The organism is Tsukamurella pseudospumae (assembly GCF_001575205.1).
GTDB classification, from domain to species: Bacteria; Actinomycetota; Actinomycetes; order Mycobacteriales; family Mycobacteriaceae; genus Tsukamurella; species Tsukamurella pseudospumae.
In genome coordinates this window covers 1-106862 of the sequence record NZ_LSRE01000017.1, presented here as the reverse complement: position 1 = coordinate 106862, position 106862 = coordinate 1, and the positions used below count along the sequence as shown (strand labels likewise).

Sequence of the window (106862 nt, the reverse complement as noted above, 5' to 3'; positions counted from 1 at the left end):
GACGCGATGGTCGACGCGGGCCGCACCGGCCGCAAGGACGGCGCCGGCTTCTACGACTACGTGGACGGCAAGCGCACCGGTCTGTGGCCCGGCCTGAAGGACCTCCTGCCCGCCGGGCAGGACATCCCGCTGCAGGACATGATCGACCGGATGCTCTTCGCCGAGTCGCTCGAGACGGTGCGCTGCTTCGACGAGGGCGTCATGGACTCCGTCGCCGACGCCAACATCGGCTCGATCTTCGGCATCGGCTTCCCCGCCTGGACCGGCGGCGTGCTGCAGTTCATCAACGGCTACGAGGGCGCGAACGGAACCGTGGGCCCCAAGGCCTTCGTCGCCCGCGCGCAGGAGCTGACCAAGTACGGCGAGCAGTTCACCCCGCCCGCCTCCCTGGTCGCCAAGGCCGAGGCCGGCGAGACCTACGAGTAGGACTCACTGAGCCGCACCATCATCGAGAGGTCCGGTACCGCCTGCGGGTGGTACCGGACCTCTCGTTTCCCGGTTCGACGGTGCGCCTCGGGTCCGGGTGGGCCGACGCCCGTGGGGAATCGGCGTGGCGCTTTGAGCGAAGCCTGCCGTCCGGTCAGGAGAAGAGACGGTCCCGCTGCGCACGCGGCGCGTCGTAGCGGACCCCGCCGGGCTTCGCTTCGATCAGGCCGATCGCGAGCGCGGCGATGGTTGCAGCGATGTTCACGACGGGTACGGCGGCGGCAACGACGATGAGCAGATACCACCAGCCCGACTGGTCGATGTCGTGAAGTCTGCGGACGCTCAACGAGATTCCACCAATACCGTAGACGATCATGATCGCGACGATCAGCATCCCGCCGATCGCCATGACAGGGCTACCGGCACCCTCCTCGCCGAGCACGCCGCCGGTCACGATCACCCCGACCGCAACCAGGATGGCGAGAAGATTCGCCAGGGCCGGCCACCAGAACTCACTCTTCGAAGCCCGCCCCGAGTACCGGAAGTAGCTCCGGAAGAAGCGCTTCACCGCCTCGCCGAAGGTCGCGCCGCGCAAGGGAATCGTCAGGTCCTGCGGATCCCTGTCGACCACGTACTGATCACTCATCTCACACCGCTCCGTTCAGCACCCCGAACACCGATGTGCGCAATGTAGCATTACTGTTTTAGGAACAGCAACATTGTGTCGTCCGCGAGCACCGGAACGTGCCTCGTCACGCCGTTCCCGCGGCCGCAGCCACCAGTTTGGCGCGCTCAACGAGGTGCGCGGCAGCGCGTTTCATCTTGAGGCACTCGCGAGACGAGAGGGTGTGGTGGTCGTACGCCACCTTGTTCTTCAGCCCGAGCAGGGTCGTCAGGTGTTTCGCTATTCCGGCGTCCGCCTTGGCGAGGAGCGCGATCGCCTCGCTGTGGTTCGTGGAGTTCGAGTGTTCTCCGAGTCGCACGCAGCAGATGACATCTGCTGCGGCGATGCCGGCGTCGACGAACAGATCCCCTGCAGCGTTGCGCTTCTCGTCTTCGAGGAACTCCGCCGCCTCGTTGAATTCCACCGCCTTCGCCAGCCGACCGGTGATGACGACCGCATTACAGCTCCGTTTGCCCGCCACTAGCTGCCCTCCGTACCAGTGACACGAACCACCCTCGGTCCCCAGCGAAGGTCAGTCCGTCCCTGACGACATCCTGCAGCAATGGCTCCCTCGATGCGGCTGCATCGCGCAATTCCGACTCCGTGTAGTCGACCGGCCGAGCGTCGTTGCCCGTCCATCCGGACACCGCAGTCACCAGGTCCGTCATCTGGGTGTCCCACACCTCGTCGTCGGCGTCGTCGGCACGGACGAGGAGCAGATCGATGTCGCTGTTCTCGCGCATTCGCCCGGTTGCGGCCGATCCGAAGATCGTGGCGAACAGTGGGGTCTCCGCCCAACTGGCGGTCATCGCCCGCAGCCGTTCATGCAGCGTCTCGCTGAGTTTGGCGAGCGCGATGATCGGTTCCGCTGCGAGGTGCGCGCGATTCAGCCGGTAGGTACTGGTCCGGCCGACCTTCTCCTGGTGGACGACTCCTGTCCCGACCAGCCTGGACAGGGCGTTCCGCAAGCCCTCGTCCGAGCCGCGGGAGACGATTCGGAGCATCTGCGGAACGGTGAACGCGACATCTGTTGATGCCAGCACGGCAAGGACGTCCCCATCCAGGGTGGGCGTGATCGTGGCGAACGGACGGCTCAGCTGCATGCACCCACTGTATGCCAACTATTCTTGGTTCAATCCAAGGATAGTTGGCATCTGCCGCGGTTCACCGGAGCGAGCAGCTTCGCGGCCGACGTCAGTCGGCGAAGCGGGCCGGGCGTTTGCCGAGCATGGCGGCGACGCCCTCCTGGTGATCGTCGGTCTGCAGCAGAACGACCTGCTCGTCGGTCTCGCGGCGGAGGGCACCCTCGAGGCCCGCGAGGGTGGAGGCGTTCATGGCGCGCTTGGTGGCGGCGATCGCCTCCCGCGGTCCGGACGCGAGCTTCGCGGCCGCGGCGGCGACGGCACCGTCGAGCTCCTCGGCCGGGCGGACCGCCGTGACCATCCCGGCGGCGAGGGCCTCCGGCCCGTAGACGCGTTCGCCGAGCAGGGCCATGCCCATCGCCCGGGTACGGCCGATGGCGGCGGGGACCAGGGCCGTGGTGCCCGCGTCGGGCAACAGGCCGATGCCGACGAAGGGCAACAGGAAGTAGGCGGTGTCGGCGACGAAGGTCAGGTCGGCGGCCAATGCCAGGCCCACCGCCATTCCCGCGCACGGACCGTTCACCTTGGCTATCACCGGGATCGACGCCGCGACGATCGCGCGGACGTACGCGTTCACCGCGTCGAGCGCCTCCTGCGGCGCCGCCGCCTCCCCCGCCAGGTCGGCGCCCGTACAGAACGCCTTGCCCTCGCCGGTGATGATCACGACACGGATCCCTGGGTCCGCGTCCGCCTCGGCGATGAAGCCGGCGAGGTCCCACGCCGCGCGAACGCCGAAGGCGTTCATCCGCTGCGGACGGGCGATGGTGATGGTCAGGACGCCGGCGTCGACGGCGCGCAGGAAGTCCTCGCTCATGCCACCGACTCTTCCACTCGCGCCAGCGGCGCGAGGCGCCGTTCGACGATGGACGCGCCCTCGGTGATCATCCGCTCGATGAGCGACGCCACCGTCGGGACGTCGCGGATCAGGCCCTGGCACAGGCCGACGCTCCAAATACCGGCCTCGACGTCGCCGTCCTCGAAGACCTTGCGACCGCGGGCGCCCGCCACGAGGTGCCGGATGTCTTCGAACTCGCAGCCCTGCGCTTCGGTCTCGACCACCTCGACGGAGACCGAGTTCTTCGCCACGCGGGCGGTGTTGCCCAGCGTGCGGAAGATCAGCTTCGTGTCCAGTTCGGAGTTCTCGACGATCTGCTGCTTCACCTCGGGGGCGATCGGGGACTCCACCGTGCAGAGGAAGCGGCTGCCCATGTTGATGCCGTCCGCGCCCAGCGCGATCGCGGCGACGAGGCCGCGGGCGTCCGCGATGCCGCCCGACGCGAGGATCGGAATGTCCAGCGCGTCCGCGGCGGCGGGGATCAGTACGAGGCCCGGGATGTCGTCCTCACCCGGGTGGCCGGCGCACTCGAAGCCGTCGATCGACACCGCGTCCACCCCGATGGCCTGTGCCTTGAGCGCGTGCCGGACGCTGGTGCACTTGTGGATCACCTTGACGCCGTGGTCCTTCAGGTACGGCAGGAACTTCGCGGGGTTCGACCCAGCGGTCTCGATGATCTTCACCCCCGACTCGACCGCCGCGCGCAGGAACTCCTCGTAGGGCGGCGGGTCGATCGTCGGCAGCACGGTGAGGTTCACACCGAACGGATTCGACGTCAGGTCCCGCGCCCGCGCGATCTCCTCACGGAGCGCCTGCGGCGTGGGTTGCGTGAGAGCCGTGATGATGCCGAGCCCGCCGGCCTCGGACACCGCGGCGGCGAGGCCGGCGCGCCCCACCCACATCATGCCGCCCTGGACGATCGGGTACCGGACGCCGAACTGCTCGGTGAAGCGCGTTGAGAACATGCCCGAAAGCTAGCACAGATGAGAGAACAGTCTCTAACATATGGCTCAGATACCCGAGAACTTCCGGAGGACCGCATGACCGCACCGTCGAACCTGCAGACCGGTGACCTGATCTCCACCGACCCCCGCACCGGGGCCGAGGTGGCCCGCTTCCCCGTGGCCGACGCCGCGACCGTGATCGAGGCGGTCGATGCCGCCCGCGAGGCGGCGGCCTGGTGGGGAGACCTCGCGCCGAAAGCCCGGCGGAGCTGGCTGCTGCGCTTCCGCGCGGAGCTGTCGCGGCGGGCGGAGGAGCTCGCCGCGGTGATCTCCGCCGAGACCGGCAAGCCGACCGACGACGCGCTGCTCGAGGTGATGCTCGCCGTCGTGCACATCGACTGGGCCGCCAAGAACGCCGAGAAGGTGCTCGGCCGGCGCAAGGTCCCGTCGGGCCTGCTCGGCGCGAACCTGGCCGCCACCGTCGAGTACCGGCCCTTCGGCGTCGTCGGCTGCATCGGCCCGTGGAACTACCCCGTCTTCACCCCGATGGGCTCGGTCTCGTACGCACTGGCCGCGGGCAACGCCGTCGTCTTCAAGCCCAGCGAGCTCACACCCGCTGTGGGCCAGTTCCTCGCCGACACCTGGAACGCCGCGTGCCCGGGACAGCCCGTGCTGCAGGTGATCCACGGCGGCGGGGAAACCGGTGCCGCGCTGTGCCGCTCGGGTGTCGACAAACTGGCCTTCACCGGCTCCGCCCGCACCGCCCGTACGGTCATGGCGACCTGCGCGGAGTCCCTCACGCCCGTCACGATCGAGGGCGGCGGCAAGGACGCCTTCCTCATCGACTCCGACGCGGACGTCGACGCCGCGGTGGACGCGGCCGCGTTCGGCGCCTTCGGCAACGCCGGGCAGACCTGCGCCGGCGTCGAGCGGGTGTACGTGGTGTCCGACCGGTACGACGAGTTCGTCGACAAGCTCGTCGCGCGGACCCGCGCCCTCCGCGGCGGGGACGACGACGGTGCCGACTACGGTCCGGCGACGATGGCCCGGCAGCTGCCGATCATCGCCGGCCACATCGACGACGCACTCGCCCACGGTGGGCGGGCGCTGGTCGGGGGCCGGGAGTCCGTGGGCGAGACCACGGTTCAGCCCGTCGTGCTCGTGGACGTCCCGGAGGACTCAACCGCGGTCACCGACGAGACCTTCGGCCCCACCGTGGTGGTGAACCGGGTCGCGACCATCGAGGAGGGCATCGAGAGGGCCAACAACAGCACCTACGGGCTGTCCGCGGCGATCATGACGCGCAACGTCTCCCGGGGTCGGGAGCTGGCGCGCCTGCTCCGCACCGGTTCGGTGGCCGTGAACTCGTTCCTCTCCTTCGCCTCCGTGCCCGCCCTACCCTTCGGCGGGCTCGGCGACTCCGGCTTCGGCCGGATCCACGGCGCGGACGGGCTCCGCGAGTTCAGCAGACCGCAAGCCGTCGCGGCACAGAAGTTCACGGCTCCGATGAACCTGCTCACCTTCGACCGCAAGGCCCGCGACATGAAGGCGGTGCGGCTGATGCTGCGCCACGTCTACGGGCGCTGACCGCACCGCCCCATCGCTCGGGGATCAGCGCACGGTGAACGATCCCTTGCCCGGCACCGCCATCGGCGCACCGACGAAGGTGGTCGTGAAGGTCACGTTCCCGGCGCCGGTGCGGGCGTCGACCGCCGCCGGTGTCGGGTTGGCGAAGTTCTGGCAGGGCTTGACGGTGACGCCGCCCCGGGCGCCGGTGGTGCGGTTGACGTAGTCGACGCGGATGAGCGTGGCGTAGCCGTTCGACATGCAGATCCGCCCGTCCGCCGGGGCCGAGATCGACACGACGCCCGCGCTGCGGGTCTGGACCGCGACGTTCGCGCGCCACAGCATCGGGACCGCAAGACCGCTGGAGACCATCGTGGTCGCCGGGCTCTGCTGAACCGGAACGGGCGCCGCTTGGGCGGTCGCGGGACGACGAGTGCCGCGCCCGCGACAGCGGCCGCGACGCAGATGATGCGCTTCATGATTCTCCTCGAGAGATGTTCGTCGTGGACCCGGCGAGTGCCGGGGCCTCTGTGCTCGTGGCCCGGCCCATCGGGCCGGACCGGCGGGGACCGTCAGAAGGTGGTCGTGTTGGTCACGTCGACGCTGACGCCGTGTCCGTCGCGGGAGAACACGGTCTTCCCCGCGCTCGCCTCGACGGTCCACCCGTAGGCGCTGTAGGTGCTGCCGTAACGGATGGTGGTGGCCGGCGCGGTGACCGCCATGTTCCCGTAGTACCAACCGAGAGCCCCGTCGCGGTACACGAACCCGGTGGCGGGCTCCCCGGTCTTGGCCCGGTAGGTCTTGCCGAACTCGACGGACTGGCACTCGACGAGTTCTGCGCGGATGTTGCACGTGGTCTTGCCGGACTCGGTGAGCACCCGCACCGCTTGCCCCGCAGTGGGCAGGGCCGTCACGGTGCGATTCGCGGCCGTCGGGGCGGCGGTCGCCGTCCGGGTCGGCGTCTCGGGTTGCTGCGTCCCCGCGGACGAGCCGCCCGGGCTCGCGCTCGGCGCGGCGGTCACCGTCACCGTCGGCCCGGCCGACCGTGACCCGTCCCCGCACCCCGCCACGGCCACCGTCGCGAACAGCACCGCGCCCGCGACCTTCATCGTCGTCCCCATGTCCGTTCCTCCCCTGCCGCAGGATGCGGCTCACTGGTTGATCGACCGACGCTGCGTGATCGTTAACAAGGTTCGCGAAAGGGCACTACCGTGGTGAGCGTGAGGGCGTGGGCGGGTCTTACGGCGGCGGTGGTCGGCGTGGGCGCCATCGTCGGGTCGACGCTCGTTCTCGCGGTGACGGGCCGGGGCCTGCGGTACACCGCCGACTCGATGGATACCATTTCGTGGTGGCAGCCCTGGGCACCGGCCGTCGCCGGGCTGCTCGCCTCGCTCGCCTTCCCCGTGGATGCCCGGGGCCCAGCGGCACCGTCGAACCCGCTGCCCCAGGCCTGGGCACTCCTGACCTGCGGGGTCGCCTTTGCGAGCGCCCTCATCGTGCTCGGCCCGGCCGAACCGAACTACACCGTGCTCAAGCTCGGCCTACTCCTCGCGGTGCCGGTCGTCGTCTTCGCGGTCGCGCGGCGACGCGGGGCGGCCTGGCCTGATCCGACCGTAGAGGCACGGTGGAGCCCAGCGCCGGCCGTGATCGCGTACCTGGCCGTGTACCTGTCGCTGGCGGAGGAGCGCGATTCCTTCCTCGCCGGCGTGCCGGTCGCGGACAGCGCTGTCCTGCTGCTCGCGGGCTTCGCGATGAACGCGCTGCTCGAGGAGGTGTTCTACCGCCGGTGGTTGCTCACCCGATGGCGCGCCGCGCTCGGCCCGTGGCCGGCGGTCGCGATCTCGGCCATCGTGTGGGCGGCCTGGCACATCGCGATCCAGGGGTCCGGGAACCTGGCCGGCGACGCGGTGAACGTGCTCGCCAACCAGGGCGTGAGCGGACTGTTCCTGGGCTTCCTGTGGCTGCGCTACCGAGTCATGTGGCCGCTGCTGGTGATCCACGGCGTGTGGAACGCGAACCCCGTGCAGTTGCTCGCCGGATGACGAGGCGTCACGCGCACCCGGACGACCGCGAAGCCCGGGCGCGCGACCTCGACCGATAGGGTGGAGCGCATGTCCCGGCCCAGATTCCGCCCCGACCGGGTGGCGTGGACCGTGCTCGGTCTCACCGTTGCAGCGCTCGTCATCGGCTACCAGATCAAGGCTCAGTGCACCGGCGCACCCTTCGACCAGTTCGGCCGCTCCGAGGGCTTCGCCAACACGCCCGGCCGGATCTGCTATTCCGACCTGCAGTTCCTCTGGAGCGGGCGCGAGGTGAACAACCACGTCTTCCCGTACCTGAACGGGTGGATCGACGCCGACGGCAAGCTGCAGGGCGGCGCGATCGAGTACCCCGTGCTCAGCGGGCTGTTGTTCTGGGTGGGCGCGATCGGCGCGCACAACGACGCCGAGTTCCTGCTGCACATGGCGCTGCTGCTCGCGCCCTTCGGCCTGCTCACCGCGTGGGTACTCGCGAAGGTCTCGGGCCGCACGGCCGCGCTGTGGGCGGTCGCCCCTCCGCTCGCGCTGTACGCCTTCCACAACATGGAGCTTCCAGTGGTGGCGGCCGCGACGCTCGCCTTCGGCATCATGGCCTGGGCCGACCGGACCGGGGGCTCGATCCGCATCCCGGCGATCGCCACGTCCGCGGTGCTCGCCGTGGGCTTCGACCTGAAGATCTATCCGGGCCTGTTCGTGGCGCCGCTCGTGCTCTACGTGCTCACCCACGGGAGGGGCGGCACCGTCGCCCTGCCCGACGGTCCCGGACCGCGCGTCCGGATCGACTGGCGACTGCTCGACTGGGTGGGCGCCGCAGCCACCGCGGCGACGGCAGTGGTGGTGGCCGTCGCGATCAACGTGCCCTTCATGGTCTTCGGCTTCGACGGCTGGCGCGCCTCGCTGAAGTTCCAGGAGCTGCGCACGGCGGACCTGTCGACCAACTCCATCTGGTACTGGGGAGTGCTCAAGGCCTACGACGATCCGAAGGCCTACGACGATCTCGTCGGCGCGCTCTCACCGCTGCTGATCGCGGTATCCATCGTCGCGCTGCTGGTCGTCGGATGGCTGCGCTACCGTCGCACCGGCGTCTACCCGTGGGTCGGCGTCAGCGGTGCGATCCTCGCCGCGTTCATGCTCTTCCACAAAGTGCACTCACCCCAGTACGTGCTGTGGCTGCTGCCCTTCTTCGTGCTGCTCAAGGTCGACTGGCGACTCGTCGCGGCCTACCTGCTGTGCGACCTGAGCCTCGAGCTCACGGTGTGGAACTACTTCTCCGAGCACGCGGCGAACTCGCCCATCACCTGGTGGGTTCAGTGGGGCGTGTGGATCGGCGTCTGGGGCCGGGCCGCGCTGCTGCTGCTCTTCCTCTGGTACCTGCCCCGCGCCTCGCTGCGGTTGCGCAGCCAGGACGCGTCCGGCGCACCGTCGAGCACGCCGCCCGCGGGGTCGTCCAACGGGGGCGAGTACGGCCCCGGGAAGGTCGACCGGACCAGGTCCTCGTCGGGCCGGTAGATCTGCCGCACCACCAGCACGCAGAGGCCGATCACGGCCAGGTCCCGCAGGAGGACGGTGGCCGTGAAGGCCTGCTCCGGCAGGCCCTTGTTCTGGATGCCGAGGAAGTACATCATGCGTGGCACCCAGACCAGCGCGTCGATCGTCATCCAGGCCAGCAGGATCCGGGTGTGCGGGATCGCGAGCACCGCCAGCGGCACCAGCCACAACGAGTACTGCGGGCTCCACACCTTGTTGACCAGGAGGAAGCCCGCGACCAGGAGGAACGCCAGCTGCGCGACCCGGGGCCGCCGCGGCGCCTTCAGCGCCAGGTAGCCCACGCCGGCGATCACCGCGAGGAAGAGCACGAGGGTGATCGCGTTGGCGAGCGCGGAGGCGCCGCCCCGTGGACCCGCGCCGCCGAACACCCAACCGCCGGTGAACGAGCTGATGACCGCGTAGATCGAGTCCATGTCGACCGCGCGGATCGAGTTCCGGTGGAAGAACTCCCACCAGCCCTGCGGCCACAGGGCCAGCACCGGCAGGTTGACGGCGAGCCACGCGGCGGCCGCGGTGAGCGACGCGGTGAGCCACGGCCGGAGCCGGCCCGCCCTCAGGCACAGGAAGAACAGCACGATCAGGAGGAACGCCGGGTACAGCTTCGCCGCGGTGCCGAGGCCGATCACGATGCCCGCCCAGGCCGGCATCCGCTTGGCCCAGAGCAACATTCCGACCGCCATCGCCGCGACGGCGATGGCGTCGAAATTGGTGAAGACGTGCACGGCTACCAGCGGCGACGCCGCCATCAGCATCGCGTCCCAGGGCCGGCGCGCCGCCAGCCGCCCGGGGCCGGCGGCACCGCCCGCTAATCGGGTCGTCGCCCACACCGCGATCAGCCAGAACATCGCGAGCCCGACCGCGGCGACCGTGAAGAACAGCACGACCTCGATGGCCGCGGGCACGCCCCACTCGTCGTGCAGCGCCGCCCAGGTCTTGGCGATCCGCATCGACGCGTACTGGTACATCCCGGTGAGCACCGGGTACTCCATGTAGCGCTCCTGCCGGGCGCCCGTGGGATCGGTGTCGAAGAACTGCGTCTTGTAGGGCATGAGGCCCTCGTTCAGACGCTCCGCCCCGTACAGCGGCACCGTGTCCGAGTAGCACATCGCGGCGTACGGCCGGTTCCCCGACCAGTCGAGCACCAGCTGCCCGCCGTCGTTCTTCTGCTGCAGGCAGCCCGCCTTCGTGGTCCAACCCAGCGCCAGGAACAGCACCGCTACCAGCAGGATCAGGCGCAGCGGCGTGAAGAACCGCTGGAAGCCCAGCTGCGCGTGCGCGCCGACCGGGCCGCCGAGGGCCGTCGAGAAGTCCCGCGCCACCGCATCGGTGCGGCTCGGGACGTCCCGGTCCGGCTCGACCGCCGTCGCCGGATCGAAGCGGCCCGGGCTGACGTGGAGACGGTCGACGTCCACGTCCGTGCCGACACCCGTGCCGGACTCGTCCGGGGCTTCCGTCACGGCACCGGGTTCGTCACCCGCGGCGGCACCGTCTGGCCGCCGTTGCCGTTGCCCGTTCCGCCACCGGGGCGCGGACGTGTGGTGGGTTGACCGGGATAGGTCGGGTAGCCGTTGCCCGGCTGCGTGGTCGTCGGATCCCACGGGAACGTCGGCATCGGGACGCCGGGCAGGCCGGGCACCGTGCGGCTCGCGCTCGGCTCGGCCGAGGCCGACGCGGAGGCGGAGCCCGCGGAGCTCGTGCGCACCCGGGTCTCCACCGGCACGCCCGCGGAACCGCCGATGTATCCCGGCGTCGGGAAGGACTCGTAGTCCGAGTCGGAGAGCGCGCCGTCCATCGTCTGCTTCCAGACGTCCGACGGGACGCCCGAGCCGTAGATGATGCCGCCGTACGAGTTGGTGATCGGGCCGCCCTTGTCGTTGCCGACCCAGACCGCCGTCGAGATCGACGGCGTGTAGCCGACCATCCACGCGTCCTTGTTCTGCCCCGTGTCCTGGTACTGCGCGGTGCCGGTCTTCGCGGCCGAGGCGCGACCGCCTGCCAGCCCGTGGCCGTTGGAGTAGGACGCGATCGGCTGCAGCGCCGCGGTCACGTTGTTCGCGACGTCCTTGCTGAAGCGACGCTCGCCGGGATCGGTCTGCCGGTCCAACAGGGTCCGGCCGTCGGCGGTCACGACCTTCGAGATGAGGTGCGGCTTGCGGTAGATGCCCTCGGCGGCCAGGGTGGCGTACGCGGAAGCCATGTCGATCGGCCGGCTCTGGTACTGACCCAGCACGACGCCGCCCTCGACGCCGCTGCCGTCGGTCTGCTGCAGCGTCTTCTTGATGTCGCCGAAGCTCTCCGCGACGCCGGCCTTGTGCGCCGCGTCCGCGACGGCCTGAGCCTGTCCGTTGAGATCCATCATGAGCCGGTAGAAGACCGTGTTCAGCGACATCTTCATCGCCGTCGCCAGGTTGCAGCTGCCGCAGGACTCGCCGTCCGAGTTGGTGACCGTGACTCCCTGGGCCTTGAACGGCGACGAGGAGTAGACCTTCGACAGGCCGATGCCCTGCTCCAGCCCGGCGACCAGCGCGAACACCTTGAACGAGGATCCGGTCTGCAGGCCGGCCTGCACGCGGTCGTAGCCGTTGCCGTCGTCGCCGCCGTAGTAGGCGAGCACGCCGCCCGTCTTCGGGTCGACCGAGACGATCGCGGTGCGCAGGTCCTTCGGCTGGTTCTCGGCCATGTTCTTGGCGGCCTTCACCGCCGCGGACTGCGCCTGCGGGTCGATCGTGGTGGTGATCTTCAGGCCCTGCGTATTGAGGGTCGACTCGTCGATGCCCGCGTCCTTGAGCTCGCGCAGCACCTGGGTCTTGATCAGGCCGTTCGGGCCGGCCGACAGATCGTCACCGCTGCTCTTGCTCAGCGCCGTCACCTTCGGGAACTGCATCTTGGCCCGCTGCGTCGGATCGAGCGTCTTCATGTCGACCATGCCGTCGAGCACGTAGTTCCACCGGCCCGTGGCGTCCGCCAGGTGCGTGGTCGGCTCGTACAGCGACGGCCCGCGGACGACGCCCGCCAGCAGAGCCGCCTGCTCGGCTTTGAGGTCCTTCGCGTTGACGTTGAAGTAGGCCTTCGCCGCGGCCTGGATCCCGTACGCCCCCCGACCGAAGTAGATGGTGTTCAGGTACGCGGCCATGATGTCGTCCTTCGACCAGGAGTTGGACATCTTGGTCGAGAGGATGAGCTCTTTCCACTTGCGCGTCAGCGAGGACTCATCCCCGACCAGCGCGTTCTTCACGTACTGCTGCGTGATCGTGGAACCGCCGCCCGCGTCCTGGCCGTCGCTCGCGACGCCCGGTACGCGCAGCCACACGGCGCGCGCGAAGCCCTTGAGTGAGAAGCCCGGATTCGTCGCGAAGTCGCGGTCCTCCGCCGCCATGATGGCGTTCTTCATCACGTCCGGGATGTCCTGCGCGGGCAGGATCTCGCGGTTGCCACCGGCCGGGACGACCCGCGCGATCGGCGTGGTGCCGTCCTTCATCGTGATCGTGGCGACCTGCTCGGTCTGGATCTCCCCGGGCTGCGGCACGTCGGTGCGCCAGTAGCCGATGAGGAAGGCCAGCAGCGCCACCACCAGGATCAGCGCGACCGCGGCCACACCGCCGGTCACGACGCGTCGGAAGAGTGATCCGCTCACGAGTGCTCGCAGGCCCTTCTTGTCGGAGTCGTCATGATCGTCGTCCTCGGGCTCGTCCGGCCCGTCCCCGTCGCCCCCACCGGGGCCGTCACCCCCCGGACCGTCGCCCCCGGGGCCATCACCGCCACCGTCGGCGGGTGGGGGCGCGACAGGGGCGCTCTTGCGGATCACGACGGGCTGTTCCGGCTCCTCCGGGCGCGACGGTCCGCCGCGATCCGCCTCCGCGGCCAGCTCGGACTCGTCGACCGGGCGGCCGGACAGGGGCTGGTAGGCGGAGCGGGCGGTGCCCGACGGCGGCACGTTCGCGCCCGACGGTGCCGGGCGCGCGCCGGAGCCCGACGGTGCCGGGGCGTTCGGGCCCGGGGCGGGACGGCCGGGATTCGGGCCGGCGGACTGCGCGGGAGTCTGGCCGCTGGGCTGTACCAGCGGGAACTGCGTGGTCGGCGCCGCCTGCGGCGGGACCGGCGGCTTCGGCGCGGGCCGCGGAGGGACCGCCCCTCCGGACCGCGACGGCCTTCCGGCCGCCCCGTTCCGCTCGTCGTTGCCACCCGGGTTCGTCACCGCTGGTTCTCCGCTCGTCTCTTCGTTCTCTTCGTGCGCCCCCGCGCTACCCCCGTCGTACCGACCGGCCGTCGGATCCCGCTACCCGGGCGCCGCGCGACGCTTCCGCTTCGGCCGCGGGGGCAGCCCCGCGACGTACGACTGCACCAGATGATTCCAGTTGCACGACCTACAGACCTCCACGACATGCACGGAGAACTCCACTGACGTGGATTCGAGGTCGCTGAGCTCCGCGTCCGTCCGTGCCGAACCCGACGCCGGGCCGAGCGAATCACCGAACACCCACGACACGAGAGTCAGCTGCTCCTTGCGGCAGATCGGGCACAGCACCTCGGACGTACGGCCGTGGAACTTGGCCGCACGCAGGAGGTAGGTATCGGCATCGCACACGGATTTCACCGCGGTGCGCCCGGCGTTGACCGACGCGAGCAGCGATCGCCGCTGCAGCGCGTAGTCCACCGTTTGCCTCTGCGTCCGCACGGATCCAATGTACGTGGCTCGGGTCCGCACTGCCGCGACAAGGGCATTCCGCCCATGCCGATCCTCCCCGGTCCGAGCGCTCCCATCGAGCGCGGCGCCGCCTGCCGTTCATCGCGCGTTCATCGCTGGGGTATCGTCGTATATATCGGCGCGATACAACTGCCGATCGATTGATGAGATAGATCCACTCGCGTCGCCCGCACGGGCTCGGCGTCGTGCCCGGAGAGGAGGCGGCAGTGCTCGAACTCGCAGTACTCGGTCTGCTGCACGAATCCCCGATGCACGGCTACGAGATCCGCAAGCGGCTGACGGAACTGCTGGGTCCGTTCCGCGCGTTCTCCTACGGATCGCTGTACCCCGCCCTGCGCCGCGCGCAGGACGCCGGTTACATCGCCGAAGAAGAGGCGCCCGGCCCCACCGCAACCGCCCGGAAGCGCCGAGCGCGCCGTGTCTACGGTCTGACCCCGGCGGGCAAGGAGCGGTTCTCCGCCCTCGTCGCCGACACCGGACCGCAGAACTTCACGGACGACGGGTTCGGCGTGCATCTCGCCTTCTTCACCGCCACCCCCGCCCAGGCCCGGCTGCGCATCCTCGAGGGTCGCCGCCGGCAGGTCGAGGAACGGCGGGAGGAGCTCCGTCGGGCCCTCGCGGCCGGGGGCACGAGCGAGACGTACACGCGGCAGTTGCACGAGCTGGGACTGGAAACGACGGAGCGTGAGGTGCGGTGGCTCAACGAGTTGATCGCCGCCGAGTCCCGCTCCGACCAAGAAGATCGGCCCGCGCGCATCGCTCCCGGCGCCGCTTCACTGACACCGAATGAAGGGAACAACGGTGACTGACAACAAGGTTCGCGTTGCGATCGTCGGCGTGGGCAACTGCGCAAGCTCGCTCGTGCAGGGCGTGCACTACTACAAGGACGTGGCCGACGACGCCACTGTGCCGGGCCTCATGCACGTGAAGTTCGGCCCGTACCACGTGCGCGACGTCGAGTTCGTCGCCGCGTTCGACGTGGACGGCAAGAAGGTCGGTTTCGACCTCTCGGAGGCCATCAACGCCTCGGAGAACAACACCATCAAGATCGCCGACGTGCCGCCCACCGGCGTCGTCGTGCAGCGCGGCCACACCCTCGACGGCCTGGGCAAGTACTACCGCCTGACCATCGAGGAGGCGCCGGGCGAGGGTGTCGACGTGGTCCAGCAGCTCAAGGACAACGAGGTCGACGTGCTGGTCTCGTACCTGCCCGTGGGCTCGGAGGAGGCCGACAAGTTCTACGCTCAGTGCGCCATCGACGCCGGCGTGGCCTTCGTCAACGCGCTCCCCGTGTTCATCGCCTCCGACCCGGTCTGGGCCGCGAAGTTCCGCGACGCGGGCGTCCCGATCGTCGGTGACGACATCAAGAGCCAGGTCGGCGCCACCATCACGCACCGCGTGATGGCGAAGCTGTTCGAGGACCGCGGCGTCACGCTGGACCGCACGTACCAGCTCAACGTCGGCGGCAACATGGACTTCAAGAACATGCTCGAGCGCGACCGCCTCGAGTCGAAGAAGGTCTCCAAGACGCAGGCCGTCACGAGCAACCTCAACGGCCCGCTGGCCGGCAAGGTGCACGACAAGAACGTGCACATCGGCCCGTCGGACTACGTCGAGTGGCTCGACGACCGCAAGTGGGCGTACGTCCGCCTCGAGGGCCGCGCCTTCGGCGACGTGCCGCTGAACCTGGAGTACAAGCTCGAGGTCTGGGACTCGCCCAACTCGGCCGGCATCATCATCGACGCCGTGCGCGCCGCGAAGATCGCCAAGGACCGCGGCATCGGCGGCCCCGTGATCCCCGCCTCGGCGTACCTCATGAAGTCCCCGCCGGAGCAGATCGCCGACGACATCGCGCGCAAGCAGCTCGAGGAGTTCATCATCGGCGCGGAGTAGTCCGCGCGATCGGCGGGCGCACGCCCGGACCGGAGGACCCGTCACCCGCGTGGGTGGCGGGTCCTCCGTCCTTCTCCGCCGGCGAAAAGTCCGAATCTTCAGATCGCTGTAAGCCGCGCGACGTCCGGTCTCGGTACCGTCGACGACATGAAGACCCTGCTCATCATCGTCGTGATCGTGGCGGTCGCCCTCATCATCGCGAACGTCGTGCGCAATCGCGGTGCCCGGACGACCGCACTGTCGGACGCGCAGGCCGACGCCCGGGCCGCCATCGACCGCCTCGCCGGGCAGGTCAACAACCTCGTCGGGTCGAACGACGCGGCGCGCCAGGCCCTCGCCGACGCGGGCGAGCGGTACACCGCCGCCGGCGCCCAGGTCGGCGGTGCGAACACGCCCGCGCAGGCCCGGCTCGCGAAGCAGACCGCGCTCGAGGGCCTCTACTACGCACGGGCCGCGCGGGTGGCCATGGACATGGATCCCGGCCCGCCGATCCCCGAGCTCGACGGTCAGCGCTCCGCCGGCTCGGTCTCCGAGGACCGGTCCGTCGAGGTCGAGGGCCGCACGCTCGACGCGTCCCCGGCACCGTCGGACCGCACCCCGAACTACTACCCCGGCGGCGTCGTGGCCGGTCGCCCCGTGCCCGCCGGCTGGTACAGCGAGCCCTGGTGGAAGCCCGCCCTCGTCGCCGGCGCCTGGGGCGTGGGCAGCTACCTGCTGTTCAGTTCGATGTTCGCCGGGATGGCCGGGGTCGGCCCGACCGTCCTCGCCGATCCCGGGGTCGACGGTGCTCTCGACTCGGGCACCGACGGCGGGTGGGACTCCGGTTCGGACGGCGGCTTCGGCGGCGACAGTGGTTTCGGCGACTTCGGCGGTGGCGGCGACTTCGGCGGCTTTTGACCTCTGGTGGTCATCCGTACGACGCTGCCGGTAGCGCCGAAACCTGCCGACTACCGGCAGCGCGGGCGGATTCCGACAGCGTTCTCCGCATCCGATGCGGTGGCGCGCCGGATCACTGCTGCTGTCCCATCTGCTGCTGGATCGTGGCGTTGATCTGCTGCAGGCCGGAGACGGAGATCCCCGGCAGTTGACCGGTGATGTTGCGGACGAGGTGCACGTCGTCGAGCACCTTCTCGCTCGACTGCACGAGAACCGTTCCGGAGCCGGTGAAGTCGAACTGGCGCTCCTCGCCCGAGCTCACGCCGAGCGCGCGCCCGGCGGCCGCGACGAAGCTCGTCACCCAGGCCTGGTCGTAGTGGTGACTCGGCGAGGGGCAATCGGCCCACCCCACGAGCGCCTCCGGGTCCACGCGCATCGGCGGCTCGACGAACATGACCGGGCCGTTCGACGAGGCCAGGAACCGGCCCGTGCCGATCAGTGTCACGAACCCGGGCACGATCGACTGCTGCAGTGCGAGATTCGGCTCGAAGGCGAGCAGATTCGCCGCGCGGATCGTGAGGTTGCCGTTGTCGTCGAGGTCGTAGGCGTTGATGTCGTTGCCCCGGTCACCGATGATGAGCTTGCCGTGCCCCTCGGCCACCACGTAGTCGCCCAGGTACAGCGGCGCGGAGAACTGGTGCGCGACCATCTGCAGCAGCTGCCCCTGCAGGCCGTGCTGCAGCGAGGTGAAACTCATCTGCCCGTAGTGGGCGATCATCGCGCCCTTGGACAGGAACCACGGCTTGATCAGGTCGATGCAGTAGGAGTACTGGTTGCCCGGCACGTTGTCGCCGCCCGCGGGCAGGGTGTGCGGGTTCCAGACCGTGTCGAGCTCGCTCACAACCGGTGCTCCGATGCTTGGACGTACACCACACCTTGTCCGGTGCAGTCGAGTTGGAAGGCCTCACCGCCGGTGCGGCCCATGTTCCGCAGGCTCACGGTGGACCGGAGGTTCGTCTGCACCGGGCCGAGCGCCGCGGCGAACGCCTGGGGGTCGACGGTGACCGGGCGGTTCGGCGCGACCTGCAGGGTGATGAAGCCGCCGTGGCCGAGGATCACCGCGGCGCCGACGCCGCTGAGCTGCGTGGTGAACATGCCCTGGCCCGTGGCCACACCGCCGGCCGCGGAACGCAGCGCACCCATCAGGCCGCCTCCGCCGCCCCCACCCGAGGCCGCCGTCGACACGATCGAGGCCTGCAGGCCCTGCGTGTGGGCGAGCAGCCGCGAGGCCTCGACCCGCAGCTCGCCGCCCTGCGGCATCTCGACGACCTCGACCTCGAGTCCGCGGAAGCCGTAGTGCACGGTGCCGTTGCCCTGCGCGACCATCGTCGCCTCGTGCTCGCCCTGCATCATCCGCCCGGCCATGCCGGCGAGGCCGCCCATCATGGATCCGCCGCCCATGCCGGGGATCTGGTGGGGCTGGAAGAAGACCTGACCGGTGTAGAAGAGCATCGCGCCGCGCCGCGCGATGACCGGCCCGGACCGCGTGAGGTCGATCGAGACGACCTTGCCGTTGACCTTGGTGAACACCTGCGCCTACCTCTCCGCGGGCTGGATCGAGACCACGCCGGAGCCGTCCCAGCGCAGCGAGAAGGCCTCGCCGCCACCCTGTCCCAGGGCGGAGCGCCAGGACACGTCGGTGACGAAGGACTGCGACAGCTGCCCTCGGGCGCAGACGAAGGCGTCCGGGTCGACGACGAGCGGGTACTGCGGCGAGACCTCCAGGTGGATGAGCGGCCCACCGAGCGAGAGCAGCGCGACCTGGCCGTGCCCGGTCACCGTCGTCGTGAACAGGCCCTGCCCGGACATTCCGCCCCGCACCCCCGCGAAGGTCACGTTGGTCGACAGTTGCGGTGTGAGCGCGAGCAGCTGTTGCGACTCGACCTGCAGCGTCTCCCCCGTCAGGTCGACGACGGTGACCGTGGCCGCGTCCTGCGCGAGGTACACGACACCGGTGCCGGTGCACTCCATCAGCGACAGCCCCTCGCCGGTGGCGCGTTGCTTGAGGCCCGCGAGCACTCCGTCGCCCCCACCGAATCCGGCGGATTTGAAGGTCACCTGACCCTCGTACGCGATCATCGAGCCGCTGATCGCTCGGATCGAGCTGTTGTTCAGGTGCGCCTCGACGACCCGCTTCGTCTTCGAAACGAGCTGCATGACCCCTCCGTCACTTCCTGCCGGGCGTGAAGTTGAGGCCCCAGTGGTAGGCCTCGGCGACGGCGCGCTGCGACCCGTGGATGTACTGCACCTCGCGCGTGACGGTGAGCTCCCCGTTCACCACGTGCAGCTGCGCGATCGCGCAGGAGATCGCACGCCGATCCGGATTGTCCAGCCGCACTTCCACTTCGGGGCCACCGGGCGGGAAGAGCGTGACGACGCCGTTGGCCGACGCCCAGTTCGGAGTGCCCTCGTAGATGTAGGCGAAGATCAGGATCCGCACGAAGTCGTCGAGGTGCGCGAGGTTGATGTACAGGTTCTCGCCGCCCTGCGACTGGCCGGATCGGTCGTCGCTGTCGAGCTGGATGTACGGCGCGCGGTCGAGGCTGCCGAAGGCGTTGCCGAGCGCCTGCACGCCGCCCCGGTCGCCGTTGCGCAGTTCGTAGAAGCACGCGAGGTCGAGGTCGACCGCGTTGCCGCCGCCGAACAGTCCCTTCTTCCCCTGCGTCCAGTTCAGGTTGACCCGCATGTGGCCGGTGGGCCGCTCGGAGGACTTGGCCAGGGACACCGTCGGCGCGGACTTGGTGAGCGTGATCTTGGACAGGTTGACCGGCGGACCGGCGGGCGCCGGAGGCTGCTGATAGGCGGGCTGCGCGGGCGGGTAGGCCTGCTGCGCGGGCGGGTACGACGGTGCCGCGGGCGGGGGCTGGTAGGCCGGCTGCGCCGGGGGGTAGGCCGGCTGCGCGGGCGGATAGGCCTGTTGCGCAGGTGGGTACGACGGTGCCGCGGGCGGGGGCTGGTAGGCCGGCTGCGCCGGAGGGTAGGAGGGCGCCGGGGGCGGAGTGCTCGCGGCGGGCGGCGGACCGTCGACGGTGACACCGTGCTCGGTGAGCAGCGAGACCAGACCCCGATCCCACCCTGCGCTGACATTGCGCAGCTTCCACGCACCGTTCCGGCGGTAGACCTCGGCGAGCACCGCGGCCCGTTCGGTCGTCAGACCGCCCGCCGGGCAGTCGTCTGCGCCGACGCGCGCACTGAGGCCCGGCACGGACGCCAGCGACCCGGGGACCTTGTCGTCGAGCGCGACGGCCAGCCGGACGGTGCTGATGGCGGGTGGGATCGCGGTGAGGTCCAGGGTCAACGCGTCCGGACCGGTCAGGCGCACGGCGCCCTCGGGCGAGGTCGGGCTGTTGAAGAACACCAGGTCGGCGTCGCTGCGGACCCGACCGTCGTCGCCGACCTGGATGGCGAACAGATCCACCGACCCGGGCGCGACGCCGGCGATCGCCACCGCGAGTGTGGTCTGGGACAGGGCCGTGTTCTGACCGCGTGCGAGTGAAGTCACACTGACGATTGTTGCAAGAATCCGGCGAATCGGCACGGAACGCACGGATCAGACTGACATGTCGTTCGTCCGGATGACTGCGGCACGAACCCGGCGGTCACGGGCCGAATTCGCGTACTGTGAATTTCGCGACCACGTCATCAGGCGACGGTGCTCCGGCGCCTACAGCTTCTCGGGAGGAATCACATGGGAGTCAGCCTCAGCAAGGGTGGAAACGTCTCGCTCAGCAAGGAGGCCCCCGGGCTGACGGCGGTCGCCGTCGGGCTGGGCTGGGACGCGCGGAGCACGACCGGCGCCGATTTCGACCTCGACGCGAGCGCCCTGGCGGTCGACACCGCCAAGCGCGTGCTCAACGATCAGCACTTCGTCTTCTACAACAACCTGCGCTCGCCGGACGGCTCGATCGAGCACACGGGTGACAACCTCACCGGCGACGGTGACGGTGACGACGAGACCATCAACGTCAATCTCGCGGCCGTGCCGCCGCAGATCGACGCGATCGTCTTCCCGGTCTCGATCCACGAGGCGGACAACCGCGGCCAGTCCTTCGGCCAGGTCCGCAACGCCTACATCCGGGTGATCAACCAGGCGGGCGGCCAGGAGATCGCTCGCTACGATCTCTCCGAGGACGCCTCCACCGAGACCGCCATGGTCTTCGGCGAGCTCTACCGGCACGGCACGGAGTGGAAGTTCCGCGCCATCGGCCAGGGCTACGCGTCGGGTCTCGCGGGCATCGCGCGCGACTTCGGCGTGAACATCTGAGTTCAGCCTCGAATTCACCGCCGTTCGATATCCGTTTCGTCGGTATAGTTCGAATCACACGCGGGGGCGGACTGGCGCCGTCGTGCTAACGGGAGGAACACGTTCTATGGGTGTCAGTCTGGTCAAGGGCGGCAACGTCTCGCTCACCAAGGAGGCCCCGGGCCTCACCGCCGTCTCGGTCGGCCTCGGTTGGGATCTGCGCACCACCACGGGCACCGATTTCGATCTCGATGCCAGCGCCATCGGCATCGACGCGAACCGGAAGGTCGCGTCGCCCGAGAACTTCGTCTTCTTCAACAACCTCCGCACGCCGGACGGTTCCATCGAGCACACGGGTGACAACCTGACCGGCGAGGGCGACGGTGACGACGAGGTCATCAAGGTGAACCTCGCCGCGATCCCGCCGAACGTCGAGGGCGTCGTGTTCCCCGTGTCGATCTACGACGCGGACAATCGCGGCCAGTCCTTCGGGCAGGTCCGCAACGCCTTCATCCGCGTCGTGAACCAGGCCAACGGCCAGGAGATCGCCCGCTACGACCTCTCCGAGGACGCCTCGACGGAGACCGCGATGGTCTTCGGCGAGCTCTACCGCAACGGCGCGGAGTGGAAGTTCCGTGCCGTCGGGCAGGGCTACGCGTCCGGTCTCGCGGGTATCGCGCGCGACTACGGCGTCAACGTCTAGCACCGAGCTCACGCAGAGCGCGCAGACCCGGCGAGCGGACCACCGCCCGCCGGGTCTCGCGCTCCCGCATCCCTTCTTCGAAAGGCCGATGTGTTCCGCATCTTCGGACTCTCCTTCTTCATCACCGTCATCGCGCTGGTGGTGGCGTTCTTCTACGGCGGGCCGCAGGCCCTCGTCCTGACCCTGATCCTGGGCATCCTCGAGGTCAGCCTCTCCTTCGACAACGCGGTGATCAACGCCACCGTGCTGCAGCGGATGAGCCACTTCTGGCAGCGCATGTTCCTGACGGTCGGCGTGCTCATCGCCGTCTTCGGCATGCGCCTGGTCTTCCCGCTCGCGATCGTCTGGATCACCGCCGGCCTCGACCCGGTCAAGGCGATGGACCTCGCGCTCAACCCGCCCGCCGACGGTGCCAAGTACTTCGCGGACGGCAGCGCGAGCTACGAGACCCTGATCACCGCGGCGCACCCGCAGATCGCGGCCTTCGGCGGCATGTTCCTGCTGATGCTGTTCCTCGACTTCATCTTCGACGGTGAGCGCGAACTCACCTGGCTCAGCTGGGTCGAGCGCCCGCTGCAGAAGATCGGCGAGCTGGACCGCTTCCCGATCGTCGTCGCCCTGGTCGCCCTGGTCGTCACGGGCACGCTCGCCGCGCACACCGTCGACGAGTCGAAGACCGTGTTCATCGCTGGCATCCTCGGCACGGTGACGTACCTCGTGGTCAACGGCCTCGGCGAGTTCTTCCACGTCGAGGAGATGGAGGAGGAGGCGGAACGCGCCCGGTCCGGCCCCTCGGAGCTGGCGAAGGTCACCGGCAAGGCCGCCTTCTTCCTGTTCCTCTACCTCGAGGTGCTCGACGCGTCGTTCTCGTTCGACGGTGTCATCGGTGCGTTCGCGATCACCGCGGATCCGATCATCATCGCCCTGGGCCTCGGCTTCATCGGCGCGATGTTCGTCCGCTCGCTCACGGTGTACCTGGTGGAGAAGGGCACGCTGTCCGAGTACGTGTACCTCGAGCACGGCGCGCACTGGGCCATCGGCGCGCTCGCCGGCATCCTGCTGTTCTCGATCCACACCGAGGTGCCCGAGGTGGTCACCGGCCTCATCGGCGTGGTACTCATCCTGGCCGCGCTCGGCTCGAGCATCGTCCGCAACCGTCGCGAGGGCGACGGTGCCGAGGGCGACGCCCCGGTGTCTGCCCCGCAGCAGATCGACGCCTGAGCCGGATTCACCATGGCAGGTAGTGCGTTCCGTCGGCTGTTCGGTGGAGAGCCCGATCGCTCTCCATCGAACGCCGCGGGCGCCGGCGGCGTCGACACGGGCCTGACCAGTGCCTACCTCGACGCGGACCGTCGTTTCAGTTCGCTCGACGAGGACGTGCGCACCCTCTCCGCACAGAATCCCGGCGCCTCGGCGGTACAGCAGTGGCCCGCCATCCGCGACCGCTTCGGCGGGGCCACCGAGCGGTACCTGTGGGCCAGCGGCAGCCAGTCCGGCACGCGCCCGCCCACCCCGCAGGATCAGGCCGCCACCGCACGGGAGCTGTCCGACCTCGTCTCCGTCCTCGATCGCTTCCACAGCGACCACGAGCGCACCCTCGCCTCCGCGCGCGGCGCCCGGGCCAGCTCCGCGGCCCAGGAACAGGCCGCGCGGGTCGCGGCCGAGCGCGCCACCGACCTCCTCGCCGCCCCCACCACGGCTCCCTACCTGGGCCTCCGGCCCGTCATCCGGGCCACCGACGCCCTCGTGCTCGCCGTCCAGGCGCTCGACGGTGCGCCGGACCTCCCCGCCCGCGACGCCGCCGCGCAGGGCGTGCTCGAGAAGGCCGCGGAGCTCACCGCCGCGGTCGGCGCCGCCCCGCGAATCGGCGACGACGCACAACACGCACTCGCATCGACGGGAACGCGCCTCCAGGCGGTGCGCAACCGGGCCGCGGACATCGGCGACATCCGTTCGGCGCTGCTGCGCGAGTTCAGCGCGGCCTGCTCGGCCGATCTCGTCGACAACGACAAGGTCGCGGAGCGGGAGTCCGCCGCCGCCGAGACCGCGCTGTCGGCGGCGTCGAGCGGTCTCCGTGCCGGCACCCCCGACCTGGCCCTCGAGAACGTCTCGGTCGCCCGCGATCACCTCGACGCCGCCGACGCGGCGGTGAACGCGGTCGGCGAGCGACTCCGCACGCTGCGCGGGGTGAAGGGCGATCCCGCGGCGCGCGCGGAGCGCACACGCTTCGCCCTCCGCGATGCCCAGTTGCTCACCGTCCAGAAGCAGCAGGTCCATCGCTGGGGCAGCGTGCTGGACGCGCAGCACGCCCGGATCGAGCGGGCGATCGCCGACCTGGAGCGCGTGCACCCCGACTACTGGCAGTACCTGCAGACCCTCGCCGACATCGACCGCGTGATCGCCGACGCGGTGAACCGCATGCGAGGGCGGACGTGAGCACCGAGCTGCGCCATTTTCGCCAGCTCCCGGACGAGGTCCGGCAGCGCCTGTTCCACCTGCCGCCGCAACCCTTCGACCGCGCTGCTCCCCGGGAGGAGCTCGCGTTCGGCCTCGGCGCCACGCTGTACGTGCCCGCGACGAGGCCGGACCTCGCCGGCACCATCCGACGGCGGTGGTCCGACGGGGTGTTGTCCATGGTGATCGACCTCGAGGACGCCGTCGCCGACGACGAGGTCCAGCACGCGATCCGGGCCACCGCGGCGGCGCTGTCCGAACTCGCCGACGGCTCGGGGCCACTGCCGCTGCTGTTCCTCCGCCCGCGCAGCACCGCTGAGACGGCCTCCCTCCTGGACGCGGTGGGCGACGGTGCGCGGGCCCTCACCGGGGTGGTCCTACCCAAGTTCACGGCGGCCGCGGGACGCGACGCCCTCGCGGTGCTCGCGGCCAGGGACACGCACCTCTACGCCATGCCGGTGCTGGAGACCCCGTCGATCGTCTACCGCGAGTGCCGCGACGAGCAGCTCGGCGGCATCAGCGAACTGCTCGCCGAGGAGCGCGAGCGGGTCCTCGCCGTGCGGATCGGCGCCACCGACATGTCGGCCCTGTTCGGCATCCGGCGCGACCGCGATCTGACGATCTACGACGTGCACGTCGTGGCCGAGACCATCTCGGCGATCGTGAACCGGCTCGCGCGCTCAGACGGCACCGGCTTCGTGGTCACGGGTCCGGTGTGGGAGTACTTCGCCGATCACGAGCGCATGTTCCGCCCGCTGCTGCGGGCCACGCCCTTCGAGCGCAACCACGCCGCCCGGTTCCGCGAGAAGCTGCTCGTGGGGCGCGACCTCGACGGGCTGCTCCGGGAGACCGCGCTGGACCGGGCGAACGGCCTGCACGGCAAGACGGTCATCCACCCGTCGCACGTCGCGGCTGTACACGCGCTCTCGGCCGTGACGCACGAGGAGCATCAGGACGCGCTCGACATCATGCACGGCGAATCCGGCGGCGTGGGCGCTTCGAGCTACCGGAACAAGATGAACGAGATGAAGCCGCACCGCAATTGGGCCCGACAGACTCTGATCCGCGCGGACCTGTTCGGCGTGACCCGCGCCGAGGTCGGCTTCGTCGACCTGCTGACCGCGCTCGTGGAGGAACGATGACGGCGTCACCCGCTCTGTGCCGGAGCCTCGGGATGCACGTGAACGGCGAGCCCGCACTCGCGGAGCTCGTCGTGCCGGGGCTGCGCCGCAACCCGCGCCGCGCCCATCTGCTCGTCTCGACGGTGCTCGGCAAGCACGTACCCGCCGAACCGAGCGCGGTCCGCGCGGCGGCGGATCGGCTGGCCGACCGGGTCGCGCAGGAACTCGACGGTGACCCCTGCGTCGTCTTCGGGTTCGCCGAGACCGCAACGGGCCTGGGCCACTGCGTGGCAGCACGCCTGGACGCCGCCGTGTACCTGCAGTCCACCCGCCGCACGGGTGCGACGATCCACGGCGAGTTCACCGAGGGGCATTCCCACGCCACGTCGCACCTGCTGCAGCCGACCTCACCGGACCTCCTGTCCGCCGCCGATGTGCTGGTCCTCGTCGACGACGAGATCTCGACCGGTGCGACGGCGCTGGACTCGATCCGCGCGCTGCACGCGCTCGCACCGCACAGCCGGTACGTGGTGGCCTCACTGGTGGACGTCCGCTCGCCCGCACACGCCGCCGAGAACGCACGAGCAGCAGCCGATTCCGGACTCGACATCGTCTTCGTCGCGCTGGCGCGGGGCACCGTCGACCTGCCGGACGGGCTGTCGGAGCGCGTGGCCGAGCTCCCCGCCACGCCCTTCAACCCCGTCGCCGCGCAGCGGGGCACCGTCGAGGTCCTCCCTGCGCCGTGGCCGTCGGACGTGCCCGACGGTGGCCGGCACGGCGTGCTCGCGGCCGACCAGTCACGGTTACGGGACGCCGCGGCGGAGGTCGCCGCGGTGCTCGCGCCCCTCCTCGACGAGCGGCCCGTGATCGTGATCGGCCACGAGGAGCTGATGTACCTCCCGCTGTGCGTCGCCGAGTCACTGGCCGCCGACGGTCACCCGGTGCGGTTCCAGACCACCACCCGCTCCCCGGCACTCGTGCGCGACGAGGACGGGTATCCGCTGCGGAGGGGCTTCGAATTCCTCTCCCCCGAACCGGATCCCGAGGCGCCACGTCGGTACCTGTACAACGCGCAGTGGGCCCGCGAGGAGGCGCGGATCGTGTTCATCGCCGACTCGCCCGCCGACACCGACCGGCTGCGCGCACCGGGTGGTCTCCTCGACGTGCTCGCCGCGGCCGGGCACGACGTCCTGGTCGCCGTCGTTCCCGCCTCCGACCAGGCCGAGCTCGGCGCGGCCCGTGCCGAAGCGGCAGCGCGATGACCGCGATCACCCCGCCGCTGCGCGGACCCGGGTTCGGTTCGTACGCACCGGACGAGGTGACCTGGCTCCTCAAGGATCTCTCCCACGTGGCGCTGGAGGCCGATATCGTCGAGCGCGAGCGGCGCATCCAGTCGGGCGAGGCCCACTACGCCGAATCGCTGCCCGTCGAATACCAGCCGAGCGCCGAGTACCGGGCCCTGTTCGACGCGGCGCTCGCCGGCTCGGCGCCCCGGCTCGCGGAAGCCGTCGGCACCGTGACGGAGCTGCTCCTCGCCGAGCGCGGGCGCGAGCTCGTCCTGGTCTCGCTCGCGCGCGCGGGCACGCCGATCGGGATCCTCATGCGCCGATGGGCGCAGCACTTCCACGGGTACGACCTGCCGCACTACGCCGTGTCCATCGTGCGCGGCCGCGGCATCGACCACGTGGCGCTCGATCACCTGGTGGCGCACCACGACCCGGCCTCCATCGTGTTCGTCGACGGCTGGACCGGGAAGGGCGCGATCACCCGCGAGCTCGCGGAGGCGCTCGATGAGTACGCCGCCGCCACCGGTGTCCGCCTGAACCCGGATCTCGCGGTGCTCGCCGACCCCGGCCACTGCGTGCGCACCTTCGGCACCCGCGACGACTTCCTCATCGCCTCCGCGTGCCTGAATTCGACGGTGTCCGGGCTGGTCTCGCGCACCGTCCTGAACGCCGACCTGATCGGGCCGGACGAGTTCCACGGGGCCAAGTTCTACGCCGAACTCACGCCCTACGACGTCTCCGGGCTGCTCCTCGACGCCGTCGCCGCCGCCTTCGACGGTGCCGCTCCCGCCGCCCGCGCGGTCGCCGCCCGGCTCGCCGCCGATCCCGGTGCGCGCGAACCCGACTGGTCCGGGTGGGCGACGGTGGACCGGGTCCGTGAGGAGTACGGCGTCTCGTCCGCGAACCTGGTCAAGCCCGGGATCGGGGAGACCACTCGGGTGTTGCTGCGCCGGGTTCCGTGGCGCGTGCTGCTGCGCGATCCGGACGATCCCGATCACCGGCACATCCGGCGCCTGGCCGCCGAGCGCGGCGTACCGGTGGAGATCGTGCCGGATCTGGCGTACGCGTGCATCGGCCTGATCAAGGAGGACTCGTGATCGCCTTCGTCACCAGCGATCTCGACCGCACGCTGATCTACTCCCGGGCCGCCGCCGGTCCGGCCTTCGACACCGTCGATCCGGTGTGCGTCGAGATCTACCGCGACGCACCCCTGTCGTACATGTCGGCGGCGGCGCACGCGGGCCTGGCCGTGCTCGCCGCCGCGACTCCCCTGGTCCCCACGACGACCCGCACGCCCGAGCAGTACCTCCGGGTGCGGCTGCCGGGCACACCGTCCCGGTACGCCATCTGCTCCAACGGCGGCGAGATCCTCGTCGACGGTGCTCCGGACCCGCTGTGGCAGGACCATGTCGGCGGCCTGCTCGCCGCACTTCCGGCGGACCTCGACGCGATCGCCGCCGAACTCGAGAGTCGGCTGGAACCCGCGTGGGGCGCGCGGCTGCGGCTCGTTCCGGGCCTGTTCGCCTACGTGGTCTCCGACGTGCGGATCCCGGCCGAGGCCGTGGCCGCGTGGCGGGCGTACTGCGAACCCCGCGGGTGGACGGTCTCGCAGCAGGGCCGCAAGTTCTACACGATCCCCGCGCCGGTGACGAAGTCCCGCGCCGCCCAGGAGGTCCGACGACGCCTGATCGAGTCCGGCGCTCTCGAGTCCGGAGCGCGCTGGCTGGCCGCGGGCGACGGCGCCCTGGACGCGGATCTGCTCGAGGCCGCCGACGGCGCGATCCGGCCGCGGCACGGCGAGCTGGAGGAGCTCGGCTTCTCCCTGCCCCACCTCACGCTCACCGAATCAGTCGGCATCGGCGCCGGCACGGAGATCGTCGCCTGGCTCACCGCTGGAAGCGCCACCGGAACCGCTGTACCCGTCCCCGATCCGATCAAGGAGATCCGATGACCGCACTGTCCAAGGGCCAGAACGGACCGCTGCCCGCCGGTCCGGTCACCGTCACCGTCGACCTGCCGGCCCCCGCTGACGTGTCCGCCCTGCTGGTCACCGAGAGCGGGAAGGTGCGCTCCGACGCCGATTTCGTGTTCTTCAATCAGCCGAACGGGCCCGGCGTGAGCCTGGCGAACGGGGCTCTCCGAATCGACGGCTCCCAGCTGCCGGCCGACATCGCACAGGTCCGGGTCGCGATCACCCTCGACGACGCGTCGTCCTCGTTCGGACGGTTCGGCGCTCCTGTCGCGCGGGTCGCCGACGGTGCCGGAAACCCCCTGTACGACTACGCCGTCGACGGCCTCAGCAGCGAGTCGGTGGTGATCGCGGTCGAGGTGTACCGGCGCGGCGCCGACTGGAAGGTCCGCGCCGTGGGGCAGGGCTACGCCGGCGGCTTCGCGGACATGGTGCGCGACCACGGCGTCAGCGTCGACGACGCGCCCGCCGCGCAGGCCCCCGCCGCGACACCGCCCGCGCCGCAGCCCGCGGCACCGTCGAACCCGGTTCCGCCCGCCCCGGCACAGAGCACGCCCCCGGCCCCGTCGAGCACGCCGATCGACTACTTCGCGACCGGTGCGGCACCGTCTGCCCCGGCGGGCAGTGCGCCCATCGACTACTTCAACGGCCCGGCCCCGCAGAACCCCGCTCCCCAGGCACCCCCGCAACAGTCCTTCACTCCCACCGCACAGCTGGCCGGACAGCAGCCGCCGCCCGGCAGCGGGGAGATCCGCCTCACGAAGAACCGTCGCGTGGACCTCACCAAGGGCCAGAAAGTGGTGCTGCGCAAGGACGGCGGCGTGCAGCTCACCCAGATCGCCATGGGCCTCGGATGGGACCCGGTGCGTAAGCAGGGGCTGTTCGGGGCGAAGAGCAAGGACATCGACCTCGACGCGTCCGTGGTGATGTTCTCGGGGCAGCAGATGGTCGACACCGTCTACTTCGGCGAGCTGCGCTCCAAGGACGGCTCGATCCAGCACCTCGGCGACAACCTCACCGGCGCCGGCGACGGCGACGACGAGGTCGTGAACGTCGACCTGCCCGGGGTGAACGCAGCGGTCACGTCCTTGGTGTTCATCGTGACCTCGTACCAGGGACAGAAGTTCGATCAGGTGGCGAACGCCTACTGCCGGCTCGTGGACTCCACGACGGGCGTCGAGCTCGCGCGGTTCGCCCTCGCGGGCGGCATGCCCTACACCGGGATCGTCATGTGCACCATCTCGCGCCAGGGCGGCGAGTGGAAGCTGCAGGCGATCGGCGAGTGCATCAACGCCAAGACCCCGCGCGACGCGGTCCCGCAGCTGGCGCGCTTCCTGCCGTGACGCCGTGGAGGATCGACCCCGCCCTACGGGGTCGATCCTCCACAGGGCGTGGCCGGCGCTAGGTGCTCGCGGCCAGCTTCTTGGTACGCAGGTACAGCGCCGCGCAGATCGCGGCGAACAGCACCACGCCCAGCGCCTCACCCCAGTGCAGGAAACCCTCGCCGATGAAGGGCAGCGCCAGCGGCTCGTCCTTGTTGGTCGCCACCACGATGCCGGCGTAAACCACGCCGAAGAGCGACTCGCCGACGATCAGGCCGGTCGCGAGCAACGTGCCGAGCCGCTTGCGGCCCTCCGCCCCGTCACCGGACCGGTCGGCCCAGCGGTTGTAGAAGAACCCGAGCACCGCACCGACCGGGATCATCAGGGTCACGCTCATCGGCAGGTACATACCCATGCCGACCGCCAGCGGAGGCAGTCGGAACTTCGAGAAGCGTCCCAATCACCTCGTCGATCACGATCACGCCGGCGCCGATGAGCGCGCCGAGCCCGATGAGGCCCCAATCCAGATCGCCGCCGAAGACACCGTCGGACAGCTTCGCCAGCAGCGACGCCTGCGGCGCCGCGAGCGCGTTCTCCCCGGCGCCGGGCGCGCCGACGAAACCGAAGCCGCTCTGCAACAGGTCCAGCACCGGCGGGATGATCGCGGAGCCGAAGGCCACGCCGATGACCAGGGCGACCTGCTGCTTCCACGGCGTCGCGCCGACGAGCTGGCCCGTCTTGAGGTCCTGCAGGTTGTCGTTGGAAATGGTGGCGATGCTGAAGATGATCGCGGCGGTGAACAGCGTGTACGCCACGAGCGCCGTCGCGGTGTCGCCCGCCGACGGCCCCCAGACCACGCGGATGAGCAACGCCGCGGCCAGCACCACGAGGATGCCGACGCCGGACACGGGGCTGTTGGACGCGCCGATCAGGCCCGCCATGTACCCGCAGACCGAGGCCACGACGAGGCCCAGAACCAGGATGAACAGGATGCTCAGCAGGATGATCCCGCCGGACTGACCGTCCAACGGATTGGTCGCGGAGCCCGCCTTGGGCGTGCCGGTGAACCACCACAGCAGAACGCCGATCGGCACGAGAGACACGAGCACGACGGCCGCCACGTACGGGAACGGCATGTCGCGCTCGGTGATGTCCACGAGCTGGCCCTCGCGGCGCTTGCGCGAGCTGGCGATCGAATCGGCGATGCCGCGCAGGACCGGTCCGAGGATCTTGATGAGCGTCCAGACGGCGGCGATGGCGATGGCGCCGGCGCCGATGAGGCGCACTTCCTGGCTGAACGCCGTCGAGATCACCTTGGTGATGCTCCCGGTCTCGGGGAGATCGCCCGCAGTCCAGATCGGGAGCAGCACGAAGTAGGAGATGACGAGACCGACGATCATGGCGATGCCCACGGTCAGGCCCACGAGGTGGCCGACGCCGATGAGCGCGAAGGACAGGCCCGGCACGAACAGGGTGCCGCCGCTGCCGATCTTCAGGGTGGTGGACAGGCCCTCGGCCACGACCTTCATCTTCGCGAGCAACGCGTATCCGGCGGACGCCACGGAGCCGAGCAGGATCAGCCGCAGGCCGCGCTTGTTCTCGGTGGCCCCCTCCGCCGTATCGCCGACCTTGAGCACCTCGGCGGCCGCGACACCCTCGGGGAAGGGCAGGTCGGAGCCGGTGACCAGCGCGCGGCGTAGCGGGATGGAGTACATGACGCCGAGCACGCCGCCCACGAAACACACGAGCATGGTGATCCAGTAGGGGAAGCCCTGCCACCACCCGATCATGACGAGACCGGGGAGGATGAACACGATCGCCGACAGCGTGCCCGCCGCCGACGCGATCGTCTGGACGATGTTGTTCTCCACGATGGAGTGGTTCGCGAAGTAGCGCAGCAGCGCCATCGAGATGACGGCGGCGGGGATCGACGTGGCGAAGGTCAGGCCGACCTTCAAACCCAGATAGGCGTTCGCCGCGGTGAACACGAGCGTGATGAGGCCGCCGAGGACGACGGCGCGGGCCGTGAACTCCCGCATGCCGGATCGCGGCTCGGCGGTGAGCGGAGTGGACATGGTGCTATCCCTTCAAAGGACGGTGGCCTGTTCGGCCGAACGTGAAAACCCTAGGTCCAAGCACGCGATCGTACGACGGGAACGCGCCAGGTCGTGCGGCGTGGTCACGAGTCGTAAGGTGGATGGGTGCGATTCGGAGTCGTGATCCTGCCCCAGTACCCCTGGCCCGAGGCCCGTCGCCGCTGGCAGAAGGCGGAGGAGCTGGGCTTCGACCACGCCTGGACCTACGACCATCTGTCGTGGCGCACTCTCGCCGACCAGCCGTGGGGAGCGACGATCCCGCTGCTCACCGCCGCGGCCACCGCCACGGAACGGATCCGGCTGGGCACCTTCGTGACCTCCCCGAACTTCCGGCACCCCGTGCCCTTCGCGAAGGACCTCGCGAGCGTCGACGAGATCTCCGGCGGTCGCGTCCTCCTGGGGATCGGCTCCGGCGGCACGGGATTCGACGCCTTCGTGCTCGGGCAGCCCGAGCTCACCCCGCGCGAACGACACGAACGGTTCGTCGAGTTCACGCGCGACCTCGACGTACTGCTCCGCTTCGAGCAGGACGGGCCCCTCTCCTTCGACGGTCCGCGCTACCGCGCCGTGGATGCGCGCATGGTCGGGACGCCGGCACAGTCCCCGCGCATGCCCTTCGTACTCGCGGCCAACGGCCCGAAGGGTCTGCGGCTCGTGGCCGAACAGGGACAGGGCTGGGTCACCACCGGGCCCGACGGTGACGGTGGTGACGCCTGGTGGTCCCGCGTCGCGGAGCTCGGCAAGCGCCTCGACGACGCCCTCGACGGCGCCGGGCGCGCTCCGGGGAGCATCGACCGCTACCTGTCGATCGACTCCGGCGGGACCTACTCGCTGAGCTCCCCCGATGCCGCCGACGACGCCGTGTGCCGCGCAGCCGAACTCGGTTTCACCGACGTCATCCTGCATTGGCCGCGCGACGGTGAGCCGTACCTCGGCACCGAGGCCGCTCTCGACGCCTTCGCGGAGCGACACCTGAACAGCTGACGGACTCGAGCCACCCGTTCCGTTCTGTCCCCACCGGAACGCCGGGCGAATCGGCGGGGACCGAACGGAACGGGGGGACGCCGGTCCGGCCGGGCTGGGATCTTTCGACACCGAACAGCCACAGCCCATTGCAAGCTCCCTCCCGGGCGTTTACCTGAGCTTTGCCAACTCATCACGTATCGGTTCTACATTGGCGACGACCAGCCACGAGCTCAGCCCGAGCCGCCCAGCTCAGCCATAGGGAGAACCCATGCGCCTGCCCGACCTCCGCCTGCTCACCGATCACGACGGCAAGTCCGCGCGCTCGCACACGACCTGCAAGTACAAGTGCGGCAACCAGTGCTTCCGCGAGCACGACAACCAGTCCGAGGGCGAGTACTTCGGCGACATCACCCGCCGCACGGCGCTCCGCGGCGCGGGTGTCGCGGCGATCGGCGCCGGCGCGATCACCGTCCTCGCGGCGTGCGGCGACTCGGGCTCCACGGGCGCGGGCGCGTCGTCGAGCGCGGCGGGGAACGGCGCACCGTCGGCCGATGTGACCGCGCCCGGCCTGAACTTCCCGGCGATCGCCCCGAACAAGGCCGACGCGGTGACCGTGCCCGAGGGCTACGAGCAGGCCGTGGTGATCCGTTGGGGCGACCCGGTACTGCCGGGCGCGCCGCAGTTCGACTTCGACAACCAGACGCCCGAGGCGCAGGCGCAGCAGTTCGGTTTCAACAACGACTTCACCGATCTCATTGCGGTGGATGGCAAGCCGGATACCTTCCTCATGGTGTGCAACCAGGAGTACACGACGGGCACCGCGATGTTCTTCGGTTACAAGGAGGGCGACCCCACCGAGAACCAGGTACGCGTCGAGATGGCCGCGCACGGCATCACGGTGGTCGAGGTCAAGGGCGAGCCCGGCTCGGGCAGGCTGACTCCCGTTCTCGGCGAGTACAACCGGCGCATCACGGCGTCGACGCCCTTCGAGCTCCGGGGTCCCGCGGCCGGCACCTTCTTCACGAAGACGGCCGCCGACCCGACCGGTACCCGCGTGCTGGGCACCATCGCCAACTGCTCCGGCGGTATCACCCCGTGGGGCACGATGATCTCGGGCGAGGAGAACTACACCAACTACTTCTCCGGCACCGACAAGCCGCCGCTGGACGGCCTCAAGGAGGGTTGGAAGCGGTACGGCGTGGGCAAGGACGAGGACGCGCACCACTGGATGAAGTACGAGGACCGGTTCGACCTGTCCAAGGAGCCCAACGAGATCAACCGCTTCGGCTACCTCGTCGAGGTGAACCCGCACGACCCGAAGTCCACCCCGATCAAGCACTCCGCACTCGGCCGGATGAAGCGCGAGGGCGGCAACATCTTCGTCACGCCCACCGGCGACGTGGTCACCTACTGCGGCGACGACTCGAAGTTCGAGTACATCTACAAGTTCGTCAGCTCGCGGAAGATCCAGCCGGGCAAGGGCGCCGCCGCGATGGAGGCGAACATGCGCATCCTCGATGAGGGCACGCTGTACGTCGCGAAGTTCGAGGGTCAGAAGGTCGAGAACGGCAAGGTCCCGGACGGTGGCTACCAGGGCAACGGGAAGTGGATCCCGTTGCTCACCACCAAGGCCGACGGCAGCGCGCAGTCGCACGTCGACGGTATGCCGGCGGAGAACGTCGCGCTGTGGACCCGCGTCGCGGGCGACGAGGTGGGCGCCACCAAGATGGACCGCCCCGAGGACATCGAGCCGAACCCCAAGACCGGCAAGATCTACTGCGCTCTGACCAACAACAGCGACCGCGGTACCGAGGGCAAGGCCGGCGTCGACACGCCGAACCCGCGCGTGAAGAACAAGAGCGGCCAGCTGCTCGAGATCACCGACGACCACACCGGCACGACGTTCTCCTGGGACCTGCTCCTGGTCTGCGGTGATCCCACCGCGGCCGACACCTACTACGGCGGCTTCGACAAGATCAAGGTCTCGCGGATCAGCTGCCCCGACAACGTCACCTTCGACTCGCACGGCAACCTGTGGATCTCGACGGACGGCACCAACGCCACCTTCGACAGCAACGACGGCCTGTTCGGCGTCGTGCTGGAGGGCAAGGACCGCGGCCTGACCAAGCAGTTCCTCACGGTGCCCTTCGGCGCGGAGACCTGTGGTCCCGTCGTGCGCGACAACCGCGTGCTCGTCGCCGTGCAGCACCCGGGCGAGACCGACGACGCCACCGCCGACAAGCCCACCTCGCACTGGCCCGACGGCGGCGACTCGCAGCCCCGCCCCTCCGTGGTCGCGGTGTGGAAGAAGAGCGGCACGATCGGTTCCTAGTTCCGCTGCGCGCCAACGATTCTCCGTTTCGTCGAAGTGGCCCGCTCGCTCCGCTTCCGGCGCCGACGGTGCCGTCCCCTCCCTCGAGGGGACCGGCACCGTCGCACATGTGCCTAATATCGACACCATGACTCCCGCGCCCGAAGCCCCCGACGCTCCGTCGACGCCGGCCTCAGACGCCGCGCTCGTCGACCTCGCCGCGCGCCTGCGGCCTCCGCTGCTCCAACTGCACTTCCTGGTGCGCCGCAACACCCCGGGGCCGGACCTGACGCCCGCACAGCAGGCCGCACTGCAGAGCCTGCTGCGGCTCGGCCCGGTCCGGATGGGCGAGCTGGCCCGCTACCTGCGGATCCGCCTGCCCTCCGCGACGAGCGCCGTCGACGGGCTGGAACGGCTCGGCCTCGCCGAGCGCAACCCCGATCCCGATGACGGCCGCGCCGTGGTGGTCCAGCTCTCCGAGCACGGCACCCGGCTGACGTCCGAGCTGATCGCGGCGCGCAACACGATGCTCGCGGGGCACCTGAGCGAGCTCACCGACGCCGAGCGCCGCAGCCTGGACGCGGCGGTGCCCGCTCTGAACCGCCTCATGGAGCTGTACCGGGACGCGATCTGACGCGGCGGCCCCTGAAGACCTCTGAGGAATCGGTCACATCGCCTTGTGCTTCGTGCGGAAAAATAGTTAGAGTTTCGTAGTATTGAAAGGAGCTGCGATGACGACCACCGCCGAACGTACTGAGACCGATCACGGGCACCCCAGCCTGCGCGACACGCTTTCCCATCAGCCCAAGGCGGTGTGGGTCACGGCGTTCGCCGCGGTCATCGCGTTCATGGGGATCGGGCTCGTCGATCCGATCCTGGTCTCGATCGCGGAATCGCTGCACGCGACGCCCAGCCAGACGACGCTGCTGTTCTCGTCCTACCTCGGCGTGCAGGTCGTGGCGATGCTGTTCATCGGCTGGTTCACCTCGATGTTCGGCGCCAAGCGCACCGTGATCGCGGGCCTGCTGCTCATCGTCGTCGCCGCAGCGGCCTGCGCCCTCGCGAACTCCATCGGCGTGCTGGTGGCCTGGCGCGCGGTCTGGGGCCTGGGCAACGCGCTGTTCATCGCCACCGCACTCGCCGTCATCGTCGCCGCCGCCACCGGCGGCCAGCAGGGCGCCATCCTGCTCTACGAGGCCGCGCTGGGCGTCGGCCTGGCCGTCGGCCCGCTGCTGGGCGCCGTCCTCGGCGGCGTCTCGTGGCGCGGACCGTTCGCCGGCACCGCGATCCTCATGCTGATCGGCGCCGTCCTGTGCGCCACCATGCTGCGCTCCGACGCGGCCGAGGCCAAGGAGAAGCGGCAGCGCGAGGGCACCGTCTCGCCCCTGGCACCGCTCAAGGCCCTGCGTCAGCGCGGCCTGTTCCTCACCGGCCTGGGCTCGGCGTTCTACACCGCCGCCTTCTTCACCATCCTCGCCTGGTCGCCGTTCGTCCTGCACCGCAGCGCGTACTTCGTAGGCGCCGTGTTCGTCGGCTGGGGCCTGCTGGTGGCCATGAGCGGCGTGTGGCTCGCCCCCAAGGTGGCCGCCTCGCTCGGCGAGCGAGCGGGATCGATCGTCGCGGTACTCGTCTACGGCGCGCTGCTCGTGGTCGCGGCCGTGGGCCACGAGAACGTGCCCGTCGTGGTCACCGTCGTCGTGCTCTCCGGCATCCCGTCGGGCGTGCTGAACACCCTGTTCACCGGCACCGCGATGTCCATCGCGGATGCGCCCCGCCCCGTCGCCAGCGCCGGCTACAACTTCCTCCGCTGGGCGGGCGGCGCTCTCGCCGCGACCTTCGTCGCGCACTTCGCGAACTGGTTCGGCGGCCCGGCCGCGCCCTTCTACATCGGCGCCGGAGCGTGTGTCGTCGCCGCGGTGATCCTCACCCAGGTCCGTGGGTCGAAGGCCGATTCCCGCACCGTCCCCGCCGAGGCCGCACTGGTGGGCGACGCGGAGTTCTGATCGTCTCCACGCGAGAACCCCGGCGAATCACGACGATTCGTGCGGGGTTCTCGCCCATCTGCACGTTGGGTACCGTGAGGGCATGACCGACGACGCCCGTCCCCTCGCCCTCGTCACCGGCGCCTCCCGCGGCCTCGGCCTCGCGATCGCGCGGGAGTTGGCCCCGTCGCACCGCCTGCTGCTGGGCGGCCGCCCCTCCCCCACGCTCGACGCCCTCGTCGCCGAATTCGACGGTGCCACTGCCTTTCCGGCCGACCTGACCGACCACGCCGCGGTCGCGGCGCTGGCAGCGCCCGTCGACCGGCTCGACGTCCTGGTGCACAACGCCGGGCTCGGCCGGATCGGGCGCATCGAGGACACGCCGGCCGCCGACTGGCGCGACATGTTCGAGGTCAATCTGCTCTCCGTCGTCGAGCTGACCAAGGCCCTGCTGCCCGCGCTGCGCGCCTCCGGCGGCCACGTCGTGCTCATCAACTCCGGCGCGGGCAAGCGGGCCAACCCCGGCTGGGGCGCGTACGCGGCGAGCAAGTTCGGGCTGACCGCGTTCGCGGAGGCCCTCCGCGCCGAGGAACCGGAGCTCCGCGTGACCAGCGTGTTCCCGGGCCGCATCGACACCGAGATGCAGCAGGACATCTTCGCCGCCGAGGGCCGCGAGTACTCGACCGAGGGGCTGCTCCGTCCCGGGACCGTGGCGGCCGCAGTCGCCCAGGCCGTCGCGACCCCGGATGACGCGCACCCGACGGAGATCATGCTCCGGCCCCGCTGAGGTCCACCACCGGGTCCCGCTCGGGCGTAGGATCGGGAGGGTGAGTGCCGAGCTGTGGGCCCAGACGGACGACTACCTCGAACGGACGGTGGCACCGGATGCCGCCGCCTTCGCGCCGATCCGCGATGCGCAGGCCGCAGGCGGGCTGCCGGACATCGCGGTGTCCCCCACGCAGGGCAAATTCCTCTACCTGTTGGCGTCCATCGCCCGCACCGAGCGCGTCCTCGAGATCGGCACCCTGGGCGGCTACAGCACCGCGTGGCTGGCCCGCGCGGTCGGGCCCGAGGGCACCGTCGTCACCCTGGAGTACTCCCCCGAACACGCATCCGTCGCGCGTGCGAGCCTCGACGCCGCCGGGCTCGGCGAGCGGGTCGAGATCCGGGTCGGCGCCGCCCTCGACGCGCTGCCCTTCGTCGAGGGGCCGTTCGGGCTGGTGTTCATCGACGCCGACAAGGCGAACAACCGCGCCTACCTCGACTGGGCACTGCGCCTCAGTGTCCCGGGCACGGTCATCGTGGTGGACAACGTGATCCGTCGGATCAGCGAGGAGGGCCCGGACGCGGACGGGACGCGCGGCGCCCTCGAACGGCTCGGCTCCGACCCGCGGCTCGACGCCACCGCGCTGCAGACCGTGGGCGTCAAGGGCTGGGACGGCCTTGCGATTGCCCTGGTGCGCTGATCAGGAGCCGAAGCCCGGCAACGTGATCGGGGACTTGTAGAGCGAATTCACCCGCTCACCGTCCAACCACGCCGTGAGGCGTTCGGCCTCCGCGTTCAGGGCCGTGCGCGCGGCCCGGGGCGTCCCCGCCGGGAGCACCAGGCCGACGGTGCCCTCGTCGTCCTGGATGTACGCCCCGATGATCCGTCCGTCCCACCACGCCGTGGTGCCGGCATTGCCCGCTCGGTCGTAGATCGCCTGGGCGAAGCCCGGATCCAGATAGAAGTCGCGTTCCTTCCAACCCATGGACGTGGGGTCGAGAGCCGGCAGCAGCGCTCCCCAGGGCTCGACGGGCTCGACCGGGTCCTCGTCCTCCGGCAGCACCCAGCCCGTGGCTCCGCGCTCGAGTTCCACTGGCACGGCTCCGATGTCGGCGATCGCGCGCCGGATCACCGACTTGGTGGAGCCGAACCACCACACCACATCGGTCTCGGTGACGGGTCCGAAGGCGCGCAGGTACTCCCGTACCAGTTCGGCGTGGCCCGCGGCTGAGTCCGCGGGCTCCACCGCCGCACCGAGCCAATCGTCGGCGCGCGCCCAGAGATTCCGGTTCACCCGCCAGTGGCTGGCGTTGCGAGCGCGTGCGAGATCGCCCGTCGCGCCGAGCCAGGTGAGCACACGCGGCGCGAGATGCTGATCGCCGCCGTACTTCTTGCCCTCGAACCGGGTGATCTGCCCGGTCAGTTCCGGCACGGTCTCGCGGAGTTCCTGCGCGCTGAGTTCGCGGCCGCGTAGGGCGGCGAGGACCGCCGCACGGGCCTCCGCGAGCCAGGCGGCACCGTCGGCGGCGATCCCGCCGGCCTCGACGTCCTTGCACACCTTGGCATGCTCCTGTGCGGCCACCCGCGCCGACGGTCCGCCCAACGCGGCGGGGAGTGCCTCACGCGGGAACACGAACATGGTCCGACGCATGGCGAGTTGCTTGACGAGGCTCCGCTCGGCGTACAGCTCGCGCTCGAGATCGCCGATCGCGAAGCCTTCCAGGCGTGCCCGCAGCGACAGGTAGGGCGTGGCGGGCTCGGTGGCATGCAGCGCGACCACCGCTCGGACCGCCTCCGCCACCGTCGACACCGGTTGCGCGAGGGCATGATTGCGAGCCATTCGGGCACGACGTTCCGCGTCGTCGATCAGGCGCATCCTGCGCTCCCCTCTCGTGGAGTTCCCAGGCTAGAGCATGCACCCGACATCGGATATGTGTTCGTATATATGGCGTTCACTCGAATCTCGGCGTAGACTTGCTGTAGCGAGAGGGGGTACCAGTGATCGAGAATACGACCGCCACTGAGTATCTCGCCGCGCTCGCCTCCTTCGAACAGGCCGCGGAGCGTCTCGCGGCATCCAACCCCGTCATGCTCTCCTCGCAGGAGGTGCTCGATGGGCTGCGTCGGCTCGAATGCGCCGCACGGAAGGTGCCCAGCTCCCAGTACTGGCTCACCGAGGTGGGCATCGAGCAGGGCCTGCCCGGGCAGCTCGGGTACACGGGCGCGAAGGAGATGCTGATCGATCAGCTCCACCTCGCCGGCGGTGAAGCCCAGGACCGCATCCGCGGCGCCCGGTCGCGCGCGCCGCGGCAGGAGCGCGGATACGCACCCGAACCCCGGCTGGCCGTGCTCGCGGGGGCGCAACGCGACGGCCTGCTCTCCGAGCGGCACGCCGTCGCCGTCGAGAAGGCCCTCGACAAGTGCTCCCGCAAACTCGCCGACCCCGCGCTGCACGATCTGGAGGACATGCTGGTCACCGCCGCCGTCGGCGGCTGCACCCCCGACGACATCACCAAGCTCGGCAACCGGGCCTGCGAGCTCCTCGATCCCGACGGGACCGAACCGTCCGCCGAGGACGTCGCCCGCAACCGCGAACTGTCGATCGGGCGGCAGGGCGAGGATCTGATGTCCGGGCTCGCCGGGGTGCTGTCCCCAGAGGCGCGGGCGCTGATGGACGTGGTGCTCGAGAAGCTCGCCCGGCCCGGCGCGAACAACCCGGACGACGCGCACGCGCCCGTCGACATCGACGACGCGGATGCCGTCGCCGTAGCGGCGAAACGAGATCGGCGCACGGCCGCACAGCGCAACCACGACGCCCTCGTCGCAGCGTTGCGAGCGGTGATCGCCTCGGGTGCGCTCGGGCAGCACCGTGGCCTCCCCTGCGTCCCCATCATCACCCTCGGGATCGACCAGCTCGAATCCGAGACCGGGATCGCGACCACCGCCACCGGCGGCCGCCTGCCCGTCGAAGACGCGCTACGGATGATGGGCGCCAACCCCCGGTACGTGCTCCTGCTGGACGTGGCCTGCCGGCCGCTGTACCTCGGCCGGGAGAAGCGCCTCGCCTCCGCGGACCAGCGGATCGCACTGTACGGCTCCGAGAAGGGCTGCAGCGCACCCCGATGCGACGCCCCGGCAACGCGATGCCAGGTGCACCACATCACCGAATGGGCCGACGGCGGCGTCACCGATCGACGTCCTCACCCTCGCCTGCGACAAACACCACGGCAAGGTCGTCCCCAGCCACGACGATGTGCGGCGCGGCTTCGAAACGATCACCATCCCCCACGGCGAGAACGCCGGCCGCACCGGCTGGCGGCGCACCGCCGACCCCACCGACGAGTACCGCGTCAACCACCAGCACCATCCGGCCGAGCTGTACCGACTCGCCCAGCAGCACCACCGAGAACGTCAGCAGCAGTTCGCCGATGCCTGGCGTGCCCAGGATCTACGCGCCCAGCACGAGGAGTTCGTCGGCTCCATCCGCGACGACATCGCGGCGATCCTCGACGGGCCGCACGGCCCCCCGATCCTGGAGAACCTACTCGCCGAGGACGACGCCGCGAATCATCGGCACGAGGCTCCGCCATGGCCGATGGACAGCTACGCCGCGGCCTGACGCAGCCGGCGTACGCGCCGGGCGAGCGAGGCCCGGCCGACTGTCAGTCGAGCGCGCCGAGGTTGCGCGCCAGGTGATCCCGGCCGGGCCCCCGCAGTTCGTCCAGGACGACGGTGCGCCCGCCCATCGCGAGCAGGATCGCCTCGGCACTCCCCCGCACCTCCGGTCCACGGCCGAAGGACCAGCCGATGTCCTCGGCGACGAGGCGCACTCCCCTGCCGCGGATCGCGCCGCGCAGGGGCGGGGCGTAGGTGGCGAAGTTCAGGGCGGGCCGGATCCGGTCGACCGGCACGGATCTCGGCAGGCCCAGCGGCCGGCGGATGTCCTGCTGATGGATCATGCAGTCCGTGAGGCAGATCCGGCTGCCGAAGCCCGCGGCGATCCCCCGTGGGCGGAGGTGAGACCGGTACGCGTCGATCAAGTCCGCTGTCGACATGTCGGACAGCTCCGCCACCCGTCGCCGATTCGACCGCGGGCTCGGGTCAGCGCGGCCGATCACCATGCGGGAGAGCAGCTCCGGGGTGGAGTGCAGATCGTAGCCGATGTGGTGCGCCACGACCTCGCGCACCGTCCAGTCGCCGCAGAGGCTCTGCGCGCGCCACTGGTCCACCGTGAGGGTCTCGATGAGCGCGAGCATGCTGCGCCGTTCCTCGGTCGCCAGGTCGGCCACGGATCCGATCACGGCGCAGCACCCTCCTACGGAACGATGTTGACGAGCTTGCCGGAGACCACGATCACCTTGCGCGGGGCACCGTCGAGCAACTCGGCGACCTTGGGCTCCGCCAGGGCGGCGGCCTCGAGGGCGGCGTCGGAGGCGTCGGCGCCGACGGTGATCCGGGCGCGGACCTTGCCCTTCACCTGCACCGGGATCTCGACGGTGTCCCGCACCAGCCACTGATCCTCGGCACGCGGGAACGGGCCGTGTGCGAGTGACTCGTTGTGGCCCAGGCGGTTCCACAATTCCTCCGCGATGTGCGGGGCGACCGGGGCCAGCATCAGGGCGAGCGGCTCGGCCAGGGCACGGGGCGCGCCGCCCGGGTAGGCCTTCGTGAGGTGGTTCGTCAGCTCGATCAGCTTGGCGATGGCGGTGTTGTCGCGCATCTCCGCGTAGTCCTCGCGCACCCCGGCGATCGTCTTGTGCAGCACGCGCATCGACTCGTCGGACGGGGTCTCGTCGGTGACGCGGACCGTGCCGGTCTCCTCGTCGATCACGGCACGCCACGCACGCTGCAGGAAGCGTTGCGCACCCACGACGTCCTTCGTGGCCCACGCGCGATCCTGATCCAGTGGCCCCATGGACATCTCGTACACCCGCAGGGTGTCGGCACCGTAGTCCCGGGCGATCTCGTCCGGTGCCACGGAGTTCTTCAGGGACTTGCCCATCTTGCCGTACTCGCGGTTCACCTCCTGATCGCCCAGGAAGAACGTGCCGTCGCGCTCGACCACCTCGTCGGCCTGAACGTAGACGCCGCGGGAGTCCGTGTAGGCGAAGGCCTGGATCATGCCCTGGTTGAACAGCTTCCGGTAGGGCTCCCGCGAGGTCACATGCCCCAGGTCGAAGAGCACCTTGTGCCAGAACCGGGCGTACAGCAGGTGCAGCACCGCATGCTCGACGCCGCCCACGTACAGGTCCACGCCGCCCGGGTCCTGCGGGCCGTTCACCTCGGGCCGCGGGCCCATCCAGTACGCCTCGTTCTCCTTGGCGCAGAAGGTCTCCGTGTTCGTCGGATCCACGTAGCGCAGCTGGTACCACGAACTTCCGGCCCACTGCGGCATGACATTGGCGTCGCGGGTGTAGTCCTTGAGCCCGTCGCCCAGGTCCAGCTCGACGTGCAGCCAATCCGTGGCCTTCGCCAGCGGGGGAGAGGGCTGCGAGTCGGAGTCCTCGGGATCGAAGGCCACGGGAGCGTAGTCCTTCACCTCCGGAAGCAGAACCGCCAGTTCGGATTCCGGGAGGGCGTGGGGCGCACCGTCGGCATCGAAGACGATGGGGAAGGGCTCGCCCCAGTACCGCTGGCGCGCGAACAGCCAGTCGCGCAGCTTGTACTGCACCGTGCCCTCACCGGCGCCGGACTTCTCGAGGAAGGCGATGACGGCGGCCTTGGCCTCCGCGATGGGAAGGCCGTTGATGTCCAGCTCGGCGTTGGCGGAGTTCACCGCGGTGCCCTCGCCCGTGTACGCCTCGTCGGTGACGCCGGCCTCGCTGCCGACCACCTCGACGATGGGCAGGCCGAACTTCGTGGCGAACTCGTGATCGCGCACGTCGTGGCCGGGGACGGCCATGATCGCGCCGGTGCCGTAGCCCATGAGCACGTAGTCGCCGACGAACACGGGAACCTGCTCGCCGTTCACCGGATTGATGGCCGTGGTGCCCAGGAAGACGCCCGTCTTCTCCTTGCCCTCCTGGCGCTCCAGGTCGGACTTCGCGGCGATCGACGCGCGGTACGCGGCGACGGCCTCAGCGGGGGAGCCGGCGCCGCCCGTCCACCGCTCATCGACCTCCGACGGCCATGCCGTCGCGGTCAGCACGTCGACCAGCGGATGCTCGGGGGAGAGCACCATGTAGGTGGCGCCGAACAGCGTGTCCGGGCGGGTGGTGAACACCTCGATCCGCTCGCCGGCGGCGGTGAAGGCGACGCGCGCTCCGCGGCTGCGGCCGATCCAGTTGCGCTGCATGGACTTGACCTTCTCGGGCCAGTCCAGCACGGCCAGGTCGTCGATCAGCCGATCCGAGTAGGCGGTGATCCGCATCATCCACTGCCGCAGCTGCTTGCGGTAGACGGGGAAGTTACCGCGCTCGCTGCGGCCGTCCGCCGTGACCTCCTCGTTCGCGAGCACAGTGCCCAGGCCCGGGCACCAGTTCACCAGCGAGTTGCTTTCGTAGACCAGACGATGATCGTCGAGGACGGCGGCGCGCTCGGGCACCGTCAGGCCCGACCACTCGCGGCCGTCGGGCACGGCGCGGGTCCCCGAGGCGAACTCCGCCTCCAGCTCCGCGATCGGCCGCGCGCGGTCCTGGGCGGCGTCGTACCAGGAGTTGTAGATCTGCAGGAAGATCCACTGGGTCCAGTGGTAGAACTCCGGGTCGGTCGTCGAGACGCGGCGGCGCTCGTCGTGGGCCAGGCCGAGCGTGGCGATCTGCTCCAGGTAGCGCTCGATGTTCTTCTCAGTGGTCACCCGGGGGTGCGTGCCGGTCTGCACGGCGTACTGCTCGGCGGGCAGGCCGAATGCGTCGAAGCCCATCGTGTGCAGCACGTTGGCGCCGTTCATCCGGTGGTACCGGCCGTAGACGTCCGTCGCGATGAAGCCCAGCGGGTGACCCACGTGCAGGCCCGCGCCCGACGGGTACGGGAACATGTCGAGCAGGAACAGCTTCTCGGCGGGGAGCGCGTCGTCGCCCCGCAGCGGCCCGACGGGGTTCGGGGCGTTGAACACGCCGCCCTCGCGCCACTCATCGCGCCACCGCTGCTCGATCGCGCCCGCGAGCTCGGCCGTGTACCGGTGGGCGGGGCCGGCCGAGGGAGTCTGTTCACCGTTCTGCGTCACCCCACCAGCGTAAACAGCCCGGGCCCGTCACCTCTGCGCGGGCCCGCGCGCGGCGGCGGCCACCCCGGAAGCGGGGAGGGCGCACCGATCCCGGATGGATTTGCGCAGGTATCTAGACTGGACGGGTGTTCGTGCTGGTTGTGATCCTCGCTCTGGCCGCGGTGGCGGCCGTCATCGTGGGCGGCGCCGGGCTCGCCGGCCGTCTCCCGGAGAACGGCATCGTCGGCGTCCGCACCGAGCAGACCCTCTCCGACCCACTGCTGTGGCGCACCGCCAACCGCGTCGCCGGACCGGGCCTCGTGGCCGCGGGTGTCATCTTCGGCGCCGGCGCCCTGGTCGGCGTGGCGATGGACGCCCCCTGGTCGTTCATCGCGGTCGCGGTGGCCGTGGTCGCAGGCCTCTTCCTCGCCGGCTTCGGCGCCCTGCAGGGCGCTCGCGCGGCGTCCATCCAGGCGCGCCTGCAGATGCCCCAGGCCACCTGCTGCAGTGCCGATGAGGCACCGTCGGACGACCCGGCGGACGATTGCGGCGTGACCGGCGGCTGCGGCGCGTGTGCCCTCAAGGGCATGTGCGACCATGAGGCACGCCCGGCGTAGCCCATGCGCAAGCTCCTCGACAAGCTGTCGATCGACGGCTTCATCCTGGCGATCTTCGCCGCAGTGGGCGTCGCGGCGCTGTTCCCGGCGACGGGTCGCGCGGAGCCGGTCGTCGACGACGCGGTGACCGTGGCCATCGCGATCCTGTTCTTCCTCTACGGCGCGCGGATCCACCCGCGAGAGGCCATCGCCGGCCTGCGGCACTGGCGCCTGCACGTGGTGATCCTGAGCTTCACCTTCGTGGTGTTCCCGATCATCGGTGTGCTGCTGCGGTTCGCGCCGGAGGTGCTGCTGCGGCCGGAGCTGTACGCGGGCTTCCTGTTCCTGACGCTGCTGCCGTCGACGGTGCAGTCGTCCATCGCGTTCACGTCGATCGCGGGCGGCAACGTGCCGGGCGCGATCGTCAGCGCGTCGGTGTCGAACCTGCTCGGCGTGTTCGTGACGCCGCTGCTGGTGCTGGCGCTCATGGCCACCACCGGCGAGGTGACCTTCCACAGCAGCTCGATCGTCGACCTGTGCCTGCAGCTGTTGCTGCCCTTCCTGCTCGGCCAGCTGCTGCGGCCGTGGGTGGGCGGGTTCGTCACGAAGTACGCGGCGGCGCTGAAGTACGTCGATCGCGGCTCGATCGTGCTGGTGGTCTACTCCGCGTTCTCGGCGGGCATGCGCGAGCACATCTGGAGCCAGGTCTCCTGGGTGGGCGTCGTGCAGCTGATCGTGCTGTCCGTGGCGCTGGTGCTGCTCATGCTGTGGATGACGCGCGCCACTGCGGAGAAGCTCGGCTTCGACCGCGCCGACATGATCGCCATCCAGTTCTGCGGCACCAAGAAGTCCATGGCCACGGGTCTGCCGATGGCCGCTGTGCTCTTCGCCGGGCAACCCGTGGGGCTGCTGGTGCTGCCGCTGATGATCTTCCATCAGATCCAGCTGATGATGTGCGCGTGGATGGCCGCCCGGTACGGACGCGAGCTCGAGCCCGCCCCCGCCTGACCTTCACTCCACGACCGGTTGCTCCGCGACCTTCGCGAGCGTCGGTTCCATCGTCCGCAGGAACCAGGCCCGGCTCAGGGACGTGGGCTGGTAGACGGAGTAGGTGAGGTCGAGGTCGGCCACTACCGCGGTACCCCGTTGCACCTGCGGTAACGCCGAGTAGCCCGGGAGCCGCAGAAGGTCCTCGCCCGTCGCCCCGTTCGGGTAGATCGCCATGAAGTTCGCGCCCACGCGGGGGAGGAGCTCCAGCGAGACCATCCCGCGCGTCGCCGGGTTGACGAAGCGCGGCTCCTCGCGGATCGCCTTCGGCACCGTCAGGCCGAGCTCCGCGAAGAAGGTGTTCGTCGGGTCCTCGGGACTGGCTATCACGTTGAAGCTCGACGCCGCGGCCGCGTACTGGGCGACGAAGCCCGTCTTCCCCTTCAGCCCCGGATACCGTCGTGCGAAATCCGTGACGGCGTCGTGATCGGCGGCGATCACCCGTTTCGCCTCGGCCTCCTTGCCGAGGATCTTCCCCAGGGCGAGGAGCTGGGCGTCCCAGCCCGAGTCCTTGCCCGTAGCGGCGATACCGCCCAGCACCCTCGTCACACCGCTCACCGCGGTGAAGTTCGCGCCCTTCACGATGCGGTGGTCGCCCACGAACAGGTCCGGCTTGTACTTCGCGATCTCCTCCGCGGGCAGGCTCGAGGCGCCCGACGCCTTGATCACCGGCACGTCCTTGAGCAGCTCCCGCTGCCACGCCGCGGGCAGCGGCTGCGTGAGCTGCACGATCGCGACCGGCTTGATCCCCAGGGCCAGCACATTGTCGATCGAGTACCCCTGCGCCACGATCCGTTTCGCGCCGACCGGGTACTCCAGCGTCCCGTTGGCCTGGGCGATCGAGACCGTGGAGGCCGACGGTGCCGCGGGCCCCGTCGGGCTGGAACCGCAACCGGCGAGCAGGGCCAGGGCGGCGACGACTCCGGCGAGCCGTTTCATCAGGCGACCACCGGCTGGGTCGCGACCTTCGCCAGCATCGGCTCGATCTTCTGCAGGATCCAGGCACGACTCAAGGAGGTCGGCTGGTTCATGGACACGATGGTGTGCAGATCGGAGACCAGCGTGGTGCCGTTCACCACCTGGGGAAGGCCCGCGCACCCGGGGAGGCGCTGCAGGTCGGCCTCGCCCGCGCCGTTGGGGTAGATCGCCATGAAGTTCGCACTGATCGTGGGCAGCTGCTCCAGCGACACCGGTGCCCGGCCGCCCTGGATCGTGGTGTTCGCCGAGAACGCCGGGTTCTCACGGATGCCCTTCGGCAGGCTCATGCCGAGCTCCGCGAAGAACCTGTTCGTCGGGTCGTTCGCCTGGGCGACGAGGTTGAAGTTGCTGGACGCGGCGATGTACTGCGCGACGACGGCGGTCCTGCCGTCGAGCCCGGGGTTCCGCTGGCGCACGGCGGCGACGTTCGCCTTGTCGTCGGCGATCACCTTCGACGCCTCCGTCTGCTTCCCGAGGATCTGTCCGAGCGCCTCGAGCTGGACGTCCCACGCCGCCTTGGAACCGTCCTTGTCGATACCGCCGAGCACCTTCGAGACGGGCGCGAGCCGGTCGTAGTTGGTGGACACGACCTGGTTGTCGCCGACGAACAGATCGGGGCGGTACTTCGCGACCTCCTCGACCGGGACGGTCCGCTTGTCGGGCATCTTGATGATCGGGACACCGTCGAGCCTGTTCCCGTGCCAGGGCGCCGGGAGCGGGACCTGCCCCTCGATCACCGCCGCGGGCTTGATGCCGAGCGCGAGCAGGTTGTCGATCGAGTAGCCGGCGGCGACGATGCGCGTCGGCCCGACCGGAAACTCCGTCACGCCCTGGACCTGCGTGATCGTGACGGTCTTGGCTGCGGGGGCGGCACCGTCGGAGCCCGCACCGCCGCACGCCGCCGTGACGAACCCGACCACCGATACCGCTGCGACGAACGCCGTGGTGCTCCGCTTCATGAACCCTCCTGAGTGTCAGGAAGGTAAGACTAACCTAAGTCTTCTAGTTGACGGAGACGTCCACCGGATGCGTCGCCAGCAGCGAGGTGGGGAAGCCCTGGCGGCGCAGGACCTTGCCCCACAGATCAACCCGCGCGGGCACCAGCACGTCGGTGTGCAGCGAACCGCAGGGGATCCAGTCGTCGCGCTCGAGCTCGTCGTCGAGCTGACCCATGCCCCAGCCGCTGTAGCCGGCGAACACGCGCACACCGTCGAGCAGCTCGTCCATCATCTCGACGTCCGAGTCCAGATCCACCAGCACGACGCGGCCGGACACCGGCTGCAGGCCGCGGATACCGCTGACGTCGACGCCCGCCTTCGCCACACCCAGGCACAGGGCCGCCGACTGATTGACGGGACCACCGACGAAGACGGCCTTCGGCTTGGCCGCGAGGTCGTGCCACTGGGGAAGGACGCCGTGCACCGCGGACTCGCTCGGGCGGTTGAGGACCACGCCCAGGCTGCCCGACTCGTTGTGCTCGATGAGGTACACCACGGTGCGGGAGAAGGTGGGCTCGATCAGCTCCGGCGAGGCCACCAGGAGCGTGCCGGACGACACGTCGAAACCCGCGCCGGCCGGTTCACCGGAGGACGCGTCCCGGGGAGCGGATTCATTCGAACGATCGGGACCCACACCCCCATCATGGCACGCGGACGAGCGACGGGGTCCGCCGACGGGGAAGGCTCCACCTCGATAGGCTGTAGTCCGTGACCACCAGCGGCCCGGACGCCCCAGCGGCCGCGCCGAAACCAGCGTGGCGGACCTTCCGCGACCTGCCCGACCTGCTGCGACTCCTCGGCGTGCGCCTCCTGAGCCAGTACGCGGAGGGCCTGTTCCAAGCCGCGCTCGGTACCGCCATCGTCTTCAATCCGCAGCGCAACGCCTCGCCCGCCGACATCGCGGCCGGCCTCGCCGTTCTGCTGCTGCCGTACTCCGCCATCGGACCGTTCGCCGGCGCACTCCTCGACCGCTGGGACCGGCGGCGCGTGTTCATCGTCGCGAACCTCGTGCGGGCGCTGCTCATCGTCGCGTGCGCGGCGGTGCTGGCGTCCGGGGCGGGGGAGACCGCCATCTTCATCGTCGCGCTCGCAGTGGGCGGCGCCGGGCGGTTCGTGGCGTCCGGCCTCTCGGCGGCACTGCCGCACGTCGTCGACCGACCGCAGCTCGTCGCCATGAACTCCGTGACCACCACCCTGGGCGCGGGCGCCACCGCCCTCGGCGCGAGCACGGCAGTCGGCCTGCGCGCCCTGTTCGGGTCCGACGACGCCGGGAGCGGCGGAGTCCTCGCCTGCGCGGCACTGGTCACCGTGCTCGGGGCGATCCTCTCCACTCGGTTCCCCCGGGGCGTCCTCGGGCCCGATCACGACATCCCCGCCGCCGAGCGGTCGCCGACCGCCCTCCGAGACGTCGCCGCCGGCCTCGCCCACGGCGCCCGAGCGGCCTGGCGGGCACCGTCGGTGACGGCGGCCCTCAGCGGCATCGGCGCGCACCGCGTGGTGTTCGGCTTCAACACCCTGATGCTGCTCCTCCTGACCCGGCACCGCTTCGCCGACGGCACACTGGGGCTGGCCGGCTTCGGGTCCGTCGCCGGCGCCACGGCGGTGGGCATGTTCGTCGCCGCGGTGCTGACCCCCTTCTCCGTGGCCCGGTGGGGCCGGCGGAACACCGTGGTCGGGGCGCTGATCGCCGCGTGCCTCACCCAGCTGACGGTGCTGTCGCTGAACTTCGTCGTCCTGGTGCTCGCCGCCGCCGTGCTCGGGCTCGCGGGTCAGGTCGTCAAACTGTCCGGCGACGCGGCCATGCAGCTCGACGTTCCCGACGAGCGCCGCGGGCAGGTCTTCGCCTTCCAGGACGCCCTCTTCAACGTGACCTTCGTGGGCGCGGTCGCGTTCGCCGCCGCCGTCGTCCCGTTCGACGGTGCCTCCCGGCCGCTCGCCGCCGCCGGTGCGGTCCTCTACGCCGTCGCCGTGATCGTCGTGGTCCTGCTCTACCGCCGCACGGGAACCGCCGAGGCCGCTCGCGCGTCCAATTGATATGGGGGACTTTTCGATCGAGTACTGGTTCGGCGACGGTGACGGGAACGCCACCCGCTGGACCTCACCCGGCACGCAGGGCGCGGTCCGGCTCGACTTCGACGGCGACGGTCGCGTCGACGACGCGATGATCGACCTCGACGGGGACGGCCGGGCCGATGTCGCCGCGCTCGACCTCGATGACGACGGCGTCCGCGAGACCCGCTACCGCGACGACGGATCCGGCACGTGGTCGCAGCCGGCTCCCGCCGAGGCACCGACGACATCTGCGGCGCCGGCACCACCCGCGGGGACCGGCACCATCGGGACGGCGCCGCGGGCACCGTCGACCTGCCCGATCCCGGGCGTGGGGCGCGTCGGTGAGCAGGAGACGAATCCACCGGTCACGCCGGTCCCCGCCGAGGCCGGGCAACCGCCCCGGCAGGCCGTGGTCGACACGGACAACGACGGTGCGCCGGACGTCCTGCTGTTCGACACCGACGGGGACGGCACCGTCGACGGGGCCACCCCGCTCGCTCGGTAGCGCGTCCGACTCCATCGTGTATCAACAACGATTCGATATTCGATGTCGTGCGATCCGGGCTACGCTGACGCCATGAGGTACACACTCGGGACCGCCGCGCTCGTGATCGGACTCGCCGTGTCGGTAGCCGGTCCGGCCACGGCCGCTCCCACGCCGGCGCAGACGCCCGGGAACACCGTGGTCGTCGACGTTCGCACCCACGTCTTCCTCACCCTCGCCAGGCAGACGCCGCCGCGGACCACCGTGTACGCCGACGGACGCATCATCACCAAGGCGGTGTCCTCGGAGGGCGGCCTCGTCGAGCTGCGCGGCAAGCCCGCGGACGTCGCCGACCTGCGTGCCATCGCCGAGCACGTGCTCCGCAACCGCCCGAACTACGACCGGAAGGCCGTGATCTACGACGGCTGGATCGTCGCGGCCACCGTGCGCGCCGCCGACGGCACGGTCCTCGAGGCCAGCGTCGAGAACCCCGAACCGCGCGGCTGGGCGGCGCTCGGCAAGCTCCCGAGCGACCTCGACAAGCGGATCGCCGCGATCCCCGGACCGCGCACGCCGTACACGGAACCCCGCTAGGGGCCCTGCCGCTCCGCCCACCACTTCGTCAGCTCGGCCTCGGCCTCGTCGCGGTCGAGCGGGCCGCGGTCGAGACGCAGCTCCTTGAGGAACTTCCACGCCGCGCCGACCTCCGGGCCGGGCGACAGGCCGAGCAACTCCATGATCGCGTTGCCGTCGAGGTCCGGCCGCACCCGCGCGAGGTCCTCCCGCGCGGCGAGGTCCTCGATGCGACGCTCGAGCCCGTCGTAGGTGGCCTGCAGCCGCGCGGCGCGCCGCTTGTTGCGAGTGGTGCAGTCGGCGCGGACCAGCTTGTGCAGGCGGGGGAGCAGCGGGCCGGCGTCGGTGACGTAGCGCCGCACCGCCGAGTCGGTCCACTGCCCGTCGCCGTAACCGTGGAAGCGCAGGTGCAGGAACACGAGCTGCGCGACGTCCTCGGTGACGGCCTTGGGATAGGCCAGCGCCCGCATCCGCTTTCGCACCATCTTGGCGCCGACCACCTCGTGGTGGTGGAACGAGACACCGCCGTTCGGCTCGTGGCGGCGGGTGTCGGGCTTGCCGATGTCGTGCAGCAGGGCGGCCCAGCGCAGGATCAGGTCGGGATCCGACTCCTCGAGGTCGATGGCCTGCTGCAGCACCGTCATCGAGTGCCAGAAGACGTCCTTGTGCTGGTGGTGCTCGTCGATCGCCAGCTTCATGCCGGGGATCTCGGGGATCACGCGCTGCGCGAGCCCGGCGTCCACCAGCAGCACGATGCCGTCGACGGGGTGTTCGCCCAGGATCAGCTTGTCCAGCTCCGCCCGGACCCGCTCGGCGGTGATCCGGTCGATCTCCGGCGCCATGTCGGTCATCGCGGCCAGCACGCGCGGCGCGACGGCGAACCCCAGCTGGGAGACGAACCGCGCCGCGCGGAGCATCCGCAGGGGATCGTCGGAGAAGGACTCCTCCGGGGTGGCCGGCGTGTCGATCAGGCCCGCGAGCAGCGCGTCGAGGCCGTTCAGCGGGTCGTGGAAGTCCTCGGCGCCGCCGCGGCCGACGCGCACGGCCATCGCGTTGATCGTGAAGTCCCGGCGCACCAGATCGTCGTGCAGGTTCTCGCCGAACCGGACCACGGGGTTGCGGGTCACCCGGTCGTAGGCCTCGGCGCGGTAGGTGGTGATCTCGATCTGCTGGTCGTGGAAGGCGGCGCTGACGGTGCCGAACTCGATCCCGGTGTCCCACATCGCGTCGGCCCAGCCGCGCAGCAGGTCCTGGACCTGCTCCGGGCGGGCGTCCGTGGTGAAGTCGAGATCGCTGGTCAGCCGGCCCAGCAGCGCGTCGCGGACCGAGCCGCCCACGAGGTACAGCTCGTGACCCGCGTCGGCGAACCGGGTGCCCAGCGGCACCAGCACGTCGGACAATTCGCGCAGCGAGATGTGCGCGGCCGCCAACAGTCGGGTACGCCGCTCCGCGCGCGCCTGCTCAGGGGTCTCGGTCACGACACGCCAGTCTACTGCCGGTCGAAAACGCGACGGTGGCGTATCCGGGACCGACCGGCCAGTAGCATCGGGGGGTGACCTCCGCCGAATCCGCCGACAGCCCCGGGCGCCCCCAGCGCCAGGGCTCCGTCGGCGACTCCGCGGGAGGGGCCGCCCCCCGGCCCCGGCGGAGACGGCGGCGCGGTGGCCGTGGGCGGGGCCGGGCGCAGTTGGCGGCCGTCGCCGACCAGAAGGTCGCACCGGAGCCGGACGCGGCACCGTCGGACCAGGTACGGCCGGCCAAGCCCACCCGCAAGCAGGGTGGACCGACGCCCACGTCGAAGCGTCCGGCACCGGGACGGGGCCGCCCCGACCCGCGCATCCGCACGGTCCGCGAGACCTCCGCCGGCGGCCTCGTGGTCGCGGGGTTCGACGGTGACGACGAGCTCCGGGCCGCACTCATCGGGCGCGTGGACCGCCGCGGCCGCACCCTGTGGTCGCTGCCCAAGGGCCACATCGAGACGGGCGAGACCGCCGAGCTCACCGCGATCCGGGAGATCGCGGAGGAGACGGGACTGACCGGCTCCGTCCTCGCGCCGATCGGGAAGATCGACTACTGGTTCGCCGTCGAGGGGCGCCGCGTGCACAAGACGGTGCACCACTTCCTGCTGTCCTGGCAGAGCGGCGACCTCTCGGCCGAGGACTACGAGGTCTCGGAGGTGGCGTGGGTGCCGCTCGCCGAGCTCGCGACCCGGCTCACCTACTCCGACGAGCGCAAGCTCGTCGCCACGGCGCGCACCGTGATCGAGGACCTCACGGCCGATCCGTCGGAGCTCGCGGCCCGCGTCGCCGCCGAGCCCCGCAGCGAACCGTCGGCCTATGAGAAGGCGGCGGCCGAACGCAACGCGGTCCGCAACGACCCGCCGAAGCCGCGTCGGCGGCGCGGCGGGCGGCGCTCGCGGGGCCGGCGCAGTGGCGGGAGCGGCGGGAGCGGTCAGACGTGATCCGGTCGGCCCGCCTCCTGTGCGTGCTGACGCTCCTGGTCGCCCTGACCGGTACGCCCGCCCTCAGCGGGGCCGGTCTCCCGGACGCGCAGTTCGTGCGGATCACCGTCGACGAGATCACCTCGCGGGTCACCGAGAGCTCCCCGAACGAGGTCGTGGTGCGCGGCAGCGTCACCAACTTCGGCGACCGGGACGTGAGCGACCTCGACCTGCGGGTCCAGCGCGCGCCCGCGGTCTCGACCTCGGCGCAGGTGCGCTCCGACCTGGTCGCCGACAACAACGCCTACGACACGCTGGGCCGCTTCGAACCCGTGTCGAAGGTGCTCAAGCCGGGGGAGAAGACCAGCTTCAGCGTGAGCATCCCGGTGCGCCCGACCACCACGACGCGCGGCCCGACGCTCGGCATCGACCGGCCGGGCGTGTACCCGATCCTGCTCAATCTCAACGGCAAGCCCGCGTACGGCGGCGTCGCCCGGCTCGACGACTCTCGGACGCTACTGCCCGTGTACGCCCTGCCCGACGGCGGCACCGACACGCCGGGCACCGTCGAGCGGCCCGTGACGACCTCGCCCTCACAGGTCACGCTCCTGTGGCCGCTGGCCGACAACCCGAAGCTCGCGGGCGGCATCCCCGGCGGCGGCGACTCCGCGGTGCGCCTCGTCGACGACGCGCTCGCCGGTTCCCTCGCGCCGGGCGGCCGGCTCGACGGCCTGCTCACCGCGTACGAGGAGGCCACCCGCGGCCCCGACCCGCGGCACACCGCACTGCGCGCCGCCGCGTGCCTCGCGATCGACCCCGACCTGCTGGTGACCGTGCAGGCCATGACCGGCCCGTACCGCGTCTCCCGCAATCCCGCGGACCCGCGCGGACCGACCACGGCCGGCACCGGCAGCGACCGGGCGAGCGCATGGCTCGACCGGCTCAAGCGCGTCGCGGCCGATTCCTGCGTGGTGGCGCTGCCCTTCGGCCAGGTCGACCTCGAGGCGCTGGGCCGCTCCGCCGAGCCCTCGCTGCAGCGCGCGGCCCTGGACACGCCCTCGGACGTCATCGACTCCATCCTCGGTGTGCAGTCCGTCCGGGGCGTCGCGATCCCGACCTCCGGCCTGCTCCTGTCCGACGGTGCGCGGCAACTCCGGGCCTCGGACGTCTCGGCCACCGTGCTCGCCGCGACCGCGGTGGGCGCTCCCGCCCGGAACCGGGGGACACCGTCGGGCATCGTGGCGGTGGGGCAGGGCATCGGCGCGGCCGTCTTCGACCCGAACGTCTCCGCCGCGCTGGCGGCGATGGGCGGGCTGCCCGACGGTGCCGAGCGCGGCGTCGCGCCGGGTCCGACGGGGACCGTGCCGACCGCGTCGACCTTCACCCTGGCCGAGGAGTCGGCGACGATGCGGCGACAGGCCGCGGTGGGGGCCCTCGCGGCTGCGGCCCTGGACCCGACGCAGCGCTACGCACCGCCGAACGGATGGGCGGCGAACACCACCGAAGATCCGGTCGCCCGGGTCACCGGCCGTTCCGCCCTGATCATGCCGCCCCAGGTCTGGGCCGCGGGCCCCGCCGACGCCCGCGCGGTGCTCGACGCGCTGTCGACGCAGTTCGAGGCCGGTCTCGCGGGACCGCGGACCTTCCGCGACGTGGTCGCCTCGGCGCAGTCCGCCGGACGCGACCCGGCCCGCAGCGCCGATCCGTGGCAGCTGCGGCAGCCGGCCGGGACCGCCGCGTCCCGGGTCCCGGACTCGATCGTCGGCGCGGCCGCCGCCCACGTGCGTCAGGTCGATCAGCTCGGCGCGGCCCTCCTCCCGCTGCCCAAGACACCGCTCACCCCACTCGTGTACACCTCGCCACTGCGCGAGGACGCCGTGCGTGCGCTCCGGTGGGCCCCGTCGCGGCCCGCGGTCGACGGTGACGCCTCCATCCGGTTGACGGCCGCGCGCGCCTCCATGGCCGCGCAGCTGAGCTCGGTGCGGTTCGTGAGCCCGGGCGGGGCGTACACACTGGCCTCCGACAAGTCGCCGCTGCTCATCGTCGCGCGGAACGACCTGCCGCTGCCGATCCGCACGGTGATCCACTGGTCCGCGCCCGAGGGCGTCACCATCGACGCGTCGGAGGTGCAGGAGCTGCCCGCCCGCGGGACCCGGCAGATCGAACTCCCGACCACCGTCGACTACTCGCGACAGATCTCCGTGCAGATGTCGCTGCGCACGAGCAGCGACATGCCGGTGGGCAGTCCGATCTCCATCTCGGTGCACTCCAATGCGTACGGCAAGTCGTTGTTCTGGATCACCTGCGCGGCCGGGATCCTGCTGGTCCTGCTGGCCGGGCGGCGCCTGTGGCGCCGGTTCCGCGGTCGTCCGGACCCCGCCGATGAGGACCGCCCCACCGCGGACGAGCACGAGAAGCTCATCGCGAACAGCTACGCTGCACATCGACCGACCTCGTCGAATCAGCATCCGCACGAGCACCCCGAACCGAAGGACACATGAGCCGCGCCGAGCCCCGGCACATCCCGCCGAGCAGCCCGTCCGCCGCCGGCGGGAAGGGCGACGGTGGCGGCACCGCGAGCCTGCTGCGGTCCACGGGCTCGGTCGCCGTCGCGACGCTCACCTCTCGGGTGACCGGTTTCCTGCGCACGATCCTTCTCGCGGCGATCCTGGGGCCGGCCGTCGCCTCGGCGTTCAGCATCGCCAACCAGATGCCGCAGCAGGTCTCCGAGCTGGTGCTCGGCCAGGTGCTCACCGCGCTGGTGATCCCGGTGCTCGTGCGCGCGGAGATGGAGGACAGGGACCGGGGCCAGGCCTTCTTCGAGCGGCTGTTCACCCTCTCCCTGACCATTCTGGGCATCGCGCTGATCGTGTCGTTGGCGCTGTCCCCGGTGCTGGTCGGACTCCTGGTCGGCGGATCCAAGGTCGACGAGGGCCTTACCCAGGCCCTCGTGATCATGTTCCTGCCGCAACTCGTCTTCTTCGGCCTCTCGGCCCTGTTCACCGCGATGCTCAACACGCGCGATCAGTTCAAACCCGGCGCCTGGGCCCCCGTCGCCTGCAACACGGTGCAGATCGCCACGCTGGTGGCCTTCTATCTGATGCCGGGCGAGCTGACGCTGAATCCGACCGCGATGGGCCAGCCGAAGCTGCTGGTGCTGGGTATCGGCAGCACCTTGGGCGTGGTGCTGCAGGCGCTGATCCAGATCCCCGCGATGCGCCGCTCCGGGATCAAGCTGCGGCTGCGCTGGGGCATCGACGACCGGCTCAAGCACTTCGGGTCGATGGGCATCGCGATCGTCGCCTATGTCTTCATCTCACTGGCCGGCTGGTACGCGGTCACGCCGATCCTGTCGCACGCCTCCGACGGCGGGCCCGCGATCAACCAGTACGCGTGGATGGTGCTGCAGCTGCCCTACGGCGTGATCGGCGTGGCGCTCCTGACCGCCGTGATGCCGCGGCTCTCCCGCAACGCCGCTGCGGGCAACCGCAACGCCGTCCTCGACGACCTGTCCGTCGCCACCCGGATCACCATGGTCGCCCTCATCCCGATCGTGGCCTTCCTGACGGTGTTCGGCCCGTCCATCGGGCGCGCACTGTTCAACGTCGGGCAGTTCAGCCAGGACGATGCGAACTTCCTGGGCACGGCGATCTCGTTCTCGGCGTTCGTCCTGATCCCGTACGCGATGGTGCTCATCCACCTGCGGGTCTTCTACGCCCAGGAGCGCGCCTGGGTCCCGACCGGCATCGTCATCGTCATCGTCGCTACGCAGATCGGGCTGTCGTACCTGGTGCCGGTCCTCGTGGACGACGAGCACCGGATCGTCGAGTTGGTCGGTACCGCCCGCGGCCTGGCGTACACGGCGGGCGCGATCATGGGCTGGTACCTCCTGCGCCGGACACTGGGCCCGCTGCACCTGACGAACGTCACCCGCACGCTGCTCCAGACCACCACGGTCTCCGTGCTGGTCGTGGTCACGATCTACGCGGTCATGCAGCTCGGCGTGCTCAAGGCGATCGACCGGAGCGGACCGGCGGGCGCTTTCGTGTACCTTGCAATCGCAGGCGTACTCTCCATGACGTTGATCTATGCGCTGCTCGCCCTCTGGCGAGTGCCGGACGTGCTGGCGATCCTGGCACCCCTGCGGCGCATCGCGGGCCGGTTCGTCCCGGCCCTGCGGCCGAGCGCACCGTCGGAACCGGAGCGCGAGGCCGCCCGCGCCCCCGACACCCGGGAGATGCGGCTCGACGAACTCGAGGCCTACGCGAGCCTGCGCCGCGAGGAGATCACCGCCCAGCTGCCGCGGATCGCCGACGACATCGGCCTCCCGTATGCTGGTCAAAGCCATGTTCCCCGACGCTCGCGGGCGAGCGCCGAACAACCGACCACGGGCCTCAGGTACCGCAGAAGAGGAGCATTCGCAGTGACCGAGGACGACTCCGCAGGTACTTCCGGGCACGAGGCACCGGGCACCGGTCAGATGCGACTGCCGTCCGTGCAGCCCGGCGTGCCGGCCCCGCTCGACGAGGCCGACGACGCACCCCGCGGCCCGGAGCTCATCCCGGGCGCCGTCGTGGCGGGCGGCCGGTACCGGCTCATCGAGCACTACGGCGGTATCCGCGGCCTGCAGTTCTGGCAGGCGCGCGACATCAACCTCGACCGTGACGTGGCACTGACCTTCGTCGACTCGGAGCAGCGCGCACCGGCACCCGAGCGCGGCGCCCAGATCAGCCTGCGCGGCGAGGGCCCGCAGTCGATCCTCTCGCGCACCCTGCGCCTGGGTCGCGTCCACTCGAACGGCCTGGCCCGAGTGCTCGACGTGGTGCGCGGCAGCTCGGGCGGCATCGTGGTGGCCGAGTGGATCCCCAGCAGCTCGCTGGCGGACGTGGCCGGCACGCACCCGTCGGCGATCGGCGCGGCGAAGGCCGTCCGTGCGCTCGCCGGGGCCGCCGAGGGCGCGCACCGCGCCGGCGCCGCTCTGTCGATCGACCATCCCGACCGCGTGCGCATCTCCCAGGACGGGCACGCCTTCCTCGCGTTCCCCGGCACGCTGGCCGATGCGTCGAAGGAGTCCGACGTGCGCGGTCTGGGCGCCGTGCTCTACGCGCTGCTGCTCGAGCGCTGGCCGCTCGACGACGCCACGGGCCGCACCGTGACCACCGGCACCGGTACCGTCGCCGGGATCCGGCAGGCCGACGCGGACGCGAACGGCAGCCCGGTGGAGCCGCGGGACGCCAAGGGCGACATCCCGTTCGAGATCTCGGCGGTCGCCACCCGCACGCTCGAGGGCGGCCAGGGCATCCGCACCGCGGCCACCGTGCAGCAGCTGCTGGACCAGGCCTCCGTGGTCGACGTGAAGACCGACCTGCTCGCGCCGGTGCGCGAGGAGGCGCCGCGGGAGGCACCCCGGGAGGCGCCGCGCGCAGTGCCCTCTCTCGACGACCGTCCCACGCCCGCCAAGCGGATCCAGTCCAAGCAGTCGCTCCTGAGCCGAGTCGGGGGCGGCAAGAAGAACGTGCCATTGCTGGTCATCGCCGCGTGCGCCGTGGCGCTCCTCGTGATCATCGCGCTCACACTGCTCATCAGCAATTTCATCGGCGGCAAGGACACGCAGTCCGGAGTCGGCTCGCTGTACACCTCGAGCGCGACCGCGGTGCAGAGCGCGGCGCCCGCACCGGCACCCGGCGTCGGCGCGCCGGTGAAGGGCACCGCCGTCTCGCTGGTCGATCTCGCCACCTCCAAGGACCCCGCGACCAACCTGAGCAACGTGCTCACGGGGAAGACCCCGGCCTGGAAGACCGATACCTACAAGGCCGGTCCCGCGTTCGGCAATCTCAAGAAGGGTGTCGGCTTCCTCGTCACTCTCGACAAGGCCGTGTCGCTGACCCGCGGCACGATCACCTCGCCCAGCCAGGGCAGCACCGTCGAGGTGCGCACCGCCACCAAGGACTCGGTGAAGAACCTGGAGGAGACCTCCCTGGTCTGGTCCGGCACTCTTCACAAGGGCGCCAACGATTTCCACGTGAGCTCGGTGGCGCCACGCTCGCGCTACGTCCTGGTGTGGATCACCGGACTCACCAAGGAGTCCGGTACCGAGTGGTACACCACGATCAATCAGGTCGAGTTCCAGGGCTCCTGAGCCCCGCCGACACCGCGCCCTCGATCCACGCCGCGCCCTTGTCCGGCACCGAGATCACAAGCGGCCGCGCGGATTCCGCATCCCGATAGTCGAGGAAGCGCACCTGCCAGCCGTCCCTCGTCCGCATCGCGGCCTCCACCCGCACATCGTCGGGGATCTGCAGCCCGCGCTCCCGGGCATGTTCCGCCGCAACCTCTTTCGCTTCCGACGGCGTCCGCCCGGGCACTCCGTCGAACACCGGTCCGCCGCCCGTCCGCTGGGTGATCCCGTAGCCGACGAGCTGCGACCACGACTCCTCGATCACCCGCTCGGACGCGAGGCCGCCGCACGCCGCCCACCACGCCGCGGCGTCGAGCCACTCGTACTCGCACATCCGCACGAGATGGAACAGCGCGTCGGTCTGCTCGAGGCGGGCGCCGAGCGCGAGCACCGTCGCCGCCGTGCCCTGGACGGGTGGCAACGGCGCACCCGGCTCGGGGGCCGCGTCCGCCGCCCAGGCCCCGCCGTCCCAGACGGCCAGCCAGCCGTAGTGCTGCGCGCTCACCCGGTGATCCAGCGCGCTGACGTGCTCCAGCCACGACGGTGCGCCCGCCACCCGGTCCTCGGGCCCGGGCGCGCCGGGGACGCGCCACCCGAGATCCCCGCACGAGAGCACCGCGCGGTCGGGGCCGAACCAGGTGAGAGTCGCGCCGGCGGTCGACGACGCGTCGTAGCGGGCGACGCCGCGATCTCCGGCGCTCACCGTCACCCGGAAGGGCAGGGGCGCACCCGCGGCGGCGAGGACGGGCTGCGCCGCGGCGAGCAGGCACCACCGCGCACGCAGGACGCGGAGCGGATCGACGGGATCGGACATGACCGCATACTCGTCCACGCCGCTGAACGGGGGCTTGGACTGCGCTTGTCCGGAACTCGTCAGTGGGGTGTTCTACCGTTCCTCGTACGGCGCCCGCCGGGCGCACTCGATCGGGGGGGAACGAGATGACGGAACCACAGGGTCCACCGGAGGACGGCGTACTGATCGGTGACGACGGGTTGGCGCGTCCGGCCTGGGCGGCCGACGGCCTGTTGCGCGAGTACTACGACACCGAATGGGGCATGCCCGTCCGGGACGAGCGCGGGCTGTACGAGCGGATCGCGCTCGAGGGCTTCCAGGCGGGGCTGTCCTGGGCGACGGTGCTGCGCAAACGCCCGGCGTTCCGCGCGGGCTTCGCGGACTTCGATCCCGACGCGGTGGCGGCGTTCGACGAGACGGACGTCGAGCGGCTGATGGCGGACGCGGGAATCATCCGGAACCGGCAGAAGATCGAGGCCACCATCGGCAACGCCCGGGCCACCGTCGCGCTGCGGGACGACGGCGGCCTCGTCGCGCTGGTGTGGTCCTTCCAGCCGGAGCGCACCCCGGAGCCCCGCACGATGGCGGAGGTCGCCGCCACCTCACCGGAGTCCGTAGCGCTGTCGAAGGAGCTGCGCCGCCGCGGTTTCCGGTTCGTGGGACCGACCACGATGTACGCCCTGATGCAGGCGGTGGGCATCGTCGACGATCATCTGGTGGGCAGCCACCGGCGCGGCAGCTCCGGTGTCTGGGACACCGCCGGCGGGCCCGCCGAGTAACGCGAGGCGGGCCCGCGTTCCGGCCTAGTGGACCGCGGCCCCGCCGGAGATGTGCCCGTACCGGTGCCGGGTGGTGCTCACCGCCTGCTCGCGCAGCACGGTGAGCATCTCCCGCCGGCCGGAGAGCAGCACCGGCCCGCGCAGCACGCTGTGGCCGTGCCGGGCGGCCGCGGCGGCCACCGCCGGCTCGGCCTCGCCGAGCACCCGGATCCGCACGGGTTCTGCGCGCCCCGCGAGGCCGTCGGCGTAGTCCTGCGCGGTGTGCTCGGGCGCCGCGAAGGGCATCGCCGGCGCGTCGGGGCCGACGGTCACGTCCAGCCGCGTGCCGGTGCGGGCGGCGGCCAGCTGCAGCCGTACCAGGTCCCGCGGGCGGGCGCCGGCGCCCACGCGCACCTCCAGATGGGGGAGCGGGCGGTAGCGGAACACGTTGGCCTCGCTCGCCAGGCCGGTCGGATCGTGCTCGACCCCGAAATCTGTGTCCCAGGCCCGCTGGTCGGACGCGGCGGCGGCGTGCAGCCACCGCACGTCGGCATCGGACAGATCCGTGGCCGCGGCGATGATCCGCTCGCTGAAGACGGTGGGCGCGACCTCCGGCAGGTCGACGGTGCCGTCGGGCCCCGTCGCCGGCGCGGCGTCGGCCCAGGCGCCGAACTGCGCCACGTAGTTGGGGCCGCCCGCCTTGGCCCCCGGGCCGATGGAGGAGCGCTTCCACCCGCCGAAGGACTGCCGCTGGACGATGGCGCCGGTCATGTGGCGGTTGATGTAGAGGTTGCCCGCCTCCACTTTCTCCCGCCAGTGGTCGATCTCCTCCGGATCCAGGCTGTGCAGGCCGGCGGTGAGCCCGAAGCCGGTGGAGTTCTGCATCCGCAGGGCGTCGTCGAGCGTCGCGGCCCGCATGATGCCCAGGACGGGCCCGAACAGCTCCGTGGTGTGGAACCAGCTGCCCTCGGCGACCCCGTCGAGCACGCCGGGCGACCAGAACCGGCCCTCGTCGTCGAGCTTGCGGGGCTCGACGAGCCAGTTCTCGCCCGGCCCGGGCCGCGTGAGCCCGCGCAGCAGTTTCCCGGCGACGGGTTCGATCAGCGGGCCGACGGTGGTGCCCAGGTCGTGCCCCTCGCCGACCACGAGGGTGCGGACGGCGTCCTGCAGCTGGCCCAGAACGCGCTGCGAGCTGCCGACGCTGCCCACCAGGATCCCGAGCGACGCGGCGGAGCACTTCTGGCCGGCGTGCCCGAAGGCGCTGCGCACCAGGTCGTTCACCGCGAGGTCGGGGTCGGCCGCGGGGGTGATGATCATCGCGTTCTTGCCGGAGGTCTCGGCGAGCAGGTCCAGGTCCGGCCGCCAGCCGCGGAACAGGGCCGCGGTCTCGCTGGCACCGGTGAGCACGACCGCGTCGACGTCGGGGTGGGTCACCAGGCGGCGCCCGGCGTCGGACTCGTCGGCGTTCACCAACTGCACCAGGTCGTCGGGGACACCGGCGGCGTGCAGCGCGGCGATCGCCGCGGTCCCGCACTGCAGCACCTGAGGGGCCGGCTTGATGATCACGGCGGCGCCCGCGGCGAGCGCGGCCAGCACGCCGCCCAGGGGGATCGCGACGGGGAAGTTCCACGGCGGCGTCACCACGACCAGCCGGTGCGGCGTGAAGACGGCTTCACCGGCCGTGGTGGAGTCGAGATCCACCGCGCTCTGCGCGTAGTAGCGCGCGAAGTCGATCGCCTCGGACAGTTCGGGATCCGCTTCGGAGACGGTCTTGCCCGCCTCGTAGGACATCACGCTCAGCAGCTCGCCGCGGCGCCGGGCCAGCTCGTCGGCCACCCGGTGCAGGAGCGCAGCACGCTCCGCGGCGGGCAGCTCCGCCCACCGTCGCTGCGCGCCGAGGGCCCGGTCCACCGCATCGTCGACCTCCGTGGGAATCGCCACCCGCGCAGGAGTTTCGACGGTGACCGGGCTCGCGAGGGCCGCGCGTGCCCACGCCCGGTTACCCGGCGTCGACGGGTCCGTGTCCGGCTCGCCGACGAAGGCACCGTCGCGCGGCACGACGGGGTCGTTCCCGCGGTCCTGTACCCGGTTGGGGCCGTCCTGGACCTCGTCGCGCCGGGCCACGGCGGTGCGGAATCGTCTCTCCTCCAGGTCGATCGAGCCGGGGTCGGGGCTGAACATCGAGTACAGGAAGTTGTCGCTGGAGGAGTTCTCCTCGAGACGGCGCACGAGGTACGACACGGCGACGTCGAAGTCGCCGGAGTGCACCACGGGGGTGTACAGGATGAGCGAGCCCACGTCGGCGCGAACGGCTGCGGCCTCCATCGGCGCCATGCCCTGGAGCATCTCGATGTCCAACTGGCGCTGCACGTCCCGCCGCTCGGCGAGCTCCACCGCGTAGGCCACGGAGAACAGGTTCTGCGAGGCGACGCCGATGCGGATCGCGTCGGCGTTCTCGGCGCGCAGCGCGGTGTCGACCATCCGCAGGTAGTCGGCGTCCACGTCGGCCTTGCTGCCGTACGTCGCCAGCGGCCAGTCGTGGACCTCCGCGTCGACGCGCTCCATCGCGAGGTTCGCGCCCTTGACCAGGCGGACCTTGATCGGGGCGCCACCCGCGGCGACGCGGCGGCGGCCGAAATCGGTGAGCCGTGCGAGGGCGGCCGGGGCGTCGGGGAGATAGGCCTGCAGCACGATTCCCGCAGTGAGCGAGCGGAACTCGGGCTCGTCGAGGAGGGCGGTGAACACCTCGATCGTCAGGTGCAGGTCCTTGTACTCCTCCATGTCCAGGTTCACGAACTTCCCACCGTCGCGGGCGGTCCGGTACAGCGGGCGCAGTCGCTCGACGATCCGCTCGCGGTTGCCCTCGAGGTCCCACGGGATCAGCTGGGCCACCACGGAGGAGACCTTGATCGACACGTAATCGACCGAAGGGTTCGCGAGCAGCTCATGCGTGCGGGAGAGCCGGTTGTCGGCCTCGCCCTGGCCGAGCACCGCCTCGCCGAGCAGGTTCAGGTTGAGCCGGACGCCCACCTCGCGGGCTCGCCGCAGGCGACGCTGCAACTTCTCGCCGTCGGCGTCGAACACCAAGTGCCCCACCAATTGGCGCAGTCGCAACCGTGCGACGGGCATCGCGATCGACGGCGCGATCCCCGCGGCGACGGTGCCCGCTCGGAGCATCGCCGCGTCGAGCGGGCTCATGAATCTCGAGCCCGGGACGCCGCCGGCGGCGGGGGAGACGAGGCGGCGCAACGCCTTCGCCGCGACCCGGTCGTCCTCGGGGCGTGCGACCCGGTCGACGAAGCCCATCGTGAACTCGACACCGCTCGGATCATGCAGCAGCGCAGCGAGGCTCGCGGTCGCGGCCGCCTCTCGCCGGCCCACCTCGGCGGGGCGGTCGCCGCGACTCGCACGTAACCAGCGCTGCGCCCGGGCGACGGTGGCGTCGACGACGGGATCGTGTTCGCGGTTCGTCACGGGCTGGGTGTCGACGGCCGGCGTGGCCACGGCGTCGGACGGAAGACGGGACGGTTCGACCATGAGAGGCCTCCTGATAGCTCGCGCAGTGAATGGAGAATCCACAGCGACGGGTGCGCCACCTGGCCTATGGACGAGTGTAACGCCGCTCACTCCGAATCGCGATCTCGTGTGCTATCGCGAATGTCTAGCTCCTACATCTATCGGAGGTCAAATACTTCTGAAAGGTATGCGAATCACCGTAGGGACTCTCTACGATCCCTGCATGACCGAGTGGGGGAACACCATCTCGCGTTCGACCGGACCGGGGGATCCGTCGGCCGAGACGATCGGCGCAGCCCGGCACCGGCCGCGCACGCGCCGCAGTCGCGACCGGCCGTCGGACGAGCGTCTGCTGTCCGATGCGGCGCACGGTGACGGCGACGCCTTCGCGGAGCTCTTCCACCGGCACAGCCGGCAACTCCGGGCCACGGCACTACGAACCATCAGGGATTACGCGGACGCCGAGGACTGCCTGCAGGAAGCCATGTTGCGTGCCTACCAGCTCTCGCCGACCTTCCGCGGCGACTGCAAGGTCGCGAGCTGGCTGCACCGCATCGTCGTCAACGCCTGCCTGGACCGGGCCCGCCGCAACCAGCTGCGCGTGTCGCTGCCGATGCCCGACGACCTCAGTGAGGTCGCCTCCGACGAGGGCCGCTGCGCGGAGGACCTGGATCGTCGGCTGAGCGTCGAGGCCGCGCTGCGGATGCTCCCCGAGGACCAACGGGCGGCCGTCATCGCGGTCGACATGCACGGTCTGTCGGTGAACCAGGCGTCGGAACTGCTCGGGGTGGCGCCGGGCACCGTCAAGAGCCGGCGGGCACGCGCACGGGCACGTCTCGAGCGCCTGCTCCGCTGACCGAGCCCACCCGATCGCGCGGACTCGATCGAACGGCGGACGCACAACGGATATTGCGACGATGGAACCGATCACCGCGCTGGTGCGTCTAATTCATGGGGGACGTTCAGGGGAGGAGGCTCCATGGAGAAGGCCGGATCGCAGCCGGCGGGAGACGCCCATCGGCTCGGCCGCACGGAAGCGGCTCGGGTCGACGCGGCCCTGGCCGAGTACCGTGACCGCACCTACGCCCAATGGTCTGCCCCGGGGATCTACAGCGGTCAGTCACCCCTCGGGGACCGCGCCATCGAAGCCGCGATCCGCTCGGCTCCCACCCCCGTCCTGCCACGGCGGCGGCTGCGGTACGCACTCGGAGCCGCCGCGGCCGCCGTCGGAATCCTGGCCGGCGCGATCGCTCTCGGAACCGTCGAAGAGCCCGACGGCGTGCCCGAACCCGCGGTGCTCCTCGCGGCCGCGTCGCCGGGAGGCGACAGGGGACCGTTCGCCGACGGTGCCGCGCTCGCCCGGTGCCTCGACGCGGCCGCGGTGCCATCAGAGCGGCGCACGTTGCTCGGCGCGGGCCCGATGGAGCTGCGCGGTGAGAACGCCACCGTCCTGCTCCTCCCCGGCGGCACCCTGGGAGACCTGCGGGTGCTGGCGGTAACACCGTCCTGCGCCCGGGGCGAGTCGGCGGCCGTCCTGGTGGACCGCGTGCTGCCCGCCGGCGCGGCTGGGCGCGCCGCCACGCCGTAGCCTGGGGGAAGGCGGCGCGGGAACATCTCCGGGCCCGGCGCCGTTGGCATCACATGTCGGCTCGGGTGATCCGGGCGCTTTCTTCGAGGTTGGGTAGGTAGATGACTGCAGCAGGCACCGATATCGCGGACGTGATCATCATCGGATCGGGTCCGGCCGGATACACGGCGGGCGTCTACGCCGGTCGCGCCGAGCTGAACACCATCCTGTTCGAGGGCACCAACTTCGGCGGCGCCCTCATGACCACCACCGAGGTGGAGAACTACCCCGGCTTCCAGAACGGCATCATGGGCCCCACCCTCATGGACGAGATGCGCGAGCAGGCGATCCGGTTCGGCGCCGACCTGCGCATGGAGGACGTGGAGTCCGCGCAGCTCGACGGTGAAATCAAGGTGGTCGTCACCTCCGAGGGCACCTACCGCGCCCGCGCCGTGATCCTGGCGATGGGTGCCGCGGCACGCTACCTCGGCATCCCCGGCGAGGAGGCCCTGCTGGGCCGCGGCGTCAGCGCGTGCGCCACGTGCGACGGCTTCTTCTTCCGCGAGCAGGACATCGCCGTGGTCGGCGGTGGCGATTCTGCGATGGAGGAGGCGATCTTCCTCACCAAGTTCGCCAAGTCGGTCACGCTGATCCACCGCAGTGAGACCTTCCGCGCGTCGAAGATCATGCTCGATCGGGCCAGAGCCAACGAGAAGATCCGCTTCCTGACCGACACCAAGGTCAACGCGGTGCAGGGCGAGAAGTCGGTCGAGTCGCTGCTCGTCGAGAACACCGTGACCGGCGCGGTCGACACGCTCGAGGTCACCGGCCTGTTCGTGGCGATCGGCCACGATCCGCGGTCGGCGCTGGTGGCGGGCCAGGTCACCGTCGACGACGAGGGTTACGTGCAGGTCGAGGGCCGCACCACGGCGACCGGCGTGCCCGGCGTGTTCGCCGCCGGCGACCTGGTGGACCACACCTACCGCCAGGCCATCACGGCCGCCGGCAGTGGCTGTTCCGCGGCGATCGACGCCGAGCGCTGGCTCGCGCACCACCGCGAGGCCGCGGTCGCGCAGTAGTCACTCCCCCCCAACCTCATCCCTTCGCTCAGGAGAAATCATGGCCGAGATCGTCACCGTCACCGACGACACCTTCCAGCAGCAGGTACTCGAGTCCGACAAGCCCGTGCTCGTCGACTTCTGGGCCACATGGTGCGGACCGTGCCGGGTCGTCGCCCCGGTGCTGGAGCAGCTCGCCGCCGAACACGGCGACAAGGTGACCTTCGCCAAGATCGACGTCGATCAGAACCCGGGCGCCCCGCGCGACTACCAGGTGCTGAGCATCCCCACGTTGCTCCTGTTCCAGAACGGTGAACCCACCGGCAAACTGGTCGGCGCCAAGAGCAAGTCGGCGATCCTCAAGGAGCTCGACGGGCTGGTGTGACGCGCCGCCGCGTTGGGTGGACGGGCCCCGAGGCCGTATCGTGTACTCGATTTCCCGCCCTGTCGGCCACCCGCCCGCAGGAAGCTACCGAAGGGTCCTCCATGCCACGCATCAGCCTCGGTGATCACGGTGGCGCCGTGGCGGAGATCCGCGGCATCCTCGCCGATCAGGGTTTCCTCCGGGACTACGTGGCGCCCACCGAGCTCGTGGTCGGGGGATGGACCGCGCCCGAGGCCGTGTTCGACCGCCGACTGGACCGCGCCACGCGGGCCTTCCAGCAGCAGCGCGGCCTCCTGGTCGACGGTGTCGTCGGTCCTGCCACCTACCGCGCGCTGCGCGAGTCCACGTACCAGCTCGGCGCGCGCACGCTGAGCTACATCGCGTCCGCCCCGCCGTCGGGCGACGACGTCGCGGCGCTGCAGGCCCGCCTGCAGAACCTCGGCTTCTACGCGGGCATGATCGACGGCCTGTTCGGTCCCCAGACGCATCTGGGCCTGTCGGCGTACCAGCGCGAGTTCGGCCTCGTCTCCGACGGGATCTGCGGGCCGGCCACGCTGCGCTCGCTGACCTTCCTCGGCTCCCGCGTGACGGGCGGTTCGCCGCACGCCATCAAGGAGGAGGAGCACGTGCGCAGCTCCGGGCCGCGGCTGTCCGGAAAGCGCATCGTCATCGATCCGGGCCTGGGCGGGCCGGACCGCGGCCTGGCCGTGATCGGCCCCGACGGGCGCCCGGTGACCGAGGAGGAGATGCTCTGGGATCTCGCCTCCCGGCTGGAGGGCCGCATGGCCGCCGCCGGCATGGAGACCTACCTCTCGCGACCGCGCGGCATGGACGCCGACGACAGCACCCGCGCCTACACCGCCAACACCTTCGACGCCGACATGATGATCGCGCTGCGCACGGCGCACTACCGCAACGACCGCGCGCACGGGGTGGCGTCGTTCCACTTCGGCAACACGCACGGCGCGAGCTCGAACATCGGCCGCAACCTGGCCGGGTTCATCCAGCGCGAGATCGTCGCCCGCACCCCGCTCAGCGACTGCCACTACCACGGCCGCACCTGGGACATCGTGCGGCTGACCCGGATGCCCACGGTCCAGATCGACATCGGCTACACCACCAACGCGGGCGACGCGGCCGTCCTCGCCTCCCCGCAGATGCGCGACACCATCGCCGAGGCGATCCTCGTCGCGGTCAAGCGTCTGTACCTGCTGGGGGAGAACGATCGCCCCACCGGCACCTACACGTTCGCGGAGCTGCTCGAGCTCGAGGAGAACGCCGAGAACCGGGCCTGACGGTCCGCCGTCGCCCCGCCCGGCACGCGCCGGGGGCGGCGCACCGTCGGACCTGCGGCACCGCGGAATCGGGCCTCAGGAGGCCCGTGCGGGCCTAGGGACCGTCGACCCTCCCCACGGGTGCAGCGGCATCTCCGGTGTCCTCCAGCGCGGTCCTGAGCGCCGCCTCGGCGGCGGAGGCGGCGAGCAGCTGTTCCAGGGCGTGCTCGACGCCCGCCTTCCAGCCCAGGCCCTCGGAGAGCTCGAGGCGCAGCCGCGGGAAGCGGTGGTGCGGCGCGACCGTCTCGAAGCCCATGCCCTCGAGGAAGTCCGCGTCGCTCAGCGGTAGCTCCTTGCACCCACACGGTCCGCAATCAAGTTGTGCCACAACATCTTCGGTCAACATGCCGACGGGAGTGAGCAGCGCGAAGGCCTCCACGGCGCGCACGCCGCGTCGGACCAGATCGGTGCAGACGGCGCTCACCAACTCCTCTTTGACCCGTGGTTCCATGCCGGGCTCCGCGCCGACCCAGGTCAGGAGCACCGCGTCGGGGCTGACCGGCGCGGTGGGGAAGTGGGTCGCACGGGGCACGCTGCTGGGCGGGGCGTAGAAGGCGACCCCCACGACCCGCGCCGAGCCGTCGACGGCGTGGTCGATCGCCACCTGCCCGCAGGATCCCCACTGGAGCATGAGCATCGACAGCCAGGCCTCCTTGTCGAACTCGGTGTCCGTGAGGGTGGCGCCGTCGGGCGCGACCTCCCAGTAGACGCACCGCCGGACGTGGCGGGGGAGGTCGTCGAAGCCCGCCAATGTCAGCGGCACGATCGTGAGGGCCATGGCGGACTACCCCTGAGCGAGGAGGGCGACGATGCGCTCGAGGTCGTCGGCGGAGCCGACCTCGACCACGATCTTGCCCTTGCGCTTGCCCATCGAGACGGTGACCTTGGTGTCGAGTCGATCGGCGATCCGGTCCGCGAGATCTCGCAGGCCGGTGTCCGCCGGCTGCCGTCGCTGGGGGGCGGGGGCGACGGTGCCGTCCCCGCGGTTGGCCAGGGTCACGGCCTCCTCCGTGGCGCGCACCGACATCCCCTCGGCGACGATCCGGGCCGCCAGGACCTCCTGGGCGTCAGAGCCGGCCTCGAGGGAGAGCAGCGCCCGCGCGTGGCCCGCCGACAGCACGCCCGCCGCGACGCGGCGCTGCACCGCGACGGGCAGCCGCAGCAGGCGAATCGTGTTGGTGACGACCGGTCGCGAGCGGCCCAGGCGGGAGGCCAGTTCGTCGTGGGTGACGCCGAACTCCTCGAGTAGCTGGGCGTACGCCGCGGCCTCTTCCAGTGGGTTCAGCTGGACACGGTGGATGTTCTCCAGAAGCGCGTCGCGGAGCATGTCACCGTCGGCCGTCTCCCGGACGATCGCGGGGATCGCGGCGAGGCCGGCCTCCTGGCTCGCGCGCCAGCGCCGCTCGCCCATGACGAGCTCGTACCGGACGTCGCCGCGCGGCGCGGGCAGCGGGCGCACCACGATCGGCTGCATGAGCCCGAACTCGCGGATCGAGTGGACGAGCTCGGCGAGGGCCTCCTCGTCGAAGACCGACCGCGGCTGCTGCGGGTTCGGCTGGATCGACGTGGGTGCCAGCTCCCGGTAGACCGCGCCCGCCTCCGCGAGGTCCGACGGTGCCGGCTCGGCCTCGGGGCGGGGCGCCCGGGACCGGGCGGATCCCGCCGGTTTGTCGGCCGGAGCCTTCGGCGCGGCCGGGGTGGCGGGCCGGGCTCCGATGATGACATCCGCCGCGGCGTTGCCGAGGCGCGGCCCCTCGTCGGGTCCGGTGGGGATGAGCGCGGCGAGCCCGCGGCCGAGGCCGCCCTTCTTCTGGCCGGCCATGATCACACCACCTTCTCGGCGCCGCGGAAGGCGAGTTCGCGGCCGGCGTCGAGATAACTCATCGCGCCCCGCGAACCCGGGTCGTAGTCGAGCACCGTCGTCCCGTAGCCCGGTGCCTCGGAGACCTTGACGCTGCGCGGGATCGTCGCGCCGAGGACACGATCGCCGAAGTGGTTACGCACCTCGGCCGCGACCTGGTCCGCGAGCTTGGTCCGCGCGTCGTACATCGTGAGGAGCACCGTGGACACGTGGAGGTCCGGGTTGAGGTGCGCCTGCACCAGCTCGATGTTGCGGAGCAGCTGACCGACGCCCTCGAGCGCGTAGTACTCGCACTGGATCGGGATGAGCACTTCGCGGCCCGCGACGAGCGCGTTGACCGTGAGCAGTCCCAGCGACGGCGGGCAGTCGATGAACACGTAGTCGATGTCAGCGGCGGCGGGACTGTTGAGCGAATTCTTCAGTCGCGTCTCGCGGGCGACCATGCTGACTAGTTCGATCTCCGCGCCGGCGAGGTCGATCGTCGCGGGCACGCAGAACAGGTTGGGGGAGTGCGGGCTCTGCGCCATCGCCTCCTCCAGCGTCGTCTCTCCGAGGAGGAGCTCGTACGTCGACGGGACGCCCGATCGATGGTCGACGCCCAGCGCCGTACTCGCGTTCCCCTGCGGGTCCAGATCGATGACGAGCACCTTGAGGCCCTGGAGCGCGAGTGCCGCCGCGAGGTTCACCGCGGTCGTCGTCTTGCCGACGCCGCCCTTCTGGTTGGCGATGGTCAGGACGCGCCGCGCGCGAGGCTTGGGCAACGTGCCCGCCGCCCCCGGTGTCAGGACCTGACTGGCGCGCTGCGCGGCGGCGGCGATGGGGGTGTCGTCTTCAGTGGTTCCACGTGAAACGTTGAAGCCGGATTCGTGATCAGTCACGTACTCTCCTCAGCTGTTGCCCCCATCCTAGTTTCTCCCTCCGACTGCGTCAGCCGGGCGTCCGACTCCTCCGCTCGATCTTCCGCCACAACGACCCGACACCACCGGTGGTCGCGGCCCCAGGGAACGGCCTCGGGCTCCCACCCCCGGCGGTGCACTCGTCGGGACCGGCCCTATCGTCACTCTTCCCGTCCGACTGCGCCGTCCCGTCCGGACGTGCCGCAGTCTCTGCGACGGTGCGCGCCGGCGCGGTCGGCTGCGGCGCCTCGTCGTCGACGGATGACTCACGTCCGCTCATACCCATTCGACGAGCATTCAGTGCGAGCCGCCTTCCCGGGCCGACGGGCCGATGCCTACGCAGTCGCAGCTGAGCCCGCCGCCGGCGTCACCCCGGTCGGCTGCGGCGAACCGCAGCCGAGACACAGCGCCGCCCGCAGCACACCGGTCACGGGTCCGCCGGTCACCGGTCGCCGTGGGACGAGTGCAGGATGCCGGCGCGCATGACGTCGCCGATGGAGGGACCGCGATCTCCGCTGCCGCCCGGTCGGCCGCGCCGACGACCTCGCCGTCGTGGCACCCCGACGCCAGATCGACACACGATCGGACTCTCATCCATACGGGTCGCCTTCCGCTGTACCGGCTCGCGAACACTCGCCCGCTGCTGCGCCGCCGGCGTGTGGCTCGACGCACCGAACAGCCCGCCAGGTACGTCCCATCGGCAGCAGATCATGATTCCCGTGAAACACAGCCGTCACGGTCACGGTCACGGTCACGGTCACGGTCACGGTCACGGTCACGGTCACGGTCACGGTCACGGTCACGGAGGGATGATCCCCGGGGGACGGAGGCGCCGTACCCGAACGCGCATTCGCGACCAGCTCGTCGCGGGATGTCTCTCCGTCAACGCGGCACGAGCCTCTGGTTCGCGGCGCCGGCTGCCGCGGTGTCTCCTCGACGCGGCTCGGAACGATCCCCCTCCTCTCGAGCGAGTAGATCTCGGGGCTCAGCGCAGCCGCTGTCGGCAACGACCTACGCAGCCTCGCGCGACCGACTGCCCGATCGCCGGGCACGGTCGCGCGTGACGAGAGCGACCGGCAGGCGACAGGCTCTTCTTCCCCTGGACCCCGAGGATCTCCCCTCCCCGTCGACCCGTGCGAGGAGCTCCGAGATCCCGTGCTCGCGCGCGATTGAGGGCGCGGCTTCCTGCCGCGTGCTCACGGCCTCGATACGGGGGAGCGCCGTCCGTCATGTTTCCCGTGAAACATCGACGATCTGTCATCCCGCCACCTCCAGCGGGGCCTGTCGACGATCACGGATGTGATCCCCCGTCACAGCGTTCCTCTCGCGTCCCTGTTGTGGTTGCCTGTCGCGCCACGAACTGCGCCATTCGCTTCGGCGCCGGCTCCGACGATGTCTCGACCGGTCGGCGAACGACCACCAACCCCGCGATCCGATCGCCGCGACGCATCCGAGCCATCCGTTCGGAGTCCCCCGACCGTCCCGCTGCGGAGACCGTCCGACGACTCCAGGCGTGTGCACACGCCCGCAGTGGCAGCCCGTCATCCACTCATCGACGCACCGGGCATCGCGGCCCGCCGCACAGAGTCATGTCCGCCGATCACGGATGCACGCCGCCTGTCGCGCCGAATGAACCGCGCCGGCTTCCGGCGCACCACTCCGCGCACATCCCTCCCCGCCCGTGGCGGCCCTCGCCGCGGCCGGGAACACCGCGTGCGCCGATCATCGTCGGAACCGTCCGTCGGCCTCGGGCGCCTCGCCTCCGACAGATCCGCGTCGACTTCCATCTCCCGCCCGACGTTCGGAGCATCGCGCATGCTTGCCCCGGAAGCTCGTCCAGGTTCTCGTGGGCCGGCTACCGCTCATGGGTTTCACGTGAAACGCGGAGCGGCATCCCGCTGTGGGGGAGGGGAGGAGCGAGGTCCCGTGCTCCCGCGGCGTACCGGTGGTGCGCCGAATCCGGGCCTCGCCCCGGCCACCAATCGGATCGCGGGTCGCGGCCCGCAGCACACAAGACCAGCTTCACCGGACCTGACGCCCATCGCGTCGACCGGTTCGCTCGTGGATCTCACGGAGCCTGACAGCAGTGACGCCCCGCCGAGCGGCTACTCACTGGGCGTCACGATCTTCCCGCCGCACCCGGAGCGGGCACGACTTCAGGACCGACTCGGAATACCGCGCGCCACCCTCCTTCTGCCCTGCGACTTCCCGCCCATCCGCATCATGTCGGCACGGAGCACACTCGCACGGTGCAGTCGTCACGGCCCGGCCTCGGCGACTCGCCCGCGGTCACACAGTCGCCTCAGGGTCAGGAACGGGTCGGCCCGCGCTCGACAGCAGTCCTCGCTCGGGCGCGGTAGACAGCATCGGGAGCCCCGTCCGGAAAGCGCGACCGACACCATTCTCCGGGAGAAGCGCCTCTTCGGCTTCTCGCCTGAACGGACGGTGGGGAGGCGTACCCGAGGCGTCGCGCCGGATCGGCATGGCGCGTGCCGCGCTCTCGCGGATCGCTCTCAATGCGGTCCGCCGGTCGGATCGATCGCCTGCTCGGTGCGGGCACTGCGAGCGACCGGAGGAGGGCGAGCATTGCGAGCGACCGGAGGCGATCTCCCGCCTCCGCTCGCGATCAACGCCGTGCCGCAGGGGAGTCGGGTCCCGACGCGCCGGCGTCCGCGGTGCGGTCTCCTGACCGCTCCAACCAACGGGGCGGTGTCGGCGGGGTCCTCAGCCCCTCAGCCTCTCGGTCGGCAAGGTCAGCAAGGTCGGCACCGTCGGATCCCGGCGCGAAAATCGCGCCAATTCCGGTACGGCAGTACCTGAAGATCGCCATGGGGACGCTCGGCGCCACCACCGAAACGAGCGAACTGTCACGTGTCGAAACGACCCGTGGGTGGTTACCTACGGGAGAATCGGGCCGGAAATGCCCGAATTTCCGTCACCGTCGCGCGCGAGCCCGCTTCTTGGACACGGGTGCGCGGCGAACGGCGCGGACGACCGTCGTCGCCGGATCGACGATCCCGACACCGCACAACACGACCTCGGGGTCGCGGAGACCCGCCTTGGTGAGGATCGCGCCATGCTCCTCGATCTCCTCCGCGGCACGCGAGCCCTTGAGCGCGAGCAGTCGGCCGCCGTCCCGGAGCAGGGGAGCGGACCACGGCGCCAACTTCGGGAAGCCGGACACGGCGCGGGAGGTGACGGCGTCGGCGCCACCGACGGCTTCGATCACCGAACGCTCCTCGGCACGCCCGCGCACCACCCGGACATTGGGCAACCGCGGACCGCAGAACTCTTCGAGGAAGACCGCGCGACGCAGCAGCGGCTCGACGAGGATCACCTCGACATCCGGGCGCGCGATCGCGACCGGCACACCCGGCAAGCCCGCGCCGCTCCCGATGTCCACGAGCGTCTCACCCGACTCCAGCAGCTCACCAAGCACAGCGCAGTTCAACACGTGCCGCTCCCACAGCCGCGGCACCTCACGGGGACCTATCAGGCCGCGCACCACGCCGTCCGTCGCGAGCACGCGGGCGTACTCCTCCGCGAGCGCGAGCCGGTCGCCGAACACCTCACCCGCGATCGGGGGAGTCGGGGGCAGCGCCTCCACAGTCGCCTCACCGCCGACGGAGCTCTCCGTCACCTCGTCGCTCCGTTCCACGTGAAACCACTCCTGTCACACATCACTCATCGGAAGCCGCGGACCTCATGCCCGGACCGGCCACTCTCACAAACAACGATGGGCCCCAGGCGCACGGCCCGGGACCCATCGTTCACCTACTTCGCAGTCTATGCGGTCGGAAGCACCACGACGCGGCGGTTGGGCTCCGCGCCCTCGCTCTCGGATCGCACACCGTCGACCTTGGCGACGGCGTCGTGGACGATCTTGCGCTCGAACGGCGTCATCGGCTTCAGCGACTCCTTCTCGCCCGACTCGACGACGCGCTTCGCGACCTCGGCACCCAGGCTCGAGAGCCGGGTCCGGCGACCGGCGCGCCAGCCCGCCACGTCGAGCATGAGGCGGCTGCGGTCACCGGTGGACTGCTGTACCGCGAGGCGCGTCAGCTCCTGCAGCGCGTCCAGCACCTCGCCGCGCTGGCCCACCAGCTTCGCGAGATCCTCACCGCCGTCGATCGCCACGATCGCGCGGCCGCCCTCGACATCGAGGTCGATGTCGCCGTCGAAATCGAGAATGTCGAGCAGCGACTCGAGGTAGTCCGCGGCGATCTCGCCCTCTTCGACCAGCTCGTCGTCCTCCTCCGCAGCGCTCTCGGCCGCCGCCTCGGCGGGGCTTTCGGCCTCGGCCTCGGCAGGCGCCTCGGTCGCGGTCTGCTCCTCCTCGACGGTCACGTCGTCAGCCATGGGTACTCCTTGGGAATCGTTCGTTAGGGGTTCGTGGGGCGCGATCAGCGCTTGCGCTTCTTGCGGTTGTTGCTGCGCTGCTGCTGGTTGCGCTGCTGCTGCCGCGCGTTCGCGGAAGGATGCTGCGCGGCGGGCTTGGCGCCGGCCGCAGGCTTCGCGCCCGCTGCGGGCTTCGCACCGGGGGAGGGCTTCGACGGTGCCGCACTCTCGTCCGCATCGTCGCCGGCGTCATCGGCGTCGGCGTCCGCGGCGGACTTGGTGAGGGCGACGGCGCCACCACGCTTGGGCTTCGCGCCGGGCTTCGGGGCGTTCTCGGCGCGCTTCTCCTGGGCGAGACGCTTCTTCTCCTCGTCCTCCTTGTCCAGGCGGCCGAACACGATGTGCTGCTGGAAGTAGGTCCAGATGTTCTGCGTGACCCAGTACATGAGGATCGCGACGGGCAGGAAGAAGCCACCGACGAGCACGCCGAGCGGGAAGATCCACAGCATGAGGCGGTTCATGATCGCCGTCTGCGGGTTCTCCAGCGACGCCACGGGCTGGCGCGAGATCGAGGCGCGTGCGTTGAAGTGGGTGGCCAGCGCAGCGATGATCATGAGCGGCAGCGCGAAGATCAGGATGTTCCACTTGGTGAAGCCGAAGTCCATGCCCTCGTGGTACGGCACGGGCGGGTTCATGAACGCCACCCACTCCTTCGGGTTCTGCTGCACGTACGACGACAGCGGCACGCCGAACAGGCGGGCGTCGAGGAAGCTCGAGACGTCGTGTGCTGAGAAGAAGTAGTTGGCGGTGTTCCGGGTCTCCTCGGCCGACATCTGCGGGCCGCCGAGGAAGGACGTGGGGCTCCCGCCTTCGTGCATCCGGTTGAACGAGCGCAGAACGTGGAACAGGCCGATGAAGACCGGTACCTGGAGCAGAGCCGGCAGGCAGCCGAGCAGCGGGTTGAAGCCGTGCTCCTTCTGCAGCTTCTGCATCTCCAGGGCCAGCTTCTGCCGGTCCTTGCCGTACTTCTTCCGCAGCGCCTGCATCTGCGGTTGGAACTCCTGCATCTGCCTGGTCGTCTTGATCTGCCGGACGAAGGGCTTGTACAGGATGGCGCGCAGCGTGAGCACGAGGAAGACCACCGACAGGGCCCACGTGACGCCGCTGTCCGGGCCGAGGCCGGGCACGAAGGAGAACACCTTGTGCCAGACCCACATGATGCCCGATACCGGGTAGTACACGTAGTCCAGCGAGACTGGATTGAAAGCCACGGTTCTCTGAGCTCCTAGCTGTTCTTTGCGGAAGAGGTTCTCGGGCGCGGTGATCCGCGCGGACGGCGCCGGGCGCCGGTGGGGGAGTGGCTACTCCGGGACGGGGTCCCATCCGCCGCGGTGCCACGGCCCGCATTTGAGCAGCCGAATGGTACTGAGGTACACGCCCTTGACCGCGCCGTGCGCCGAAAGCGCCTCCACCGCATACTCGCTGCAGGTGGGTACGAAACGGCAGGTCGGCGGGCGGACGGGGGAGATCCAGGTCCGGTACAGCTGAACCAGAGAGATCAGGGCTCGACGGGGCGCGGCCCGCAGTCGCGTGCCGACGCCGGCCGGGCGTGCGCCGCTCACAGCGCACCCAGCTTCGTCAGGCCCGACCGCAGTTGCGCCGCCAGCTCATTCGCATCATCGTCCACCGACGCACGCAGCGCCCGGATCACGACGAGGGCGCCGTCGTTCAGCTCGCCCGTGACGGAAGCCGCAGCGGCGCGCAACTTCCGGGCCACGGCGTGCCTGGTCACCGCGTCTCCCACTGCCTTCGACACGACGAGACCCACACGCGGGGCCGGCGTCACGACGTCTGCTACGGACACGACGAGGCCCGGTCCCCCCTCGGAAGCGGGGACCGGGCTCGCGTTCGTCGCATTCGCCACGTGCACCACGATCGATCGGCGGCCGACGCGCCTGCCACCCTTGACCGCCGCGGCGAAATCGCGCGACGAGCTCATCCGGTGACGGGCGGGTAACACGTGTCGGTCTGCCTTCTCTTCTCGCCTCTGCACGAACGCCACCGCACCCGGTGACCGGACACGGTGGCGCTACGCGAAAGTCGGAATCAGGCCGTCAGCTTCGCGCGGCCCTTGGTCCGACGCGCAGAGACGATGGCGCGCCCGGCACGGGTACGCATACGAAGACGGAAGCCGTGCACCCGCGCGCGGCGACGGTTGTTCGGCTGGAACGTCCGCTTGCCCTTGGCCACGGTGACACTCCTTGCATAAGTAGGCGACGCACGCGCGCCGCCTGTAGTGGACGGAAACTCTTCGGCGGCACATGAAGCTCGACCTGAGGTCGAACCCTTCCGACGGATCGGTTGTGCGCACAGACCGGTCAAGCCTACTTATCCCCACTGACAAGGTCAAACCGGAACACGTTCACCTCCGTGACGCAGCTCACAGACGGTCTCGGCCGACACGCCGGGGGGCTCCGACATCCCACATCGTCCTGCGGGAATGTGCTCGGTGTTGAGGACCGCGCTCCACTCTGTTAACTTTGCCGAATGCGATTGCTGAGCACGGCCACGGCACCCCGTGGCGACCGAGCACGGCAGCTCCGGGGCGTACGGCACCGGGCGTATAGCGGGCTCGGGGCCGCGCCCTAAGCAGAGCTTCCCGGGTTGTCGCGATCCGCAGGCACCTCGATCTCTTCTCGGCCGAAGTAGGCGGCCGGCAACACCTGTACTCACACTCGTCCACACCTGTGGATGAACCTGTGGAGTACAGTTTCTTGCGCAGGTCGGACGGGGTTCCGATATGCACAGCTCGATATTGGACGTGTAACGAGAACGCCGGTCGGAAGCCGGAGCACGAAAGCTTTCGAACCGGTGCGGAGGACCAGATGACCGTTGATCCGCTGATCGAGACGTGGACCGCCGTGGTCGACGAGCTCTGCGGAGACAACACCGATCGCACCCTCACGAAGCAGGAGAAGGCCTGGCTCAAGCTCGTCCAGCCGCTGACCCTGACCGAGGGCTTCGCGCTCGTGGCGGTGCCCTCGCAGCTCATGAAGGACGCGATCGAGCGCAGCCTGCGCGAGCCGCTCGTCGCCGCGCTCACCACCCGGCTCGAGCAGGACGTCGAGCTCGGCGTGCGCATCTCGCCCGACGCCACACCTCCGGTCGTGGCGCCCGCGGTGGGCTCTCCGGCGGAGGCACCGTCGGGCCCGAGTACCGCGGATCTGGCCGTGCCGGTCACCGAGATCTCGTCCGGCATGCCGGGCGCTCCCTCGCCGACCGTGCAGTTGCCGCCGCCCATGACGGGGCCGGCCCCGAGCGGCAACGGCACGGGTCCGTCCGGCTCATCGGGCTCCAGCCTCAATCAGAAGTACACCTTCGAGACCTTCGTGATCGGCGCGTCCAACCGCTTCGCGCACGCCGCCGCGTTCGCCGTGGCGGAGGCGCCGGCGCGCGCCTACAACCCGCTCTTCATCTGGGGTGAGTCCGGCCTCGGCAAGACCCACCTGCTGCACGCCGCCGGCCACTACGCACGGCGACTGTTCCCGGGGATGCGCGTGAAGTACGTGTCCACGGAGGAGTTCACGAACGACTTCATCAATTCGCTCAAGGACGACCGTCAGGTCCAGTTCAAGCAACGGTACCGCGACGTGGACATCCTCCTCGTGGACGACATCCAGTTCCTCGAGGGGAAACTGGGTATCCAGGAGGAGTTCTTCCACACGTTCAACACACTGCACAACGCGAACAAGCAGATCGTGGTCTCCTCCGACCGGCCGCCGAAACAGCTTGCAACACTGGAAGATCGGCTACGCACGCGATTCGAGTGGGGCCTGATCACCGATGTGCAGCCGCCCGAGCTCGAGATCCGCATGGCCATCCTGCTCAAGAAGGCGCAGATGGAACGGATCCACGTTCCGCCGGACGTGTTGGAGCTCATCGCTACTCGCATCGATCGCAACATCCGCGAGCTCGAGGGCGCGCTGATCCGTGTGACGGCCTTCGCCTCGCTCACGCAGACCGATGTGACCTACGAGCTGGCCGAGATGGTGCTGCGCGACCTGGTGCCGGACACGACGACGCTCGAGATCTCCTCCAGCACCATCCTTTCGGTGGTCGCGGAGTACTTCGAGATCTCCGTGGCCGACCTCAAGGGCACCGAGCGCGCCCGCGCCGTGACCCACGCGCGCCAGATCGCGATGTACCTGTGCCGCGAACTGACCGAACTGTCGCTGCCGAAGATCGGGCAGATCTTCGACCGCGACCACACCACGGTCATGTACGCGGAGCGGAAGATCCGCAAGGAGATGCCCGAGCGGCGCCGCGTGTACGACCAGGTGCAGGAGCTCACCACCCGGATCAAGCGGCGCAGCCAATAACGTTCTCGCACAGGACCGCCCGGGCGTAGGGGATGCACTCCCTGCGCCCGGGCGGTTCTCTCGTAGTACTCCTACGAGCCGGTCGCGGTGCAGATGAGCGGCCCGGACGAGGCCTTCTCCTCCGCGACCACCGCACCGTCGCGGGTGATCTTGCACGCCATGTCGGGCTTCGGGCTGAACACCGTGACCGTCACCAGGAAGGTGTCGGCCGTGAACGACTTCGTCCACGGAAGCGTCTGCGAGCCCAGGGTGTTCGTGTCCGGGATGCCCACGGCGATCACCTGGGCGGAGCCGCTGCCCGTGACCTCCACCACCCACTTCTTCGCGTTGGCGCCGGTCGTCGAGCCGCCGTAGATCGGCGGAATCGAGATGCCCGACGGGAGGCCCGTCGGGAGCGCGATCCCGCTGCGCGTCGTGGTGGGTGCGGTCGTGGTCTGCGTCGTGCCGGTCGACGATGTCGAGGTGCTCTTGGTGCCACCCGTCGCGACGAGCACGACGATGACCGCGAGCACGAGCACGAGGACCACAGCCGCGACGGCGATCCACAGCAGCTTCTTGTTGCCGCCTCCGGAACCGTCACCGCCCCCCGAGCCGCCACCGGGGCCGCCGGGGCCCGCGGGAGGCCCCGCCGGGGGAACACCGCCCCCGTACTGCGCACCGGGGCCCCCGGGCGCGTAGCCGAGCTGGTAGCCACCGTCGTAGGCCTGCGTCGGCGGTTCCTGCCCCGCCCCGTAGCCGGCACCGTATCCGGGGCCCTGCGGCCCCACCGGTCCGGGACCGGGCTGCTCCGCGGGGCCCTGAGGGAGCGGCGGCGGCCCCTGGGGCTCGCCGGTCGCGTCGGTTCCGTAGTCGCTCCGCTCGTACTCGCGGGTCGGACGGGGCGCCGAGGGCGTCGCGGGGTAGTTCTGGTCGCCGGGGTGCTGTCCCGGGTGCTGTGGATCCGGATATCCCATGGTCACACCGTACGCGCACGGCGGCCCGGGACGGGCTGTGAGTTACCGATGAGTATTTCCCACAGCCTGTGGATGAATCGACGAAATCCCAGGAGTGACCTGGGGAGAGTTCATCCACAGGTTTCCACAGGCAGGCTCCGTCAACAATCACACGGATGTAGTTCCACAATCCCTGCGGCGCGTCGTCAACACCCCGACACGCACGGAGAACTGGGGCGACACGGAGTTTCCACATCCTCCACAGGGCCTATGACGATGACATATTTCTTCTCTAGATACTTCTTTTGAAAAGAGGCTGTGTGAACGTCCGGCACGCTTCACGCGCTCGGACGTGTAGTTCGGGCCGGCGGACACCTGAACGCCACCGGATCAGGCCCGCTCCTATAGCATCGAAGACCTCACGGTCGTGCCCGCCACGCCGTACCCGAACGCCCCCCACCGAAAGGCCCCGTCGGCATGAAGTTTCGCGTCCCGCACGAGGAGTTCGCCGAATCCGTCGCGTGGGTGGCGCGCAGCCTGCCCTCGCGCCCTCCGGTGCCGGTGCTCGGCGGCGTGCTGCTCACCGCAGGTGACGACGGTCTGACGGTCTCGGGATTCGACTACGAGGTCTCGGCGCAGGTCCGCGTCGCCGCCGAGGTCGCGGATGAGGGCCAGGCCCTGGTCTCCGGCCGCCTGCTCGCGGACATCACCAAGGCGCTGCCCAACAAGCCGGTCGACGTGCAACTCGACACCACTCGCGTCGCGATCACCTGCGGCAGCGCGAAGTTCTCGCTGCCCACGATGCCCGTCGAGGACTACCCGCAGCTTCCCGAGCTGCCGCAGCAGACCGGTGGCATCGAGCGCGGAACCTTCGCCGAGGCCATCGCGCAGGTCGCCATCGCCGCCGGCAAGGACGACACGCTGCCGATGCTCACCGGCATCCGCGTCGAGATCGAGGGCGAGAAGGTCGTTCTCGCCGCCACGGACCGGTTCCGTCTCGCCGTGCGCGAGTTCGACTGGCGGCCGGCGTCGAGCGACGTCAAGGCCGCGGTCCTGGTCCCCGCGAAGACCCTGTCGGAGGCCGCTAAGACCTTCGCCGTCGACCCCGAGGTCGGCATCGCACTCGGCGCGGGCTCGGCCGTGGGCGCCGACGGCCTGCTCGGCGTGGTCGGCGCGGACCGTCGGACCACCACCCGCCTGCTGGATGCCGACTTCCCGAAGTTCCGGCAGCTGCTGCCTGCCTCGCACACCGCGCTCGCGACGATGGAGATCGCGCCGCTGCTCGAGGCCATCAAGCGCGTCGCCCTGGTCGCGGACCGGGGCGCACAGGTGCGGATGGAGTTCTCCGACGGTGCGCTGCGCCTCTCCGCCGGCGGCGACGACGCCGGCCGGGCCGAGGAGGAGTTGCCCGCCGACTTCCAGGGCGAGGCACTGACGATCGCGTTCAACCCCGGGTACCTCCAGGACGGCCTGGCGGCCATCCACACCGAATCGGTGACCTTCGGGTTCACGACTCCCAGTCGGCCTGCGGTGCTGCGGCCCGCGGTGGACAATGGCTACGAGCCGGACGACTCGGGCGCCTTCCCGGCGCCGCAGAGCGCGTACACGTACCTGCTGATGCCGGTGCGTCTGCCCGGCTGAGTCACATCGTCCGTCAGCGAGGAGAGGTGCCGTGAGCATGCAGTTGGGTCTGATCGGTCTGGGCAAGATGGGCGCGAACATGCGCCAGCGGATCCGCAACGCCGGCCACGAGGTCGTCGGGTACGACCCGCGGCCGGAGGTCACCGACGTGCCCTCGCTCGAAGCCCTGGCCGGGGCCCTCACGGCGCCCCGCACCGTGTGGGTCATGGTCCCGGCCGGCGAGCCGACGCGCGACACGGTGCGCAAACTCGCCGACATCCTCGAGCCGGGTGACGTGGTGATCGACGGCGGTAACTCGCGGTACACCGACGACCAGGTCAACGCGGAACTGCTCGAGACCAAGGGGATCGGCTACCTCGACTGCGGCGTCTCCGGCGGCGTGTGGGGCCTGGAGAACGGCTACGGCCTGATGGTCGGCGGCTCGGACGCCGATGTCGAGCGGGCGATGCCGATCTTCGACGCCCTGCGCCCCGCGGGCGAGCGCGAGGACGGCTTCGCGCACAGCGGCCCCGTCGGCGCCGGGCACTACGCCAAGATGATCCACAACGGCATCGAGTACGGCCTGATGCAGGCCTACGGCGAGGGCTACGACCTGCTCCAGGCGGAGCCGCTGATCGAGAACGTGGCCGGCACGCTGCGCGCGTGGAGCAAGGGCACCGTCGTGCGGTCCTGGCTGCTCGATCTGCTCGTGAAGGCGCTCGAGGAGGATCCCGGCCTGAACGAGATCACCGGCTACACCGAGGATTCCGGCGAGGGGCGGTGGACGGTCGAGGAGGCCATCCGGCACTCGGTGCCGGCGCCGGTGATCGCGGCCGCGCTGTTCGCCCGGTTCCAGTCCCGCGAGGACGATTCGGACACGATGAAGGCGGTCTCCGCGCTGCGCAACCAGTTCGGCGGGCACGCCGTGCGCCGCGCGGACTAGCGGGGCCGATCGCTCGTTGTACGTCCGCCGGCTGCATCTGCACGACTTCCGGTCCTGGGACGACGTCTCCGTCGACCTGGAACCGGGCGTCAGCGTGTTCGTGGGCCGCAACGGATTCGGGAAGACCAACCTCGTCGAGGCGTTGAACTACCTCGCGACGCTCGGCTCGCACCGCGTCGCCATCGACCAGCCCCTGATCCGGGTCGGCGCGGAGAGTGCGTCCGTGTCGGCGACGGTGCACAACGCGGGCCGGGAGCTCACTGCGGAGATCGACATCGTGGCCGGCCGGGCGAACAAGGCGCGCATCAACACTGCGCCGTGCCGCCGGCCCCGCGACCTTCTGGGCATCCTGCAGTCGGTGCTGTTCGCCCCCGAGGACCTGGCGCTCGTGCGCGGGGAGCCGGGGGGCCGGCGCCGCTTCCTCGACGATCTCGCGATCCTGCGAACGCCCCGGATCGCCGCGGAGAAGGCGGACTACGAACGGGTTCTCAAGCAGCGCAACGCCTTGCTGAAGACCGCCTACGCCGCCGCACGGCGCGGGGGAGCGGACGCGGAGTCCATGCTCTCCACGCTCGACGTCTGGGACGCGCAGCTCGCGCGGTTCGGCGCGGAGGTCCTGGCCGCGCGGCTCGAGGTGGTGGCCTCCCTGGCGCCGCACCTCACCGTCGCGTACGCGGCACTCGCGCCGCACTCCCGCGCCGCGACCGTCGCGTACACGAGCTCGCTGTTCGAGGAGTTCGACGGTGACCCCGCCTCCGCGTCCGTCGCCGAGCTGGAGCGGGTCGTGCTCGAGGGCCTGGCCGCCGCGCGCCAGCGGGAGATCGACCGGGGCGTGGGCCTGGTCGGCCCGCACCGGGACGACCTCGACCTCCGGTTGGGGAACGAGCCGGCGAAGGGCTTCGCCTCGCACGGCGAATCCTGGTCGTACGCACTGGCTCTACGGCTCGCATCCCTGGAGTTGTTGCGCGCCGGCGGCAGTGAACCGGTGCTGCTGCTCGACGACGTCTTCGCCGAACTCGACGCCAAACGCCGGACCGCGCTCGCCGCGGTCGCCGCGGACACCGAGCAGGTGATCGTCACCGCGGCCGTCCCCGAGGACCTCCCCGCGGAACTGCGGGCCCGGACCTTCGAGGTGTCGGTCGAGGGGCCGGCGGACTCCCGCGTCTCCCGTCTGGCGGGGGCCGCCCCGCAGACCGTGTCATCCGATCGGACGATGGACGGCGACGGCCCGCCCTGACTACCGTTCTCCTTCGTAGCGAGGATCTTTCGAAGGGGAGTGCCGCGATGGCGATGAATCCTGGACCGGGCGTTCCGCCGGGGCCGGGCCCGGCACCGTCGGGCCCGAACCGTGAGGTCGTGGCGCCGATCGTGGGCGGGGCGGCGCTCGTGGCGCTGGTCGTGTTCATCGGTTCGTTGACCTTCTGGGCGGAGACCTCGACGTCCGATCTGTGCTCGGCCTACTCGAAGGCCTCTGCGAAGGTGAGCGACGACAGCACGTACGTCGTCGATCTCGACGGGCTCGCCTCCGCCGCCTCGCACTACCCGAAGAGCGAGGTGCAGGACGCGGGGAAGGCACTGGACAAGATGACCGGTACGTTCTCGGTGTCGGCCTACTACCGGAACGCGGCGCCGATCGCGGCGGAATGCTCAGGGGCGTACTGATGGTGGAGCGGTTGCTCGGAGGTCTCGCGGTCGGTGCGGGACGAGTGTTCGTGAACAAGGTCGCCGGGCCGGCGGTGGCGGCGGTGCTGCTGGTGCTGGCCGTCATCGCGTTCAACAGCGCGTACACCGTGCTGCCGGGGCTGCTGATCCTGCTGTGTGCGGTGGTGGTGCTCGTCGGCGGTGCCTACGTGTCGGGCCTGTTCAACGACGTCATGGCGAGGGTGTCGGCGGGCACCGGGCCTCGGCCCGCGATGGGCCCGGGCCCGGCGCCGTTTCCGCCCAACGCCGCCGGCGCCCTGCCGCCCGCGGAGGTCGCGGCCGCGAATCCTGCTACACCGCAGCAGCATCTGGACGAGATCGCGCACAACCTGCCCGCCCTGCGCGTCGCCGTCGCGGCGAACCCGTCGACACCCCCGCACACGCTGCAGTTCCTGTCCGGATTGCGTGATCCGGCGGTGGACGCCGCGCTCCGGCAGCGCCACTGACCGTTCTCCGATCACGCCCCCGGCGTCGTTGCGCGGCCGGCGAGAACGACGCCGACGAGCCCGAGGAGCCAGGCGACGAGATACCCGGCGATGAGCTGCACGGGGATCACCGGCTGCCCGTACTCCTGCAGGACGAGGGGAGCCGCGACGGGCAGCAGCGCGACGACGAGGGTGATCACGCCGAGGCGGCGGGTTCCGCGCGCGCCGCGCACGGCTCGCCGAAGGTTCGCCCACCAGCAGAGCAGGCCGATCACGCCGACCGCGTACAGGTAGCCGTAGAGCGGCGCGGCCTCGCCGTACTTCCCCACCGGATCGTAGAGGCGGTGCAGGTGGCCGTCGAGGCCCCCGACCGCGAGCTGATCGACGACCGCGTACACGAGCGCGCCGGCGGTCACGAGTGCGCCCAGCCCGTACGCGACGACGGTGCCGTTCGTCCGGGCCGACGGTGCGTGCGGGGCCCGAATGTCCGTGTTCTGGATCATGTCCCTCTCCTTTGGTACTTGGCGTACCAACTTGGTACACCGAGTACCATATGTCGGTGAGCGCGAACTTGGAACCCCGAGTACCAAAATCCGGGACAACCCCGAGCCGGAGGCCGCGCCTCGCTCTCGAGGAGACCCGTCGCCGGGTCCTCGACGCCGCCGTCGATCGCGTCTTCGTCGAGCGTGGAGGGAACGGCCTCGAGCACGTCCGCCTCGAGGATGTGGTGCGCGACGCGGACGTCTCCCGCACTGCGGCCTATCGGTGCTGGCCGCAGCGTGAGGACTTCCTCGCGGACGTCCTCGCCGCACTCGCCGAGCACGCGCTACCGACCGCCTCCACCCGCGGCGCCCGGGCCACCGGGGTGGTGCGGCGCGCCGTCGGGGACGATCCGTCGACTTTGCGTATGGAGGCGGGGCGCCGGGCCGCACTCCTGCGGGCGGTGAGCGCATCCGCGGACGACGATCTCCTCGCCGATCGGGACGAGGACCGACGGTGGCGGCTCTACCTGACCCTCGCCATGGCGGTGCCCTCGTTGCCGGCGGGGCCGCAGCGGGACCGCGTGGTGGCGGCCGTCGACCGCGCGGAACGGACGGTCCGCGCGCGCCTCGCGGAGAACTATCAGCGACTGTTCGGCCTCTTCGGGTTCACGAGCACCGTCGGCTACGGGGAACTCGCGGCGATCGGGCTCGCGCTGATGCGCGGCTACGTGGTCGGCGGACATGCCGGGGCGGGGACGGGTAGCCCGGGCACCGGATACGCACTGCTCGTCGACGGGGCCGCGGCACCGTCGGACCCGGGTGAGTGGGACGAGGCACGCTGCCGGGGACTGCTGGACGAACTCGATGCTCCGGACCTCTTCGTCGCCGAACCCGTCAGTGGCGGCGAGTAGCCTGAGGGGCACGAGTTCGCGAGTGCGGGGAGGCGGCATGACCGGGTCGAACGGTGACGCGGAGCTGCACGGCTCCGACATCGCACGGCGCGCGCTGGAAGAGGCGCGCGCAGCCGCGAAGGCGGCCGGCAAGTCCGTCGGCCAGGGCCGCTCCGAGCCGATGACCGGTGGGGTGCGCCGGCTGCGTCGGGGCTCCAAGCGGTGGAGCGGGCCGTCGCCGGACAACCGTGATCCGCAGGCCTTCGGCGCCCTCATCGGGGGTATCGCCAAGGCTCGGGGTTGGGACAAGAAGGTCAGCGAGGGAACGGTTCTCGGCTGTTGGGACGCCGTCGTGGGCGCCGACGTGGCCGCGCACGCACAGCCCGTGAACCTCCGGGAGAAGGTCCTCTACGTCCGGGCGGAGTCGACGGCATGGGCCACGCAGCTGCGGCTCATGCAGTCCCAGCTGCTGGCCAAGATCAACGCCGCCGTCGGTCAGGGCGTGGTGACCTCGCTGAACATCACGGGCCCCAGCGCGCCCAGTTGGCGCAAGGGGCCGTTGCACGTCCCCGGGCGGGGTCCACGCGACACGTACGGGTAGGCGGGCGGTTGCGGGTTCGCGGCCCAGCGTCGCCGTGAGGGCATCCGATTGCAATCCGGGGTGATCGCGCCGAAACGAGGTCGGATTCGTCTGGGAGGCGATTAGGGCGCGCCACGCGGGTTCATCGTCGTGAAGAGGAGTAGACTGGAAGGGCAAGAGCGCCCCGTCTCCTCGGGTCGCTGTCCGATCACCATCGCGGTGCCCGCGGCCGAGGAAGTTCACGGCCGTTCGCCCCGGTGGTTCCGACGAAGGAGCGCCAACACATCGTGGCGGCTGACAACAACGCTGGGAAGCCTGCGGGCTCGTACGGCGCAGATTCCATCAAGCAGCTCGAGGGCCTCGAGGCGGTGCGCAAGCGCCCCGGCATGTACATCGGCACCACGGGACCCCGCGGCCTGCACCACATGATCTGGGAGGTCGTCGACAACTCGGTCGACGAGGCGATGGCGGGCCACGCGACCCGGGTCGACGTGAAGCTGCGCGCCGACGGCGGCGTCGAGGTCATCGACGACGGCCGTGGCATCCCGGTCGCGATGCACGCCAAGGGCATGCCCACCGTGCAGCTGGTGCTCACCTCGCTGCACGCCGGCGGCAAGTTCGACTCCGACGCCTACGCCGTGTCGGGCGGTCTGCACGGCGTCGGCATCTCGGTGGTCAACGCGCTCTCGAGCCGCGTCGAGGTCGAGATCGACGTGGACGGCTACCACTGGCAGAACAACTTCCACTGGGACGACAAGAAGCGCGATTCGGTCGCCGAGGACCTGATCAAGGGCGAGCCCACCACCCGTACCGGTACCACGGTGCGCTTCTGGGCCGACCCGAAGGTGTTCACCGAGACCACCCACTACGACTTCGAGACGGTCTCGCGCCGCCTGCAGGAGATGGCCTTCCTCAACAAGGGCCTGACCATCACGCTCACCGACGAGCGCCCGGTGGCCGTCGAGGTCCCGGACGAGGACACCACCGAGGCCGCTCCGTCCGCGCACGAGGACGACGTCGCCGCCGCGCTGGCCGAGGTCGCACCGAAGAAGCGCGAGCGCATCTTCCACTACCCCGACGGACTGGTCGACTACGTCAAGCACATCAACGCGCGCACGTCGAAGTCGCCGATCCACGGCTCGATCATCTCCTTCGAGGGCAAGGAGAAGGGCCACGAGATCGAGATCGCGATGCAGTGGAACTCCGGCTACTCGGAGTCCGTGCACACCTTCGCCAACACCATCAACACGCACGAGGGCGGCACGCACGAGGAGGGCTTCCGGACCGCGCTGACCGGCGTCGTCAAGGCTTATGCCAAGGACAAGAAGCTAGTCAAGGACAAGGACGGCGAGCTCTCGGGTGACGACATCCGCGAGGGTCTGGCCGCGGTCATCTCCGTGAAGGTGGCCGAGCCGCAGTTCGAGGGCCAGACCAAGACCAAGCTCGGCAACTCCGAGGTCAAGGGCTTCGTCCAGAAGGTGTGCCGCGAGCAGCTGCAGTTCTGGTTCGACTCGAACCCGGCCGACGCGAAGACCATCGTGCAGAAGGCGGCCGCCTCCGCGCAGGCCCGCCTCGCGGCCCGCAAGGCGCGAGAGCTGGTGCGCCGCAAGAGCGCCACCGACATCGGCGGCCTCCCCGGCAAGCTCGCCGACTGCCGCAGCAACGACCCCGACAAGTGCGAGGTCTACATCGTGGAGGGCGACTCCGCCGGCGGCTCCGCCAAGAGTGGCCGCGACTCGATGTACCAGGCGATCCTGCCGATCCGCGGCAAGATCATCAACGTCGAGAAGGCGCGGATCGACAAGGTGCTCAAGAACACCGAGGTCCAGTCGATCATCACCGCCTTCGGCACCGGCATCCACGACGAGTTCGACATCGCCAAACTGCGGTACAAGAAGATCGTCCTGATGGCTGACGCCGACGTGGACGGTCAGCACATCTCGACGCTGCTGCTCACCCTGCTGTTCCGCTTCATGCGCCCGCTGGTCGAACACGGCCACGTCTACCTCGCGCAGCCGCCGCTGTACAAGCTCAAGTGGCAGAAGGGCGCCGAGGCGGAATTCGCCTACAGCGACGCCGAGCGCGACGTGATGCTGGCCGACGGCCTGCAGCACGGCAAGAAGATCAACAAGGACGACGGCATCCAGCGCTACAAGGGCCTCGGCGAGATGAACGCCAAGGAGCTGTGGGAGACCACGATGGATCCGACGGTGCGCGTGCTCAAGCAGGTCACGCTCGACGATGCCGCCGCCGCCGACGAGCTGTTCTCGATCCTCATGGGCGAGGACGTCGTGGCCCGTCGCTCGTTCATCGCACGCAACGCCAAGGACGTGCGGTTCCTCGACGTGTAGCCGGAAGGTCGCCCTCCGGGGCGACCGCCGCGCACCGTCGAACCGCTTGACCGACAAGGACTTGACATGACTGACACCACCCCGCCCACCGAGACCGGCGGGCACGACCGGATCGAACCGGTCGACATCCAGCAGGAGATGCAGCGCAGCTACATCGATTACGCGATGAGCGTGATCGTGGGCCGCGCGCTGCCCGAGGTGCGCGACGGCATGAAGCCCGTGCAGCGCCGAATCCTGTACGCCTCCTACGACGCCGGCTACCGCCCCGACCGCGGATACGTGAAGTCGGCCAAGCCGGTCGCCGAGACCATGGGCAACTACCACCCGCACGGCGACAGCGCGATCTACGACGCGCTCGTGCGGCTCGCGCAGCCCTGGTCGCTGCGCTACCCGCTCATCGACGGGCAGGGCAACTTCGGCTCGCCGGGCAACGACCCCGCGGCCGCGATGCGCTACACCGAGGCCCGGCTGACGCCGCTCGCGATGGAGATGCTGCGCGACATCGACGAGGAGACAGTCGATTTCACGCCGAACTACGACGGTAAGACGCAGGAGCCCACCGTGCTCCCCGCGCGTGTGCCCAGCCTGCTGATGAACGGTGCGGGCGGCATCGCCGTGGGTATGGCGACCAACATCCCGCCGCACAACCTGCGCGAGCTCGCCGACGCGATCTTCTGGTGCCTGGACAACTTCGAGGCGGACTCCGAGGCCACGCTCGAGGCGTGCATGGACCGCATCAAGGGCCCGGACTTCCCCACGTACGGCCTCATCGTCGGCAGCCAGGGCATCAAGGACGCCTACTCCACCGGTCGCGGCTCCATCCGCATGCGCGGCGTGGTCTCCGTGGAGGAGGACTCCAAGGGCGCAACGGAACTCGTCATCACCGAGCTGCCCTACCAGGTGAACCCCGACAACCTCGTGCTGTCGATCGCCGAGCAGGTGCGCGACGGCAAGATCGCCGGCATCAGCAAGATCGAGGACCAGTCCTCCGACCGTGTGGGTATGCGGATCGTGGTGCGGCTCAAGCGCGATGCCGTCGCCAAGGTGGTGCTGAACAACCTCTACAAGCACAGCCAGCTGCAGACCAGCTTCGGTGCGAACATGCTGTCCATCGTCGACGGGGTGCCGCGCACCCTGCGCCTGGACCAGATGATCCGCTACTACGTGGCGCACCAGTTGGACGTCATCGTGCGGCGCACCCGATTCCGGCTGCGCAAGGCGGAGGAGCGGGCCCACATCCTGCGCGGCCTGGTCAAGGCGCTCGACGCGCTCGACGAGGTCATCGCCCTCATCCGGCGGTCCGAGACCACCGAGATCGCGCGCGCCGGCCTGATCCAGCTCCTCGACGTCGACGAGCTGCAGGCCAACGCGATCCTCGACATGCAGCTGCGGCGCCTGGCGGCCCTGGAGCGGCAGAAGATCATCGACCAGTTGGCCGAGATCGAGCTCGAGATCGCGGACCTCAAGGACATCCTCGACAAGCCGGAGCGGCAGCGCGCCATCGTCCGCGACGAGCTCGCCGAGATCGTCGAGAAGTTCGGCGACGACCGGCGCACCAAGATCATCGCGGCCGACGGCGATGTCACCGACGAGGACCTGATCGCCCGCGAGGACGTGGTCGTCACCATCACGGAGACCGGCTACGCCAAGCGCACCAAGACCGACCTCTACCGCAGCCAGAAGCGCGGCGGCAAGGGCGTCAAGGGCGCCGACCTCAAGCAGGACGACATCGTGGCGCACTTCTTCGTGTGCTCCACCCACGACTGGATCCTGTTCTTCACCACCAAGGGTCGCGTGTACCGCGCGAAGGCCTACGAGCTGCCCGAGCAGAGCCGCACCGCGCGCGGCCAGCACGTCGCGAACCTGCTGGCCTTCCAGCCGGAGGAGCGCATCGCCCAGGTCATCCAGATCAAGGCCTACGACGACGCGCCCTACCTGATCCTGGCCACCAAGAACGGCCTCGTGAAGAAGTCCAAGCTCGAGGACTTCGACTCGAACCGCAGCGGCGGCATCGTCGCCATCAACCTGCGTGACGAGGACGAGCTCGTCGGGGCCGTTCTGGCCTCGGCCGACGAGGACCTGCTCCTGGTGAGCAAGAACGCGCAGTCCATCCGGTTCCACGCCACCGACGAGGCGTTGCGGCCCATGGGCCGGGCAACCTCCGGTGTGCAGGGGATGCGGTTCAACGGCGACGATCAGCTCCTGGCGCTCAACGTGGTTCAGGAGGACACCTACCTCCTGGTCGCGACCTCGGGCGGTTACGCCAAGCGCACGGCCATGGACGACTACCCTGTCCAGGGGCGTGGCGGTAAGGGCGTGCTGACGATCCAGTTCGACCCGAAGCGCGGCGACCTGGTGGGTGCGCTCATCGTCGACGACGAGACCGAGCTGTACGCCATCACGACGGGCGGCGGTGTGATCCGCACCGCCGCGCGGCAGGTCCGGAAGGCGGGCCGCCAGACGAAGGGTGTCCGGCTGATGAACCTGGCCGAAGGCACTAGTCTTTTGGCCATCGCCCGCAATGCCGACGAGAGCGACGAGCCCGAGCAGGCGGACGGCGACGCGTAGTCGCCGCGACTTCGAAGGAGCCCATGTGAGTACCCCTGGAACCGGTCCCGGCGGCCGACCGCCGGAGACCGGGCCGGAGGCGGGTCGCCAGCCCGTCCGGATCCCGCGACGCGACACCGATGTCGGGCGCGTCATCGACGCGCCCACCGAGGGTGTCGAACGTGACGAGCTGCCCAAGGATCTGCCGGATCTCGACAAGATCCATCAGGTCGCACCGACGGCGCCCCTAGCGAAGGCCGCACCCGCGGCCACCGCTCCGGCCGCGACCCCGGCCGGCGAGGCCGCTCCCGCGGCTCCGGAGGAGGCGGCACCGTCGAACCTGCACACCGTGGGCGGCACTCCCGCCCGCGCCGCGGGCGTGAAGACGCAGGCCGCGAACGGTCCCGTGCGGGCCGGGATGCAGCTGCGCAGCATCGACCCGTGGACCACGTTCAAGGTCACCGGCGTGATCTCGGTGGTGATGTTCTTCGTGTGGATGATCGCGGTCGGCGCGCTGTACATCGTGCTCAGCGGCATGGGCGTGTGGAGCAAGATCAACGACAGCTTCCAGACGCTGACCAACGAGCAGGCCGGTGCGAGCCTCCTGACCGCCGGTGACGTGTTCACCTACGCGGGCCTCGTCGGCCTCGCGAACGTGATCCTGCTGACCGCGCTCGCCACCGTGGGCGCGTTCATCTACAACCTCTGCGCCGACCTCGTGGGCGGCATCGAGGTGACCCTCGCAGATAGGGACTGACCAGCTGTTTTGTAGAACCCGAGGTGCGCTGGTAATGTTCCACCTCGGTTCACGGGCCTATAGCTCAGGCGGTTAGAGCGCTTCGCTGATAACGAAGAGGTCGGAGGTTCAAGTCCTCCTAGGCCCACCACACCCCGTCCCGGGGCCTTAGCTCAGTTGGTAGAGCGCCGCCTTTGCAAGGCGGATGTCAGGAGTTCGAATCTTATCTCTAGCTGACAGGTCCGGTGAGGGGTTTGACCAGCAGGGACCTTGTGGTGGACATGTCCACCACAAGGTCGTAGCTTGGCGGTAGGACGGCGCCAATTGTTGGGTGCACAACCGAATACGGGGGCTTAGCTCAGTTGGTAGAGCATCGCCTTTGCAAGGCGAGGGTCAGGGGTTCGAATCCCCTAGCCTCCACAGTATGATGAGTCGCGACATGGGTCACGAGGAAGCCCCCGGCCATCGGCCGGGGGCTTTCTGCGTGTTGCGCCAGTAGGTCTTGTCGGGCTGGATGTTGTTTGTTGCGATGAGCTGGCCGGTGCCGAGGTGGACGACGGTGACGGTGGTGTCGTCGATGTTGTGGGCGCGAGAAGGTACTCTCGGCCAGCGCTGACTACGACGACATCCTTCACCCCCGTAGCGTAGATTGCGGGCCATGATTGGTTACACGCTGGAGGAGAAGGTCGCCGTCATCGAGTTCCAGCGCCCGGAGGCGCGGAACGCTCTCAATCCCGAGATCATGGACGGCCTGGAGGCGGCGTTCGACCGCGCGGAGGCCGACGGGGTCTTCGTCATCGTGCTCACGGGGCAGGGCACCGTGTTCTCCGCGGGGGCGGATCTGCGATCGGGCGCGGTGCTGGACAAGAACTTCATGGAGCGCGTCATCCGGTTCTACCGCCGGGTCGAGGCGATGAAGCAGATCCTGGTCGCCGCCGTCAACGGGCCGGCCGTCGGGGCGGGCGTGCAGATGGCGATGCTCGCGGACCTGCGCGTGCTGGACCCCAGCGCCACCATCGCGATCCCCGCCGCCAAACTCGGCGTCACGATCGACAAGTGGACGCTGCGCCGCCTCGAGGACCTGGTCGGCGGCGGCCACGCCCGCGGTGTGCTGATGGCCGCGCAGAAGATCGGCGCCGAGAAGCTGCTGGACCTGGGCTTCGCCAACGCGATCGGCGACCGCGAGGCCGCCCTCGAGTTCGCCCGCGGCGTCGCGGGTCTCGCGCCGCTGTCGCTGCAGAACTACAAGGCGCTGTTCAAGAGCGACGTCGCCGTCGAGCCGCTCACCGAGGCCGAGGAGGCCCGGCTGCACGCGGTGTGGGACTCCGAGGATCTCAAGGAGGCCATCATGGCGCGGATCGAGAAGCGCGAGCCGCGCTTCACGGGGTGCTGACGGCCCTTCCGGGTCCGAAGAGCCGTCTCAGAAGTCCATCGGGAAGTTCTGGGCATTTCGGTCAGGGCCGTGCGCCAGTCCTAGGCGGGTTACCGCTCGTACTGTTGTGGCTGTAAGGGGAGCTCGGTGGTCCCTTGCTCACCATCGCTCCGGGGGCTATCGCTCCCGTGTGTCTGAGTCAGGTGTTCGGATTGCTAGGAGGCGGTCGGCGAGTTCGGCTGTCGCTGGCGCGAGTCGAGAGCGGTCGGCTGAGGCGAGGTAGATCTTCCAGGTGATGCGGGGCCGCACTTCGAGTGCGCGGAGGTGCGGAAAACGTACGGCCTCGCTCGCGGGCATCAACGCGGTGCCGAGACCGTGGTGTATGAGCTGTGCGGCGATGGTGTAGTCGAGCGCGATTTCGTGTGGGGTGTGTGCATGAACTCCAGCTGTGGCGAACGCATCGTCAACGAGCTGACGTAGGCTGTAGTGGGGAGGCAGGCCGATGAGGTGGTCGTCGATGAGTTCGGTGATGTTGACATGTCCGCGGTCAGCGAGGCGATGGTCGGGGCGACAGGCGAACACCATGGGTTCGTGACCGAGCAGGTGCATTTCGACTGAGGCCGGAAACCGGTCGGGGGCGGAGATCAGAGCGAGATCGAGTGCTCCCTGAGCGATTGCAGATAGGTAGGCGTTGGAGCCGGTTTGGCTCTGCCGCAACCTAATCTGAACCATCGGATAGTCGCGGTGGAACTGTCCCAAGAGTTTCGGCACATCGAGTGGACCGAACGAGATCAGTGCGCCGAGGTCGACGGTGCCGGTCAGTACTCCACGGAAGGTTTCGATCGATTCCTTAGCGTAACGCGCGGTCTGGAGCACGTGTATGGCGTGGTTGTGGAACTGCTCGCCGGCTGGGGTGAGACGGATCTGCTGTCGCGTGCGGTCGAAGAGGTCGACGCCGAGTTCTTTCTCCAGCTTGCTCACCGACGTGGACAGGGCCGACTGGACGACGTGGGTGCGCTGAACTGCTCGGGAGAAGCTCATCTCGTCGGCGACGGCGACGAAGTGCTGAAGCTGCCGAAGTTCCACCCGCTACCTCATCTCTATTGTAGATGGAGTCTATCAAAATGCTTCGTTGGACTAGATGCTTTGGCTCGGCTGTGATGACTGGTGGGTGCGCTGATGGATGGCGGCTGCAGTGGTTCGCGATGAGAGGAACGATGAAAAATGAGGGCTATCACGGTCTCTGATCCTTCTGCCGGTACGGAGGGCATGGTTTTGAGTGAGCGTCCCGATCCGGTGGTCTCGACCAACGATGTTCTCGTCGAGGTGTACGCGTCGGGCTTCACTCCGGGGGAGCTGTCCTGGCCGGAGAGCTCGGTTGATCGCCTTGAGCGGGATCGGACACCGGCGGTTCCTGGGCACGAGATGGCGGGGGTCGTCACTGCGTTGGGTTACGGCACGGCGGGGATCACGGTGGGGCAGCGTGTGTTTGGCTTCACTGACTGGACTCGCGATGGGACCCTTGCAGAGTTTGTGGCTGTCGAGGCCCGCAATCTTGCCCCTCTGCCAGGTGATGTCGACTTTACGGTCGGAGCGTCGCTACCTATTTCGGGTCTGACGGCGTGGCAGGGCTTGCTCGACCACGGTCGTCTTCGTCCGGGGCAGACAGTGTTGGCACACGGCGCCGCAGGCGGTGTCGGATCGATGGTCGTTCAACTCGCACGCGAGTTCGGCGCCTACATCATCGGTACCGGTCGGGCCGGTGACCGTCAAATTGCCCTCGACCTCGGCGCGAACGAGTTCGTCGACCTCGAACGCGAGCAGCTAGAGGATGTCGGCCCCGTCGACCTCGTATTCGACCTATTCGGAGGCGACATCGCCGAACGCTCGGCTGCGCTGGTCCGGTCCGGCGGAGCCCTCGTGACGATCGCCGGCCCGACGACGGCTCGCGTGGACAACGGCACCGTCATCGACTTCGTCGTTGAATCCGACCGCACGCAACTCGCGGAGATCGTTAATCGGGTACGCGACGGTCGCCTGCGGACCAACATTGGCACCGTCGTCACGCTCGACGACGCTATCGAGGTGTTCAACGGGCCTCGACGAGCCACAGGCAAAACCATCGTCCAGGTACGGAACTAACTCGAGGAATCGCGTCGAGTATGGGATCAACCGGTAAAAAGTTGTTGCCTCTCAGCGTGTTTGCTGCGACTGCGCTCAGCTCACTTGGAGCACCTACTGCGAGTGCGGCGCCGGAGCCCACGGGCCCCATCGTTCATGAGGTGTCGAACGAGCGCACCAACATCGCGGGAACCTCGCTCATCACCGTCACAGTCGATAACCCGCCCGGCGCCAAAAGTGTGCCACACCACCACGCGAAGTCGGCGTTCATCACCGCGTACGTGACCAAGGGGGCGATCCGCAGCAGGGTCGATGATGCCCTGCCGCACGTGTTTCGGACGGGTGAGAGTTGGATCGAACGCCCCGGCGCGCACCACACGATCAGTGAGAACGCCAGCGCCACCGAGCCAGCACAACTCTTAGCCGTCTTCCTCGTGCGGACAGGCGACGGCCCGCTCACCGTTGACGATTGAGGTGTCGACGGGTCGTCCCGGGAGGTTCTGCCGCACGTCGCCGCAGATCCGCGAAGATTGAACCAATTCGGGCCGTGCGTGACGAGGGCTCCCGGAAGACCTTCGAGAACTGTGAAACGCCGGCGCCATAGGCCTCCGGCTACCCGACGAGCGTTTGAGGCAGTCGAGGTTCCCAACGCGGGAATTGACGGGCGCAGCAACGACGGGGCACAAGCCGCTCGCTGCAGAGCGTTGTTGCCGCCGTGGTGGCAAACTCGCTGCGAACGCCGCGCTGGCCTGCCGAATGATCGGAGGGAGCTCGGCGAACGGAGCGAGATGCTCACTGGCGGCAATCTGCTGATATGACCGACTTCGACGAGCGTCGTAGTGACCGGCATGACCCAGATCCGGGGCATGGGCCTCAGCACCTCGCTGGTTGCTCGGATCTCCGACCGATATGATGGTTTTATGAAATCATCGAGTCGGGGGTGAACCAGGGTGCTTGAGCAGGGTGTGGCGCCGTTGTATGCGATCAAGGCGGATCTGTTTAAGGGGTTGGCGCATCCGTTGCGGATTCGAGTGTTGGAGGTGTTGGCGGCGTCCCCGGACTATCAGTGTGGGGTGAGTGATCTGCTTGCGGCGACGGGGTTGGAGGCGTCGCATTTGTCGCAGCATTTGGCGACGTTGCGGCGCCACCGGGTGGTGGTGAGCTCTCGTTCGGGTAGTGCGGTGACGTATCGGCTTGCGCATCCGAAGGTCGCTGAGTTGTTGGCGATCGCGCGAATCTTTCTGCACGACACGCTCGCGGACAGCACTGAGGCGTTGGAGGCGGTCGACCGATTGCCTGCTGTGACGCCCACCAGTGACGGCGTCTGATGGCGGGAGAGGCTGCGGCCTGGCGTGAGCGGGTGTGGTCGGTGGTGCGGGCGCCGTTGCCTAGGCCGGAGGATCTGCCGAGCCGGGCCGATTATGCGGAGGTTCCGCGGACGTGGCGTGGGGATCTGGTTGCTGGGGTCACGGTGGGGGTGGTGGCGCTTCCCTTGGCGTTGGCGTTCGGGGTCAGTGCCGGGGTGGGGGCGCAGGCGGGTTTGATCACGGCGATCATTGCCGGGGTTTGCGCTGCGGTGTTCGGTGGGTCGAATGTGCAGGTGTCGGGTCCGACGGGCGCGATGGTGGTTGTGCTCGCGCCGATTGTGGCGTCGTCGGGTGTGGGGACGGTCGCGTTGTTGAGCGTCCTAGCCGGGGTGGTCTTGTTCGTGCTGGGCGCGTCCAGGGTGGGGCGGGCGGTGGGGTTCATTCCGTGGCCGGTGATCGAGGGGTTCACCGTCGGTATCGGGGTGATCATCTTCCTGCAGCAGGTGCCGTCGGCGTTGTCGTCGCCGGTTGCTGCGGGCGAGAACGCGTTGGTGGCGGCGGTGGAGTCTGTTGCGGGTGCTCGTTGGCCGGCTGTGGGGGTCAGTGCCGCGATGGTCGTGTTCGTCGCGGTGGTGATGGTGGCGGTGCCGCGGCTGCATCGTGCGCTGCCGGCGGGCCTGATCGCGATCATCGTGGTCACCGCCGCGGTAGCGGCGTTCGATATCGCGACACCGGTGATCGGGGAGCTTCCGTCGAGTCTGCCGGCGCCGCAGCTGCCGGAGGTGGTGTGGGCGGATGTGCCGGGCTTGTCGGGTGCGGTGCTGGCGATCGCGGCTCTCGCGGCGATCGAGTCGCTGCTCTCTGCGCGGGTCGCTTCGACGATGCCTGGTCCGACGGGGGAGACGACGGGTCCGTTCAACGCGGACCGGGAGTTGGTCGGTCAGGGAGTGGCGTCGGTTGCGGCGGGACTGTTCGGTGGTATGCCGGCCACCGGGGCGATCGCCCGCACCGCGGTGAACGTGCGCTCGGGTGGCCGCACCCGGATGGCGGCGATCGTTCACTCGCTCGTGCTCGTGCTCGTGGTCTACGCAGCATCCACTGTGGTCGGCAGAATCCCGCTCGCTGCCCTGGCAGGCGTGCTGATGGTCACCGCTGCGCGGATGATCTCGCCGTCGCTGGTCCGCCGGATTCTGCGGTCCACCCGATCCGATGCGCTGACCTTCGCCGCGACCGCGGTGATCACCGTTTCCTTCGACCTGATCGTCGCGATCGAGATCGGCATCGCGTGCGCGGCCTTGTTGACCTTGCGCAAGTTCGCCGGCATGGGCGCGGTGCGGCGCGAGAGACTCCCCGGCACGCCGCAGGCGGGTGATGACCAGATCGCCCTGCTGCGCCTGGACGGGCTGATGTTCTTCGGCGTCGCCGACCGGATCCAGCAGGAACTGACCGCCGTCACGGGGGTGACGGTGATCATCCTGCGCCTCTCACAGGTGCAGTACGTCGACGCCACCGGCGCCCAAGCGCTCGCGGAAACTGTCCAAGCGTTGGAGCGGCACGGCGTCACCGTCCTCCTCAAAGGCATCCGCCCCGAACACCTCCCCGTGATCAGCCGCGTCGGAGTCCTCGAGCACCTACGCCACGAACGCCACCTCTTCGACACCCTCCCCGCGGCGCTCGCACACGCCCGCGACCACATCCAACGATCCGCCCACGAGAACACCACGAACGGCCCGCAATGACCCCCAACCCTCCCACCGCCGAATCCACCGACGATGTCCGCTCCGACGGTCACGGATCGTCCGACACCACGGATATAGCAGCGCCCGCTCGGCGATACCGGCGGATTCTGCCGGCGAGCCACGTCGAGGTCCTCTCGCAGCTCGACCGAGCGCCCAGTTGGGTCGAGCCGTCTCAGATCGCGGCACAGAATTGCCGCGCGGTGCTGGTGCGGCTCCTTCGCGCTGGGCTGGTCGAGTGGAAACCGCCGCTGGCGGGCGGTGAAGGCCTGTACTGTCTCACGCCCACCGGTGAACGCGCGCTCGAGCACCACTGCGGGCCCCGTTGGACGCAACGACTGGCGCCCGGCACCGCGATCGATGTCCTCACCCAAAGCGGTCAATGGCATCCCGCACGCACTGACAGCACTATCGAAGGCGTCTACGGCGCCGACGGACAGCGTCAGCACGACCACGCCGGCGTGTGGGTCATCCTCACCGGCCACGACCGCCGCTGGCCATGGCCGTGGCCCGCCACCGACATCCAGCCCCGCACCGAGCGCTGACGCTCCTCACGGCTCGCGGTCGCCGCCGGCATGACTGTCGTGCGCCGACGAGATTTCGCCTAAGGCCGGCTCGCGGCGGGACCGGCGTTGGCCTCGCGTTCGGTTCGCGGATTCAGGCCTCGATCGATGACTTTGCGGACCGCTTGTGGTGATGTGCCGGTGTATCGGGAGATATGGATATGCGGGATCCGAGCGAGGTGTGCGGCGATGATCGCCTGCCGGTAGCTGACTTCGGCGTGACGTTTCAGGTGTGCCCAGTGCATCACCGGGCGGAGAAGCTCCCGAATTTCCTGCGGTGTGGGCTCGGGTACTTTCGGCATGGCGTCTCCGTCTCTGGTGATCACGAACGATGCTTAGTGGCTGGTGGCAGGCGATAGCCGGACGTGCTCAGCGGGGGTAGCGGTGCCAGATCTGATCCGCGTTCGCCGCAGTTCCTGCGCCGAGTGAGGCCAGCGGGATGGATTGCGCAGCTGCGTGCAGTGCGGCGCGGACCTGCAGATTGCGGTGCCCGATCAGCACGATCTCGCTCGCACGGAAGCGATGCGTGAGGGCACTCACGCTCAGGTGCCCATCGGCTGCCGTGGATGACGGAAACAGATACCGGCGCTGTTTCTGCTCACCCGGCACCACCATTGGAGGGTCGACCCGCACGATCGCTGACAGGGGCCCTGCGAAAGCGCGGGGAATGATCGCCGGCTCCCGGCCAGCCGCCGCGAGCAGCGCGTCACCACGCCGAAAGCTCACCTCCTCTAATTGCACCGCCACGATCGACGCCAACGGGGTAGTTGTGGCGAAGGCGATCACCGCAGCGGCCTGCACCCACGGGGGCACCCGACTCGACGGCGCCAGAACCGCCAGCACCTGGTGAATTCCCGTCACCTGGGCCCGAGGGTGCGTGACCTCGCCCGCCGTGGGTGTACCCGTGCTCATCCCGTCAGCGCCTGTCGGTCCGGCATACAGACGCGCATTCACCGGTGAACCTCATCTGCTCTCCTCGTGATCCTGGATTCGGGTCGCCGCCGCAGTCCTTCGGGGCACCGCCCCGCGGACTGTCCACCCGACGGGGTAACCGCAATCGACACCTACAGCGAGCTACTTGCTAATATTGGTATATCAGAAGATCGAGGAGGGGTTCTGCCGTGCAGGAACAACCGCTGTACCAGATGAAGGCCGATTTCTTCCGCACCCTGGGGCACCCTGCGCGGATCCGAGCTCTCGAGTTGCTGTGCGACGGGGAGCTTTCTGTCGCTGAGATGCTGCCGCAGATCGAGGTCGAGCAGGCCAACCTTTCCCAGCACCTTGCCGTGCTGCGACGCGCAGGTCTGGTGACCTCCCGCAGGGAAGGGTCATTCGTCCGCTACACCCTCACCTCACCCGAAGTCGCTGAACTGCTAGGGGTGGCCCGCCGCATCCTGACCGGCGTCGTCGCAGGCCAAGCCGATGCCCTCGCCCCGAGGCGCGCGTCCGCGTGACCAACCGAGATCGACGCTGCGCCACCGGCGCGAACTGTTGCTCCGCCCCTGAAGCTGTGCACACGATCGCCACTAGAACTCAACCGAGCCCGATCGAGAGGACATCACCATGACCGCATCTGATCCGCGCACTATCAGTAGCGCTGGTGGTCACGATTCCGACACTCATCCGGACGTCGAAGCGTGGGTGGCGGAAGTCGCTGCATTGACTCGGCCCGCACGGATCCACTGGTGCACCGGGACCGAAGCTGAAGCTGCCGAGTTCTCGCGGCAGCTCGTCGACAAGGGCACCTTCGTCCAGCTCGAGGACGCACCGAATTCGTTCCTCGCGACCTCGGATCCGGCGGACGTCGCTAGGGTCGAAGACCGCACCTTCATCTGCTCCGACACCGCTGAGCAGGCCGGGCCGACGAACAACTGGATGGCGCCGGGCCGCATGAAGGACCTGATGACCGGCCTGTACGACGGGTGCATGACCGGCCGGACGATGTACGTCATCGCCTACTGTATGGGACCACTCGATGCAGCCGACCCGAAATACGGCATCGAGATCACCGACTCCGAATACGTAGCCCTGTCCATGCGGATCATGACCCGCACCGGCAACCCCGTCTGGGACAAGCTCGCCGACAACGGTCGCGAGGTCGAGTTCGTCCGAGGACTGCACTCTGTCGGCGCGCCGCTACAGCACGGGGACGCTGATGTGCCGTGGCCCTGCAACTCCACCAAGTACATCAGCCACTTCCCGCAGACCCGCGAGATCTGGAGCTACGGATCCGGATACGGCGGCAATGCCCTCCTCGGCAAGAAGTGCTTCGCCCTGCGCATCGCCTCCGCGATGGCCCGCGACGAAGGCTGGCTCGCCGAGCACATGCTCATCCTCAAACTCACCAACCCCCAAGGGAAGGTGCACTACATCGCTGCCGCGTTCCCCTCGGCGTGCGGCAAGACCAACCTCGCCATGCTCACCCCCACCCTCCCCGGATGGAAGGCCGAAACCATCGGCGACGACATCGCCTGGATGCGGTTCGGTGACGACGGCCGCCTCTACGCCACCAACCCCGAAGCCGGGTTCTTCGGCGTCGCACCCGGCACAGGGGATGCCACCAACCCGAACGCGATCGCCACCCTCGCAGCCGGCAACACCGTCTACACCAACACCGCACTCACCGACAATGGCGGCACCTGGTGGGAAGGCCGCACCGACACCCCGCCCGATCACCTCATCGACTGGCTCGGCCGCGACTGGACCCCCGACACCACCACCCCGGCGGCCCACCCGAACTCGCGCTACTGCACCCCGATCGAACAATGCCCCACCGTCGCACCCGAATGGAACGCCCCCGCCGGCGTCCCGATCTCAGCGATCCTCTTCGGCGGCCGCCGCGCCAGCACCATCCCGCTCGTCACGCAGGCCTCCTCCTGGGAACAAGGGGTCTTCCTCGGCTCGATCCTCTCCTCCGAGACCACCGCGGCCGCCACCGGCCAGGTCGGCGTCGTGCGGCGCGACCCCATGGCCATGCTGCCCTTCCTCGGCTATCACGCCGGTGACTACTTCCGCCACTGGCTCGAAATCGCCGACCACACCCGCAGCGATCTGCTCCCGAAGATCTTCTACGTCAATTGGTTCCGCCGCGGAGACGACCGCCGATTCCTGTGGCCCGGATTCGGCGAGAACACCCGCGTCCTGGACTGGGCGCTGCGCCGGATCGACGGCACCGCCGACGCAGTTCAGACCCCCATCGGATCGATTCCCACGCTCGACGCCCTCGACCTGACCGGCCTGGACGTCGATCGCGCTGACATCGAAGCAGCTCTCGCCTTCGACACGGCCGAATGGCAACAGGAAATCCCCCTCATCGACGACTGGTACGCCAGCCTCGACGCCACGACGATCCCGGTTGCGCTCCGCGGCCAACTCGCCGCCCTCGCGGCGGCGCTCACGGACACCGGTGAATCCGCATGACCGACCACGCCTCTGCAGAGCGTCGATCCACCAACGAGCGGCCCGGCCTGTGGCAGTACCTGCGCTACTGCTACGGCCGCGGCACCCTGCCCGCATCCATGAACCACTGGGTCACCGAAGACCTCACCGGACCTGGCGCCGTACGCCGCACCGTCATCCGCTTCGCAGTGCCCTGCGCGCTCATCCTCATACCGTTCCTCTTCATCAACACAAGCCTCGACGTGCGCCTATCCATGACGCTGCCGATCTTCATCCCCTTCCTCTACTTCTCCCTCGCCCTCAACAAGATCTACCGACGCGCACGCCTACGCCACCACGCACTCGACCCAGCCCTCATCGAAAAACGCGACCGCATCCGCAACGCCCCCGCCGTCGACGCCTACAACGCCCGGTACCGCACCAACCAGCACAACGCCGACACCACCACCACGACGAAAGCGGTCCCGCGGTCGGACCACGAACCGTGGGTGTTACCGCCGCAGTGACCACCAACCACGCGGCCATCACCGTCAGTCTCCGACCGTCGATCACCACACGAATGTTGATGGGCTGGATCCTTCAGCCGCGCATCACCATCGACGGCCGGCCCGTCACTGTCGACCACCCCACCACGCTCACACTGCAAGTCAAAGCAACCGTGCACCGCATCACCGCAACCACAGCACCGCGGTGGCGACCACCCACCCCAACCACCCCACTCGCCAACCGCGGGACCAGCTTCGGCACCTGGCACTACACCCCACCCAATACGACCACCGACATCACCATCACTCTCCGCCAATTCGGCACCCAAGCACGCATCACAACAGCGGCCTCCACACCCACCTAACGGCTCATCGTCACCTCACGCCGCTCATCTGAGCTGATCCGTGCATTACGACAACACAAAACGACAGCACAACAACATGGAATGGCGCTTCGAGGCCCGGACCGGTAAGGAGTGCAATGCCTGCCCAGACCGACCGTGACCTCGCCGACCTTGACTTCACCCTGGTAGCAATGTGCGGGCTCGCAGTCGCATCCATCGTCGCTGCCACGACCGCTCTGGCCGAGGCGAACCGACCAGCCGCAGAGAACGCGCTCGCGCTCACTAGTGAGCTGACCGCGATGAGCGGCCCCGCTGAAACCCAGATCCTCTCGCTGCTCGGCAGACCCTCGCCGCAGAGCGGCACTATCCGCCACGCTGTTGCAGGCGTCCACCTCACTGGTGACATTGTGCGCATGGGCGAGCACGCCGGCCGTATCGCCGAAATTGTGCGCGAACGCTACCGGGAGCTCCCCCGCGGTGGCGGTCGCGAGATCCTGTTACAGATGGGACTCCTCGCTCATGAGCTCGCACTCAAGGCATACCAAGCGTTGATCAACCACGACGCCGGCAGTGGCAACACCATCGACACTCACAACCATGACATGCGGTTGTTGCGGGCTGGGGACTGCTGCACCGAGAGGTGACAGTTACGGTGTTATGCCGCCGGGGCGGCTGTGTTGATGATGGTCTCGTATTCGATCGGGGTCAATCGGCCGAGGCGGGCTTGCCGACGGCGTCGGTGGTAGGTCCGTTCGATCCACGTGACGATCGCGATCCGCAGCTGCTCGCGGGTGGCCCAGCGGTGCCGGTCGAGGACGTTGCGCTGGAGCAGCGCGAAGAACGATTCCATCGCGGCGTTATCGCCGGCAGCGCCCACGCGGCCCATCGACCCGACAAGGCCGTGCTGGTTCAACGCTGCCACGAACTTGCGCGACCGAAACTGAGAACCCCTGTCCGAGTGAACAATACACCCGGCGACGGGACCAGGTCGACGGGCAACAGCATTGTTCAGAGCGTTCACCGCCAGGCGGGATTG

The 106862-nt window shown here is 69.8% G+C and carries 95 protein-coding genes, 3 tRNA genes and 4 pseudogenes; 63 read left to right on the top strand and 39 right to left on the bottom strand.

The window, feature by feature from the left end; translation table 11 throughout:
- Positions 1–426, top strand: a pseudogene (locus AXK61_RS25415) (3-hydroxyacyl-CoA dehydrogenase); the annotation flags it as partial.
- Positions 427–580: 154 nt separating this feature from the next.
- Here AXK61_RS25415 and AXK61_RS14050 read toward each other — a convergent pair.
- From AXK61_RS14050 to AXK61_RS14030, 5 genes are all read right to left on the bottom strand, one after another.
- A complete protein-coding gene (locus tag AXK61_RS14050; RefSeq protein WP_197466805.1) occupies positions 581–1057 on the bottom strand; it encodes a DUF805 domain-containing protein in 477 nt (158 codons plus the stop codon).
- Positions 1058–1178: 121 nt separating this feature from the next.
- Positions 1179–1571: a hypothetical protein gene (locus AXK61_RS14045; RefSeq protein ID WP_068570196.1), complete on the bottom strand. Its 393-nt coding sequence runs from the start codon at positions 1569–1571 to the stop codon at positions 1179–1181.
- Positions 1549–2193, bottom strand: a complete 645-nt coding sequence (locus tag AXK61_RS14040; RefSeq protein ID WP_068570195.1) for a nucleotidyltransferase domain-containing protein — start codon at positions 2191–2193, stop codon at positions 1549–1551. The genes AXK61_RS14045 and AXK61_RS14040 overlap by 23 nt, the downstream gene beginning before the upstream one ends.
- 91 nt (positions 2194–2284) lie before the next feature.
- A complete protein-coding gene (locus AXK61_RS14035) occupies positions 2285–3046 on the bottom strand; it encodes an enoyl-CoA hydratase-related protein (RefSeq protein ID WP_068745897.1) in 762 nt (253 codons plus the stop codon).
- Positions 3043–4032 carry an NAD(P)H-dependent flavin oxidoreductase gene (locus tag AXK61_RS14030; RefSeq protein ID WP_068570193.1) on the bottom strand — a complete coding sequence of 330 codons (990 nt, stop codon included), beginning with the start codon at positions 4030–4032 and terminating at the stop codon, positions 3043–3045. Before AXK61_RS14030 ends, AXK61_RS14035 begins: the two co-directional genes overlap by 4 nt.
- Positions 4033–4107: 75 nt before the next feature.
- Between AXK61_RS14030 and AXK61_RS14025 the strand changes: the two genes are divergently transcribed.
- Positions 4108–5598, top strand: coding sequence for an aldehyde dehydrogenase family protein (locus AXK61_RS14025; protein ID WP_156485673.1), 1491 nt, complete (start codon positions 4108–4110; stop codon positions 5596–5598).
- A gap of 24 nt (positions 5599–5622) precedes the next feature.
- Here the strand turns inward: AXK61_RS14025 and AXK61_RS14020 are convergent, their stop codons facing one another.
- Positions 5623–5949, bottom strand: a complete 327-nt coding sequence (locus AXK61_RS14020; RefSeq protein WP_156485672.1) for a hypothetical protein — start codon at positions 5947–5949, stop codon at positions 5623–5625.
- Positions 5950–6149: 200 nt separating this feature from the next.
- On the bottom strand, positions 6150–6698 hold the full coding sequence (locus tag AXK61_RS14015) for a hypothetical protein (protein WP_068745893.1): 549 nt from the start codon (positions 6696–6698) through the stop codon (positions 6150–6152).
- 99 nt (positions 6699–6797) lie between these two features.
- On the opposite strand from AXK61_RS14015, the gene AXK61_RS14010 reads away from it, so the two are divergent.
- Together AXK61_RS14010 and AXK61_RS26000 are read left to right on the top strand one after the other, a co-directional pair.
- Positions 6798–7619 (top strand): CPBP family intramembrane glutamic endopeptidase, encoded by an 822-nt coding sequence (locus AXK61_RS14010; RefSeq protein WP_231855546.1) that lies wholly within the window; start codon positions 6798–6800, stop codon positions 7617–7619.
- Between the two features lie 69 nt (positions 7620–7688).
- Positions 7689–8819: pseudogene (locus AXK61_RS26000) on the top strand (hypothetical protein); the annotation flags it as partial.
- Positions 8820–8923: 104 nt separating this feature from the next.
- On the opposite strand, the gene AXK61_RS13995 reads toward AXK61_RS26000, so the two are convergent.
- From AXK61_RS13995 to AXK61_RS13985, 3 genes are all read right to left on the bottom strand, one after another.
- Positions 8924–10483, bottom strand: a complete 1560-nt coding sequence (locus AXK61_RS13995) for a glycosyltransferase family 87 protein (RefSeq protein WP_231855550.1) — start codon at positions 10481–10483, stop codon at positions 8924–8926.
- Between the two features lie 134 nt (positions 10484–10617).
- Entirely contained in the window at positions 10618–13359 is a 2742-nt protein-coding gene (locus AXK61_RS13990) for a transglycosylase domain-containing protein (RefSeq protein ID WP_082777853.1), read from the bottom strand.
- An 81-nt stretch (positions 13360–13440) separates the two neighbouring features.
- Positions 13441–13839, bottom strand: coding sequence for a DUF5318 domain-containing protein (locus AXK61_RS13985; protein ID WP_175399941.1), 399 nt, complete (start codon positions 13837–13839; stop codon positions 13441–13443).
- A 236-nt stretch (positions 13840–14075) separates the two neighbouring features.
- Between AXK61_RS13985 and AXK61_RS13980 the strand changes: the two genes are divergently transcribed.
- The 3 genes from AXK61_RS13980 (at position 14076) to AXK61_RS13970 (ending at position 16659) form a co-directional block, all read left to right on the top strand.
- Positions 14076–14678, top strand: coding sequence for a PadR family transcriptional regulator (locus AXK61_RS13980; RefSeq protein ID WP_068570185.1), 603 nt, complete (start codon positions 14076–14078; stop codon positions 14676–14678).
- Entirely contained in the window at positions 14656–15762 is a 1107-nt protein-coding gene (locus tag AXK61_RS13975; protein WP_068570184.1) for an inositol-3-phosphate synthase, read from the top strand. The genes AXK61_RS13980 and AXK61_RS13975 overlap by 23 nt, the downstream gene beginning before the upstream one ends.
- A 147-nt stretch (positions 15763–15909) precedes the next feature.
- Positions 15910–16659, top strand: a complete 750-nt coding sequence (locus AXK61_RS13970; protein WP_068570183.1) for a hypothetical protein — start codon at positions 15910–15912, stop codon at positions 16657–16659.
- 112 nt (positions 16660–16771) lie between these two features.
- Here AXK61_RS13970 and AXK61_RS13965 read toward each other — a convergent pair whose 3' ends face one another.
- Genes AXK61_RS13965 through AXK61_RS25995 form a run of 4 tightly spaced genes read right to left on the bottom strand, consistent with a single transcriptional unit; the run spans position 16772 to position 20200 of the window.
- Positions 16772–17539, bottom strand: coding sequence for an AIM24 family protein (locus tag AXK61_RS13965; protein ID WP_068570182.1), 768 nt, complete (start codon positions 17537–17539; stop codon positions 16772–16774).
- On the bottom strand, positions 17536–18228 hold the full coding sequence (locus tag AXK61_RS13960; RefSeq protein WP_068570181.1) for an AIM24 family protein: 693 nt from the start codon (positions 18226–18228) through the stop codon (positions 17536–17538). Before AXK61_RS13960 ends, AXK61_RS13965 begins: the two co-directional genes overlap by 4 nt.
- A gap of 6 nt (positions 18229–18234) precedes the next feature.
- Positions 18235–18855: an AIM24 family protein gene (locus tag AXK61_RS13955; protein WP_068570180.1), complete on the bottom strand. Its 621-nt coding sequence runs from the start codon at positions 18853–18855 to the stop codon at positions 18235–18237.
- Positions 18856–18865: 10 nt separating this feature from the next.
- Positions 18866–20200: a TerD family protein gene (locus AXK61_RS25995; RefSeq protein ID WP_068570179.1), complete on the bottom strand. Its 1335-nt coding sequence runs from the start codon at positions 20198–20200 to the stop codon at positions 18866–18868.
- A gap of 186 nt (positions 20201–20386) precedes the next feature.
- Here AXK61_RS25995 and AXK61_RS13945 point away from each other — a divergent pair, with 186 nt between their 5' ends.
- The 9 genes from AXK61_RS13945 (at position 20387) to AXK61_RS13905 (ending at position 29817) form a co-directional block, all read left to right on the top strand.
- Entirely contained in the window at positions 20387–20962 is a 576-nt protein-coding gene (locus tag AXK61_RS13945; RefSeq protein WP_068570178.1) for a TerD family protein, read from the top strand.
- A 106-nt stretch (positions 20963–21068) separates the two neighbouring features.
- A complete protein-coding gene (locus AXK61_RS13940) occupies positions 21069–21644 on the top strand; it encodes a TerD family protein (protein ID WP_068570177.1) in 576 nt (191 codons plus the stop codon).
- Between the two features lie 90 nt (positions 21645–21734).
- Positions 21735–22865, top strand: a complete 1131-nt coding sequence (locus AXK61_RS13935; protein ID WP_068570176.1) for a DUF475 domain-containing protein — start codon at positions 21735–21737, stop codon at positions 22863–22865.
- A 12-nt stretch (positions 22866–22877) separates the two neighbouring features.
- The gene (locus tag AXK61_RS13930; RefSeq protein WP_082789351.1) at positions 22878–24080 is read left to right on the top strand and encodes a hypothetical protein; all 1203 of its coding nucleotides are present in this window, start codon (positions 22878–22880) and stop codon (positions 24078–24080) included.
- A complete protein-coding gene (locus AXK61_RS13925; protein WP_414929998.1) occupies positions 24077–25240 on the top strand; it encodes an HpcH/HpaI aldolase/citrate lyase family protein in 1164 nt (387 codons plus the stop codon). The genes AXK61_RS13930 and AXK61_RS13925 overlap by 4 nt, the downstream gene beginning before the upstream one ends.
- Complete coding sequence (locus AXK61_RS13920) at positions 25237–26481, top strand: phosphoribosyltransferase family protein (RefSeq protein ID WP_068570173.1); 1245 nt, start codon at positions 25237–25239, stop codon at positions 26479–26481. Before AXK61_RS13925 ends, AXK61_RS13920 begins: the two co-directional genes overlap by 4 nt.
- Entirely contained in the window at positions 26478–27602 is a 1125-nt protein-coding gene (locus AXK61_RS13915; protein WP_082789350.1) for a cysteine protease StiP family protein, read from the top strand. Before AXK61_RS13920 ends, AXK61_RS13915 begins: the two co-directional genes overlap by 4 nt.
- Positions 27599–28456: a hypothetical protein gene (locus AXK61_RS13910; RefSeq protein ID WP_068745888.1), complete on the top strand. Its 858-nt coding sequence runs from the start codon at positions 27599–27601 to the stop codon at positions 28454–28456. The genes AXK61_RS13915 and AXK61_RS13910 overlap by 4 nt, the downstream gene beginning before the upstream one ends.
- Positions 28453–29817, top strand: coding sequence for a TerD family protein (locus tag AXK61_RS13905; RefSeq protein ID WP_068745886.1), 1365 nt, complete (start codon positions 28453–28455; stop codon positions 29815–29817). The genes AXK61_RS13910 and AXK61_RS13905 overlap by 4 nt, the downstream gene beginning before the upstream one ends.
- A 58-nt stretch (positions 29818–29875) precedes the next feature.
- Here AXK61_RS13905 and AXK61_RS13900 read toward each other — a convergent pair.
- A pseudogene (locus AXK61_RS13900) lies at positions 29876–31871 on the bottom strand (OPT family oligopeptide transporter).
- Positions 31872–31997: 126 nt separating this feature from the next.
- On the opposite strand from AXK61_RS13900, the gene AXK61_RS13895 reads away from it, so the two are divergent.
- From AXK61_RS13895 to AXK61_RS13870, 6 genes are all read left to right on the top strand, one after another.
- Positions 31998–32876 (top strand): LLM class flavin-dependent oxidoreductase, encoded by an 879-nt coding sequence (locus AXK61_RS13895; RefSeq protein WP_068745884.1) that lies wholly within the window; start codon positions 31998–32000, stop codon positions 32874–32876.
- A 250-nt stretch (positions 32877–33126) separates the two neighbouring features.
- Positions 33127–35190, top strand: coding sequence for a PhoX family protein (locus AXK61_RS13890; RefSeq protein ID WP_068745882.1), 2064 nt, complete (start codon positions 33127–33129; stop codon positions 35188–35190).
- 127 nt (positions 35191–35317) lie between these two features.
- Complete coding sequence (locus tag AXK61_RS13885) at positions 35318–35803, top strand: MarR family winged helix-turn-helix transcriptional regulator (protein WP_068745880.1); 486 nt, start codon at positions 35318–35320, stop codon at positions 35801–35803.
- Positions 35804–35900: 97 nt separating this feature from the next.
- Positions 35901–37172 carry an MFS transporter gene (locus AXK61_RS13880; protein ID WP_068745877.1) on the top strand — a complete coding sequence of 424 codons (1272 nt, stop codon included), beginning with the start codon at positions 35901–35903 and terminating at the stop codon, positions 37170–37172.
- Positions 37173–37254: 82 nt separating this feature from the next.
- Positions 37255–37938, top strand: coding sequence for an SDR family oxidoreductase (locus AXK61_RS13875; protein WP_068745875.1), 684 nt, complete (start codon positions 37255–37257; stop codon positions 37936–37938).
- 40 nt (positions 37939–37978) lie between these two features.
- Positions 37979–38617, top strand: a complete 639-nt coding sequence (locus AXK61_RS13870) for an O-methyltransferase (RefSeq protein WP_068745873.1) — start codon at positions 37979–37981, stop codon at positions 38615–38617.
- On the opposite strand, the gene AXK61_RS13865 is transcribed toward AXK61_RS13870, so the two are convergent.
- Positions 38618–39757: a winged helix DNA-binding domain-containing protein gene (locus tag AXK61_RS13865; protein WP_231855545.1), complete on the bottom strand. Its 1140-nt coding sequence runs from the start codon at positions 39755–39757 to the stop codon at positions 38618–38620. It abuts the gene before it with no gap.
- 248 nt (positions 39758–40005) lie between these two features.
- On the opposite strand from AXK61_RS13865, the pseudogene AXK61_RS25720 reads away from it, so the two are divergent.
- Together AXK61_RS25720 and AXK61_RS25715 are read left to right on the top strand one after the other, a co-directional pair.
- A pseudogene (locus AXK61_RS25720) lies at positions 40006–40950 on the top strand (DUF222 domain-containing protein); the annotation flags it as partial.
- A 220-nt stretch (positions 40951–41170) separates the two neighbouring features.
- Positions 41171–41536: a hypothetical protein gene (locus AXK61_RS25715; RefSeq protein WP_068745866.1), complete on the top strand. Its 366-nt coding sequence runs from the start codon at positions 41171–41173 to the stop codon at positions 41534–41536.
- A gap of 43 nt (positions 41537–41579) precedes the next feature.
- On the opposite strand, the gene AXK61_RS13850 is transcribed toward AXK61_RS25715, so the two are convergent.
- Entirely contained in the window at positions 41580–42218 is a 639-nt protein-coding gene (locus tag AXK61_RS13850) for a maleylpyruvate isomerase family mycothiol-dependent enzyme (RefSeq protein WP_231855544.1), read from the bottom strand.
- 14 nt (positions 42219–42232) lie between these two features.
- A complete protein-coding gene (gene leuS, locus AXK61_RS13845) occupies positions 42233–45082 on the bottom strand; it encodes a leucine--tRNA ligase (RefSeq protein WP_068745864.1) in 2850 nt (949 codons plus the stop codon).
- A 125-nt stretch (positions 45083–45207) separates the two neighbouring features.
- Here leuS and AXK61_RS13840 point away from each other — a divergent pair, with 125 nt between their 5' ends.
- Both AXK61_RS13840 and AXK61_RS13835 read left to right on the top strand, forming a co-directional pair.
- The gene (locus tag AXK61_RS13840; protein ID WP_068745862.1) at positions 45208–45678 is read left to right on the top strand and encodes an SdpI family protein; all 471 of its coding nucleotides are present in this window, start codon (positions 45208–45210) and stop codon (positions 45676–45678) included.
- Positions 45679–45681: 3 nt separating this feature from the next.
- Complete coding sequence (locus AXK61_RS13835; protein ID WP_068745859.1) at positions 45682–46665, top strand: bile acid:sodium symporter family protein; 984 nt, start codon at positions 45682–45684, stop codon at positions 46663–46665.
- 3 nt (positions 46666–46668) lie between these two features.
- Here the strand turns inward: AXK61_RS13835 and AXK61_RS13830 are convergent, their stop codons facing one another.
- Genes AXK61_RS13830 through AXK61_RS13820 form a run of 3 tightly spaced genes read right to left on the bottom strand, consistent with a single transcriptional unit; the run spans position 46669 to position 49314 of the window.
- On the bottom strand, positions 46669–47643 hold the full coding sequence (locus AXK61_RS13830; protein WP_068745857.1) for an ABC transporter substrate-binding protein: 975 nt from the start codon (positions 47641–47643) through the stop codon (positions 46669–46671).
- Positions 47643–48641: an ABC transporter substrate-binding protein gene (locus AXK61_RS13825; RefSeq protein ID WP_068745855.1), complete on the bottom strand. Its 999-nt coding sequence runs from the start codon at positions 48639–48641 to the stop codon at positions 47643–47645. Before AXK61_RS13825 ends, AXK61_RS13830 begins: the two co-directional genes overlap by 1 nt.
- 43 nt (positions 48642–48684) lie before the next feature.
- The gene (locus AXK61_RS13820; protein WP_269451171.1) at positions 48685–49314 is read right to left on the bottom strand and encodes a YqgE/AlgH family protein; all 630 of its coding nucleotides are present in this window, start codon (positions 49312–49314) and stop codon (positions 48685–48687) included.
- Positions 49315–49388: 74 nt separating this feature from the next.
- Between AXK61_RS13820 and AXK61_RS13815 the strand changes: the two genes are divergently transcribed.
- The 3 genes from AXK61_RS13815 (at position 49389) to AXK61_RS13805 (ending at position 51810) form a co-directional block, all read left to right on the top strand.
- On the top strand, positions 49389–50714 hold the full coding sequence (locus AXK61_RS13815) for an MFS transporter (RefSeq protein ID WP_068570157.1): 1326 nt from the start codon (positions 49389–49391) through the stop codon (positions 50712–50714).
- Position 50715: 1 nt separating this feature from the next.
- Positions 50716–51237 carry a hypothetical protein gene (locus tag AXK61_RS13810; RefSeq protein WP_068570156.1) on the top strand — a complete coding sequence of 174 codons (522 nt, stop codon included), beginning with the start codon at positions 50716–50718 and terminating at the stop codon, positions 51235–51237.
- Positions 51238–51309: 72 nt separating this feature from the next.
- Complete coding sequence (locus AXK61_RS13805; protein ID WP_139057776.1) at positions 51310–51810, top strand: hypothetical protein; 501 nt, start codon at positions 51310–51312, stop codon at positions 51808–51810.
- Here the strand turns inward: AXK61_RS13805 and AXK61_RS13800 are convergent.
- Complete coding sequence (locus tag AXK61_RS13800; RefSeq protein ID WP_068570154.1) at positions 51807–53267, bottom strand: CCA tRNA nucleotidyltransferase; 1461 nt, start codon at positions 53265–53267, stop codon at positions 51807–51809. The two genes, AXK61_RS13805 and AXK61_RS13800, sit on opposite strands and share 4 nt — an antisense overlap.
- Before the next feature lie 74 nt (positions 53268–53341).
- Between AXK61_RS13800 and AXK61_RS13795 the strand changes: the two genes are divergently transcribed.
- Genes AXK61_RS13795 through AXK61_RS13785 form a run of 3 tightly spaced genes read left to right on the top strand, consistent with a single transcriptional unit; the run spans position 53342 to position 60368 of the window.
- On the top strand, positions 53342–54250 hold the full coding sequence (locus AXK61_RS13795; RefSeq protein WP_082789348.1) for an NUDIX hydrolase: 909 nt from the start codon (positions 53342–53344) through the stop codon (positions 54248–54250).
- On the top strand, positions 54247–56730 hold the full coding sequence (locus tag AXK61_RS13790) for a hypothetical protein (RefSeq protein ID WP_068570152.1): 2484 nt from the start codon (positions 54247–54249) through the stop codon (positions 56728–56730). Before AXK61_RS13795 ends, AXK61_RS13790 begins: the two co-directional genes overlap by 4 nt.
- Positions 56727–60368, top strand: coding sequence for a murein biosynthesis integral membrane protein MurJ (locus AXK61_RS13785; RefSeq protein ID WP_068570151.1), 3642 nt, complete (start codon positions 56727–56729; stop codon positions 60366–60368). Before AXK61_RS13790 ends, AXK61_RS13785 begins: the two co-directional genes overlap by 4 nt.
- Here the strand turns inward: AXK61_RS13785 and AXK61_RS13780 are convergent.
- Positions 60340–61221 (bottom strand): hypothetical protein, encoded by an 882-nt coding sequence (locus AXK61_RS13780; protein WP_068745852.1) that lies wholly within the window; start codon positions 61219–61221, stop codon positions 60340–60342. The genes AXK61_RS13785 and AXK61_RS13780 overlap by 29 nt on opposite strands.
- Before the next feature lie 125 nt (positions 61222–61346).
- Between AXK61_RS13780 and AXK61_RS13775 the strand changes: the two genes are divergently transcribed.
- Entirely contained in the window at positions 61347–61979 is a 633-nt protein-coding gene (locus AXK61_RS13775; RefSeq protein WP_068570149.1) for a DNA-3-methyladenine glycosylase I, read from the top strand.
- Positions 61980–62003: 24 nt separating this feature from the next.
- Here the strand turns inward: AXK61_RS13775 and AXK61_RS13770 are convergent, their stop codons facing one another.
- Complete coding sequence (locus AXK61_RS13770) at positions 62004–65495, bottom strand: proline dehydrogenase family protein (RefSeq protein WP_068745850.1); 3492 nt, start codon at positions 65493–65495, stop codon at positions 62004–62006.
- A gap of 202 nt (positions 65496–65697) precedes the next feature.
- Here AXK61_RS13770 and sigM point away from each other — a divergent pair, with 202 nt between their 5' ends.
- From sigM to AXK61_RS13745, 5 genes are all read left to right on the top strand, one after another.
- Positions 65698–66330 (top strand): RNA polymerase sigma factor SigM, encoded by a 633-nt coding sequence (sigM, locus tag AXK61_RS13765; RefSeq protein ID WP_082777849.1) that lies wholly within the window; start codon positions 65698–65700, stop codon positions 66328–66330.
- Positions 66331–66453: 123 nt separating this feature from the next.
- Positions 66454–67062 (top strand): hypothetical protein, encoded by a 609-nt coding sequence (locus AXK61_RS25000; protein ID WP_068745847.1) that lies wholly within the window; start codon positions 66454–66456, stop codon positions 67060–67062.
- Positions 67063–67163: 101 nt separating this feature from the next.
- Positions 67164–68120, top strand: a complete 957-nt coding sequence (gene trxB / locus AXK61_RS13755; RefSeq protein ID WP_068745846.1) for a thioredoxin-disulfide reductase — start codon at positions 67164–67166, stop codon at positions 68118–68120.
- Between the two features lie 40 nt (positions 68121–68160).
- The gene (trxA, locus tag AXK61_RS13750; protein WP_068745844.1) at positions 68161–68484 is read left to right on the top strand and encodes a thioredoxin; all 324 of its coding nucleotides are present in this window, start codon (positions 68161–68163) and stop codon (positions 68482–68484) included.
- Positions 68485–68585: 101 nt separating this feature from the next.
- A complete protein-coding gene (locus AXK61_RS13745) occupies positions 68586–69779 on the top strand; it encodes an N-acetylmuramoyl-L-alanine amidase (protein ID WP_068570144.1) in 1194 nt (397 codons plus the stop codon).
- A 94-nt stretch (positions 69780–69873) separates the two neighbouring features.
- Here AXK61_RS13745 and AXK61_RS13740 read toward each other — a convergent pair whose 3' ends face one another.
- From AXK61_RS13740 to rpmH, 9 genes are all read right to left on the bottom strand, one after another.
- Positions 69874–70596: a hypothetical protein gene (locus AXK61_RS13740; RefSeq protein WP_068745842.1), complete on the bottom strand. Its 723-nt coding sequence runs from the start codon at positions 70594–70596 to the stop codon at positions 69874–69876.
- A 6-nt stretch (positions 70597–70602) separates the two neighbouring features.
- Entirely contained in the window at positions 70603–71640 is a 1038-nt protein-coding gene (locus tag AXK61_RS13735) for a ParB/RepB/Spo0J family partition protein (protein ID WP_068745908.1), read from the bottom strand.
- A 2-nt stretch (positions 71641–71642) separates the two neighbouring features.
- The gene (locus tag AXK61_RS13730) at positions 71643–72557 is read right to left on the bottom strand and encodes a ParA family protein (protein WP_068570143.1); all 915 of its coding nucleotides are present in this window, start codon (positions 72555–72557) and stop codon (positions 71643–71645) included.
- Between the two features lie 2953 nt (positions 72558–75510).
- Positions 75511–76182, bottom strand: a complete 672-nt coding sequence (rsmG, locus tag AXK61_RS13725; RefSeq protein ID WP_068570229.1) for a 16S rRNA (guanine(527)-N(7))-methyltransferase RsmG — start codon at positions 76180–76182, stop codon at positions 75511–75513.
- A gap of 179 nt (positions 76183–76361) precedes the next feature.
- A complete protein-coding gene (locus AXK61_RS13720; protein WP_068745840.1) occupies positions 76362–76934 on the bottom strand; it encodes a Jag family protein in 573 nt (190 codons plus the stop codon).
- A 44-nt stretch (positions 76935–76978) separates the two neighbouring features.
- Entirely contained in the window at positions 76979–78184 is a 1206-nt protein-coding gene (yidC, locus tag AXK61_RS13715; RefSeq protein WP_269451170.1) for a membrane protein insertase YidC, read from the bottom strand.
- 90 nt (positions 78185–78274) lie between these two features.
- Entirely contained in the window at positions 78275–78535 is a 261-nt protein-coding gene (gene yidD, locus AXK61_RS24405; RefSeq protein WP_231855543.1) for a membrane protein insertion efficiency factor YidD, read from the bottom strand.
- Complete coding sequence (gene rnpA / locus AXK61_RS13705) at positions 78532–78912, bottom strand: ribonuclease P protein component (protein WP_197466804.1); 381 nt, start codon at positions 78910–78912, stop codon at positions 78532–78534. Before rnpA ends, yidD begins: the two co-directional genes overlap by 4 nt.
- A gap of 107 nt (positions 78913–79019) precedes the next feature.
- Positions 79020–79163, bottom strand: coding sequence for a 50S ribosomal protein L34 (gene rpmH / locus AXK61_RS24400; protein ID WP_068526256.1), 144 nt, complete (start codon positions 79161–79163; stop codon positions 79020–79022).
- A 635-nt stretch (positions 79164–79798) separates the two neighbouring features.
- Here rpmH and dnaA point away from each other — a divergent pair.
- Positions 79799–81292, top strand: a complete 1494-nt coding sequence (dnaA, locus tag AXK61_RS13700) for a chromosomal replication initiator protein DnaA (protein WP_068745836.1) — start codon at positions 79799–79801, stop codon at positions 81290–81292.
- Between the two features lie 71 nt (positions 81293–81363).
- Here dnaA and AXK61_RS24990 read toward each other — a convergent pair whose 3' ends face one another.
- Positions 81364–82245: a hypothetical protein gene (locus AXK61_RS24990; protein WP_068745834.1), complete on the bottom strand. Its 882-nt coding sequence runs from the start codon at positions 82243–82245 to the stop codon at positions 81364–81366.
- A 456-nt stretch (positions 82246–82701) separates the two neighbouring features.
- On the opposite strand from AXK61_RS24990, the gene dnaN reads away from it, so the two are divergent.
- From dnaN to AXK61_RS13670, 5 genes are read left to right on the top strand one after another with little or no spacing between them, the layout of a single operon-like run.
- On the top strand, positions 82702–83865 hold the full coding sequence (gene dnaN, locus AXK61_RS13690; RefSeq protein ID WP_068570136.1) for a DNA polymerase III subunit beta: 1164 nt from the start codon (positions 82702–82704) through the stop codon (positions 83863–83865).
- A gap of 37 nt (positions 83866–83902) precedes the next feature.
- Positions 83903–84787: a phosphogluconate dehydrogenase (NAD(+)-dependent, decarboxylating) gene (gene gnd, locus AXK61_RS13685; protein WP_068570135.1), complete on the top strand. Its 885-nt coding sequence runs from the start codon at positions 83903–83905 to the stop codon at positions 84785–84787.
- Positions 84788–84803: 16 nt separating this feature from the next.
- Positions 84804–86024, top strand: a complete 1221-nt coding sequence (gene recF / locus AXK61_RS13680) for a DNA replication/repair protein RecF (protein ID WP_068745832.1) — start codon at positions 84804–84806, stop codon at positions 86022–86024.
- Positions 86025–86071: 47 nt separating this feature from the next.
- Complete coding sequence (locus AXK61_RS13675; RefSeq protein ID WP_068570133.1) at positions 86072–86449, top strand: hypothetical protein; 378 nt, start codon at positions 86072–86074, stop codon at positions 86447–86449.
- Complete coding sequence (locus AXK61_RS13670) at positions 86449–86934, top strand: variant leucine-rich repeat-containing protein (protein ID WP_068570132.1); 486 nt, start codon at positions 86449–86451, stop codon at positions 86932–86934. The genes AXK61_RS13675 and AXK61_RS13670 overlap by 1 nt, the downstream gene beginning before the upstream one ends.
- 11 nt (positions 86935–86945) lie before the next feature.
- Here AXK61_RS13670 and AXK61_RS13665 read toward each other — a convergent pair whose 3' ends face one another.
- A complete protein-coding gene (locus AXK61_RS13665) occupies positions 86946–87416 on the bottom strand; it encodes a hypothetical protein (protein ID WP_068745830.1) in 471 nt (156 codons plus the stop codon).
- A gap of 56 nt (positions 87417–87472) precedes the next feature.
- On the opposite strand from AXK61_RS13665, the gene AXK61_RS13660 reads away from it, so the two are divergent.
- From AXK61_RS13660 to AXK61_RS13620, 9 genes are all read left to right on the top strand, one after another.
- Positions 87473–88306, top strand: a complete 834-nt coding sequence (locus AXK61_RS13660; protein WP_139057775.1) for a TetR/AcrR family transcriptional regulator — start codon at positions 87473–87475, stop codon at positions 88304–88306.
- A gap of 37 nt (positions 88307–88343) precedes the next feature.
- On the top strand, positions 88344–88886 hold the full coding sequence (locus AXK61_RS13655; protein WP_068745828.1) for a DUF721 family protein: 543 nt from the start codon (positions 88344–88346) through the stop codon (positions 88884–88886).
- Positions 88887–89152: 266 nt separating this feature from the next.
- Positions 89153–91216: a DNA topoisomerase (ATP-hydrolyzing) subunit B gene (gene gyrB / locus AXK61_RS13650; protein ID WP_068745906.1), complete on the top strand. Its 2064-nt coding sequence runs from the start codon at positions 89153–89155 to the stop codon at positions 91214–91216.
- Between the two features lie 66 nt (positions 91217–91282).
- Positions 91283–93784 (top strand): DNA gyrase subunit A, encoded by a 2502-nt coding sequence (gene gyrA, locus AXK61_RS13645; protein WP_068745827.1) that lies wholly within the window; start codon positions 91283–91285, stop codon positions 93782–93784.
- Positions 93785–93809: 25 nt separating this feature from the next.
- Positions 93810–94520: a DUF3566 domain-containing protein gene (locus tag AXK61_RS13640; RefSeq protein WP_068570127.1), complete on the top strand. Its 711-nt coding sequence runs from the start codon at positions 93810–93812 to the stop codon at positions 94518–94520.
- 53 nt (positions 94521–94573) lie between these two features.
- A tRNA-Ile gene (locus AXK61_RS13635) sits at positions 94574–94650 on the top strand.
- A 19-nt stretch (positions 94651–94669) separates the two neighbouring features.
- Positions 94670–94727: transfer RNA gene (locus tag AXK61_RS13630), tRNA-Ala, on the top strand.
- 119 nt (positions 94728–94846) lie between these two features.
- Positions 94847–94919 (top strand) — tRNA-Ala (locus AXK61_RS13625).
- 238 nt (positions 94920–95157) lie between these two features.
- Positions 95158–95892, top strand: coding sequence for an enoyl-CoA hydratase (locus AXK61_RS13620; RefSeq protein ID WP_068745825.1), 735 nt, complete (start codon positions 95158–95160; stop codon positions 95890–95892).
- 156 nt (positions 95893–96048) lie between these two features.
- Here AXK61_RS13620 and AXK61_RS13615 read toward each other — a convergent pair whose 3' ends face one another.
- Positions 96049–96957, bottom strand: a complete 909-nt coding sequence (locus tag AXK61_RS13615; RefSeq protein WP_068745823.1) for a LysR family transcriptional regulator — start codon at positions 96955–96957, stop codon at positions 96049–96051.
- Between the two features lie 138 nt (positions 96958–97095).
- Here AXK61_RS13615 and AXK61_RS13610 point away from each other — a divergent pair, with 138 nt between their 5' ends.
- The 5 genes from AXK61_RS13610 (at position 97096) to AXK61_RS13590 (ending at position 101580) form a co-directional block, all read left to right on the top strand.
- Complete coding sequence (locus AXK61_RS13610; RefSeq protein WP_068745821.1) at positions 97096–98013, top strand: NADP-dependent oxidoreductase; 918 nt, start codon at positions 97096–97098, stop codon at positions 98011–98013.
- A gap of 44 nt (positions 98014–98057) precedes the next feature.
- A complete protein-coding gene (locus AXK61_RS13605) occupies positions 98058–98465 on the top strand; it encodes a cupin domain-containing protein (protein WP_414929999.1) in 408 nt (135 codons plus the stop codon).
- Positions 98466–98942: 477 nt separating this feature from the next.
- Complete coding sequence (locus AXK61_RS13600) at positions 98943–99320, top strand: ArsR/SmtB family transcription factor (protein ID WP_068745817.1); 378 nt, start codon at positions 98943–98945, stop codon at positions 99318–99320.
- A gap of 44 nt (positions 99321–99364) precedes the next feature.
- Positions 99365–101038, top strand: a complete 1674-nt coding sequence (locus AXK61_RS13595; RefSeq protein WP_068745904.1) for a SulP family inorganic anion transporter — start codon at positions 99365–99367, stop codon at positions 101036–101038.
- Positions 101035–101580 carry a hypothetical protein gene (locus AXK61_RS13590; RefSeq protein WP_068745815.1) on the top strand — a complete coding sequence of 182 codons (546 nt, stop codon included), beginning with the start codon at positions 101035–101037 and terminating at the stop codon, positions 101578–101580. The genes AXK61_RS13595 and AXK61_RS13590 overlap by 4 nt, the downstream gene beginning before the upstream one ends.
- Positions 101581–101639: 59 nt before the next feature.
- Here AXK61_RS13590 and AXK61_RS24985 read toward each other — a convergent pair whose 3' ends face one another.
- Both AXK61_RS24985 and AXK61_RS13585 read right to left on the bottom strand, forming a co-directional pair.
- Positions 101640–101924: a hypothetical protein gene (locus AXK61_RS24985; RefSeq protein WP_156485670.1), complete on the bottom strand. Its 285-nt coding sequence runs from the start codon at positions 101922–101924 to the stop codon at positions 101640–101642.
- Positions 101925–101967: 43 nt separating this feature from the next.
- A complete protein-coding gene (locus tag AXK61_RS13585) occupies positions 101968–102510 on the bottom strand; it encodes a hypothetical protein (RefSeq protein ID WP_068745814.1) in 543 nt (180 codons plus the stop codon).
- A 233-nt stretch (positions 102511–102743) separates the two neighbouring features.
- Here AXK61_RS13585 and AXK61_RS13580 point away from each other — a divergent pair, with 233 nt between their 5' ends.
- The 5 genes from AXK61_RS13580 (at position 102744) to AXK61_RS13560 (ending at position 106470) form a co-directional block, all read left to right on the top strand.
- On the top strand, positions 102744–103052 hold the full coding sequence (locus AXK61_RS13580; RefSeq protein WP_068745902.1) for an ArsR/SmtB family transcription factor: 309 nt from the start codon (positions 102744–102746) through the stop codon (positions 103050–103052).
- Positions 103053–103161: 109 nt separating this feature from the next.
- Positions 103162–105018 carry a phosphoenolpyruvate carboxykinase (GTP) gene (locus AXK61_RS13575; protein ID WP_068745812.1) on the top strand — a complete coding sequence of 619 codons (1857 nt, stop codon included), beginning with the start codon at positions 103162–103164 and terminating at the stop codon, positions 105016–105018.
- On the top strand, positions 105015–105503 hold the full coding sequence (locus AXK61_RS13570; protein ID WP_068745810.1) for a DUF5313 domain-containing protein: 489 nt from the start codon (positions 105015–105017) through the stop codon (positions 105501–105503). The genes AXK61_RS13575 and AXK61_RS13570 overlap by 4 nt, the downstream gene beginning before the upstream one ends.
- A complete protein-coding gene (locus AXK61_RS13565; protein ID WP_068745808.1) occupies positions 105500–105847 on the top strand; it encodes a hypothetical protein in 348 nt (115 codons plus the stop codon). The genes AXK61_RS13570 and AXK61_RS13565 overlap by 4 nt, the downstream gene beginning before the upstream one ends.
- Positions 105848–105963: 116 nt before the next feature.
- Positions 105964–106470, top strand: a complete 507-nt coding sequence (locus AXK61_RS13560) for a PhoU domain-containing protein (RefSeq protein ID WP_068745806.1) — start codon at positions 105964–105966, stop codon at positions 106468–106470.
- Positions 106471–106481: 11 nt separating this feature from the next.
- Here AXK61_RS13560 and AXK61_RS13555 read toward each other — a convergent pair.
- Positions 106482–106862 (bottom strand): integrase core domain-containing protein (locus AXK61_RS13555; protein WP_156485669.1); only part of this gene is annotated, 381 nt, incomplete at its 5' end.

Coding starts and splice junctions, on each gene's coding strand:
- AXK61_RS13675 (WP_068570133.1), top strand. CDS start 86,072: ATGGCGATGAATCCTGGACCGGGCGTTCCGCCGGGGCCGGGCCCGGCA.
- gnd (WP_068570135.1), top strand. CDS start 83,903: ATGCAGTTGGGTCTGATCGGTCTGGGCAAGATGGGCGCGAACATGCGC.
- AXK61_RS13590 (WP_068745815.1), top strand. CDS start 101,035: ATGACCCCCAACCCTCCCACCGCCGAATCCACCGACGATGTCCGCTCC.
- AXK61_RS13580 (WP_068745902.1), top strand. CDS start 102,744: ATGAAGGCCGATTTCTTCCGCACCCTGGGGCACCCTGCGCGGATCCGA.
- AXK61_RS14015 (WP_068745893.1), bottom strand. CDS start 6,698: ATGGGGACGACGATGAAGGTCGCGGGCGCGGTGCTGTTCGCGACGGTG.
- AXK61_RS14025 (WP_156485673.1), top strand. CDS start 4,108: ATGACCGCACCGTCGAACCTGCAGACCGGTGACCTGATCTCCACCGAC.
- AXK61_RS13830 (WP_068745857.1), bottom strand. CDS start 47,643: ATGAAACGGCTCGCCGGAGTCGTCGCCGCCCTGGCCCTGCTCGCCGGT.
- AXK61_RS25000 (WP_068745847.1), top strand. CDS start 66,454: ATGGAGAAGGCCGGATCGCAGCCGGCGGGAGACGCCCATCGGCTCGGC.
- AXK61_RS13825 (WP_068745855.1), bottom strand. CDS start 48,641: ATGAAGCGGAGCACCACGGCGTTCGTCGCAGCGGTATCGGTGGTCGGG.
- AXK61_RS13975 (WP_068570184.1), top strand. CDS start 14,656: ATGAAGGGAACAACGGTGACTGACAACAAGGTTCGCGTTGCGATCGTC.
- AXK61_RS13885 (WP_068745880.1), top strand. CDS start 35,318: ATGACTCCCGCGCCCGAAGCCCCCGACGCTCCGTCGACGCCGGCCTCA.
- AXK61_RS13890 (WP_068745882.1), top strand. CDS start 33,127: ATGCGCCTGCCCGACCTCCGCCTGCTCACCGATCACGACGGCAAGTCC.
- AXK61_RS24990 (WP_068745834.1), bottom strand. CDS start 82,245: ATGGGATATCCGGATCCACAGCACCCGGGACAGCACCCCGGCGACCAG.
- AXK61_RS13740 (WP_068745842.1), bottom strand. CDS start 70,596: ATGGCCCTCACGATCGTGCCGCTGACATTGGCGGGCTTCGACGACCTC.
- AXK61_RS13865 (WP_231855545.1), bottom strand. CDS start 39,757: ATGGCTCGCAATCATGCCCTCGCGCAACCGGTGTCGACGGTGGCGGAG.
- AXK61_RS13835 (WP_068745859.1), top strand. CDS start 45,682: ATGCGCAAGCTCCTCGACAAGCTGTCGATCGACGGCTTCATCCTGGCG.
- AXK61_RS13585 (WP_068745814.1), bottom strand. CDS start 102,510: ATGAGCACGGGTACACCCACGGCGGGCGAGGTCACGCACCCTCGGGCC.
- AXK61_RS13920 (WP_068570173.1), top strand. CDS start 25,237: ATGACGGCGTCACCCGCTCTGTGCCGGAGCCTCGGGATGCACGTGAAC.
- rnpA (WP_197466804.1), bottom strand. CDS start 78,912: ATGAGCTCGTCGCGCGATTTCGCCGCGGCGGTCAAGGGTGGCAGGCGC.
- AXK61_RS14035 (WP_068745897.1), bottom strand. CDS start 3,046: ATGAGCGAGGACTTCCTGCGCGCCGTCGACGCCGGCGTCCTGACCATC.
- AXK61_RS13570 (WP_068745810.1), top strand. CDS start 105,015: ATGACCGACCACGCCTCTGCAGAGCGTCGATCCACCAACGAGCGGCCC.
- AXK61_RS13720 (WP_068745840.1), bottom strand. CDS start 76,934: ATGGCTGACGACGTGACCGTCGAGGAGGAGCAGACCGCGACCGAGGCG.
- AXK61_RS13670 (WP_068570132.1), top strand. CDS start 86,449: ATGGTGGAGCGGTTGCTCGGAGGTCTCGCGGTCGGTGCGGGACGAGTG.
- AXK61_RS14040 (WP_068570195.1), bottom strand. CDS start 2,193: ATGCAGCTGAGCCGTCCGTTCGCCACGATCACGCCCACCCTGGATGGG.
- AXK61_RS13940 (WP_068570177.1), top strand. CDS start 21,069: ATGGGTGTCAGTCTGGTCAAGGGCGGCAACGTCTCGCTCACCAAGGAG.
- AXK61_RS13770 (WP_068745850.1), bottom strand. CDS start 65,495: ATGGTCGAACCGTCCCGTCTTCCGTCCGACGCCGTGGCCACGCCGGCC.
- AXK61_RS13575 (WP_068745812.1), top strand. CDS start 103,162: ATGACCGCATCTGATCCGCGCACTATCAGTAGCGCTGGTGGTCACGAT.
- AXK61_RS13665 (WP_068745830.1), bottom strand. CDS start 87,416: ATGATCCAGAACACGGACATTCGGGCCCCGCACGCACCGTCGGCCCGG.
- AXK61_RS13780 (WP_068745852.1), bottom strand. CDS start 61,221: ATGTCCGATCCCGTCGATCCGCTCCGCGTCCTGCGTGCGCGGTGGTGC.
- AXK61_RS13875 (WP_068745875.1), top strand. CDS start 37,255: ATGACCGACGACGCCCGTCCCCTCGCCCTCGTCACCGGCGCCTCCCGC.
- sigM (WP_082777849.1), top strand. CDS start 65,698: ATGACCGAGTGGGGGAACACCATCTCGCGTTCGACCGGACCGGGGGAT.
- AXK61_RS13560 (WP_068745806.1), top strand. CDS start 105,964: ATGCCTGCCCAGACCGACCGTGACCTCGCCGACCTTGACTTCACCCTG.
- AXK61_RS14020 (WP_156485672.1), bottom strand. CDS start 5,949: ATGGTCTCCAGCGGTCTTGCGGTCCCGATGCTGTGGCGCGCGAACGTC.
- AXK61_RS13610 (WP_068745821.1), top strand. CDS start 97,096: ATGAGGGCTATCACGGTCTCTGATCCTTCTGCCGGTACGGAGGGCATG.
- dnaA (WP_068745836.1), top strand. CDS start 79,799: ATGACCGTTGATCCGCTGATCGAGACGTGGACCGCCGTGGTCGACGAG.
- AXK61_RS13735 (WP_068745908.1), bottom strand. CDS start 71,640: ATGGCCGGCCAGAAGAAGGGCGGCCTCGGCCGCGGGCTCGCCGCGCTC.
- AXK61_RS13880 (WP_068745877.1), top strand. CDS start 35,901: ATGACGACCACCGCCGAACGTACTGAGACCGATCACGGGCACCCCAGC.
- AXK61_RS13930 (WP_082789351.1), top strand. CDS start 22,878: ATGGCAGGTAGTGCGTTCCGTCGGCTGTTCGGTGGAGAGCCCGATCGC.
- gyrA (WP_068745827.1), top strand. CDS start 91,283: ATGACTGACACCACCCCGCCCACCGAGACCGGCGGGCACGACCGGATC.
- AXK61_RS13955 (WP_068570180.1), bottom strand. CDS start 18,855: ATGCAGCTCGTTTCGAAGACGAAGCGGGTCGTCGAGGCGCACCTGAAC.
- AXK61_RS14030 (WP_068570193.1), bottom strand. CDS start 4,032: ATGTTCTCAACGCGCTTCACCGAGCAGTTCGGCGTCCGGTACCCGATC.
- AXK61_RS13785 (WP_068570151.1), top strand. CDS start 56,727: ATGAGCCGCGCCGAGCCCCGGCACATCCCGCCGAGCAGCCCGTCCGCC.
- AXK61_RS13905 (WP_068745886.1), top strand. CDS start 28,453: ATGACCGCACTGTCCAAGGGCCAGAACGGACCGCTGCCCGCCGGTCCG.
- AXK61_RS13915 (WP_082789350.1), top strand. CDS start 26,478: ATGACCGCGATCACCCCGCCGCTGCGCGGACCCGGGTTCGGTTCGTAC.
- AXK61_RS13805 (WP_139057776.1), top strand. CDS start 51,310: ATGAGGTACACACTCGGGACCGCCGCGCTCGTGATCGGACTCGCCGTG.
- AXK61_RS13620 (WP_068745825.1), top strand. CDS start 95,158: ATGATTGGTTACACGCTGGAGGAGAAGGTCGCCGTCATCGAGTTCCAG.
- AXK61_RS13945 (WP_068570178.1), top strand. CDS start 20,387: ATGGGAGTCAGCCTCAGCAAGGGTGGAAACGTCTCGCTCAGCAAGGAG.
- AXK61_RS13745 (WP_068570144.1), top strand. CDS start 68,586: ATGCCACGCATCAGCCTCGGTGATCACGGTGGCGCCGTGGCGGAGATC.
- AXK61_RS13970 (WP_068570183.1), top strand. CDS start 15,910: ATGAAGACCCTGCTCATCATCGTCGTGATCGTGGCGGTCGCCCTCATC.
- trxB (WP_068745846.1), top strand. CDS start 67,164: ATGACTGCAGCAGGCACCGATATCGCGGACGTGATCATCATCGGATCG.
- trxA (WP_068745844.1), top strand. CDS start 68,161: ATGGCCGAGATCGTCACCGTCACCGACGACACCTTCCAGCAGCAGGTA.
- AXK61_RS13655 (WP_068745828.1), top strand. CDS start 88,344: ATGACCGGGTCGAACGGTGACGCGGAGCTGCACGGCTCCGACATCGCA.
- AXK61_RS13775 (WP_068570149.1), top strand. CDS start 61,347: ATGACGGAACCACAGGGTCCACCGGAGGACGGCGTACTGATCGGTGAC.
- dnaN (WP_068570136.1), top strand. CDS start 82,702: ATGAAGTTTCGCGTCCCGCACGAGGAGTTCGCCGAATCCGTCGCGTGG.
- AXK61_RS13810 (WP_068570156.1), top strand. CDS start 50,716: ATGGGGGACTTTTCGATCGAGTACTGGTTCGGCGACGGTGACGGGAAC.